Here is a 113,860-nt window from a genome sequence, read left to right as displayed (position 1 = left end):
CGACGCCGGGCGCCGGCAAGACGACCTTCGCCCTGCGCCTCGCCGCCGAGCTGCGGCACCGCCGCATCATCGACCGCATCACCGTGGTCGCGCCGACCGACCACCTCAAACGCCAGTGGGCGGATGCCGCGGCGCGCGCCGGCATCCGACTCGACCCCGGGTTCCGCAACGCCCACGGCCAGACCGCACGCCACTTCCACGGCGTCGCGGTCACCTACGCGCAGGTCGCGATGCGCCCGGCGCTGCACCGCGAGCTCACGATCTCGGGGCGCACCCTCGTGATCCTCGACGAGGTGCACCACGGCGGCGACGCCCTCTCATGGGGCGACGCGATCCGCGAGGCGTTCGAGCCCGCGACGAAGCGGCTGTCGCTCACGGGCACGCCGTTCCGGTCCGACACGGCGCCCATCCCGTTCGTGCGGTACGAGCCCGACGCGAAGGGCATCCGGCTCTCGCAGACGGACTACGACTACGGCTACGGTCGGGCGCTGGCCGACGGCGTCGTGCGGCCCGTCATCTTCATGGTCTACGCCGGCCACATGCGGTGGCGCACGAAGGCCGGCGACGAGATGGAGGCGCGGCTCGGCGAGGACAACACGAAGGACATCACCTCGTCGGCGTGGCGCACCGCGCTCGAGCCGACGGGGGAGTGGATCCCGGCCGTGCTCGCATCGGCCGACCGCCGCCTCACCGAGGTCCGCCAGTCGATCCCCGACGCCGGCGGGCTCGTCATCGCGACCGACCAGACCGTCGCGCGGGCGTACGCGCAGATCCTCGAGGGCATCTGCGGCGAGCCCGTCACGGTCGTGCTCTCCGACGAGAAGGAGGCGAGCGCGCGCATCGAGGAGTTCTCGGGCAACGCGCGACGGTGGATGGTCGCGGTGCGCATGGTCTCCGAGGGCGTCGACGTGCCGCGCCTCGCCGTCGGGGTCTACGCGACGAGCGCCTCGACGCCGCTGTTCTTCGCGCAGGCGATCGGCCGCTTCGTGCGCGCCCGGCGCCGCGGCGAGACCGCGTCCGTGTTCCTGCCGAACGTGCCCGTGCTCATGGAGCTCGCGGCCCTGCTCGAGCTCGAGCGCGACCATGCGCTCGACCGCCGTGATGGCGATGGCGACGACGACGGCCTCGACGACAGCCTGCTCGAGTCGGCGAACCGCGAGGACCGTGCCTCGGAGGAACTCGGGCTCGGCACCTGGCAGGCGATCGCGTCGGATGCCGCGTTCGATCGCGTCGTCTTCGACGGCACCGAGTTCGGCACCCTCGCCGAGCCCGGCAGCGACGAGGAGTTCGACTTCATCGGCATCCCGGGACTTCTGGAGCCCGAGCAGGTCGCCGAGCTGCTTCGGCATCGGCAGGCCAGGCAGGCGCGCCGCGCGGGGGACCGACGCCGCCACGTGGCCGAGTCCGAGGCATCCGCCGACCCCGAGCCCGTCGCGCTCTACCGCACGCTCAAGGAGCAGCGGTCGCTGCTCAACTCCCTCGTCGGCCTCTACGCGCGACAGACCGGCACTGCGCACTCGCTCGTGCACGGCGAGCTGCGCCGCGCGTGCGGCGGCCCCGACGTCGCGCACGCGACGGTGACCCAGCTGCAGGCGCGCATCGAGCTGCTGCGCAAGCGGCTCGGCGGGCGCTGAGCGTGCACGTCCGAAGCGGCTCGGCGACGGCCTGAGCGCACGGGCTCGAGGGGCTCGGCGGACGTCGGCGGGGTGTGCCACCATGGGCGAGTGGACCGCCGCACCCGTGTGCTCATCGTCGCCATCGTCGTCTCGTTCATCGCGTTCCTCGACGGCGCGGTCATCAACGTCGCGCTGCCGTCGCTCGCCGCCGAGCTCGGGGGCGGCCTCGCGCTGCAGCAGTGGGCGGTCGACGCGTACCTGCTCACGCTCGGCGCGTTCATCCTGCTCGCGGGGTCGCTGTCCGACTCCTTCGGCCGGCTGCGCATCATCCGCATCGGGCTCTACGGCTTCGCCGTCACCTCGGTCATCTGCGCGATCGCGCCGAGCGGCATCGTCTTCATCATAGGCCGCGCCCTCCAGGGCGCGGCGGGCGCGCTGCTCGTGCCGAGCTCCCTCGCAATCATCATCGCGACCTTCTCGAAGTCCGAGCAGGGCCGCGCGATCGGGCAGTGGACCGCGTGGACGACGAGCGCCTTCCTCATCGGACCGCTCTTCGGCGGTCTCCTCGTCGACCTCGTGTCGTGGCGGCTCGTGTTCTGGATCAACGTCGTGCCGATCGCCGTCGTGCTCGTGATGATGCGGGCCCTGGGTCGCGACGAGCCGAACCCCGACCGCGAGCCGATCGACTGGGTCGGCGCCGCGCTCGGCATCGTGGGCCTCGGCGGCACGGTGTTCGCCCTCATCGAGCAGGGGCGGTTCGGGTGGGGTTCGCCCGTGGTCTGGGTCCCGCTCGTCGTCGGACTCGTCGCGCTCGTGGCGTTCGTGCTGTGGGAGCGCCGGTCGCGGCATCCGATGCTGCCGCTCTCGCTGTTCCAGGCGCGCAACTTCGCCTGGGGCAACGTCGCCACCCTCTTCATCTACGCCGCGTTCTCGCTCGGCCCCTTCGCGCTGACGATCTTCCTGCAGCAGTTCGCAGGGTTCTCGGCTACCATGGCCGGGCTCGCTACCCTGCCGCCCACGATCATGCTCGTGCTGTTCGGCTCCCGGTTCGGCACGCTCTCGACGCGCTACGGCCCGCGCATCTTCATGACCGTCGGGCCGCTCGTCGTCGGGGTCGGCTACCTGCTCACCGTCATGGTGCAGGAGGAGCTGAACTACTGGCTGCACCTCCTGCCCGGCATCCTGCTCATGGGGCTCGGCATGGCCATCACGGTGGCGCCGCTCACCGCCGCGATCCTCGGCGCGGTCGACCCCGCCCGCGCGGGCATCGGCTCCGCGGTCAACAACGCCGTGGCCCGCATCGCCGGACTCGTCGCCATCGCGAGCATCGGGGTGATCGTCGGCACGCAGCTCGACGTCGTCGGCTACCGCCGCGCCGCCGTCGCCACGGCGGTGTTCCTCGTCATCGGCGGCATCGTGTCGTGGCTCGGCATCCGGAACCCCGCGCCGTCCCCGGATGCGACAGGAGCGACGCCGCCGGCCGCCGATGCGCGGTCGACCGGTTCGACGCATGTGCCGCCGCACGCCGCGGACTGATCGCGGCGTGCGGCGTCGGCGCTCAGGCGAGCGACGCGTCGGCGTGCTCGGCGACCGCGAGCCCGCCGTGCTCCGCCGCGGCGTCGAGCGCCGCCATGAGGTCGGCCGTGAGGTCGTCGACGTGCTCGAGCCCGATCGAGAGGCGCACGACGGCCGCGTTCGGCTTCGCGTCGCCCGCGACCGGCCGGTGCGTCAACGACGCCGGGTGCTGCACCAGCGTGTCCACGCCGCCGAGCGAGACCGCGTGCGTGGCGAGCTCGCACGACTCCGTGAAGCGCGCCGCGGCGTCGTAGCCGCCCGCGAGCTCGATCGCGATGATCGACCCCGGACCCGAGAGCTGGGTGCCGACCAGGCCCTGCGGGTCCTGCCCGGGCAGCCCGGGGTAGCGCACGCGCGCCACCGCGGGGTGCGCAATCAGGCGCTCGGCGAGCACCCGTGCCGTCTCCTGCTGGGCACGGACGCGCACGGGCAGCGTGCGGAGGCCGCGGTGCAGCAGGTACGCCGCCATCGGGTGCAGGAGGCCGCCAGTGAGCGCGCGCACGCGACGGAGTCGCTCGACCCACTCGCGGTCGCCCGCGACGACGCCGCCCATGACATCGCCGTGTCCGCCGAGGTACTTCGTGGCGCTGTGCAGCACGAGCGTGGCGCCGTGCTCGGCCGGACGCTGCAGCACAGGGGTCGCGAACGTGTTGTCGACGAGCACGGGCACGTCGCCCGCGGCATCCGTCACGCGGCGCAGGTCGAGCAGCTCGAGCGTCGGGTTCGCAGGCGTCTCGACGATGACGAGCCCGGTGTCGGCCTCGATCGCGGCGGCGACGCCCTCGGCGTCGGTCCAGGTGACCCGGGTGCCGAGCAGGCCGCTCTCGAGCACGTGGTCGGTGCCGCCGTAGAGCGGGCGCACGGCGACGACGTGCGGCTTGCCGGCGGATGCCGTCGCGATGAGCGTCGCCGCGAGCGCCGCCATGCCGCTCGCGAACGCGACCGCGCCCTCGGTGCCCTCGAGGCCCGCGAGGGACTCCTCGAAGCGCGCGACGCCGGGCTGCCAGAGGCGCTGGTAGACGGCGGAGCGGCCGTCGCCGAGGTCGTGGCCGGTGGCGAGCTCCTCGTAGGAGAGGCCGCCGGTCTCGACCGAGCCGAGCGGATTCGTGGTGGAGAAGTCGATGACTGGGACGTGTGAACCGCTCGCCCGGACCCCGTCCATGCCGCCGTGCACGGCGCGGGTCTCGAACTGCGACGACGATGTCTGCATGCCTCGAATGAAGCAGGATCTGTGACAATTCGCAAACACGGATGCATGATCATCGCGATAGACTCGTAGCACCGAAGAATCTTCACGACACTCCGATAGGAGCCGAACCCATGGCGCAGAAACCCGAACTCGACCGCGTCGACCGTGCGCTGCTGCGCGCGCTCTCGGCGAATGCGAGGGCCTCGGGCGCCGCCCTCGCCGCCGAGGTCGGCGTCGCCGAGTCCACCGTATCGCTCCGGCTCCGCCGACTGCAGAGTCTCGGGACGGTCCGCGGCTACCACGTCGATGTCGACCTGGCCTCGCTCGGGGTGTCGCTGCAGGCGCTGATCGCGATACGCCTCGTGAAGCACGACCGCAGCGAGATCGACGCGTTCCGCGCCCAGGTGCCGCACCTGCCGGGCGTGCTCGGCGTGTTCCACATGGCGGGCGCCGAGGACTACCTGCTGCACGTGGCCGCACGCGACGCCGAGGAGCTCCGCGAGTTCGTGCTCGCGCACCTCACGGGGCATCCGGCCGTGGCGCACACCGAGACGAACCTCATCTTCGAGCACGTCGACGGCGACGGCTGGAACCGCCTCGTCGGCTAGGCCTCGGGTCCGGCTCCGGCCCGGCCCGGCCCGGGTCCGGGTCAGCCGATCGTCGCGCCGAACGCCAGGCCCAGCACGTACGTGACCGCGGCTGCGCCGAGGCCGATCGCGAGCTGGCGGAACGCGCGCTTCATCGGCGACGCGCCCGACAGCAGGCCGACGGTCGCGCCGGTCGCGAGGAGCGCGATGCTCACGAGCACGGTCGCCGTGATGATCGCAGCCGTGCCGCTGAGGCCGAGGATCCAGGGCAGCACCGGGATCAAGGCGCCGGACGCGAAGAAGAGGAAGCTCGAGATCGCGGCCGACATGCCCGTGCCGACGGCCTCGTCGTCGTGCGTCGCCGAGACGGCCAGCGCATCGGTCGGCGCCGCGAGCTGCTCGGCCGCGCGCACGCGGGCCATCACGAGCGCCGCGTGGTCGCGGGCGTCCTCCTCCTCCATGCCGCGCGCACGATAGACGAGGGCGAGCTCGTTGGCGTCGAGGTCGAGGTCGACGAGTGCCTCACGCGCGGTCGGGTCGGGGGCGGATGCCTCGAGCAGCTCGCGCTGCGACCGCACCGACACGTACTCGCCGGCACCCATCGAGAGCGCACCCGCGAGCAGTCCCGCGATGCCGGTGAACAGCACCACGGACGCCGGAACTCCCGTCGCGCCGATGCCGAGCACGAGCGCGAGGTTCGAGACGAGGCCGTCGTTCGCGCCGAACACCGCCGCGCGGAACGTGCCGGCGAGTCGGCGTCGACCGCGCGCGGCGAGCCCGCGCACGACCTCACCGTGGATGCGCTCGTCGGCGGCCATGGCGGCGGTCGCGTCGGGGTCGGTGGCATAGGGAGAGCGGGCCTCGGCGCGCTGGGCGAGCGCGAGCACGAAGATCGAGCCGAACCGGCGGGCGAGGCCGCCGAGCATCCGTGTCCGCAGATCGGCGCGGGGCACGCCGGAGTCGTCGCCGTCGAGCAGCCGGAGCCAGTGCGCCTCGTGCCGACCCTCGGCGGCCGCCAGCGCCAGGAGGATCTCCCGCTCCTCGCCATCGCGTCGTGCGGCGAGCTCGCGGTAGACGGCCGCCTCAGCCCGCTCGTCCGCGAGGTAGCGCCGCCAGCGTGCCCGGTCCGCCGCCGTTCCCGGCCGTTCGTCCGTCATGTGCTCCACATCCCATCGGGGAGCCGACGTCCGTCGCTCCCGCTCCGTCACGTCCTCGCCGCTCGCGCGGCCTCAGCCACGATATCGGCGCGCCGGGCGCCAACCGGCCGAACAGCCCGGATTGGCAGCATTTCGGAGCGCCGAACGGGTTTCGGGGAGCCGAAGGTCGCGCGGCCGCGCCACGGCTCGCTGGACGCCGCGAGCAGGGGCGCTCTACGTGCGCCGGCTCAGCCCTCCGCGGGGGCCGTCACGAAGTCGATGAGCTCCTCGACACGACCGAGGAGTGCGGGCTCGAGGTCGCCGTAGCCGCGCACGCGACCGAGGATGTGCTGCCAGGCCCGCGCGATGTCGGCCTGCTCGGCATGCGGCCAGCCGAACGCCTCGCACACGCCGTGCTTCCACTCGGTGCCGCGCGGGATGACCGGCCACGCGTCGCGGCCGAGGCGGGCGGGCTTCACGGCCTGCCAGACGTCGATGAACGGATGCCCCACCACGAGCACGTGCCGGCCATGCGGGCCGCGCGCGACCGCGCCGGCGATGCGCTGCTCCTTCGATCCCGCCACAAGGTGGTCGACGAGGATGCCGGCGCGGCGGCCGGGACCCGGACGGAACTCGTCGAGCTGTGCGGCGAGCACGTCCACGCCCTCGAGGTACTCGACCACGACGCCCTCGATGCGCAGGTCTGCGCCCCAGACCTTCTCGACGAGCTCGGCGTCGTGGCGGCCCTCGACGAAGATGCGGCTCGGCAGGGCGACGCGGGCGGGCGCCTGCTCGACGGCGAACGAGCCCGACGCGGTGCGGAGCCTCCCGGTCGGCGCCTTCGGCGTCGGGAACACGAGCTGCACGGCCTCGCCGTCGACGAGGAAGCCGTGCCCGAGCGGGAACAGGCGCTTCGCGCCGAACCGGTCCTCGAGCGTGACGTGCCGCTTGTCGACCGCGACGACGGCCCCGCAGAACCCGTCGGCGGCGAGCTCGACCACGAGGTCGCGCTCGGCCTCGACCGTCGGGATCGTACGGCGACCGCGAGCGCGCCAGTCGCCCGCGAGCACGTCGGTACCGTAGCGATCGGGTCCGTTCGGGTCGTGGGTCGGGTTCGGCACCGGTCGAGGCTAGCGGAAGTCGCGCGAGCGGCTCGGCGCCGACACGGTGAGGCGCTCGAATCGGTCGGCGACGAGGTTGACGACCCCCTCGGGCGAGCGCTCGAGGATGCCGCGCACGATCATCGCGGGTGCCTCGCGGGCGACGCGCCGGTAGCGGTTCCACACGCCGACCCCGGCGATCACGTTGAGCGTGCCCGACTCGTCCTCCACGTTCATGAACGTGATGCCGCTCGCCGTCGCGGGCCGCTGCCGGTGCGTGACGACGCCGCCCACCTCGATGCGCCGGCCGCTCTCGGTCTGTCGCAGGCGGTCGATGCGAATGGCCCCGCGCTCGTCGAGCTGCTCGCGGATGTGCCGGATCGGGTGGTCGTCGGGGGAGATGCCGGTCGCCCACAGGTCGTACACGACCTGTTCGGCGTCGCTCAGCATCGGCAGCAGCGGCGGCTGCACCACGACGACCGAGCCGGCGAGGTACTCCTCGCGGTCCTGCGCGGCCTCGCCCGCGAGCCAGAGGGCCTCGCGGCGCTCGAGCCCGAAGCCCGAGAACGCGCCGGCCGCGGCCAGTGCCTCGAGTTGCTCAGCGTCGAGGCCGGCCCGGCGGGAGACGTCGGCCATGTCGCGGTACGGGCCGCGGGCGTCGCGCTCGGCGATGATGCGCTCGGCCACGGCCGTGCCGATCGACGAGACGTCGGCGAGCCCGAGCCGTACGGCGTATGCGCCGTCACGCCGGTGCTCGGCGGAGCGGTCCGGCGCCTCCCGGTCGAAGCGGTCGACGGGCGGCTGCTCGGCGTCGACGCACGCGTCCATGCCGGTCGCCGCTGCTCCCTGAGCCCGTGCTGCTCCCTGAGCCCGTGCTGTTCCCTGAGCCCGTGCTGCTCCCTGAGCCCGTCGAAGGGAGCCGGCTTCGACGGGCTCAGCGGGCGATTCGATCGCCTCGAGCCGCGCGTCGACCCCCGAGCGCAGGATGTCGGGTCGCAGCATCCGCACGCCGTGCCGTCGCGCGTCGGCGGTGAGCGTCTGCGGCGAGTAGAAGCCCATCGGCTGCGCGCGCAGCAGCGCGGCGAGGAACGCGGCGGGGTAGTGCAGCTTCAGCCAGGAGCTCGCGTAGACGAGCAGCCCGAAGCTCAGGGCGTGGCTCTCGGCGAAGCCGAAGTTCGCGAACGCCTCGATCTTCTCGTAGATGGAGTCGGCCACGTCGAGGGCGATGCCGTTCTCGGCCATGCCGGCGTAGAGCTTCTCGCGGAGCCGCTCGATCTTCTCGATGCCGCGCTTGGAGCCCATCGCCCGGCGCAGCAGGTCGGCGTCGGCCGCGCTGCAATTGCCGACCGCGACCGCCATCTGCATGAGCTGCTCTTGGAAGAGCGGCACGCCGAGCGTGCGGGCGAGCACGGGCTCGAGCTTCGGGTGCAGGTAGCTCACCGGCTCCTCGCCCGTGCGCCGGCGGATGTACGGATGCACCGCCCCGCCCTGCACGGGACCGGGCCGGATGAGCGCGATCTCGACCACGAGGTCGTAGAAGCAGCGCGGCTGCAGCCGGGGGAGCGTGCCCATCTGCGCGCGGCTCTCGACCTGGAACACGCCCACCGAGTCGGCGCGGCAGAGCATGTCGTAGACGGCCGCCTCCTCCTTCGGGATGGTGGCGAGCTCCCACTCCTCGCCCGTCGTCTCGCGCACGAGGTCGAACGTGTACTGCAGCGCGGCGAGCATGCCGAGCCCGAGCAGGTCGAACTTCACGAGGCCCATCCATGCGCAGTCGTCCTTGTCCCACTGCAGCACCGTGCGGTTCTCCATGCGGGCATGCTCGATCGGGCACACCTCGCCGACGGGCCGGTCGGTGAGCACCATGCCGCCCGAGTGGATGCCGAGGTGCCGCGGGAACGTGAGCAGCTGCTCGGCGAGCTCGACGACCGGGGCGGGGATATCGTGGTCGTCGGTGGAGACCACGGCGCCCCACCGCTCGACCTGCTTCGACCAGGCGTCCTGCTGCCCGGTGGAGTACCCGAGCGCCTTCGCCATGTCGCGCACCGCGACCTTCGGGCGGTAGCTGATGACGTTCGCCACCTGCGCGGCGTTGTGGCGGCCGTACTTGCCGTAGACGTACTGGATGATCTCCTCGCGCCGGTCGGAGTCGAAGTCGACGTCGATGTCGGGCTCCTCGTCGCGCAGCGCCGACAGGAAGCGCTCGAACGGCAGGTCGAAGTAGATCGAGTCGACCGCGGTGATGTCGAGCACGTAGCAGACCGCCGAGTTCGCGGCCGAGCCGCGTCCCTGGCACAGGATGCCGCGACTGCGCGCCTCGCGCACGAGGTCGTACACGATGAGGAAGTAGCCGGGGAAGTCCTTCTGCTCGATGACGTCGAGCTCGCGGGCGAGGCGCTCGCGCACGTGGTCTGGGAGCCCGGGGTAGCGCCGCTCGGCGCCCGACCACACGAGCTCGCGCAGCCAGCTCATGGGCGTGTGCCCCTCGGGCACCTCCTGCCGGGGCAGCCGCGGGCGGGCGCTGCGCAGCCGGAACCCGAGCTCCTCGGCGAGCGTGACCGAGCGGGCGACGGCGCCCGGGTACCGGTCGAAGCGGCGCATCATCTCGGCGCCCGAGCGCAGGTGCAGCCCGTCGGAAGCGGGGAGCCACCCGTCGAGCTCGTCGAGGCTGCGCCGGGCGCGCACCGCCGCGAGCGCCGACGCGAGGCGGTGCTCGCCGGGCGTGGCGTAGTGCACCGCGTTGGTCGCGAGCAGCGGCACGCGGGCGCGCTCGGCGAGGGCCGCGAGGGCGTCGTTCGCGTCCTGGTCGTGCGGGTGCCCGTGATCGAAGAGCTCCACGACGACGTGGTCGCGGCCGAACAGCGCGACGAGCCGGTCGAGCTCGCGCCACGCGGCATCCGCCCCGCCGTCGGCCAGCGCGCGCCGCACGGCGCCCTTGCGGCATCCGGTGGGGATCACCCACTCGCCGCCCGACTGCGCCGCGAGCTCCTCGAGCGCGTAGACCGGTCGCCCCTTCTCGCCGCCCGCGAGCTGCCCCGCGGTGATCGCGCTCGCGAGCCGGTGGTAGCCCGCCTCCTGCCGGGCGAGCACGAGCAGGTGCTCGCCCTCGGGGTCGGCGACGCCCATCTGCGGCTCGGGGAGACCGAGCGAGAGCTCCGCCCCGAACACCGTGGTGAGCTCGGGGAAGCTCTCGGCCGCCTCGGCGAACCGCACGATGCCGTAGAAGCCGTCGTGATCGGTGATCGCGAGGCCCGAGAGCCCGAGCCGGTGCGCCTCCTCGACGAGCTGCTCGGGCGAGGAGGCGCCGTCGAGGAAGCTGAACGCGGAGTGCGCGTGCAGCTCGGCGTACGGCACGATCGGGCCGGCCGGCGCCTCGAGCCCCTCCGACGGGCGGTACGGATGCCGCTTGCGGCTCCACGCCGGGCTGTCGCCGCCGTCGGCGATGATCGGGGGCCCGCCCGGACGCCGCCGGTCGGAGAGCTTCTGCTCGAGCTCCGACCACGGGATCGACGGATTGTTCCAGCCCATCAGTCGTACCTCGCCTCGGCCCACCAGCCCTCGCGGTCGCGCACGAGGAGCCAGGCGCAGCCGTCGTCGTCGACGACCTGGAACCGGTGCACGCGCTTGGCCTGCTCGGCGTCCCACCAGCGCTCGACGACCGGCCAGGGACCGGCCCAGGCGCGCACCGGCGCGGCCTCCCCGCCGCCCACGGCGAACCGCTCGGGCGACGCCGAGATCGCGCCGCGGGCGTCGACGGCGACGAGCTCGCCGCGCGCGTCGAGGAGCGCGATCGGCAGCCGCTCGCGGAACACGCTCGCGGGCGCCAGCGCGGGCAGGCTCCCGGGCCACGGCGCGTCGCCGGCGCGCTCGGGCGGACGGTCGCCCCACGGCACGAGCACCTGCCGGTCGGCGAGCATGCGGCCGCCGCCGATCGCCGCGGTCACGACCGCCTCGTGCCCGAGCATGCTCTGCACGCGCGTGAGCCCGTGGTGCACGCGCTCGTCGGGGCCGCCGCCCCAGAGCCCCTCTTCATGGTTGCCCGTGGAGTCGACGCGCTCGGGCACGACCCGCAGCCGCACGATCGGCGAGGCGAGCCCGCTGTCGGCGGTGCCGGCGCCCTGCAGCTGCCAGCGCACCCGGTCGACGACGTCGGCGGGCGTGAACCAGCGCGGATGCAGCCAGCTGCGGCTGGAGTGGCCGCCGCCCTCGTCGTCGAGCTCGATGCGCAGGCCCGTGCACACCAGGCGCACGCCGCGCATGCGCTCGATGAACTCCTCGGCGCCCACGCGGAACGCGAAGGCGAGCTGGTCGATGCGGTCGAGCGGGGGCTCGAAGTGCTGCTCCACCTCGAACTCGGGCGGCGGCGTGCGCGCGACGACCCGTGCCTGCTCGCGACCGGCCGCCCGGTCGTGTGCGAGCGCCCCGGCCGCGCCGAACCGGCGCCGCACGTCGTCGGCGGGGAGCGCGGCGAACTCGCCGAGCGTGCGCACGCCGAGCCGGGTGAGCAGCGTCGTGGTGCGCGCGTCGACCACGAGGCCCACGGGCAGCGGTGCGATGAACTCGGCGGATGCCCCGGGCGGCACGACCGCGACCGACGACGTGCGCGCGGCCCGCGCCGCCTGCTCGGCCGCGAACGGCCCGTCGGCGATGCCGACCCTGGCGCCGGGCACCCCGACGGTCTCGAGGAGGGCCGCCGCCGCGGCCTCCTCGCCGCCGTAGTAACGCGCCGGACCGCGGGCGCGCATGGCGAGCGTGCCTGGGCGGATGAGCTGCACGCCGGGCACCGTGGCCTCGACGCGGCGCACCACGGGCTCGAAGACGCGCACGTCGAGGGCGATGTCGTAGTCGAGCACCGCGAGCGCAGGGGAGCGGTACTGCGCCTCGCGCAGCTTCAGCCCCCGCGCGACGCCGTCGCGGCGGGCGGCGGCCGAGCAGGCGAAGACGAGGCCCGCCTCGGTGAGCGCGAGCGGCTCGTCGGGATCGAGGCCGAGCTCGCGGCACACTGCGAGGATCGGCCAGTCGGGGCACCACAGCACGATGGTGCGGCCGGGGTCGACGGTCATCCGGTGGCCCTCCGCTCGAGGTCGTCGAGGCGGATCGGCTCGGCGGGCCGGGCGTCGGCCGCGACGGGCGCGAACCCGAGCGAGCGGTCGGGCAGCCGCAGCCGCGACCGGGTGCGGCGCACGAACTCGCCGCGGCCCGCGACGCTCACCACGACCTCGCGGCCGGCGAGGTGCCCGTGACCGCGCTCGAGCCCCTGCCACTCGCTCGCCTCGACGCCGAGCCGGGCGTCGCTGCCTGGCCATTCGCCCGCGACGAGGAGCGTGGTGCCGCGCTGGCGGAGCCGGGCCTGGAGTCGGCTCGTCTCGGCGGGGGAGACCCGCCCGGCGGGCCGCACCGCGACCACGGGGATGACGTCGGCGAGCGCGGCGACGACCGTGAGCCACTGACGCCCCGGGTCGGGCACGAGCACGAGCCGCTCGAGCGCGATGCCGAACCGCGAGGCCGCCTCGACCCCGAACTCGGGCATGCCCGCCACGGCGACCCAGCGGCCGCTCGCGCTCGGCCCCGCCAGCAGCGCCATGAGCAGCGTGGTCGACCCCTCGACCTGCACCACCGTGCCCTCGCGGAGCGTGCCGCCCGGCAGCACCGACTCGAGCGCCGGATGCGTCGGCACGGCCTTCGAGTCGAGCCGCGTCGCCTGCACCCCGCGGATGCGGGCCTGCAGCTCCTCGACGTGCGCCGGGCGGGGCGCTGGGGCGTCGAGGGGAGCGATCATGGTCATGCTCCAGTTTCGAACATATGTTCGAATCCGGCAAGTCCGCAGAGCCGACCGTCCACCCCGCGTTCCGGGGTCGTCGGCGTGTCGCGCCGGCCGGCACGAGTGTGGCGGATGCCGCCGACACCCGCACCTCGCAGTGCGTCGGCACGCGGCATCCGCCCGCCAACCGATCGTTTCTCAGGACGCGAGTCCCGGAATCACCCCGTTCTCAGGACGACACGCCCACGACCGGTGCCGACCCGCCCCGAATCTCCTGAGAAACGCACACGGGAGGGAAACGAAAGAAGGCCGGATCATGATGATCCGGCCTTCTTCACAACGCGTGCGCGAGGGGGGACTTGAACCCCCACGCCCGTTAGGGCACTAGCACCTCAAGCTAGCGCGTCTGCCATTTCCGCCACCCGCGCGTTGTGTCGGGCCCTCCGGTCTCCCGCAGGCCCGAGAGAAGACACTAGCACGGAATCCGGGGCGCCTCGTACACGCGCACCCCGGGCGGCGGGCTACGGTGAGACGCATGGCCGAGTCACCCGCAGCCCCGCAGACGACCCACTCCGGCACCGAGCTCGACGAGACCGCAGTGGTCGCCCGCGACCTCATCCGGTTCGACACGACCAACCACGGAGAGGGGCGCGCGAAGGGCGAGCGCGAGGCCGCCGAGTACGTCGAGGCGAGGCTCGCGGCGCTGGGCCTCGAGCCCCGGATGTTCGAGCCCGAGGCGCGCCGCACCAGCGTCGTCGCGCGCGTGCCCGGCCGTAATCCCGACAAGCCCGCGCTCGTGCTGCACGGGCACCTCGACGTCGTGCCGGCCGACCCGCGCAACTGGAGCGTCGACCCGTTCGCGGGGGAGATCCGCGACGGCATGCTCTGGGGCCGCGGCGCCGTGGACATGAAGGACATGGACGCCATGATCCTCACGGCCCTGGCGGACATCATCGGCAACGGGTCGCTGCCCGAGCGCGAGCTCGTCGTCGCCTTCTTCGCCGACGAGGAGGCGGGCGGCGGACGCGGCGCGAGCTGGCTCGTCGACCACCACCCCGAGCTCTTCGCGGGCGCCACCGAGGCGATCAGCGAGGTCGGCGGCTACTCGATCACCGTCGGCGGCACGCGCGCGTACCTCCTGCAGACGGGGGAGAAGTCGCTCATCTGGGTCCGGCTCATCGCCCGCGGCGTGGCCGCGCACGGCTCCCGCCTCGTCCGCGAGAACGCCGTGACCCGGCTCGCCGAGGCGATCGCGCGGCTCGGCCGCACCGAGTGGCCCCTCCACCTCACCGACACGACGCGCGAGCTCCTCGCCGCGATCGCCGGCGCGCTCGGGGTCGATCCCGAGCAGGTCTCGCCCGACGAGCTCGCGATGGCCACGGGCTCGGCGTCGGGCTTCATCACCGCGACGCTGCGCACCACGACGAACCCCACGGTCCTCGACGCGGGCTACAAGCACAACGTGATCCCCGACCGCGCGGAGGCGCTCGTCGACATCCGCACGATCCCCGGGCAGGAGGAGGCCGTGCTCGCCGAGGTGCGCGAGATCATCGGCGACGACATCGAGATCGAGTTCGTGCACAAGGACGTCGGGCTCGAGGCATCCACCCGCGGCCCCCTCGTCGACGCCGTGACCCGATCGCTCGGCCGGCACGACCCGGGCGCACCGGTCTTCCCGTACCTCCTCTCAGGTGGCACCGACAACAAGTCGCTGCACCGGCTCGGCATCGCGGGCTACGGGTTCTCGCCGCTGCGCCTGCCCGCCGACCTCGACTTCCCGGCGATGTTCCACGGCGTCGACGAGCGCGTGCCGCTCGACGCACTATCCTTCGGAAGACGGGTGCTCGAGGACCTCCTCCTCGACTACTGACCCCGACGGCTCACCGACGACGACTCCCGGCGCTCAGCGAGAGCCGGCGGAAGGCGGATTCCCCAACGTGCTCGAAGCGATCATCCTCGGCCTGGTGCAGGGCCTCACCGAGTTCCTCCCGATCTCGTCGAGCGCGCACCTCCGGATCCTCGGCGAGTTCCTGCCGAACGCGCAGGACCCCGGCGCCGCCTTCACCGCGATCACGCAGATCGGCACCGAGGCCGCCGTCGTCGTGTTCTTCTGGCGCGACATCGTGCGCATCGTCTCGCACTGGTTCGGGTCGCTGTTCGGCCGGGTGCCCCGACACGATCCCGACGCCCGGATGGGCTGGCTGATCATCATCGGCTCGATCCCGATCGTGGTGCTCGGCATCCTGTTCCAGGACCAGATCGAGACCGTGTTCCGGTCGCTCTGGATCGTGGCGACCATGCTCGTCGTGTTCGGCATCATCCTCGGCCTCGCCGATTGGGCGGGTGCCAAGCGCCGCAAACTCGACCAGATCACGGTGCCGCACGGCATCCTGTTCGGCTTCGCGCAGGCGCTCGCGCTCGTCCCCGGCGTCTCCCGCTCGGGCGGCACCATCACGATGGGCCTGTTCCTCGGCTACGAGCGCGCGGCCGCCGCACGGTACGCGTTCCTGCTCGCGATCCCGGCCGTGTTCGGCTCGGGGTTCTACCAGCTGTTCAAGAGCTGGGGCGAGCCCGCGGTCTACGGCCCCATCGAGACGGCCGCCGCGACGCTGGTCGCGTTCGTCGTCGCGATCCTCGTGATCGCGTTCTTCATGCAGTGGATCTCGCGGCACAGCTTCCTGCCGTTCGTGATCTACCGCATCCTCCTCGGCGGCACGATCTTCGCGCTGCTCGCGACGGGCACGATCAACGCGTGACGGATGCCGCGCAGTAGCGCATCGACGCTGGTTGAGGAGCGCCCGGCGTAACCGGGCGCGTCTCGAAACCCGAGCCCCCTCGACTCAGGCGCCGTCGCGCGGCCGCCATGGCTCGTCGCGGGGACCCTCGCGACCGTCGGCGCGCCCGCTCTCGGGGCCGTCGCCGCGGCGGCGCAGGTAGCGCTCGAACTCGCGCGCGATCGCCTCGCCACTCGCCTCGGGCGCGTCGACCGCGTCGCGCGCCTGCTCGAGCTGGGCGATGTAGCCCGCCATGTCCTCGTCGTCGGCGGCGAGGGCGTCGACGCCGGCCTCCCACGCCTTCGCCTCGGTCTCGAGCGAGCCGCGCGGGATGCTGAGCCCCGTCAGCTCCTCGAGCTTCGCGAGCAGGGCGAGCACGGCCTTCGGCGAGGGCGCGTTGTGCACGTAGTGCGGCACCGACGCCCACAGCGACACGGTGGGGATGCCGACGCGCTCGGCCTGGTCGGCGATCACGCTGAGGATGCCGACGGGGCCCTCGTAGCTCGACCGGTCGACGCCGAGCTCGTCGCGCACCTCGCGGTTCTCGCTCGAGGCGAAGACCGCCAGCGGACGCGTGTGCGGGGCGTCGGCGAGCATCGCGCCGAGCAGCACGATGCCCTCGACGTCGGCGGCCAGCGCCGCATCGACGAGCTCCGCGGCGAAGCCCTTCCAGCTGCGCGCGGGCTCGGACCCGAGCAGCACGTGGAGCGTGTCGGCGCCGGGGCCGGTCACCCGGTCCTCGTCGGCCGGCGCGGGCGGCCCGCCGGGGCCGAGGATCGCGGCGCCCGGCCACTCGAGCCGGCGCGCGCCGTCGTCGCCGACCGCGACGGTGGGCCGCGTGAACTGGTAGTCGAAGTACAGCTCGGGATCGACCGCGGCGATCTCGACGAGTCCGAGGCGCTCGGCCAGGAGCTTCGCCGCGCCGGTCGCGGCCTCTCCGGCGTCGTTCCAGCCCTCGAAGGCGACGACGAGGAGCCTTCCGCCCTCGAATCCGGCCCGCTGATCCACTGCAGGTGCCCCGCTCTCCGCCCCGGGTGGACCGGGGTCCCCTCCACAATAGGCCGTGCCCGTAGACTTGCGGGTTGTGACCACTCGCCTCCCCGCCGCCGTCCTCTGGGACATGGACGGCACCCTCGTCGACACCGAGCAGTACTGGATGGCGGCAGAGGTGGAGCTCGTCGAGTCCTTCGGCGGCCGCTGGACCCATGAGGACGGCCTCGGCCTCGTCGGCATGGGGCTCTGGGAGTCCGCCCGCGTGTTCCAGGCCGCGGGCGTCGACCTCGACGCCGACACCATCGTCCACCGCCTCACCGACCGCGTGAAGCAGCAACTCGTCGAGCAGGGCGTGCCGTGGCGCCCGGGCGCCCGCGAGCTCCTCGAGGCGCTGCGCGAGGCATCCGTGCCGACGGCGCTCGTGACCATGTCGATCCGATCGATGGCCGACGATGTGATCGCGGCCATCCCGTTCGATGCGTTCGACGCGATCGTCACGGGCGACGTCGTCGCGAACCCGAAGCCCCACCCCGAGCCCTACCTCGTGGCAGCGGCCGAGCTCGGCGTCGACGTGCGCGACTGCGTCGCGATCGAGGACTCGCCCGCCGGGCTCACCTCGGCGTGGTCCGCGGGCGCCGTCACCGTCGGCGTGCCGAACTTCCTCGCCCTCGAGGAGGCACCGGCGCACGTGCTGTGGCCGACGCTCGCCGACAAGTCGGTGGCGGATGTCGCGGAGCTCGTCGCCGTGCACGAGGGACGCGCATGAGCGGGAGTCGCGGAGAGCGCAGCGGGCCGTTCCGGGCGGGCGACCGCGTGCAGCTCACGGGCCCCAAGGGCCGGATGCACACGATCACGCTCGAGCCGGGCAAGCTGTTCCACTCCCACAAGGGACCGATCGCCCACGACGACCTCATCGGGCTGCCCGACGGCTCGGTGGTCGCGAACCAGGTCGGCGTCGAGTACCTCGCGCTGCGGCCGCTGCTCGGCGACTTCGTCATGTCGATGCCGCGCGGCGCGGCCATCGTCTACCCGAAGGACGCCGCGCAGATCCTCGCGCAGGCCGACGTCTTCCCCGGTGCCACGGTCGTGGAGGCCGGCGTCGGCTCGGGCGCGCTCTCGCTCTGGCTCCTGCGCGCGATCGGTCCGCAGGGGCGCCTCATGTCGTTCGAGCGCCGCGAGGAGTTCGCCGAGGTCGCCCGCGGCAACGTGGCGACCTTCCACGGCTTCGACCCCGAGAACTGGTCGATCACGCTCGGCGATCTGGCGGAGGCGCTGCCGCAGCAGGCGGCCGCGGCATCCGTCGACCGGGTCGTGCTCGACATGCTCGCGCCGTGGGAGTGCATCGACGTCGTCTCCGACGCGCTGAAGCCCGGGGGCGTGCTGCTCTGCTACATCGCCACCGCCACGCAGCTCTCGCGCGTGGCCGAGGCCGTCCGCGCGACGGGCCTCTACACCGACCCCGTGTCGAACGAGACGATGGTGCGCGGCTGGCACGTGCAGGGCTTGGCCGTGCGCCCCGACCACCGCATGATCGCGCACACCGGGTTCCTCATCACGGCGCGCAGGCTCGCGCCCGGCACCCTGCTGCCCGAGCTCAAGCGCCGCCCCTCGAAGAGCGACTTCAGCGACGAGGACGTCGAGGCCTGGACGCCCGGCGCCCTCGGGGAGCGCGTCGTGAGCGACAAGGCGCTTCGCAAGCGCGTGCGGGCAGCGGATGCCGCGGCCGAGCGCTCGCGCGCCGACGACGACGAGTCGGCCGACTCCGACCCCGCCAGCGCTGCCGATCCCGACTGACACCGAACCCACCGGAAACGGCGGGTAGGCTACCTACGCCCCTCAGCGACCCCCTTCGAAGAAACGAGGATCAGTGCGCTCGTCACTCGCGCTCATCGCCACCGTCGGCCTGGTCGCCGTCGCCCTGACCGGCTGCGCCACGGCGTCCGTTCCTGACGCAGCGCCGGGGCAGTCCTCCGACGCCGTCGTGGTGAAGGGCGACTTCGGCAAGGCGCCGCGCGTGGAGTTCCCCACGCCGCTCGTGCCGAAGAAGACGCAGTGCACCGAGGTCATCGCGGGCGAGGGGGAGTACGTCCAGGAGGGGCAGCAGGCGCTCGTCGGCCTCGCGGTCTACAACGGGGCGACCGGCGAGGAGCTGCAGGTCGCGGGCTTCGGCGACGATGACCCGATCTCGGTCACCAACTCGACGGCGATCCTGCCCGGCCTCCACAAGGCGCTGTCGTGCGCGAAGGTCGGCTCCCGCGTCGCGGTCGTCGTGCCGCCCGCCGACGGGTTCGGCGAGGCCGGCAACCCGTCGCTCAACATCTCGCCCGACGACAGCCTCGTGCTCGTCGTCGACGTCGACCGTGCGTTCCCGACGCGGGCCGACGGCGCGCCGCGCCTCAGCCGCGACGGCTTCCCGGCGGTCGTGCTCGCACCCGACGGCCGGCCCGGCATCACCGTGCCCGACAACGACCCGCCCGTGAAGGACCGCACCGAGGTCGAGGTCCTGAAGCAGGGCAACGGCCAGACCATCGAGGACGGCGACTCGGTCGTCGTGCAGTACACGGGCGTGCTCTGGGACGGCGGTACGGTGTTCGACTCCACGTGGGAGAACGGCGCGCCGGCCACGTTCGTCGTGACCAAGGGCTCCGACGCGCAGGTGATCCCGGGCTTCGCGGACGCGCTCATCGGGCAGCAGGTCGGCTCGCAGATCGGCGTGATCATCCCGCCGTCGCAGGGCTACGGCGATCAGGGGAACTCCCAGATCCCGGCGAATTCCACGCTCTTCTTCGTGATCGACGTCCTGGGCGTGATCTGAGCCGGCGGCGGCGGCCGGACGCCGCCCGCGGTTCAGTATGATCGCTCGTGTGGCTGGTGGAGGACGAACGGGCGAGCATCGCATCCCCGTCGAAGATCGGCTCTTCAGCCTCGTGCTGGCACTGCTCGCGACCGAGACGGGCCTGCTGAAGTCGGAGATCCTCTCGACCGTGCGCGGCTACGCCGAGCGGTACGACGAGTCCGGCCAGAACGCGAACCTCGAGCGGCAGTTCGAACGGGACAAGGACGACATCCGCGAGCTCGGCATCCCGCTCGAGACGGTGGAGTCGCCCGACCGGCCCGGCGACAACCAGGCGCTGCGCTATCGCATCCCGAAGGGCCAGTACGACCTGCCCGACGAGGTGCGGTTCACGCCCGACGAGCTCGCGCTGCTCGGCCTCGCCGCGGAGGTGTGGCGCGAGGCGTCGCTCTCGGCCGACTCGCAGCGCGCACTCACCAAGCTGCGCTCGCTCGGCATCGAGCCGCGCGAGCCCGTGATCGGCTACGCGCCGCGACTGCGCGTGCGGGATGCCGCGTTCGAGCCGCTGCGGCAGGCCCTCGACCGCCGCCAGGTCGTGCGCTTCCGCTACTTCAAGCCCGGTGAGGCAGCGCCCCGAGAGCGCACGGTGAATCCGCTCGCGGTCGTCCTGCACGAGGGGCGCTGGCACTTGCACGCCTTCGATCGCGACGCGCAGGGCCCGCGCACCTTCCTGCTCTCGCGCATCGTCGGCGCCGTCCAGCCGGTGGCGGGGCTCACGTTCGACGCACCGCCGCCCGGCATCCAGGACCGCATCCTCGCCGAGCTCGACGAGCTCCGGCTGCAGAACGCCGCCGACCTCGCGGTGACCGCGGGCAGCGACGCCGAGGTGCGCCTCGGCAAGCGCGCCGTGCTCCGCGACGAGGACGCCGGGGTCATCCGGCTGCACTACACGGATGCCGCGGTGTTCGCCGATGAGCTCGCCGCCTACGGTCCCGAGGTCCGCGTCATCGGCCCGGCGTCGCTGCGCGAGGCCGTGCGCACCCGGCTCGAGGCGGTCGTGGCCGCGCACCGGAACGGGGGAGTCGCGTGATGGCGAAGCGCCAGAAGCCGCTCAAGGCGCCCGACAAGCTCGTCTTCCTGCTCTCGTTCGTGCCGTACCTGCTCGAGCAGCGGGTCGTCGACGTGTCCGAGGCGGCGCAGCACTTCGGGATGACCGAGGAGGAGATCCGCGACGCCGTGCGGCTCATCGCGACCTCCGGGCTGCCGGGTGAGACCGGCACGTACCAGCCGAACGACCTCTTCGACATCGACTGGGACTCCTTCGAGGACGACGACGTCATCATCGTCGTGCACCACGTGGCGATCGACGACGCGCCGCGGCTCTCGGCGCGCGAGGCGGCCGCGCTCATCGCCGGGCTCCAGTACCTCTCGGCGTCGCCCGAGAACGCCGGGAGCGCGTCGCTCGCGTCGCTCATGGCCAAGCTGACCGCGGGCGCGTCGGCGGCGCCGAGCCGGCTCGCCGTCGCCGAGACCGAGGCCGACGCGTCGCTCGCCCTCATCCGCGAGGCCGTGGCCGAGGGACGCCAGCTCGAGTTCGACTACCTGAATGCCCGGGGCGAGAGCGGCCGGCGCCGTGCGGATCCGCTGCGGATCATCTCGCAGGACGCGGACTGGTACCTGCAGGCGTTCTGCCATACCCGCGAGGACGTGCGGAACTTCCGCGTCGACCGCATGAGCGACCTCGTGCTCACCGACGAGCCGATCGGCGACCATTCGGGTCGCACGGTGCCCGACACCCTGTTCCAGGGCTCGGAGTCCGACCTCGACGTCGTCGTCGACGTGGATCCCTCGGCGCTGCCGCTGCTCGCCGACTACCTCGCCGACTCGAGGACCCGCGAGGTCGACGGTCGCCTGCGCGTGACGCTGCGCCTCGCGCACGTCCACGGACTGAAGCGGCTCGTGGCCGGCCTGCCCGGCCTCGTCACGGTCGTCGCCCCGGTCGAGGCGCGCGCGGCCGTCGCCGAGTGGGCCGCCGCCGGGCTCGCGGGCTACGGCGACCGCGAGGCATCCGCCGCCCCTCGCTGACCTGCGGCTCGCGACACGCCGCTCACGGCCGGTGGGCCGCCCGGCCCGCGATTGTCTCGCCTGCGGGATTCGGCAGGTAGACTGGCCGCACGATCCCCCCGAGAACGGACGAACACCTATGTGGCAAGGCTTCACTGGTTGGCACGCGCTGATCATCCTCGTGGTCATCCTGCTGCTCTTCGGCGCCCCGAAGCTTCCCGCACTCGCCCGCAGCCTCGGGCAGTCGATGAAGATCCTCAAGAGCGAGGTCCGTCCCGAGAAGGACGACGCGGCGACTGACGCGACCGCGTCCGACGGCACCACGTCGGGCACGACGGCGACGACCGCCGCCACGACCGAGGTCGCCGGGGGCCAGGCCAAGACCGACGAGGCCGATACCGGCAAGAGCCGCTGACCCCGATGTCCGCGGTGAAGGATCGCGGGGAGAAGAACCGCGAGAAGCGGATGTCGCTCGGCGCGCACCTCATCGAGCTGCGCAAGCGCCTCTTCATCTCGGCCATCGCCATCGTCGTCGGCATGGCGCTGGGATGGTGGCTGACCGACGCCTTCGTTTGGGAAGCCATCCAGGAGCCGGTCGAGCGCGTCGCCGAGGCGCAGGGCAGCGACACGGCGATCATCTTCCCGACGATCTCGAGCGCCTTCGACCTGCGCCTGCAGATCGCGTTCACGCTCGGCATCGTGATCTCGGCTCCGGTCTGGCTCTACCAGATCTTCGCGTTCCTCGTTCCCGGCCTCAACAAGCGTGAGCGCAAGTTCACGCTCGCGTTCTTCGCGACCGCGATCCCGCTGTTCTTCGCGGGCTGCGCGGCCGGATGGCTCGTGCTGCCGAACATCGTGAAGCTCATGACGAGCTTCGTGCCCGAGGGTGCCGAATCGCTGCTCACGGCGAAGGAGTACATCGACTTCGTCACGAAGCTGGTCGTCGCGATCGGCATCGCGTTCGTCGTGCCCGTGTTCATCGTCCTGCTGAACTTCGCCGGCATCATCAGCGCCAAGGCGATCATCAAGTCGTGGCGCGTCGCGATCCTCGTGATCGTGCTCTTCACGGCCATCGCCACGCCGTCGGCCGACATCGTCTCGATGTTCATGCTCGCGATCCCGATGATCGCCCTGTACTTCGGCGCGTGGTTCATCGCGAACCTGCACGACCGCCGTGTCGAGCGGCGCAACCGCGTGGAGTTCGAAGCCGCTGTCTAGGCTGGAGGGGTGGAGACCCTTTCCCCGGCCGAGCGGTACGCGATCTCGCGCGAGCAGCGCCGCAAGCCCCGACTCGCCGACTTCGCCTCGCGACTGAAGTTCGACCTCGACCCCTTCCAGCAGGCCGGATGCGCCGCGCTCGACGAGGGGCGCAGCGTGCTCGTCGCCGCGCCCACGGGCGCCGGCAAGACCGTGGTCGCCGAGTTCTCGGTGTTCCTCGCCATGCAGGAGGAGAAGGCGAAGGTCTTCTACACGACCCCGATCAAGGCGCTCAGCAACCAGAAGTTCCAGGAGCTCGCCGACGAGTGGGGCGCCGACCAGGTGGGCCTGCTCACGGGCGACACGAACGTGAACTCCGGTGCGCGCATCGTGGTCATGACCACCGAGGTGCTGCGGAACATGCTGTACGCCGACTCGCCGCTCCTCGACCGACTCGCGTACGTCGTCATGGACGAGGTGCACTACCTCGCCGACCGGTTCCGCGGCGCGGTGTGGGAGGAGGTCATCATCCACCTCCCCGAGGAGGTGCGGCTCGTCTCGCTCTCGGCGACCGTGTCGAACGCCGAGGAGTTCGGCGACTGGCTCCAGGCCGTGCGCGGCGACACCGACGTGATCGTCTCCGAGGAGCGGCCGGTGCCGCTCGAGCAGCACGTGCTCGTGAAGGGCAAGCTCCTCGACCTGTTCGACTCATCGGGGCTCGCCGCGACGAACCGGGTGAATCCCGAGCTGCAGCGCCTGGCTCGCACGGGCGGGCGGTCGATCTCGTCCCGGTCCGCCAGAGGACGACGCGGGAGCGACCGCGGCCGCTTCCACCAGCAGGGCCAGCCGAGCGGCCGGATCGAGCGGCCCGACGTCGTCGAGCTGCTGCACGGCAAGCACCTGCTCCCGGCGATCGTGTTCATCTTCTCGCGCGCGGGCTGCGACCAGGCCGTGCGCCAGGTCCTCCGCTCCGGCATCCGCCTCACCGACGCCGAGGAGCGCGACGAGATCCGCGCCATCGTCGAGGAGCGGGCCCGGATGCTGCGCGACGAGGACCTCGCCGTGCTCGGCTACTGGGACTGGATCGAGGGACTCCAGCGCGGTGTCGCGGCGCACCACGCGGGGATGCTGCCCGCCTTCAAGGAGATCGTCGAAGAGCTGTTCCAGCTGAAGCTGCTGAAGGTCGTCTTCGCAACCGAGACGCTCGCCCTCGGGGTGAACATGCCGGCGCGATCGGTCGTGCTCGAGAAGCTCGAGAAGTTCAACGGCGAGGCGCGCGTGCCGATCACGCCGGGGGAGTACACCCAGCTCACGGGCCGCGCCGGACGACGCGGCATCGACGTGGAGGGCCACTCGGTGATCCAGTGGGCCGACGGACTCGACCCCGAGGCCGTCGCCGCGCTCGCGTCGCGTCGCAGCTACCCGCTGAACTCGAGCTTCAAGCCGACCTACAACATGGCCGTCAACCTCATCGACCAGTTCGGACGCGAGCGCACGCGCCAGATCCTCGAGCTGTCGTTCGCGCAGTTCCAGGCCGACCGCGCGGTCGTCGACCTCGCCCGCACCCTGCGCAAGCAGGAGGAGTCGATGTCGGGCTATGAGGAGGCCATGCGGTGCCACCTCGGCGACTTCGCGGAGTACGCCGCCATCCGGCGCCGCATCGGCGAGCTCGAGCGCCAGTCGTCGAAGGGCAACCCCACGCACGCGCAGCGCGAGCGGATGCAGCGGGAGCTCGTCGAGACGCGCAAGCAGCTGCGGGCGCATCCGTGCCACGGCTGCGCGGAGCGCGAGCAGCATGCGCGCTGGGCGGAGCGGTGGTGGCGCCTCAAGCAGGAGCACGACCAGCTCTCGCGGCAGATCCGCACCCGCACGGGCCAGGTCGCGAAGCGGTTCGATCGCGTCACCGAGGTGCTCGAGCAGCTCGGCTACCTCGAGCGCGACGCGACGGGTTCGCTCGTCTCCACGTCGGCCGGACGCATCCTGAAGCGCATCTACGGCGAACGCGACCTGCTCGTCGCCGAGTGCCTGCGGCAGGGGCTGTGGGACGGCCTCGACGTGCCGTCGATCGCCGCGATGGCCGCGGCGCTGGTGTACGAGCCGCGTCGGGACGACCGGGGCGTCGACTACCGGCTGCCGCGCGGCCGCTTCCGGGCGGCGTTCGAGGCGACCACCGACGTGTGGAGCCGCCTCGACGACCTCGAACGCGATCACCGGCTCACGGGAAGCGACCAGCCGTCGCCCGCGCTGGCGCTGGCGATGCACGCCTGGGCGGGCGGCGCGGGCCTCGGCACGGTGCTCGACGACACCGAGCTGGCGGCCGGCGACTTCGTGCGCCTGACCAAGCAGGTGGTCGACCTGCTCGACCAGGTCTCGATCGTGGCGGACGGGGAGCTCGGCGCGACCGCGCGGGCGGCCATCGACGCCGTCCGACGCGGCGTCGTGGCGTACGGCTCGGTCGCGTGAACGCCCGGGATCGTCGCCTAGGCTGAGCTGGTGCCCGAGAACGACCCGCGTCCGCTGCTGCCGTTGTGGGTCGCACTCCTCGCGGCGATCGCCGGGGGGCTCGTGTACGACCTCGGGTTCCCGGGCGGCGGCATCTGGCCGCTCGCCTTCGTCGGCATCGCCCTCGCCCTCCTCAGCCTGATCGGCCGCAGCGGATGGTCGGCCGCGCTCGTCGGCCTTGCATTCGGGCTCGCGTTCTACCTGCAACTCGTCTCGTGGACGTCCCTGTACCTCGGACCCGTGCCGTGGCTCGCGCTCTCGATCCTCGAGTCGCTCTTCGTCGCGGGCGGCGCCGTGCTCATCACGCTCGCGTATCGCTGGGTACCGCGGGCGAGCTCGTCGCGCTGGGTGCGCCTCATCTGGCTCCCGCTCCTCGTCGCGGGCCTGTGGTGCGTCCGCGAGGCCGCGACGGGCACGCTGCCCTACGGCGGGTTCCCGTGGGGTCGGGCCGCGCAGAGCCAGTCGGAGAGCCCGCTCGCCGACGTGGTGTCGTGGGTCGGGTCGACCGGCCTCTCGTTCATCATGGTCGCACTCGTCGCCGGGATCATCGAGTGGGTGCGACTGCGCGGCTGGCAGGACCTGCGCTCGGCGGTGCCGGTGGCGGCGCTCGCGCTCGTCGCGCTGCTCGTCCCGGCCTGGCCGACGACGGCCGCGGGGGAACTCCGGGTGGCGAGCGTGCAGGGCAACGGCCCGGCGGGCTACTTCGACGAGCGCGCCCCCGGCGACGTGCTGCAGGCCCAGCTCGACGCGACCGAGCCGATCCTCGACGAGCCCGGCATCGACGTGCTGCTCTGGCCCGAGGGCGGGTCGGACATCGACCCGACGCGGAGCCCCGACGTCGCCGACATCTTCGACGACCTCAGCGAGCAGCTCGACGCGCCGCTCGTCCTCAACACCGTGACGACCCGCGACGACGAGTTCTTCAACACGTCGCTGCTCTGGCGGGCGGGGGAGGGCGTCGTGGACAGCTACGACAAGCGCAACCCGGTGCCGTTCGGCGAGTACATCCCCGATCGCGCGTTCTGGGAACCGCTCGCACCCGACCTCATCGGCCTGATCCAGCGCGGCTACACACCGGGCACGAACGCGCCCGTCTTCGACCTCGGCACGGCCGTGACCGGGCTCGCGATCTGCTTCGACGTGATCTACGACGAGCTCATCTGGGAGGGCGCACGCGACGGCGCCCAGCTGTACATGTTCCAGACGAACAACGCCGACTTCAACGGGACGGACGAGAACGAGCAGCAGCTCGCGATCGCGCGCCTGCGCGCCATCGAGACCGGCCGGTCGGTCGTGAACATCTCCACGGTGGGCACCAGCCAGGTCATCGACCCGACGGGTCGCACGATCGACGCGCTGCCGGCCTACGAGCCGGGCGCGATGGTCACCGACGTCGAGTTGCGCGAGGGCCTCACGCCGTCGGTCGTGCTCGGCGGCACGGTGCCGCTCCTCATCGTCGCGGGATCGCTCGGCGGCCTGATCGCCGCGGGCGTCATCGCACGGCGGCGTTCACGCCGCGACGTCGTCGATGAAGCGGACGGCGAGGGCTAGGCGCCGATCTTCTGCTGGCCGCGACGGGCGCGCAGGTAAGCGAGGCGCTCCTCGAGGAGCTCCTCGAGCTCGGCGCGGGTGCGGCGCTCGAGCAGCATGTCCCAGTGGGTACGGGCGACCTTCTCGCCGGAGCGGTCGATCTCGACCGGCTTCGAGTCGACGAGGAGAGTCGCAGCGGCGCCGCAGTAGCGGCACTCCCAGCTCTCGGGGAGCTCCGCCTCGGTGGAGAACGTCATCACGGTCTCGCGACCGCACGTCTCGCATCGGTACGTGTAGTCGGCACGGTCGGCGAAGACCACGCCGTCCTCACTCTGCAGGCTCTGGGCACCGATACGCATGCCCCGAAGGCTCCGGTCCGCCATGGCGTACTCCTCTCGATCGTCTACAGGTATAAACGATCAAGCTGGGCATTCCCTTGCCACCGACTGGGGGATTGCCGGGGAATTCTCAGGTACGCGCCTCGACGAGGGGCAGCGCGAGGTCGGCGCGGTCGGTCACGAGCCCGTCCACCCCGAGGTCGAGCAGCCGGGTCATGCTCGACGGGTGGTTCACCGTCCACACGTGCACCTCGAGGCCGGCGCGGTGCGCACGCTCCACGAACGGGCGCGTCACGACCGGCAGCGGCCCGATGCGCTCGGGCACCTGCAGCGCCACCGCTCCCCGCACCGCCCACCGGAGCGCCGCCGGGCCGAACGGGCCGGCGATGAGCGACCGGATGACGCCGGCCCGGCCGGGGGAGCTCACCGCGTCGACGACGAGGCCCGCGGCACGGCGGCGCCGTCCGTCGGTGAAGCTCGTGAGCAGCACGCGGGACGCCGCCCCCGTGCGACGGAGCGCAGCGACGGTCGGCGCGAGTGCGCCCTCCACCTTGACGTCGATGTTGAACCGCGTCTGCGGGAAGGCGTCGAGCGCCTCCTCGAGCGTGCAGTAGCCCTGACCGTGCCCGAGGTCGATCCGGCGGAGCTCGTCCATCGTGAGGTCGGACACCCGGAGGTCGTGCCCGGCCACCCGCCGCAGGCTCGGATCGTGCGAGACGACGGCGACGTGGTCATGCGACACGTGCACGTCGGTCTCGAGGTACGCCGCCCCGATCCCGACCGCCTTCGAGAACGCGAGTATCGTGTTCTCGGGCGCCTCGAGCGCGAGTCCGCGGTGCGCGAGCACGCGCGGTGTGGGCGGTTCGAGGTAGGTCGAGGCCACGCGGCTCAGGGCTGGTCGGGTGCCGGCGCAGCCGGGGGCCGCGTCGGCGCGGCATCCGTCGACGGGGTCACGGTCGCCGCGGTACCCGTCGGAGCACCCTGCGGGGGCGTGAACGCCTTGCCGATGCCCTTCAGGGCCTCGGTGAGCTCGCTCGGGATGATCCAGAGCTTGTTCGAGGCGCCCTCGGCGAGCTGCGGCAGCATCTGCAGGTACTGGTAGCCGAGCAGCTTCGGGTCGGGGTCGCCCTTGTGGATGGCGTCGAACACCGTGAGGATCGCCTCGGCCTCGCCCTGCGCGCGCAGGACCGCGGCCTTCGCGTCGCCCTCGGCCTGGAGGATCGCCGCCTGCCGCTGGCCCTCCGCGGTGAGGATCTGCGACTGCTTCGTGCCCTCCGCGGTGAGGATGAGCGCGCGGCGATCTCGCTCGGCGCGCATCTGCTTCTCCATGGAGTCCTGGATGCTCAGGGGCGGGTCGATCGCCTTGAGCTCGACCCGGGAGACGCGGATGCCCCACTTGCCGGTGGCCTCGTCGAGCACGATCCGCAGCTGGCCGTTGATGTTGTCGCGGGAGGTGAGCGCCTCCTCGAGGTTGAGCCCGCCGACGACGTTGCGCAGCGTCGTGGTCGTCAGCTGCTCCACCGCACCCAGGTAGTTCGCGATCTCGTACGTGGCCGCCCGAGCGTCGGTGACCTGGAAGTAGACCACGGTGTCGATCGAGACGACGAGGTTGTCCTCGGTGATCACCGGCTGCGGCGGGAACGACACCACCGTCTCGCGCAGGTCGACGAGCGGGCGGAGCCGGTCGATGAACGGCACCAGCAGGTTCAGTCCGGGCGTGAGCGTCTTGTGATAGCGGCCGAGTCGCTCGACGACCCCGGCGTAGGCCTGCGGGATGATGCGGATCGATCGCGCGAGGACGACGATCACGAAGATGGCGATGGCCGCGACGACAACCACGCCGATGATGGTGGAGACTTCGATCACTGGGGAGTGCTCCTCTCAACGGGCACGACGACGGCGGTCGCGCCATCGATGCCGGTGACGAGCACGCGCTGGCCGACCGCGACATCCAGCTGCTCGGTGATGGGGGAGAGGCGGGCCGTCCAGATCTCTCCATTCTGGAGACGAACCTGGCCGCCCGACGGCGTGACGGTGCGGACGACCGAGCCGTCGGCCCCGATGAGCGCATCGATGTTGCTTCGGGTCGGGTCACCACCGCGGCGCAGCAGCCGAAGCAGCGGCGGTCGCAGCGTGAGGATGAGCGCCACCGCGACGACCGCGGCGATGATGAACTGCGCCCACCACGGGATGCCGAACAGGCCGGAGAGCAGGCCCGCGACGCTGCCCAGTGCGAGCATCAGGAACGTCATCTCGAGCGTGAAGACCTCGATGGTCGCGAACACGAGGATCAGGACGAGCCAGACGATCCACGCGTATTGGGTCAGCACATCCAAGTCATGGTCTCCTTCGCACGCGTTCCCCGCTTCGAAACTAGCAGGGCGGATGCCGTGGCGGGTGAGTTGATAGTCTCGGTTCGGCGCATCGCCAGGACCTGTCGGTCCGTCCCAGAAGCCACGAGGAGTCCTCGCCGTGACCAACCCACTCGCCCCCGGATCGCTCGACGGTCGTGTCGCCCTCGTCACGGGCTCCTCGCGCGGCATCGGCGCCGACACCGCCCGGTACCTCGCGGCCGCGGGCGCCGCCGTGGTCGTCAACTACCGCAGCAAGGCCCCGCGTGCCGAGAAGGTCGCCGCCGAGATCACCGAGGCGGGCGGGAAGGCGATCGCCGTGGGTGCCGACCTCACCGACCCCGCCTCCGTGGCCGAGATGTTCGAGCGCACCGTCGCGGAGCTCGGCCCCATCGACATCCTCGTGCTGAACGCCTCCGGCGGCATGGAGTCGGGCATGGGCGAGGACTACGCGATGCGCCTCAACCGCGACGCGCAGGTCAACGTCGTCGAGGGTGCGCTGCCGCACCTCGCCGAGGGCGCGCGCATCGTCTTCGTCACCAGCCACCAGGCGCACTTCATCCGCACCACCCCGACCATGCCCGAGTATGAGCCCGTCGCGCTGTCGAAGCGCGCCGGCGAGGACGCGCTGCGGGCGAAGCTGCCCGAGTTCGCGGCATCCGGCGTCGAGTTCGTCGTCGTGTCGGGCGACATGATCGAGGGCACGATCACCGCCACGCTGCTCGAGCGCGCCAACCCCGGAGCGATCGCCGCGCGCCGCGAGGACGCGGGCCGCCTCTACAACGTGTCGGAGTTCGCCGCCGAGGTCGCGGCTGCGGTCGCCGAACCGATCCCGGCCGACAACACCCGCCTGGTCGGCGACACCTCGGGCTTCGCGCCCGAGAGCTGAGTCCCGCCGCACGATGAAGGCCGGTCGCGGAGCGCTCATGCGCTCCGGACCGGCGTTCGTCGTCGGATGCCGCGAGGCTACGCGGTCGCGGCCGCTCCGCCCGCGCCACGACCGAACGTGAACGCGCGCACGATCTGGATGATGCCGAGCACGATCAGCGCGATGCCCGCGATGACGAACAGCACCACGGCGCCCCAGAGCGGCGAGAACAGCACGATGATGCCGGCCACGACGCTCAGGATGCCGAAGAAGATCGTCCAGCCGCGCGACGGCGAGTCGCCCGACTGCACGAGCGCCACGATGCCCTCCACGATCCACAGGATTCCGATCAGGATGCCGAGGAACACGGCCAGGGCGGCCGCTGCCGTCTGGACGTTGAACAGGGCGATGACGCCACCGATGAGGAACAGCAGGCCGAGGATGATATCGAGCGTCCTGGCGCCGCCCGAGATGCCCTTGGAGAAGATGCCGAGGCCCAGATAGGCGAGTCCGGCGATGATGAAGTAGATGGCCAGGATGATCGTGAGCACGAGCGCCGAGTTCTTCGGCCAGAACGTGATGAGGATGCCCACGATGAGCGCGATGACCCCGCTGATGCCGAGGGTCGCGCGGACGGTGTTGATGGCGGACTTCGACAGGTTCGCTGAGTCGAGCGAGAAGGCGGCGAAGACCGTACTGGACTGCGGCGTCGACATGGGATGTCCTTTCTGAGGCGACGACTGAGGGGCGTTGCAAGCGTCAGGCTATGCCTCGACGACGCCTGAGCGTCGGATGTGTGTGCGCGCGTCCTCCCGTGTCGTCGCGTGACGGGGGAGTATCGGAGCGCCGCGATCGGCATCCATCCGCGGCCATCGGCGCACGTCGGCGCCCGGATGCCGCGTGGTCAGCCGCCGTCGGGGCCGAACAGGCCCTTGCCGTGCTGCTCGATGAAGTCGTGCGCCTGGCGGAACGTCGTGGGCAGGGGATCGCTGGTGCCGGCGTGGGCGCCGAGCAGCCCCATCAGGCCCCGTCCGGGCGGACTCAGTGGACGGTCGTCGTCGCCGGGCGGTACCGGATCCGATTCGGGGTTCCGCGGCGTGTACTGGGACAGCGTGTGCGGCCACGTGCTCGGCTGGCGCGGCTCGGTGGCCGTGAGCGCGTCGTCGAGCGTCGGGGCATCCGCGTCTCGTGCGGTCAGCGACTTCAGCTGGTACTTCTTCGCCAGCGTGCTGATGACGGTGCCGTGGTGGGCCGGTGAGTTGATCACGCTTCCGGCTGGCACGTAGGCCGAGATCGCGATCACGGGGACGCGGAGTCCGAGCCGGTCGAAGGTGAAGTCCATCTCGCCGGGTCCCGAGTCGTCGGGCGGTGTCGCCGAGGGCGGCGCCACGTGGTCGTAGGTGCCGCCGTGCTCGTCGAACGTGACGAGCAGCATCGTGTTGATCGCGTTCGAGCCGTCGGCGCTGCCGCCGTCGCGGACCGACGTGTACACCCGGTGCAGCAGCGCCTCGCCCGCGCGCACATCGGAGATCGCGCCGCCGGTCACCTCCGCCCCGTCGACGTCGGTCTGGTCGACCGTCCCCACGGGCGGGTGCATGTCGTTGTGGTCGTACACCATGCGCGGCTCCACGAACGCGTAGGCCGGGAGGGTCCCGTCGGCGCAGGCCTGGTAGAACGTGCTCATCGGGAAGAACCGGGTCTTCCAGTACTGCTCGAGCACCGGCTTGTGGATGAGCCCGGTCATCGACACGTGCTGCGAGTCGTCGTAGTACACGGCCCACGGGATGCCGGCGTCCTCGAGGCGGTTGAAGATCGTCGGCGACGCGACCTTGTTGCTGTGCCACTTCTTGTATCCACCGTTGTCGTGGTTCGTGACGAAGCCGTGCGACGTCGACGCATGGAAGAACGATCGGTTGCAGAACGTCGGCCCCGGAACCCCGCAGTGCCAGTGGTCGAACACCCCGAATCCCTGCGCGAGCGCCGAGAACACCGGGAGCATCTCCGGCCCGAAGGCGCCCATCGCGGCGGCGAGCTCGTCGGGCCTGGGCGCGCGGCCGTGCTCGGTCTGGAAGTTGTTGGCGTAGTCCTTGACGAAACCGTCCATCGTCGGGGTGGCGCTGTCGGAGGGCGCGTTGTACGGCTTCTTCATCTTCGCCACCGGCTGGCGGGCGTTGCCGGCCGGATGGACCGTGCCGAACAGCTGCGTGTTGACGTGCGGGTAGTCCTCGCCGGGGTCGGGGCGCGGGCTCGACATGATCTCGTCGGTCGAGCCGTCGAACGGATGCGCCGCCACCTGCTTCCCGTCATGGTCGGGATTGCTGTACTCGCCCTCGTTGAGTCCCGCGAATTGCTGCCCGGCCGGCACCTCTCCGGCGGCGTAGAGGTAGCCGAAGAGGTTGTCGAACGACCGGTTCTCGAACATGACGACGACGAGGTGGTCGAACCCGGCGCCGGCGGCGCGCGGGGGGAGTGACGCCGGCGGTGCGGCGGTCGACGACGCCCCGATGGAGTCCGACGACGTCGGACCCCCGCTGAATCCGCCGGCCGCAGCGGTGGCGGCGGCGTACCCGGCCGCACCGCCGACCACGGCACCGGTGGCGGCGGCCCCGCCCAGGCGCAGGAAGTCGCGTCGGGACGGCCCCGCGGCATCCGGGTCGGGCTTCGGATCGCCGGGCTTCGCGTCGTCGGACTTCGCGTCGTCGGTCATCGCCACCTCGCATCCCGTCCCGGACGACGTTCACGCGAGCGGGACAGGTCCAAGGTAACCCGCGACGGCCCCGATCAGTTGGTCTCGTCGCCCGCCGATTCGAACGCGGCCGCGAACCGCAGTCTGCCTCGTGGAGCCGGACCGCGGAAGACGATCCGCTGCACGAACGCGACGTCGAGCGACCGATAGGTCAGCAGGCCGTCGCTCTCGAACCCCATGCCGCGGTAGACGGCCGGGTTCCCGATGAGGGCGCAGCCCAATGCGCCCTCATCGCGGAGCTGCTGCAGCCCGATGCCGATCAAGGCGCTGCCGATCCCGCGGCGCTGCCGATCGGGCGCGACCGAGACCGGTCCGAGACCGAACCAGCCGTCGGATGCCCCGTCGATCGAGACGGGCGAGAAGGCGACGTGCCCGATGATCACGCCGTCCTCCTCCGCCACGAGCGAGATCGTGAGGTCGCCGTCCCCGCGCAGGGAGCGGACGATCGGCGCCTCCGTCCCGTCGCTGAACGGCATGGGCTCGAACGCGGCGAGCGTGAGCTCGTGGATCGCGTCCTCGTCGCCGGGTTGCTCGGGTCGTATGCGCACCTCCGGAGCCTATCGACGCGGTCCGGCGCAGTCGCCGCCATCTCGTCCTCGGCGGGTGGGCATCGTCGGCGGCGCGTGGCACGATCGAGGAGTGGACAGCAGCCCCGCCGACGAGCAGCGCCTTCGCGACCTGGCCCTGCTGCGACGCGTCCGCGATCGGATGGATCGCGAGTACGCCAAGCCCCTCGACGTCGACGCGCTGGCACGCGGCGTGAACATGTCGTCCGGGCACCTGAGCCGGGAGTTCAAGCGCGCCTACGGCGAGTCGCCGTACAGCTACCTGATGACCAGGCGGATCGAGCGCGCGATGGCCCTGCTCCAGCGCGGCGACCTCAGCGTCACCGAGGTGTGCTTCGAGGTCGGCTGCTCGTCGCTCGGCACGTTCAGCACGCGGTTCACCGAGCTGGTGGGCGTGCCGCCGAGCGTGTACCAGCGCGAGGCGCGAACCCCGGTCGAGGGCGTGTCGTCCGTGATGGCGGGGGTGCCGTCGGTGCTGGCGAAGCGGGTGGCGCGACCGGTCAGGAATCGAGAAGCAGCCGCAGGAGGGCAGCAGTAGCGTGGCGCACATGGACATCACGATTCAGTACACGTTCCTTCCGCACACGGATCCCGAGGCGTCGCTCGGCTTCTATCGCGACGTCCTCGGGTTCGAGGTGCGCAACGACGTCGGGTACGAGGGGATGCGGTGGATCACCGTCGGCCCGTCCGGCCAGCCCGGCACGTCGGTCGTGCTCTATCCGCCGACCGCCGACCCCGGCGTCACCGAGGACGAGGGCCGGACCATCGCCGAGATGATGGCGAAGGGCACCTACGCGAGCATCGTGCTCGCGACGACCGACGTCGACGGGACGTTCGAGCAGGTGCAGGCCAGCGGCGCCGAGGTCGCCCAGGAGCCGATCGACCAGCCCTACGGCGTGCGCGACTGCGCGTTCCGCGACCCGGCGGGCAACATGGTGAGGATCCAGGAGCCGCGCTGAGCACTCCCGGCCCCGATCCGAGGTCCTGCACGGATGCTGCCGTGCAGGACCTCCCGCACGTCCCAGACCACGCCCACCGCTTGGAGCACCGATGACGATCACCACGACCGACGACGCGACGAACGGGTCGCACCCGGCCGACCGCCACGACCTCATCCGCGTGCAGGGCGCGCGTGAGAACAACCTGAAGGACGTCAGCGTCGACATCCCCAAGCGGCGGCTCACCGTGTTCACCGGCGTCTCGGGCTCGGGCAAGAGCTCGCTGGTGTTCCAGACCATCGCCGCCGAGTCGCAGCGCATGATCAACGAGACCTACAGTGCGTTCGTGCAGGGCTTCATGCCGAGCCTCTCCCGTCCCGACGTCGACGTGCTCGACGGCCTGACGACGGCGATCATCGTCGACCAGGAGCGCATGGGTGCGAACGCCCGGTCGACGGTCGGCACCGTGACCGACGCGAACGCCCTGCTGCGCATCCTGTTCAGCCGCCTGGGTCGGCCGCACATCGGCTCGCCGCAGGCGTTCTCGTTCAACATCCCGACCGTGCAGGGGAGCGGCGCCATCACGGTGGAGGGCGGCGAGCAGAAGTCGATCGACTTCACCCAGCTCGGCGGCATGTGCCCCCGCTGCGAGGGCATGGGCACGGTCTCCGACATCGATCTCGGCCAGCTCTTCGACGCGACGAAGTCGCTGAACCAGGGGGCGATCACCGTGCCCGGCTACACGGCCGACGGGTGGTCGACCCGCCTGTACGCGGAGTCGGGGTTCTTCGACGGCGACACCCCGGTCGAGCGGTTCACCGAGGCCGAGCTGCACGACTTCCTCTACAAGGCGCCGACGAAGGTGAAGATCAACGGCATCAACCTCACCTACGAGGGTCTCGTGCCCAAGGTGCAGAAGTCGATGCTGTCGAAGGACCTCGACGCGATGCAGCCGCACATCCGGGCGTTCGTCGAGCGGGCCGTGACCTTCGCAGCGTGTCCCGAGTGCGGCGGCACGCGGCTCGCCGAGGGCGCGCGCTCCTCGAAGATCGACGGCATCAGCATCGCCGATGCGTGCGCCATGCAGATCAGCGACCTCGCGGAATGGGTGCGCAGCCTCGACCAGCCGACCGTCGCGCCGCTGCTCGCGAACCTGCAGCAGCTCATGGACTCGTTCGTCGAGATCGGGCTCGGCTACCTCTCGCTCGACCGTTCGTCGGGCACGCTGTCGGGCGGCGAGGCGCAGCGCACGAAGATGATCCGGCACCTCGGGTCGTCGCTGACGGATGTCACGTACGTCTTCGACGAGCCGACGGTGGGCCTGCACCCGCACGACATCCAGCGCATGAACGACCTGCTGCGGCAGCTGCGCGACAAGGGCAACACCGTGCTCGTCGTCGAGCACAAGCCCGAGGCCATCGAGATCGCCGACCACGTGGTCGACCTGGGCCCACGCGCCGGCGCCGGCGGCGGCGAGATCGTCTTCGAGGGGACGGTCGACGAGCTGCGCCGGAGCGGCACGCTGACCGGCAGGCACCTCGACGACCGTGCGGCGCTGAAGGCTGGGGTCCGCACGCCGTCGGGCGCGCTCGAGGTCCGCGGAGCCGACGCCAACAACCTGCAGGGGGTCGACGTCGACCTCCCCCTCGGCGTGCTCACCGTGGTGACCGGCGTCGCCGGGTCGGGCAAGAGCTCGCTCATCCACGGGTCGGTGTCGGGCCGCGAGGGCGTCGTCTCCATCGACCAGGGGGCGATCCGCGGATCGCGCCGCAGCAACCCCGCCACCTACACCGGCATGCTCGAGCCGATCCGCAAGGCGTTCGCCAAGGCCAACGGCGTCAAGCCGGCGCTGTTCAGCGCGAACTCCGAGGGCGCGTGCCCGAACTGCAACGGCAACGGCGTCGTCTACACCGACCTGGGTCCCATGGCGACCGTCGCATCGGTGTGCGAGGTGTGCGTCGGCAAGCGGTTCGACGCCTCGGTGCTCGATTACAAGCTCGGCGGCCGCGACATCAGCGAGGTGCTCGGGATGTCCGTGGACGAGGCGGAGGAGTTCTTCGGCGCGGGCGAGTCGCGCATTCCGGCCGCGCACGCGATCCTGCGGCGGCTCTCCGACGTCGGGCTCGGCTACCTCACGATCGGACAGCCCCTCACGACGCTGTCGGGCGGCGAGCGGCAGCGTCTGAAGCTCGCGGTGCACATGGGGGAGCAGGGCGGCGTCTACGTGCTCGACGAGCCGACGAGCGGCCTGCACCTCGCGGACGTGGAGCAGCTGCTCGGCCTGCTCGATCGGCTCGTGGACTCGGGCAAGTCGGTCATCGTGATCGAGCACCACCAGGCGGTCATGGCGCACGCGGACTGGATCATCGACCTCGGGCCGGGCGCCGGCCACGATGGCGGGCGGATCGTGTTCGAGGGAACGCCCGCCGACCTGGTCGCCGCCCGGTCGACCCTCACTGGCGAGCACCTCGCGGACTACATTGGCGCCTGATCCGCGCTCGGCAGGTCGTCTGGCGACCGCCGCCGCGAAACGCAGGGGGAGACAGCGTCGAGAAGTCGGAGCATACTGGCGGACGGGCGCTGCCCGGCCGATCATGGGCAGGCCCTCGAATCGGGGGAGGACGATGATGTCCGGGTATCGGAAGCTGCTGGCGGTCGGAGCGGGGCTCGGGATGCTGCTGGTCGGGGCCGTGGCGGCACCGGCGGCGGCGGACCCGCCGAACGACCCCGAGGTCATCCGGGTGCAGATCTACTCGGTGCGCTACGAGGGGCTCTGGGCCAACGCCAGGTTCAGCGGAGCATGCCCGGCGGACTTCCCGTATCTCACGGACAAGAAGTTCTCGAACGACCGCATCCTCCCGTTGGGCGTGATCATCGACACGGCGCCGTCCGTCGCCACGCTCGTGGTCGCGACCTCGTCCGAGAAGCGGATCGAGGGCAGGAAGGAGTTCGTCGCGGTCAAGTCCATCGAGGGCTCCTTCACGAATTGGTCCGTCGGCAGCGGAACGTTCACGGTCACGCTCGAGTGCACGAGCAACTGGAAGAAGGGCCGCCTCGAGGCGACCGACCGCTGAGTCGGGCACGTTCCGACGTCGAGCGGCGGAGACGCGCATGCGGTGGCGTGGGGCGCTCCTCGCGGCGGTGGCCGCATCCGCGGCCGTGGTCGGGCTGACGGGCGCGGTCGCCGCAACGGGCGCGTCGATCCGCGTCACCCGTGGCGCCGTCGACGACGTCGTCAACGGCAACTGCTCACTGGTGGAGGCGGTCATCGCGGCGAACACCGACGCGCCGCGCGACGCGTGCCGGGCGGGTTCCGGCGCCGACACGCTGCAGGCACCCGGCCGCTTCGTGCTCGTCGACGTGCCCGCCGGCGCCACGAGCCGAACCGGTCTGCCGACCGTCACGAGCGCCCTCACCATCATCGATGCCACGATCACAAGGGCCCCGGATGCCCCGGCGTTCCGGATCCTCCAGGTGGTCGACGGGGGTGCGCTGACGCTCGTGAACGGCCGCATCAGCGGCGGGAGCGCCGTCGATTGTCCAGATGGAGGCGCAACCACCTGCGCCGGGGGCATCCTGAACCTCGGAACGTTGACGCTGGTCAACAGTCGGGTGTCCGAGAACACCGCGGCGGGGAGCGGGTCGATCGTCGGCGGGGCCGGGATCGTCAACGGCGGCACGGCGTCGCTCACCAACTCGACCGTGAGCGACAACGTCGCCAGGGGCGATACCGCGGCGGTCGGGGGCGGCATCACGAACAACACCGGGGCGAACCTGACGCTCGTGAACAGCGCGCTGCGCGGCAATTCGTCGCTCGGCCCGGCGGGAGGCGTCGCCGTGGGCGGCGGCCTCGCGAACTTCGGGACGGCGTCGCTCACGACCAGCAGGGTGGCGCGCAACATCGCGCGTGCCCCCGACGGAACCGCCGCCGGCGGCGGCATCTACCAGGAGAACGCGTCCACGACGCTTCGGCTGACGCGCGTGAGCGGGAACTCGCCGAACGACTGCCGGCCGGCCATCGAGTCGGTCTGCGGGTGAGGTTGACGCAGCATCCGTTCGGCAAACGCTTTCCCACCGGTCCGGAAAGAACAGGGGAGTCGGCGGCCCTATCGTGGGGAACGTGACGGATTACGAGGTCCTGGAGATCGGCGGGCTCGACGACTGGCGCTCGCACTACGGCGGATTCCGACCCGAGAGCTCACGTGACGGCCGACGCGTCGTGGATCACGAGCTCACGATGCAGTACATCGGGCTGACAGCGAATGCGCTCGAGCCCGGCGAGGAAGCCGGTTACTGGCACCGGCATGCGCGTGTCGAGGAACTGTACGTGTTCCTCGACGGGCGCGGCCAGATGGGCCTGGACGATGACGTGGTCGACGTCAGCGCAGGAACGCTCGTGCGGGTCGGACAGGGCGTCTGGCGCACGTGGCGCTGCGCGCCCGACGGCTCCGAGCAGCTGCGCTGGTTGTGCATCCGGGCCGGCGGCAGCGAGCTCCCGGACTTCCCGGACGACTCGGAGCGGGCCGTCGATCGGCCGATGCCGTGGTGAATCGACGGTGACTCCGCCATGCGCCGATAATGCACATTATGTCGGTTAGTCCTCACCATCGTCCCGTCGCCACAGCATCGTCTCGTCGCCGGAGACGGGTCGAGAGCGTGGAGAACCGTTTCCGTCAGCTCCCCGCGTCGCCGCTGCCGGCCACGGCGCGTTCGATGACGTCGACCACGTCCTGCGGGTTGGTCTGCATGACCAGGTGCGGCGCCTCGAGCTCGGTGACATCGGCGATGCCGGCGCGCGTGTAGCCGAAACGTTCGACGTCGGGGTTGATGGTGTGGTCCGACGCCGAGACGATCCCCCACGCCGGCTTCGTCTTCCATGCGGCCGCCGGCGCCGCTTCTTCGAACACGGAAGCAGCCAGCGGGCGTTGTGAGACGGCGAGGACTTCGCTGACGCGCGGGTCGAGGCCCGCGGCGAAGATCTGCGGGAACGCGTCGATCTTCACGGAGACGTCGGAGCCGTCCTCCTGGCCAGGGATGGGGAACGGTGTGAAGACGAGGTTCGCGATGAGTTCCGAGTCGGGGAAGCCGCCTTGCAGCTTCGAGATGGTTTCGCCGGCATCCAGGGCGTAACCGGAGACGTAGACGAGTCCGACGACGTTGGCGGCCTCGCCGGCGATCGTGATCACCGCGCCGCCGTAGGAGTGGCCTGCGAGGAGGACCGGGCCTTCGATGTGCTCGACGAGAGCTCGGAGGGACGCGGCGTCGGCGACGAGGCTTCGCATGTAGAGCGGGGCTGCGATGACGGTGTGGCCCCGATCGAGCAGCAGGCGGGTGACCGGTGCCCAACTGGCGGCGTCGGCAAAGGCTCCGTGGACGAGGACGATGGTCGGGGTCGGCATGGCATCTTCTCCTATAACGTTGGAAGTGCTTGGCAGGTTAGGCCCCGCGCACCCTGGGCGGCAAGCGAATTCCGCGTGAACGGCCGTCCCCGCGAGGACGGCGTTGTGAACGAGGCCGACCGGAGCCGGATCGCGCGGCCGACCTCGCAGGTGTCTCCCCCACGCGGACGCACGACCCATGGGCTCCGCTGGCGCGTCAGCTCCAGAACTCGGCGATCTGCGCGGCGAGCGCTCGACCCTGGTCGTAGCCGGCTCGACCCGCAGGCGGCCGCAGCGACGGATCCATCGCATTCGCACCGAACAGGTGTTCGAATCCGCTGCCGGGGAAGATCGCTTCCACGCCACTCCCCCGTGCCCGCAGTCGGTCGAGTTGCGTCGCGAGATGCGTGCCCCACGACGCCGGCACCAGTGACCTGCCGCCGAACGGCGACAGCACGAGCACCCGCGCGTATCCGGCTGCCAGGTCGGCGTTCTCCGCGTTCGTGCGGTAACCCCCGTCGATGTACGCGCGACCACCGATCCGGTAGGCAGCGCCGCTGGAGCAACTGGCGGCCACGGCGTCCACGAGGTCGACGCCGCTCTCGCGGTCGAACGCGACCGGTTCACCGGTCTCGGCGTCCACGGCGGTGATGAGGATGCGGCGTCGTGGCCACTCCGGACTCGGCAGCCGCGACGCGACGGTGGCGCGCCACTGCGACTGCCGGGAGCCGCCCGATGCCGCCTCCAGTTCGAGCGCCCTCGCGCCGACCTTGCGGCGCAGGTCGGCCTGGTCCTCGGCGGAGGCGATGAGCGCACGCATGCGATCGAGGTGGTCCGTCACCGACCCGACCGAGCCACGCGGCTGAGGAGGCCGACCTCGGCCGGTGTCGAGCAGGGGCTCGGCGGTGAGGATGGCGGCGAAGAGCTCGGTCGGCGTCGCGCCGGCCACCTGCGCCGCGGCCGTCGATCCGGCCGAGGTCCCGATCGTCAGGTCGGCGTCGGTCACGTCGACGCCGGCCTCGAACAGGCCGGCGAGGACGCCGATCAGCCAGGCATTGCCGGTCGATCCGCCGCCGCCGAGGACCAGGGCGGTGCGGGTGGGGTGCGCGGAGACGTCATCGGAAGTCGGCTCCGCGTGGCGCTGAGAAGAAGGAGTCATGGTCGTCGCTTTCGGGGAGAGCAGTGCGGCGCTCCCCGCGACGGCTGCGTCAGTCGCGCGATCGTGAACTCGAAGGAGCGCCCGGAATGGACGTTGCGTGCATCGGGCTCACCTCCTCGACTCGTGTCACGTTCCCGTGAAGCCTACCGGGCGCGGGCCGGCATGGCGACGGTCGACAGCAGGTCCGGGATCTTCCGCGCGCACGCTCTCTGGGGCACGATCGAATCGGACCGCGATCATCGGGTGCAGGCCCGCGCGCTCCGGCAGGCTGGGTGCTCGAAGGAGGAACCGTGATCGCGATCCTCAACCGCGTCGTCGACGTCGTCGAGGACCACCTGACCGACGACCTCGACGTCGCAGGCCTGGCGAGCAGTTTGGGCACCACGGAGTACCATGTCCGGCGGATGTTCTCGTCGCTCGCCGGGATGCCACTCTCCGAATACGTCCGGCGGCGCCGCATGACGGTCGCCGCTGCCGACGTGCTCGGCGGCGGCGACCTGCTGGGCATCGCGGTCCGCTATGGCTATGGCTCGACCGAGGCGTTCGGTCGGGCGTTCCGGGCGGTGCACGGCGTCAGCCCAGCCGATGTGCGCCGAGACGGCGGTCCCCTTCGTACGCAACCGCAGCTCAGGTTCCGCCTGACCGTCGAAGGGAACACCCCCATGGACACCCGCATCACGGACCGACCGTCGTTTCGCCTCGTCGGTCACGCCGCCCGAGTGCCGCTCATCCACCACGGCGCCAATTCGCACATCCAGGCGCACATCGCCGCCCTGCCCGCCGCTGAGCACGCCCGACTGAAGGAGCTGAGCGACACGGAACCGGCGGGACTACTGCAAGTGAGCGACGACGTCGACCCCGATTACACCGAGGGCACCGAACTGACGTACCTCCATGGGGTCGCCCTCAACGCGGAGACGCCCGTGCCCGACCATCTTGACGCGATCGAGGTTCCGGCGGGCACCTGGGCGGTGTTCCGCACCGCGGGACCCTATCCGGCCGCGCTGCAGGCGACCTGGGCGGCGACGGCGAGCGACTGGTTCCCGTCCAATCCCTGGCGGCTGCGCGAAGGACCATCGATGGTCGCAGTGCTCGAGCGCTCCCCCGACTTCAGCACGGCGACGTGCGAGTTGTGGCTGCCGGTCGAGCGCGCGGAGTAGGCCGAGCCCGCCGCATGCGGGCCCTCCCGCAGCATCCGGCCTACGCGCGCTCGGCCTCGGCCTCTTCGCGCGCCTCGCGCTCCGCCTCTTCGCGGGCCTGCCGTTCCTCGTACTTCTCGAGCCGCCGCCCGGTCGCGGGCATGCCGAACTCGTTGAGCGGTCCGTTGGCGAGCGGCTCGGGCAGCCGCTCGTCGGTCGGGCACTCCATGATGACGTTGCCGTTCGTCTCCTCGAACGCATGCGAGGAGATCGGCTGTCCGCACACCGGGCACGGACGCGAGCGCAGCTCCTGCTCGTCGACCGGCGGCGAGTCGTCGACGAGCGGTGTCGTCGTGAAGATGGGCTCGAGCGCATTGTCGACCCGGACGAAGAATCTGGAGAAGGCGTTGCCGTCGCCTGAGCGAGCCGCCGCGTCGCGTGTCATGGGCCCGATGGTACGCCCGCTCCCCCGAGGCACGCCAGCATCCGCGCCGCCTCGTAGGGTGGTGGCATGCAGACGGATGCCGCGAACCGACCGGTCACGATCGTCACTGGCGGGAGCCGCGGCATCGGCGCCGCCATCGCCGAACGGCTCGCCGCCGACGGCCACGACCTCGTCCTCACGTACCGGGAGCGCGCAGACGAGGCCGAGGCGGTGCAGCGCGCCTGCGAGGCATCCGGTGCCAGTGTCCTACTGCACCAGGTCGACCTCGCCGACCTGGATGCCGCGGCCGGCGTGGTGCCCGCGGCCGTCGAGCACTTCGGAACGGTGACCGGCCTCGTCAACAACGCCGGCATCACCGGCCGCATCGGCGGCTTCCTCGACGGGTCGATCGACGAGTCCGAGCTGGTCTTCCGGATCAACGTGCTCGCCCCGATCGTGCTGACCCGCGCGGCGATCGCCCACATGGCGACCGACCGCGGCGGCGCGGGCGGCTCGATCGTCAACATCTCCTCGGGCGCCGCGACCACGGGTGCACCGAACACCTACATCCCCTACTCCATGAGCAAGGCCGCGCTCAACGCGCTCACGACCGGTGCGTCGAAGGAGTTCGGCCCGGTCGGCGTGCGCGTCAACACCGTCTCCCCCGGCACCACGCGAACCGAGATCCATGCGGCGGCCGGTCGTCCGGACGCGCCCGACGAACGTGCGCCCGGCATCCCGATGCGCCGCCCCGGCGAGGTCCACGAAGTCGCGGGCGCAGTCGCCTACCTGCTGTCGCCGGACGCCTCGTACACCTCCGGCGCCGACATCCGGGTCGCCGGCGGCAACTAGGCGACCGGCAACGAACCGAACATACGAGAACGTCCGTTCTCTTTTTGGGGAGAGTCCCCTCCCCTGCGGGACGGACGCGTCAGGCCTCGCCGAATCCCGACTCGGCCAGCGCCGCGATCGCGTCGACCGCCGCACCGCCCTCGGGATCGTCGCTCGCGATCTCGACCGTCGCGCCTTTCGTGAGCCCGAGCGACATGATGCTGAGCAGGCTCTTCGCGTCGGTCCCGTTGACCGTGACCTTCGGCCCGAACGTGCTCGCGAGCTTCACGAGCTCGGCCGCCGGGCGGGCGTGCAGGCCGTCGGCGTTCACGAGCGTCACCGTGCGCGAGTGGGCGTGAGCGGATGCCGCGGGCGAGGCCGCACTCGCCGACGGCTCCGGCGCGACGTCGACAGCCGCCAGCTCGGCGCCGGCGCCGCGCGCCGACTCCGCCGCGCTCACCACTTGGGCGAGGTCGTCACCCGACTCCGCAGCCACCGCCGCGGCGACCCCGCCTTCCACGAGCGGCGCATCCACGATGCGCACGCGCTCGCGCGTCTCGTCGTCGAGGAAGTCGAGCGCCGTCTCGGTCGTGAGGATCGCCGAGCCGAGATCGCACAGCACCACGACGCCGGCGCCCGAGTCCGCCTCGGCGATGCCGGAGCTCACCAGGTCGAAGCTCGTGCCGATGCGGCCGTCGTCGGTGCCGCCGGCGGCCACGAGGGCCGCCGACGGCGCCATCTGACGGGCGAGTTCCACGAGGCCCTCCGCGATGCGCGCGGAGTGCGAGACGAAGACGACGCCGACCTTTCCCGGGGTCGCCACCCTCACGCCCCCGCAGATGCCGACGCCGTGTCCGCCGCGGCCTGCAGGAGCAGGGCGGTCGACTCGGCGCCCGGATCGCGGTGTCCGGCCGAGCGCTCGCCGAGGTAGCTCGCACGGCCCTTGCGGGCGACGAGCGGCTCGGTGGCGACGGCGCCCTCGCGCGCGGCGGCGGCCGCAGCGGCGAGGACCTCCGCGGCATCCGCACCGCTCGCCGCGGCCGCATCTGCGGCGTCCACCGCAGGCGTCCAGGCGTCGACCATCGTCTTGTCGCCCGACTCCGCCTTGCCGCGCATCACGATGCCGTCGCGCGCCGCCGTCAGCACGGCGGCGATGGCCGGACCGTCGAGCGACGTCTCGGACCCCGCGGCCACGGCGCCCTTGAGGTAGGCGGTGCCGTACAGCGGACCCGCCGCGCCGCCCACCGTCGAGATGAGCGTGGTCGCCACGAGCTTCAGGACATCGCCCGGGGTGGACCCGGCCGGCAGGTCGTCGAGCTTCGGGAGCACGGCCTGGAAGCCGCGATCCATGTTCTCGCCGTGATCGCCGTCCCCGATCTCGCGGTCGAGCGTGATGAGCTCGACGCGGTGCTCGGAGATCACGTCAGCGCTTCGCCTGACCCAGTCCACCGCCCAGGTGATGTCCAGACCCACGGATGCCTCCTTCTATCGTCCCCACCGGAGCGCAGCCGTCTGCACGGGCGCATCCCACAGTTCGATCATCTCGTCATCGAGCTTCAGGAGCGTGATCGACATCCCCTGCATCTCGAGCGACGTGATGTAGTTGCCGACGAGCGACCGGGCGATGGTGATGTCGCGCTCGGCGAGCACCTCCGCCGCACGGCGGTACGCGAGGTACAGCTCGATGAGCGGCGTGCCGCCCATGCCGTTGACGAACAGCAGGACGCGGTCGCCACCGGAGTACGGCAGGTCCTCGAGGACGGGCTCGAGGAGGCGATCGACGAGGCGGTCGGCCGGTTCGAGCTTGATGCGCTCGCGACCCGGCTCGCCGTGGATGCCGATGCCGATCTCGATCTCGTCCTCGGCGAGCGTGAAGCTCGGCTCGCCGGCGTGCGGCACGATGCAGGGCGTGAGCGCGAGGCCCATCGACCGCGCGTTGGCGTTGACGCGTTCGGCGAGGTCGGCGACCTCGTCGAGCGAGTCGCCGCGCTCGGCGGCCGCGCCCGCGATCTTCTCCACCAGCACGGTGCCGGCCACCCCGCGGCGGCCCGCCGTGTAGAGGCTGTCCTTCACGGCCACGTCGTCGTTCGTGACGACCGCCCGCACGGTGATCCCGTCGGCGGCCGCCAGGTCGGCCGCGGTCTCGAAGTTGAGCACGTCGCCCGTGTAGTTCTTCACGATGTGCAGCACGCCCGCACCGCCGTCGACCGCCTTGGTGGCGGCGAGGATCGGGTCGGGGGTGGGCGAGGTGAAGACCGCACCGGGCACCGCGGCATCCAGCATGCCGAAGCCCACGTAGCCGGCGTGGAGCGGCTCGTGTCCGCTGCCGCCGCCGCTGACGATGCCGACCTTGCCGGCGATCGGGGCGTCAGCCCGCACGACATGGATCGGATCCATCTCGACGCGGACGATGTCGGCGTGGGCCAGGCCGAATCCGGCGACCGATTCGTCGACGACGCGCTTCGGATCGTTGATGATCTTCTTCACGGGCATCCCTTCACCATGGCTGCCGGACACCGCGCGACCATGCATCGGCGCCGTCGCAGCACTCCCCCATGAACCTACGCCCCAAGCGGCGCGCGAGGTAAGGGCATCGGGCAAATCGGAGGGCACTCTCCTCGAAATCCGATTCGCCCATTCCCCGCACCGAACGGCCTGAGTATCGTGGGCAGTGTTCCGCCCCTGGGCGACGCCCTGCGGGCCAAGCGAAAAGGATGGATGGTCGACGTGGACAATCTCGGAATATTGTTCCTCTCGGAACTCGTGGGGACCGCGATGCTGGTACTCCTCGGTTGCGGTGTCGTCGCCAACGTCGCCCTTGCGAAGACGAAGGGCTTCAACGGCGGATTCCTCATGGTGACCTTCGGCTGGGGCTTCGCGGTCTTCGCCGCCGTCATCGTCGCCTATGCATCGGGCGCGCACATCAACCCCGCCGTCACCCTCGGTCTCGTCGCGAACGGCGCCACGGAGTTCGGCAACGCCGGCCTCGGCCTCACCGTTCCGGTGAACTTCGTCTCGGTGATCGCGTACATCGGCGCGCAGCTGCTGGGCGCGATCCTCGGCGCGATCATCGTGTGGCTCGCCTACAAGCAGCACTTCGACGAGGAGCCCGACCCGGCGCCGAAGCTCGGCACCTTCTCGACGGGCCCCGGCATCCGCAACTACGCCTGGAACCTCATCACCGAGATCATCGGCACCTTCGTGCTGGTGTTCGTGGTCATCGGCTTCGGGCGTCAGGGCGACGCCTCCGGCCTCGCCTCCCTCGGCGCGCTGCCCGTCGCCCTCCTCGTGGTCGGCATCGGCGTGTCGCTCGGTGGTCCCACGGGCTACGCGATCAACCCGGCCCGTGACCTCGGCCCGCGCATCGCGCACGCCTTCCTCCCGATCAAGGGCAAGGGCGGCAGCGACTGGTCCTACTCGTGGGTCCCGGTCGTCGGTCCGATCATCGGCGGTGTCCTCGCCGGCTGGGCCGCGCTCCTGCTCCTTCCGGTCATCACCTGACCATCCTGCGGGACCGGCCCTGACGGGTCGGTCCCGCTTCCGTTTCCCCCGGCACGCGCCGACGCGCGTGCACCCCCGCCGACGCGGACGCCGGTGGGACATCCGCAACATTGAGAGGAAGTCATGGCTGACTACGTCCTGGCCATCGACCAGGGAACAACGAGCACACGCGCGATCGTCTTCGACAAGAAGGGCTCGATCGTGTCGACGGGACAGCTCGAGCACGAGCAGATCTTCCCGAGGCCGGGCTGGGTCGAGCACGACCCCATGGAGATCTGGCGCAACACCGGCGAGGTGATCGGCCAGGCCCTCGGCAAGAAGCAGCTCACCCGACACGACATCGCCGCGATCGGCATCACCAACCAGCGCGAGACCGCGGTGGTGTGGGACAAGAACACGGGCGAGCCCGTCTACAACGCGATCGTCTGGCAGGACACCCGCACGCAGCCGATCGTCGACCGCCTCGCGGCCGACGGCGGCGTCGAGCGGTTCAAGGACAAGGTCGGCCTGCCGCTGGCGACGTACTTCTCAGGCACCAAGATCGTCTGGATCCTCGAGAACGTCGAGGGCGCCCGTGAGAAAGCGGAGGCGGGAGACCTGATCTTCGGCAACACCGACACGTGGGTGCTGTGGAACCTCACGGGCGGCGTCGACGGCGGTGTGCATGCGACGGATGTCACGAACGCGAGCCGCACGATGTTCATGGACCTCGAGACCCTCCAGTGGGACGACGACATCCTCGCGGCGTTCAACGTTCCGAAGTCGATGCTCCCCGAGATCAAGCCCTCGTCGGGCGTGTTCGGTACGGCCCACGGGTCGAGCCTGCTCCGCGAGGTCCCGATCGCCGGCGACCTCGGCGATCAGCAGGCCGCGACGTTCGGCCAGGCCGCCTTCGATCCCGGCGAGTCCAAGAACACCTACGGCACGGGCAACTTCCTCATCTTCAACACGGGCACGGACATCGTGCACTCGAAGAACGGGCTGCTCACGACCCTCGGGTACAAGATCGGCGACGAGGCGCCGCACTACGCGCTCGAGGGCTCGATCGCGGTCACCGGTTCGCTGATCCAGTGGCTGCGCGACAACCTCGGGCTGATCTCGAGCGCCCCCGAGGTCGAGGAGCTCGCGAAGTCGGTCGAGGACAACGGCGGCGCGTACTTCGTGCCGGCGTTCTCGGGCCTGTTCGCGCCGTACTGGCGTGCGGATGCGCGCGGTGCCCTCGTGGGCCTCACGCGCTACGTGAACAAGGGCCACATCGCCCGTGCCGCCCTCGAGGCGACGGCGTTCCAGACGCGCGAGGTGCTCGACGCCGTCAACGCCGACTCGGGGGTCGAGCTCACCGAGCTCAAGGTCGACGGCGGCATGATCGCGAACAACACGCTCATGCAGTTCCAGGCCGACATCCTCGGCGTGCCGGTCGTCCGGCCGGTCGTCGCGGAGACCACGGCGCTCGGCGCGGCCTATGCGGCGGGCCTCGCGGTCGGCTTCTGGTCGGGCCTCGACGACCTCCGCGCCAACTGGCAGGAGGACCAGCGCTGGGAGCCCAAGATGGACGAGGCCGAGCGCGAGCGCCAGCTGCGCCTGTGGAAGAAGGCCGTCTCGAAGACCTTCGACTGGGTCGACGAGGACGTCTCGCACGAGTGATCCGAACGGCGAACGGCCCCGCGGATGCCGCGGGGCCGTTCGCATGCGCAGAGGCGATCAGGCCTTGGTGGCGGCGATCCACTCCTCGAGCTTGCGGGCGGCCGCCCCCCTGTCGATGGCCTCCTCGGCGACCGCCATCTTGTCGCGGAACCGGTCGAGGATCGCGCGCTGGAACTGGCTCGGGTCCTTCGCGAGCTCGAACGACACGAGCCCGGCCGCCGCGTTGAGCACGACGATGTCGCGCACGGGGCCGCGATCGCCCGCGAGCACGCGGTGCACGATCTCGGCGTTGTGGGCGGCGTCGCCGCCGACCAGGTCGTCGATCCTCGCGCGCGGGATGCCGAGCTCGCGCGGGTCGAGGTCGTGCTCCTTGACCGTGCCGCGGGACACCTCCCAGACGTGGCTGTGACCGGTCGTCGTGAGCTCGTCGAGCCCGTCGTCGCCGCGGAACACCAGCGCCGTCGCGCCGCGCGTCTGGAACACGCCGACGATGAGGGGCACGCGGTCGAGGTGGGCGACGCCGACCGCCGACGCCTCGGGCCGGGCCGGGTTGCAGAGCGGTCCGAGGAAGTTGAAGACCGTCGGCACGCCGAGCTGCGAGCGGACGGGCCCCGCGTGCTTGAAGCCGGGGTGGAACGCACCGGCGAACGCGAACGTGATGCCCGCCTCGTCGAGCACCTGCGCCACGCGGTCGGCGGGCAGGCCGAGGTCGAGCCCGAGCGCGGCCAGCACGTCGGAGGAGCCCGACGACGAGCTCGCCGCGCGGTTGCCGTGCTTGATGACGGGCACGCCGGATGCCGCGGCGATCACCGAGGCCATGGTCGACACGTTCACCGTGCCGAAGCGGTCGCCCCCGGTGCCCACGATGTCGAGCGCCATCGGGTCGACGTCCAGCGGCACCGCGTGCTCGAGGACGGCGTCGCGGAAGCCCACGATCTCGTCGACGGTCTCCCCCTTGACCCGCAGCGCGATGAGGAATCCGGCCAGCTGCGCGTCGGTCGCGGTGCCCGTCATGACCTGCTCCATGCACCACGCGGCATCCGAGACGCTGAGGTCCTCACCGTCCAGGAGCGTGGAGATGACGGCGGGCCAATTCTGTCGCTCGGGCATGCACCGATCCTAGCGACGGGGATTCAGGGCGGATTCGCGGCGGACACACACCGCAACTGAGGGTCGCCTAACCCGAAAGCACCGACACGACTCCCCCGGATGACGAAAACTCAGCCCCGATTTCAGCCATAATGGGGAGCGTGACGAGCACCTCAATCACTTATCAGGCGAGCGCGCCCGTGATCAAGCGACCGAACACCGTTGCGGTGGGCACGATCGTCTGGCTCGGCAGCGAGGTCATGTTCTTCGCGGGCCTCTTCGCGATCTACTTCACGCTGCGGTCGACGTCGCCCGAGCTGTGGGAGTTCGAGGCGAATCGACTGAACTTCCCGTTCTCGCTGACGAACACCATCATCCTCGTGCTCTCGTCGTTCACCTGCCAGTTCGGCGTGTTCGCGGCCGAGCGGCTGCAGCCCTACGCCACCGGGTGGAAGCCGTCGCAGTGGGGCATGGTCGAGTGGTTCTTCCTCACCTACGCCATGGGCGCGATCTTCGTCGCGGGTCAGATCTGGGAGTACGCCACGCTGGTCTCCGAGGGCATCGCCCTCGACTCCAACGCGTACGGCTCGGCCTTCTACCTCACGACGGGCTTCCACGGCCTCCACGTCACGGGCGGCCTCATCGCGTTCCTGCTCGTCATCGGCCGCGTGTTCGCGGTGAAGAACTTCGGCCACCGCGAAGCGACCAGCGCCATCGTCGTCTCGTACTACTGGCACTTCGTCGACGTCGTCTGGATCGGCCTGTTCCTCGTCATCTACGTCCTCAAATAGTCGCCAGCTGGAGCGCCCGAACCGCATGACCGCCAACAGGAAGAAACTGATGAACCGCTCGAAGCGACGCACCGGCCGCCGGCACCCGCTCGCCACCGTCGCGCTCCTCGCGCTCGGCCTCGTCTTCACGGGCGGCGCGTACGCCGCCCTGAGCACCGGCACCGCGGCGCAGGCCGAGAGCGAGCCCACGTCGCAGGAGACGATCGAGCAGGGCAAGAAGCTCTTCCAGGCGAACTGCGCAACCTGCCACGGCCTCGAGGCCCAGGGCACCGGCACGGGTCCGAGCCTCATCGGCGTCGGCGCCGCGGCGGTCGACTTCCAGGTCGGCACGGGCCGCATGCCCATGCAGATGCAGGGTCCCCAGGCGCAGCAGAAGCCGCCGCAGTTCACCGACGAGCAGGTCAAGCAGCTGGCGTACTACGTCGCCTCCCTCGGCCCCGGCCCCGACATCCCCGCCGACCACCTCGTCAACGGCGGCGGCGACGCCGCGAACGGCGCCGAGCTGTTCCGCATCAACTGCGCCATGTGCCACAACGTGGCCGGCGCCGGCGGCGCGCTCACCGAGGGCAAGTTCGCTCCCCCGCTCACCGACGTCTCGGGCGTGCACATCTACGAGGCCATGGTCACGGGCCCGCAGAACATGCCGGTGTTCAACGACCTGAACATCTCGCCTGAAGACAAGCGCGACATCATCACGTACCTCAAGTACGTCCAGGACAACCGCTCGCCCGGCGGTTTCGAGCTCGGCTCGCTCGGGCCGGTTGCAGAGGGCCTGTTCATCTGGATCTTCGGTCTCGGCGCCATCGTCGCGATCACCGTGTGGATCACGGCGAAGTCCAACTAGCACACGCCCCCGGCACCGAAGCAGCTAAGAAGGAGAACCATGGCACAGGACGACCACAGCGGCACTGACGTCGCCGCCGTCGACTCGTCGCACGCCGAGCACGACCTCGCCGTCTCGCCGGGCACCGCGATCATCGCGACCGACACGTTCGAGAACCCCGGCTTCCCGGCGCATCGCCCCCGCGTCGTCGACGAGGAGCCGAAGCGCGCCAAGCGCGCCCAGCGCACCGTCTACACGCTCTTCTACCTCTCGATCCTCGGCAGCGTCTGGGCGATCGCCGCGTACATGCTGTTCCCGATCGAGTCCAACGACGTCGGCATGGTCCGGCTGAACAACATGTTCGTCGGGCTCGGAGCGACGCTCGCACTGCTCGGCATCGGCTTCGGCGTCGTGCACTGGGGCAAGTCGGTCATGTCCGAGGTGGAGCTCGCCGACGAACGCCACCCGATCGGCGGCTCCCCCGAGACGCAGGCCGCCGCCGCGAAGGTGTTCTCCGATTCCGATCAGGAGTCCGGCTTCTCCCGCCGCGCCGTCATCCGCAACAGCCTCATCGGCGCGCTCCTCGTGTTCCCGCTGCCCGCCGTCGTGCTGTTCCGCGGATTCGCCCCGCAGGACCAGCTGCCCGTCGAGCTGCTCAGCCACACCATGTGGGCCAAGGGCACGCGCCTCACGCTCGACCCGTCGGGCGTGCCGATCAAGGCTGCCGACGTCACCATCGGCAGCGCGTTCCACGTCATCCCCGAGGGCCTCGCCGAGCTCGAGCACGGCCGGCTCGAGGAGAAGGCCAAGGCCGCCGTCCTCCTCATGCGCCTCGAGCCCAGCGAGCTCAACCAGGCGCCCGACCGCGAGTCGTGGTCGTACGACGGCATCGTCGCCTACTCGAAGATCTGCACCCACGTCGGATGCCCCGTGGCCCTCTACGAGCAGCACACCCACCACCTGCTCTGCCCCTGCCACCAGTCGCAGTTCGACGTGGCGAACCACTGCGAGGTCATCTTCGGCCCGGCCAAGCGCCCGCTGCCGCAGTTGCCCATCGCCGTCGACGACGAGGGCTACCTCGTGGCGCAGAGCGACTTCACCGAACCCGTCGGCCCGAGCTTCTGGGAGCGCAGTTGAGCACCGTCACTTCCCCCAACGGCACGCAGAAGCGGTCGTTCACGGCCGCCGCATCCGTCTACGTCAACGAGCGCACGAGCCTCGCGGGCTTCGTCAAGGAGCTCGGCCGCAAGGCCTTCCCCGACCACTGGTCGTTCCTGCTCGGCGAGATCGCGCTGTTCAGCTTCGTCGTCGTGCTCATCTCGGGCACGTTCCTGACGTTCTTCTTCCAGGCCTCGATGGCCGAGGTCCACTACGACGGCTCGTACGTACCCCTCAAGGGCGTCGAGATGTCGGTGGCCATGGCCTCGACGCTCGACATCTCGTTCGACATCCGCGGCGGCCTGTTCGTGCGTCAGATGCACCACTGGGCGGCGCTGCTCTTCGTGGCGGCCATCGGCCTGCACATGCTCCGCATCTTCTTCACGGGTGCGTTCCGCAAGCCGCGCGAGTTCAACTGGATCATCGGCTTCACCCTCTTCATCCTCGCGATGGGTGAGGGCTTCACCGGCTACTCGCTCCCCGACGACCTCCTCTCGGGCAACGGCCTCCGCATCATCGACGGCCTGATCAAGGGCATCCCGATCATCGGCACCTGGACCTCGTTCCTGCTCTTCGGCGGCGAGTTCCCAGGCACCGCGATCGTCGGCCGCTTGTACACGCTGCACATCCTGCTGCTGCCGGCGCTCGTCGTCGCGCTCATCGCGATCCACCTCGTGCTGGTGGTCGTGCACAAGCACACGCAGTACGCCGGGCCCGGCAAGACCGAGCGCAACGCGGTCGGTCCGCCCATCCTCCCGATCTACGCGGCCAAGGCCGGCGGCTTCATGTTCATCATCTGGGGCGTGATCGCGCTCATCGCCTCGATGTTCACGATCAACCCGATCTGGAACTACGGACCCTACGACCCGTCCCCGGTGTCGGCGGGCACGCAGCCCGACTGGTACATCGGCTTCGCCGACGGCGCGCTGCGCCTGATCCCGCCCGGCTGGGAGTTCGTGTGGCTCGACCGCACCTGGTCGTTCAACATCCTCGTGCCGCTGATCGCGATCGGCATCTTCATCCTGCTCGTCGTCGCGTACCCGTTCATCGAGGCGTGGGTCACCGGCGACAAGCGCGAACACCACATCGCCGACCGTCCGCGCAACGCGCCCACCCGCACCGCGATCGGCGCCGCCGGCGTCACGTTCTACGCGAGCCTCTGGGCCGCGGCGAGCTCCGACATCCTGGCGACGCACTTCTCGCTGACCATGGAGGGCGTCATCCACGCCCTCCAGTTCACGACGATCGTCGGCCCGTTCATCGCCTACTTCATCGCGAAGCGCGTCTGCATCGCGCTGCAGAAGAAGGATCGCGAGATCGTGCTGCACGGCTACGAGTCGGGCCGCATCGTCAAGCTGCCCGGTGGCGAGTTCATCGAGGTCCACCAGCCGCTCGACGAGTACGACCGCTGGCGCCTCGTGAGCTTCACGACGTACGAGCCGCTGATGATCCGCCCGAACTCGCGCGGCAAGATCACCGTCGGCCAGCGCGTCCGGGCCGGCCTGTCGCGCTGGTTCTTCGAGGACCGCATCGCGCCGGTTACGAAGGGCGAGCTCGAGGCGGCGCACCACTCGTCGCACCACTGAGCCGACCGCTCTCCCGATCGGGCACCGGTTCCATGTCGATCGACACGACATGGCTCCGGTGCCCGAACTGTCTCCTCGACCTCGACGCGGTCGAGCAGCGCACGCTCGGATGCCCGACCGGGCACCGCTTCGACCTCTCGAAGCACGGCATCGTCACGCTCCTCCCGCCGCGGGCGCCGAAGACGATCGGCGACGACCGGGCGATGCTCGACGCGCGGGCCGCGCTCCTCGACAGCGGGGCGTACGCACCGATCGCGACCGCGATCGCCGACGCCGTGAGTGCTGCCTGGGTCGACGGCGCAGCGGATGCCGCGCGCATCGCCGACCTCGGCTGCGGCACCGGGTACTACTCGGCGTTCCTCGCTGGTGCACTCCCCACGGCCGAGTTCCTGCTCGCCGACCGCTCAGTCGATGCGGTGCGGATGAGCCGACGCGCCGTCGCCCGGTCCACGGGCGTCGTGCTCGACACCTGGCGGCCGCTGCCCCTGCGCGACGCCGTCGCCGACGTCGTCCTCGACGTCTTCGCGCCGCGCAATCCTCCCGAGTTCGCGAGGATCCTCCGGCCCGGAGGCGTGATCGTCGTCGTGGTTCCGACCGCCGGCCACCTGCACGAGCTGCGCGCCGAGGGCGCGATGCTGGACGTGCCCGCTGAGAAGGCCGAGCTGGTGGCCGACCGCTTCCGAGCGGACGGGCTCGCGTATCGGGCACGCACCGAGGTGTCGTACGCACTCGAGGCGTCGGCCGCGACGCAGGCGCTGCTCTCCGACATGGGCCCCGCCGCGCATCACCCCGACCGCCGTCCGGCGTCGCCGGATCACGACCGCACGATCACGGTCTCCGTCGACGTGCTGGTGTTCGAGCACGCCACCGACGCCCACTGAAGATCCGTCGGCGCCGTCGCGCGTCGTCGGCGTCATACTGGGTGCATGTCGGGATGCTGCGGGCCCGAGGGGGACGGCCGCTACTCGGAGATCTTCGACGAGCGGTTCGCCAGCAGTCTCGCCCGTCGGTACCTACGACGCGGACCGACCGCGCCCGAGCGACGCATCGTCGACGCCCTGTCGGGGCTCGGCCTCCCGGGCCGGAGCGTGCTCGAGATCGGCGGCGGCGTCGGCGAGCTCCAGCTCGAGCTGCTCTCGCGCGGCGCGGCCGAGACCGTGAACCTCGAGCTGTCCGACGCGTACGAGGAGCAGGCGGACGAGCTGATGCGGGCGAGCGGCGTCGACGGCCGTGTCACCCGGATCGTCGGCGTGGACCTCGCCGCGGCATCCGACCCAGGCGTGGCACGAGCGGACTACGTGCTGCTGCACCGCGTGATCTGCTGCTATCCCGACTTCGCGGGCCTCCTCGGCGCCGCCGCCGACCATGCGAGGACGGCGGTGGTGTTCAGCCATCCGGCGCGGAACCTCTTCACCCGGGCCGCGGTGACGATGAGCAACGCCTGGATGGCGCTCACCGGTCGCCGGTATCGCGGGTACGTCCACTCCCCCGCGGGCATGCTGGCCGTGCTCAGCGCCCACGGCCTCTCGCTGACCACCTACGAGCGTTCGAAGCGCTGGCACATCGCCGTGGCCGTGCGGGAACCGGCCGCCGTCCGTGCGCCCGCAGGCGGGCACCTCTGACCTGCTCGGCCGCCGACGAGGCCCGCAGCGGCTCGCGGAACGACGAAGGGCCCGGCACCACGCGGTGCCGGGCCCTTCGAACGGGATCGCTCAGCGAGCGAAGTTTCCGCGGTAGTACTCGTACACCCAGCCGACGAGCGCGATGATGACGAGCGGGATCGCGATGAACGTGATCCAGAACCCGATCGCGAGCCCGAGGAAGCCGAGCGCGGCGCCCGACGCGAGGATGATCGGCCACCAGCTCCACGGGCTGAAGAAGCCGAGCTCGGCGTCGCCGTCGTCGATGTTGGCGTCGATGCGGTCCTCGGGCAGCTCAGCGCCCTGGGCCCGGTGCACACGACCGAGGTAGAAGGCGATGAACGCCGACAGGACGGTCGTGAGCGACAGCGCCACGGTGCCGGCCCACTCCATGCCCGGGTCGACCTCGTCGATCGCGCTCCAGGTTCCGTAGAGAATCGCCGAGAATCCGAAGAAGCCCGCGAGGATCCAGAACATGTTCACATTGGCGCGCATCTACTTGACTTCCTTCGTCGCGGCGTCGAACACCGGTGCCTGCGGGGCGTCCTTCGCGGGACCGATGCCCACCGGGATGCCGGCCTCGGGGTGGTTGAGGTCGAACGCCGGCGCCTCGGAGCGGATGCGCGGGATGGACGTGAAGTTGTGCCGCGGCGGCGGGCAGCTGGTCGCCCACTCGAGCGAGCGGCCGTAGCCCCACGGGTCGTTCACGGTCACCTTCGGCGCACGACGCGCGGTGATGTAGACGTTCAGGAAGAACGGGATGAGCGAGACCGCGAGGATGCCGGCGCCGATGGTCGACAGCTGGTTCATCCAGGTGATGTTGTCCTCGGGCAGGTACGAGTAGTACCGGCGCGGCATCGCGACGACGCCCAGCCAGTGCTGGATGAGGAACGTCGTGTGGAAGCCGATGAACAGGAGCCAGAAGTGCCACTTGCCGAGGGTCTCGTTCAGCATCTTGCCGGTCCACTTGGGCCACCAGAAGTAGAAGCCCGCGAACATCGCGAACACGACCGTGCCGAAGACGACGTAGTGGAAGTGCGCGACGACGAAGTACGTGTCGGAGACGTGGAAGTCGAGCGGCGGCGACGCCAGGATCACGCCGGTGAGACCACCGAACACGAACGTGATGAGGAAGCCGAGCGACCAGATCAGCGGTGTCTCGAACGTGATGGATCCGCGCCACATCGTGCCGATCCAGTTGAAGATCTTCACGCCGGTCGGCACCGCGATGAGCATCGTCATCAGGGCGAAGAACGGCAGCAGCACCGAGCCGGTGACGTACATGTGGTGCGCCCACACGGTGACCGAGAGGGCCGCGATCGCGATGGTGGCGTAGATCAGCGTCTTGTACCCGAAGATCGGCTTGCGGCTGAACACCGGGAAGATCTCGGAGACGATGCCGAAGAACGGCAGCGCGATGATGTACACCTCGGGATGGCCGAAGAACCAGAAGAGGTGCTGCCAGAGGATGACGCCGCCGTTGGCGGGATCGTAGATGTGCGCGCCGAAGATGCGGTCGGCACCGGCGGCGAGGATCGCGGCCGCGAGCACCGGGAACGCCATCAGGACGAGGATCGACGTGACGAGCGTGTTCCAGGTGAAGATCGGCATGCGGAACATGGTCATGCCGGGCGCGCGCATCGTGATGATCGTCGTGATGAAGTTCACCGCGCCGAGGATCGTGCCGAAGCCCGAGAGGCCGAGGCCCAGCATCCAGAGGTTGCCGCCGATGCCCGGCGAGAACGTGGTCGAAGCGAGGGGCTGGTAGGCGAACCATCCGAACGACGCCGCACCCTGCGGGGTGAAGAAGCCGGCGACGGCCATGAGCGAGCCGAAGTTGAACAACCAGTACGCGAGCGCGTTCAGTCGCGGGAACGCGACGTCGGGCGCGCCGATCTGCAGCGGCATGAGCACGTTCGCGAAGCCCGCGAACAGCGGCGTCGCGAACATCAGCAGCATGATCGTGCCGTGCATCGTGAACAGCTGGTTGTACTGCTCACGCGTCTGGATGATCTCGAGACCGGGCTCGAACAGCTGCGCGCGGATGATGAGGGCCATCACGCCGCCGATGCAGAAGTAGATGAACGAGGTGATCAGGTAGAGGTACCCGATGACCTTGTGGTCGGTGGAGGTGATCCACCGGACGAGGACGTTGCCCTTGCGCTCGACCCTGGGTGCGCCGAACGGCAGGCTGCTCGACTGCGGCCGAGCCGGTGCGGTCGTGGTGCTCATTCGGCTTCGTGCTCCTCTTTCAGTTCGGGCGCGCCCTTGCCGGGCTGGTTCTGGTTGCGGTCGTACTCGTTGGAGAGCTGGCCCTCCTGGCCGAGGTCGCGGAGCGACTGGATGTAGTCCTCGTACTCCGACTCGGAGACGACCTGGACGTTGAAGAGCATGAGCGAGTGGTACTCGCCGCAGAGCTCTGCGCACTTGCCCTCGTACGTGCCCTCGCGCTCGGGGACGAACGACATGTAGTTCGTCTTGCCGGGGAACATGTCCTTCTTGTAGAGGAAGTCAACGACCCAGAAGGAGTGGATCACGTCGCGCGACTCGAGCTCGATCTCGACGTTCTTGCCGACCGGCAGGTAGAGCGTGGGGAGCTCGGACTGGACGAGCGAGCCCGAGGGGCCCTCGTCGGAGAGCTGGCCCTGGATGCCGGGCGAGTAGACGTCCTCGTTGACGTAGTTGAAGTCCCAGGCCCACTGCTTGGCGATGACCTCGACCTTGACGTCGATGTCGTCCTCGGCGAAGCGCTGCTCGATGACCGCCTGGTCGCGAGCCGTGAAGGCGAAGAAGCCGAGCACCAGGATCAGGGGGACGATCGTGTAGAAGACCTCGATCGGCATGTTGTAGCGCAGCTGCACCGGGAGGCCGGTCTGGCCCTTGCGCCGCCGGTACGCGATGACGGCCCAGATCGTGAGGCCCCAGGTGATCACGCCGACGACGAGCAGCACGATCCACGACGTCACCCACAGGCCCGAGACGAGCTCGGTGTGGTTGGTGACGGGAGACTGGCCCTCCTCGAAGCCCGGAAGGAATCCGTTCAGCTGTGCCTGCGTGCATCCGGCGAGGACGAGGCTGAGCGACGCTGCGATCGGGATTGCAGCCCATCGGAGACGGCGATTGTGGCGCACCGGTGACCTTTCGGGAGACTCGAAGGCGCTTCACAGCGAAGCGCGGTGATCGGTCCCTAGCCTACTCCGACTCGACCCCCGGGGTGTGCACCCCGAGGCGGTGTCGGGCGCCGATGCGTGGATTCCCGAAACCACCTGCGGAAACGCCGAAGGGAGGCCGCCCGGGCGGCCTCCCTTCGGGAGCAGAGTCGACGAACCCTCAGTGGAAGGAGTCGCCGCACGCGCAGCTGCCCTGCGCGTTCGGGTTGTCGATGGTGAAGCCCTGCTTCTGGATCGTGTCCTCGAAGTCGATCGAGGCGCCGTCGAGATAGGGCACGCTCATCTTGTCGACCACGACCTCGACGCCCGAGAAGTCCACGACGGCGTCGCCGTCGAGCAGCCGCTCGTCGAAGTAGAGCTGGTAGATGAGCCCGGAGCATCCGCCGGGCTGCACCGCGACGCGCAGTCGCAGGTCGTCGCGCCCCTCCTGCTCGAGGAGGCTGCGGACCTTGTCGGCCGCGGGGTCGCTCAGCTTCACGCCGTGCGTCGTGTCGGTGATCGTGTCGCTCATGTCACTCCTCGGTGCGTCAGGTACACGTAAGCCTGCATCAATGGTAACCGCGGATCCTGAGTATGCGTCCGACAGGGACTCAGGGCGTCGCGCGTGTCGTCAGGACGCGTCGCCGCGCGCCTCGAGCCGGGCCAGGAACAGGGCCTCGCCGAGCAGGGCGCGCTTGAACACGCCGAGGTGCAGCGACTCGTTCGGGCTGTGCGCCTTGGACTCGGGGTCCTCCACGCCCGTCACGAGGATCTGGGCGCCCGGGAACTCCTCGACGAGCTCGGCGATGAACGGGATGGAGCCCCCGACGCCGATCTCGACGGGCTCGCGTCCCCACGCCTCGGCCATGGCCGCGCGCGTCTCGGCGACCGCCCAGCCGCTCGTGTCGACGAGGAACGGCTGGCCCGTGTCGACGTCCTCGAAGGCGAGGCGTGCGCCGAACGGCGCGTTGGCCTCGAGGTGGGCCCGGATCGCGACGAACGCCTCCTTGGCGTCCTGGCCGGGGGCGATGCGGGCGCTCACGCGCGCGCGGATGCCGGGCAGGAGCGTGTTCGAGGCGTTCGCGACATCCGGTGCATCGATGCCGGTGACGGTGATCGCGGGCTGCGACCAGATGCGCGACAGGATGGTGCCGTTGCCGATCGGCGCGACGCCCTCGAGGAGGCCGGCCTCGGAGCGCAGCTGCGCCTCGTCGTACGCGGGCGTCTCGAGCCCCGCATCGCGCAGGCCCTCGACCGCCACCGAGCCGTCGGCGTCCCAGAGGGTGTCGAGCAGGCGGATGCCGGCGAGCATCGCGTCCGGCACGGCGCCGCCGTACATGCCCGAGTGCGAGGCGTGCGCGAGCGTGTCGATCCGGAGGTTGAATGCGACGGCGCCGCGGAGCGCGACGGTGATGGCCGGCGTCTCGACGTCCCAGTTGCCGGAGTCGGCGACGATGATCGCGTCGGCGGCGAGGAGGTCCCGGTTCTCGCTGAGGAAGTTGGCGAACGAGCGCGACGCCCACTCCTCCTCCCCCTCGATGAAGACGGCGATGCCGAGGTCGAAGTCGCCCGCCGCCTCGGCGAACGCGCGGATGGCGCCGACGTGGGCCATGACGCCCGCCTTGTCGTCGGCGGCGCCGCGGCCGTGCAGGCGGTCGCCGCGCTGCGTGGGCTCGAACGGCGGCGTGTCCCAGTCCTCGTCCTTCCCGGGCGGCTGCACGTCGTGGTGCGCGTAGAGGAGGACCGTCGGGCGTCCGTTGCGCGCTGGGCGGCTCGCCACCACCGCGGGCTGGCCGAGCTCAGAGCCGTCCTCGACGGCCGCGCGTCGCACCTCGACGAGCTCGAACACCCCGGTCCCGCGGAGCAGCTCGGCGACGGCCTCGGCGCTCTCGGCGACGTGGGCCGGGTCGAACGCGGGCCACGAGACGGACGGGATCCGCACGAGGCGGGCGAGGTCGGCGACGGTCGCAGGGAAGCCGGCGTCCACGGCGCTGCGGATCGCCTCGGCGGCCTCGGTGGGCGCGATCGTGGATCCGGTGGGAGGGGGCTGGGTCATGCCGGTAATCTTAAGGGAACCGATCCGAGGACTCCCGTGGCCAAGAACTCCACCAATTCCCCCGCGCCCGAAGCCGGCGCCGACAACGCGGCATCCGAGTCGACCCCCAAGGTCGGCAAGGGAACGCCCACTCCGAGCCGTGCGGCCCAGGAGGCCGCGCGCAAGCGCCCGCTCGTGCCCGACGACCGCAAGGAGGCGGCGAAGCAGGCGCGCGCGAAGCAGACCGAGGCCCGTGAGCGGGCCCGTGTCGGCATGGCGATGGGCGACGACAAGTACCTGCCCGCGCGCGACCGCGGCCCGCAGAAGAAGTTCGTGCGCGACTACGTCGACGCGCGGTTCAGCATCGGCGAGATCCTGATCCCGGTGATGTTCCTCGTCATCGTGCTCACGCTGATCCCGAGCTACGAGGTGCAGACCATCGGCATCTTCGCGCTGTGGGGCTTCTTCCTCGTGTCCGTGATCGACGTGATCATCCTGGGCACGATCCTGACCCGCAAGATCAACGCCAAGTTCGGCGCGGGCAAGGCCGAGAAGGTCCGCTGGTACGCCGCGATGCGCGCGCTGCAGCTGCGTCCGCTGCGCCTGCCGAAGCCGCAGGTCAAGCGGGGCCAGTACCCGTCCTGACCCGCGTCCGGCGGTCCCGATCCGGGTTCGGCTCGCGATCGGGGTCGATCGGCGACGGATGCCGCGTCCGCGTGTCGGCGCGCCCTGACGCGCCGCGCTGCCGCTACGGGCGCGCGTACGCCCCCGCCCGGATGAGCGGGACCCGGGTCTCCTCGTCGGTGAGCGAGCCGTGCTGCCCGACCATGAGCTCGGCCTGCCGGTTCGGCTCGCGCCGGTCGTAGTAGGCGATCCCCGCTCGCGCCGCGATGAGCACGTCGCCGATCCGGCTCCGCACCTCGTCGGCGACCGTCGGGCCGTAGAGCCCCGACTCGATCGCCTCGTCGCGACCGAGCACCCACGCGCGGTGACCCTCGGCGGACCGCCAGCCCTCGACGAGCTGCGCCCGCGCCGGCTCGTCGAGCCCCGGCTCGGCGTAGAGCGAGAGGAATCGCGGCTCCCCGGCGACGTGGCGGATGCCGTCGAGGAGGTCGGGCCGGGCGTCGACGAACACGTGCCGGTGGGCGGGGACGTCGACCACGCCGTGGTCGGCCGTGACGAGCAGGCCCGTGCCACGCGGCATCCGTCGCTCGAACGCGGCGACCTCGGCGTCGAGCTGCTCGAGGAGGCCGAGCCAGCGGTCGGACTCCCAGCCGTGGGCGTGCGCGGCCTGGTCGAGCTCGGGCACGTAGAGGTAGACGAGGGCGCCATGGTGCTGCTCGAGCACCGACTGCGCCATCGCGAAGCGATCGGGCACGGATGCCGCGGCGCGGAACTCGGCCCCGCGCAGCACCGCCCGCGTGAAGCCGGAGTCCGCGTAGCGCGCGGCGCCGATCGCGAACGTCGGCACACCGTCGGCTGCCGCGGACTCGAAGAGCGTCTCGGAGCGCTGCCACGTCTCGGGCACCATGCCGGCGTCCCAGCCGTTGAGCTGGTTCACGACGCGGTCGTGCGACGCGTCGAGCACCTTGTAGCCGACGAGGCCGTGCTCCCCCGGCATCCGCCCGGTCGTGAAGCTCGCGAGGGCGGCGGCCGTCGTCGAGGGCAGCACCGTGCGGATCACGTCGCGTCGCGACATCCGCGTGCTCAGGAACCGGGCATGACCGGCGCGCGCCTGCAGGTTGCTTGCGCCGAGGCCGTCGACGAGCACGATGACCGCACCGGATGCCGCGGGCAGCTCGAACCCGTTCTGCACGCCCTGCAGGCTCGCCAGCGAACTCGCGAGGACCCCGGCAAGCCGCGGAACGGTGACGGCGGGCACCGGTAGCATGGCAGGCATCGCGCCCAGTCTGGCACAGGCCGGGCGCGCCCCCGTTCCCCCGCGTGCACCGCACGCCAGCACCAGAGACCACGGATGACCCGAGCCAAGAACCCGCCCGCCGACGAGCCGATCGTCGAACGCATCGAAGACGTCGACGTCGCCACCGAGATGCAGGGCTCGTTCCTCGAGTACGCCTACTCGGTCATCTACTCGCGGGCCCTCCCCGACGCGCGCGACGGCCTGAAGCCCGTGCAGCGTCGCATCCTGTACCAGATGGTCGAGATGGGACTGCGCCCCGATCGCGGCCACGTGAAGTCGGCGCGCGTCGTCGGCGAGGTCATGGGCAAGCTGCACCCGCACGGCGACACCGCCATCTACGACGCGCTCGTGCGCATGGCGCAGTCGTTCACGCTCCGCGTGCCGCTCGTCGACGGCCACGGCAACTTCGGCTCGCTCGACGACGGCCCGGCCGCGCCGCGGTACACCGAGGCCCGCCTCGCCTCCCCCGCCCTCGCGATGACCGAGGGGCTCGACGAGGACGTCGTCGACTTCGTGCCGAACTACGACAACCAGCTCACCCAGCCCGAGGTGCTCCCCGCGGCCTACCCGAACCTGCTCGTCAACGGCGCGAGCGGCATCGCGGTCGGCATGGCGACGAACATGGCGCCGCACAACCTCATCGAAGTGGTCGCGGCCGCACGGCATCTCATCGCCCACCCGAACGCGACGCTCGACGAGCTCATGGAGTACGTGCCCGGGCCCGACCTGCCGACCGGCGGCACGATCGTGGGCCTCGCCGGCATCAAGGACGCCTACGCGACCGGCCGCGGCAGCTTCAAGACCCGCGCGAAGGTCAGCGTCGAGAGCATCACCGCGCGCAAGACCGGGCTCGTGGTCACCGAGCTGCCCTACCTCGTCGGCCCCGAGAAGGTCATCGAGAAGATCAAGGACGGCGTCAACGCCAAGAAGATCAGCGGCATCTCCGACGTCACCGACCTCACCGACCGCACGAACGGCCTGCGCCTCGTCATCGGCATCAAGACGGGCTTCAGCCCAGAGGCCGTGCTCGAGCAGCTCTACCGCCTGACGCCGCTCGAGGACTCCTTCAACATCAACAACGTCGCGCTCGTCGACGGCGGCCCGCAGACGCTCGGCCTGCGCGAGCTCCTGCAGGTGTACGTCGCGCATCGCATCGAGGTGGTCACGCGGCGGTCGCAGTTCCGCCTGGCCCGCCGCAGGGAGCGCCTGCACCTCGTCGAGGGCCTGCTCATCGCGATCCTCGACATCGACGAGGTCATCCAGGTCATCCGCACGAGTGACGAGGCAGACCAGGCCCGCACCCGCCTGATGGACGTGTTCGACCTCAGCCAGGTGCAGGCCGAGTACATCCTCGAACTGCGCCTGCGTCGGCTCACGAAGTTCTCGCGCCTCGAGCTCGAGGCGGAGCGCGACAAGCTGCGTGCCGAGATCGAGGAGCTCGAGGCCCTGCTCGCGAGCCGGCACCGCATCGAGGCGCTCGTGTCCGACGAGCTCGCCGAGATCGCCGAGCGCTACGGCACGCCCCGGCGCACGCTGCTCACCGACGCGCGACCCAACATCGCCGGCACCCGCGCGAAGCACGCCGCCGCCGCCGCCCTCGAGGTGGCGGATGTCGCGTGCCGCGTGTTCCTCAGCGCGACGGGTCGCATCGCCCGCGTCGACCTGCCCGAGGGGCCCGACGGCCGGCCCACGATCACGCAGCCGGCGCGCCGCAGCAAGCACGACGCGATCCGCTCGACGCTCGACACCACGAGCCGCGCCGAGATCGGCGCGGTCACGAGCCTCGGCCGGCTCATCCGGTTCACGCCCGTCGACCTGCCGATGCTGCCGCCGACCTCGGTGCAGCTCGGTGCCGGCGTGCGAGTCGGCGACTACCTCGCGCTGCCGAACCGCGACGAGAAGGTGCTCGCGCTCGTGGCGCTCGACGGCGACCGCTCGATCGCGCTGGGCACGAAGCAGGGCGTCGTGAAGCGCGTCGCGACCAACGCCTATCCCAACAAGCCCGAGTTCGAGGTCATCGGCCTGAAGGCCGGCGACGAGGTCGTGGGCGCCGTGCAGGGCGACGAGACCGACGAGCTCGTGTTCGTGGCCGCCGACGCCCAGTTGCTGCGATTCCCCGCGGCATCCGTGCGCCCGCAGGGCTGCCCGGCGGGCGGCATGGCGGGCATCAACCTGACCTCGGGTGCGCACGTCGTGCACTTCACGAGCGTGCCGGCAGATGCCGCCGCCGACGCGGTGGTCGTCACGATCGCCGCGAGCAACGAGACGCTCCTCGGCACCGACCCGGGCAGCGCGAAGGTGAGCCCGTTCACGGAGTTCCCGGCCAAGGGTCGCGCCACCGGCGGCGTGCGGGCGCAGCGGTTCCTGAAGGGCGAGGACGCCCTGCACCTCGCCTGGGTCGGCTCCTCCCCCGCGCTCGCGGTCGCCGCAGACGGGTCCGCCCGGCAGCTGCCCGACGGCGGCGCGAAGCGCGACGGGTCGGGCCAGGCCCTCGAGGCCGTGGTGGCCGCGGTCGGTCGACGCATCGGCTGAGCGAGCGGCCGGCGGGCGACCCGCCCTTGACGCCGTGGACCGCGACCGGCATATTCGGCGGTGGCCGGCGCGGTGCGGGATCGCCCGCGGCATCCGGTCGAGGACGGCTGGGGGCGGCGATGACGCGTGCGGTGCTGGAGCAGACGATCGGCGGGCAGGTGCTCGCGCCGGGCGACGACGGCTACGACGAGGCGCGGACGGTGTGGAACGCCATGGTCGACCGGCATCCGAGGTTCGTCGTGCGGTGCTCCGACGCCGCTGACGTCGCCGCAGCCCTGCGGTACGCGCGCGAGCACGACCTCGAGGTCGGGATCCGCTGCGGCGGTCACGGCATCGTCGGCCACGCCGTGCCCGACGGCGGCCTCATGCTCGACCTCCGCCCGATGGGCGGGGTCGTGGTCGACCCCACGACGCGTCGCGCACGCGTGCAGGGCGGAGCCCTCCTCGGCGCGCTCGACGTGGCGGCGCAGGAGCACGGGCTCGCGACGACGGCCGGCAACGTGTCGCACACCGGGGTCGGCGGACTCACGCTCGGCGGCGGCATGGGGTGGCTGGCGCGGCGGCACGGCCTGTCGTGCGACAACGTCGTCTCGTTCGAGGTCGTGACGGCCGACGGCTCGATCATCCGCGCGAGCGCCGACGAGCATCCCGAGCTGTACTGGGCGCTGCGCGGCGGGGGCGGGAACTTCGGCGTCGTGACCGAGTTCGAGTTCGTGCTCCACCCGGAACCGGGCCGGGCGATCTCGGCGGAGTTCCACTACCCGGCCGATCAGGCGGACGCGCCGATGCGGCGCTGGCGCGACCTCAGCACCACCGCACCGCGGGAGGCGACGTTCTCCGCGACGATCGGCGGGCAGGACGTCGCGCTCGGGCTCGTCTGGGTCGGCGATCCCGACGCGGGAGCCGCTGCGATCGCGGACCTCGACGCCGAGCTCACGGCGGTGGCGGAACCCACGAGCCGAGTGGTGGAACCGATGTCCTACCTCGAGCTCCAGACTCGCGAGGACGACGTCAAGGGCTACACCTGGCGGCGGTACTGGAAGGGCCACTACTTCGACGTGCTCGGCGACGAGGTCATCGACGCGGTGCTCGCACGCGGCGCGGCCGACCTGCCGAACGTGAGCCTGCAGGCCTACGGCGGCGCGATCGCGGACGTGCCCGACGACGCGACCGCGTTCTCACGACGCGACGCGGCGTTCGAGTTCGTCGCCGCCTCGCTCTGGAAGGACCCCGCGAAGGACGAGGCGCGCATGGCGGCCGCACGTCGGTACGCCGGGACCATGGACCGGTTCGCGAACGGCGCGTACGTCAACGTGCTCGGCGACGACGGGGTCGCAGGCCTCCGGCGCGCCTACTCCGACGAGAAGCTCGCCCGGCTCACCGCGGTGAAGGACGAGTTCGACCCCGACAACGTGTTCCACCTGAACCAGAACATCCGGCCGTCGGCCGGCTGAGCGTCAGGCGTCGATGCGGTCGCGCTCGAGCGCGTCGGAGCTGTCGATGATGAACTCCTTGCGCGGCGCCACGTCGTTGCCCATGAGCAGCTCGAACACGCGCCCGGCGTTCTCGGCGTCGCCGAGGCCGACGCGGCGAAGCGTGCGGTGCCGCTTGTCCATGGTCGTCGTCGCGAGCTGGTCGGCGTCCATCTCGCCAAGGCCCTTGTAGCGCTGGATCGGATCCTGGTAGCGGCGGCCCTGCTTCTTCAGCTGCGCGAGCACGCCCTGGAGCTCGGCCTCGGAGTACGTGTAGATCGTCTCGTTCGGCTTCGTGCCCGGGTTCATCACGACCACGCGGTGCAGCGGCGGGACGGCCGCGAACACGCGGCCCTCCTCGATCATCGGCCGCATGTACCGGAAGAAGAGCGTGAGCAGCAGCGTCCGGATGTGCGCGCCGTCGACGTCGGCGTCGCTCATGATGATGACCTTGCCGTAGCGTGCCGACGCGAGGTCGAAGCTACGACCCGACCCGGCGCCGATGACCTGGATGATCGATGCGCACTCGGCGTTGCCGAGCATGTCGGACACGCTCGCCTTCTGCACGTTGAGGATCTTGCCACGGATCGGCAGCAGCGCCTGGTGCTCGCTGTCACGTGCGAGCTTGGCGGTGCCGAGCGCCGAGTCGCCCTCGACGATGAACAGCTCGCTGTGGGCGACGTCGCTGGAGCGGCAGTCGACGAGCTTCGCCGGCAGCGAGGAGCTCTCGAGCGCGTTCTTGCGCCGCTGGGTCTCTTTATGCGCACGAGCGGAGATGCGGGACTTCATCTCGGCGACGACCTTGTCGAGCAGCAGCGCGGACTGCGCCTTGTCGTCGCGCTTCGTCGAGGCGAACCGCGTGCCGAGCTCCTTCGTCAGCACGTTGGCCACGATGGCGCGCACGGCCGGCGTGCCGAGCACCTCCTTCGTCTGCCCCTCGAACTGCGGCTCGGGCAGGCGCACGGTGATGACCGCGGTGAGGCCGGCGAGCACGTCGTCCTTCTCGAGCTTGCCACCGTTGGTGAACGCAGCGCCGGCCTTCAGGCGCCGGGCGTTCTGCTCGACCTGCTGGCGCAGGAACCGGAGCAGCCCCTGGTCGAACCCGGTCTGGTGGGTGCCGCCCTTCGGCGTGGCGATGATGTTGACGAAGGACTTCACGATGGTCTCGTAGCCGGTGCCCCACCGCAGGGCGATGTCGACCTGGCACTCGCGCTGGAGCTCGGTCGGCACCATCGCGCCGCCGTCGGTGAGCACGGGCACGGTCTCGGTGAACCCGCCCGACCCGGTGATGCGCCAGATGTCGGTGAGCGGGGCATCCGTCGCCAGGTGCTCGGCGAACTCGGAGATGCCGCCCTCGAACTGGAAGGACGTGGTGTGCGGCTCGGCGCCGCGCTCGTCGGTGACGTCGATCGCGAGGCCGGGCACGAGGAAGGCGGTCTGGCGGGCGCGCCCGAGCAGCTCGTCGGTCTGGAACTCGGCCCCCTTCGTGAAGATCTGCCGGTCGGCCCAGTAGCGGATGCGCGTGCCGGTGACGCCCTTGGCGACCTTGCCGACGACCCGCAGTTCGCTGCGCTCCTCGAACGGCGTGAACGCGGCGTCGGGAGTCGGCGCGCCTCGGTCGGCGAACACGCCCGGCTCGCCGCGGTGGAACGACATGGCCCAGGTCTTGCCGTCGCGGTCGACCTCGACGTCGAGGCGCTCTGACAAGGCGTTCACGACCGACGCGCCGACGCCGTGCAGGCCGCCCGAGGCGGCGTACGAGCCCGAGCCGAACTTGCCGCCGGCGTGGAGCTTGGTGAACACGACCTCGACGCCCGTCAGGCCCGTCTTCGGCTCGATGTCGACGGGGATGCCGCGGGCGCGGTCGCGCACCTCGACGCTGCCGTCGGGGTGCAGCAGCACGCCGATCTCGCTGCCGTGCCCGGCGAGGGCCTCGTCGACCGAGTTGTCGATGATCTCCCAGAGGCAGTGCATGAGTCCGCGCGAGTCGGTCGACCCGATGTACATGCCGGGTCGCTTGCGGACCGCCTCGAGGCCCTCGAGGACGGAGAGGTGGCGGGCGGAATAGTCGGAGCTCACGTCGGATCACTCTACTGTCGCCCGCGGACACCGCCGCGCAGGCGCTACGCGCACAGCGAAATGCGGCGACCAACGGAAGGAACCGGGTCCGCCCCGTGTTTTCATTGATGAACGGAACATCGATCGTGAGCCAGGAGGAGGAGCCATGACGCAGTACACCGACAGCCCCGGTGCGGTCGACGAACTCGACACCCCCTACGAGCTCACCGCGCTCGACCGCTGCGACGCCTGCGGTGCGCAGGCCTACATCCGTGTCGTCGTCGCGAGCGGCGAGCTCCTGTTCTGCGCCCACCACGGCCGCAAGCACCAGGAGAAGCTCTCGCAGATCGCGCACAGCTGGCACGACGAGTCGAGCCGACTCCTCGTCGACGACCGCGACTGACGAAACGACGTGAACGCCCCGGCTCCGGCCGGGGCGTTCGTCGTCTGCGGGGCCTGCCCGCCGCGTGGGTGGCTCGCTCAGGCGTCGGCGACGGGTGCCGCGACCCGCGCCGCGGCGAGCTGCGCTTCGCGGGCGCCGGTCGCGTAGGCGTCGACGACGGCGGTCTGCTCGCCCGGAGCGTACGTGACGCCGGCGCGCTCGGCCATGATCCGCAGGAGGTGGTCGGCGAAGGCGGGGTTCTTGGCGAGCACCGGACCGTGCAGGTGTGTGCCGATCACGGCGCCCATGACGACGCCCTCCTGGCCGGAGTCGCGCCCGTTGCCGGCGCCGGCACGAACGCGCCCGAGCGGCGATCCCTCGGCGCCCACGTAGTCGCGGGCGTGGTTCTCGAACCCGACGAGGAGGCCGAACCGCGGCGATGCGATCACGAGGTCGTCGGTGACGCGCCCGTTGCGCGGGACCGCGCGGCCCGGGAGGATGCCGAGGCCCTCGAGGCTCGACCCGTCGGCGTGCTCGACGCCCCAGCTCAGCAGCTCCCACCCGGTGCCGATCGCGAGGATGGGGACGCCCTCGGTGCCCCAGGTGCGCAGCTCGTCGTGGAACGCGAGCAGGGCCGTGCGGCTCGCCTCGAGCGACGAGTCGCTGCCCGACCCGAGCACCACCGCGTCGACGCGGTCGGGGAGGTCGTCGCGCGACTCGACCGCGACCACGCGCGCGTCGAGTCCGGCCCAGCCCGCGCGACGGGCGAGCACGTGCGCGTTCTCGGCGTCGCCGTTCGTGTTCTGCAGCCCGGGCAGGAGCGCCACGATCGTGAGGGTGGTCATTCCGCTCCCGAGAGTCCGAGGTGGGCGCGCGTACGGCGCATCGAGTCGGCGGAGAACACGATCGTCTTCACGCCGGTCGCGGGCGCCGGCGCCGCGAGGAAGTCGTCGAGCGCGCGACCGAGGTCGGGCTCGACGCGGTCGATCTCCACGCCGTCGTACGCGAGCATCAGCGCGGCCTCGTGGGCCTTGGAGCCGCTCACGATCGCCACACGGCCGAGCGACGAGGCATCCGTGGGCCAGAAGTAGGAGGGGTCGCGCACGTCGGAGCCGATCGCGAAGAGGATCTGCTCGGTGTCCGGCTCAATGCTGTCGACGTTGAGCTGGTAGCTCGATGGGTTCTGCACGAGCACGAACTCCACGTCCTGGTCGCGCACGCGCACGCGCTCGCCGCGACCGAAGACGGCCGGGATCGCGCTGAGCGCAGCGGCCGCGGTCGTCGGCGAGAACCGCTCCCCCAGCACGGCCTTCGCCGTGGCGTAGGCGGCGGCCGCGTCGACGGCGTAGTGGGTGCCGCGGGCGGGCAGCGTGATGTCGACGTATGCCGCACCGTCGCGCAGCACCGCCGTCGCGCCGCTCACCGACTCGACGACCACGCCGGCGCCGGGGGCGAGGCGCTCGGGCGCCGTCCGGGTGTAGCCCAGACCCCGCGGCGAGCGTTCGAGGACCTCGGCTGCCACGCCGTAGCGGTGCACGGCGACCCCGGGGTCGGTGGCCGCGGCGAGGCGCTCGAGGTAGGCGTCGTCTGCGTTCACGACGACGGCCTCGTGGGCGCGGGCCGCGATGCGGCCCAGCATGCCGGCGACCATCTCTGAGTCGTGGAAGCGGTCGATCTGGTCGACCATGACGTTCGTGAGCGCGACGACGCGCGCGTCGATGCCCTGCATGACGACCGCGCCGTGACCCTCGTCCATCTCGAGCACCGCGACGTCGCCGGGCACGCGGCCCTGCCAGTCGGCGCGCTCGAGCAGCGCGGAGGTCAGGCCCTGGCTGATGTTCGCAGTCGACGGGTTCGTGAACACGTCGACGCCGTGCGCGCGCAGGATCGCGACGAGCATCTTGGTGGTGGTCGACTTGCCGCTCGAGCCCGAGACGACCACGAGGCCCTGCGGGAAGCCCGAGAGCGTGCGCTTCAGGTATCCGGGGGCGATGCGGTTGACGACGAGGCCGGGAACAGCCGATCCGCCGCCGGGCTTGCGCAGCCGGGCGGCGAATCGGGTGAGCCTGCCGACGAGGATCGCCGGCGCGTAGCGCACCGCCGGCCTACTCGAGGTAGTCGCGCAGCGACTGCGAGCGGGACGGGTGGCGCAGCTTCGCCATCGTCTTCGACTCGATCTGGCGGATGCGCTCGCGCGTCACGCCGAACGTGTCGCCGATCTGGTCGAGGGTCTTCGGCATGCCGTCGCCGAGGCCGAAGCGCATGCGGATGACGCCCGCCTCGCGCTCGCTCAGCGAGTCGAGCAGCGACTCCAGCTGCTTCTGCAGCATCGTGAAGCCGACCGCGTCGGCCGGAACGACCGCCTCGGTGTCCTCGATGAGGTCGCCGAACTCGCTGTCGCCGTCCTCGCCGAGCGGAGTGTGCAGCGAGATCGGCTCGCGGCCGTACTTCTGCACCTCGATGACCTTCTCGGGGGTCATGTCGAGTTCCTTCGACAACTCCTCGGGCGTGGGCTCGCGGCCCAGGTCCTGCAGCATCTGGCGCTGGACTCGGGCGAGCTTGTTGATGACCTCGACCATGTGCACCGGGATGCGGATGGTGCGGGCCTGGTCTGCCATGGCGCGGGTGATCGCCTGGCGGATCCACCACGTCGCGTAGGTCGAGAACTTGAAGCCCTTGGTGTAGTCGAACTTCTCGACCGCACGGATGAGGCCGAGGTTGCCCTCCTGGATCAGGTCGAGGAACTGCATGCCGCGACCCGTGTAGCGCTTCGCGAGCGAGACCACGAGGCGCAGGTTCGCGCCGAGCAGGTGGCTCTTCGCACGCTGCCCGTCCTTCGCGACCCACTGCAGCTCGCGGCCGAGCTGCGAGCGCTTCTCGGCGTCGCTCATGTGCGACAGCTTCTCCTCGGCGAACAGGCCGGCCTCGATGCGCATCGCGAGCTCGACCTCTTCGGCCGCGTTCAGGAGCGCGACCTTGCCGATCTGCTTCAGGTAGTCCTTGACCGGGTCGGCCGTCGCGCCGGTGATCGCGCTCGAGTAGACGGGGACCTCGTCCTCGTCGTCGACCGCGCGCAGCACGAGAGCACCCGTGGGGTGCGGCTCGACGGCGACCGCGGGCTTCGCGTCCTCTTCGTCGGCGTCGCCGGCGCCCTCGGCGTCGGCCTCGCCCTCGGATGCCGCGTCCGCGGTCCCCTCGGCGGCCTCGGCCCCGACCTCGACGTCGACCTCCTCGAGGTCCTCGGGGTCGAGCTCGTCCTCGTCGTCACCCGCGGCGCCGGCCTTGGCCCGGCCCTTGGGCTTCGCGCCCGCCTTGGCCGTGCTGGTGCGCGGCTTCTTGGTCGCCGGGGTCGCCGCGCTCTTGGACGCGGCCGCCTTCGTGGTGCCGGTCTTCGCGGCGGATGCCTTCGTCTTCGCCGCAGACGTCGCGGCGGTGGCCTTCGTGGCCGTCTTGGCGGCGGTCGACTTCGCGGCCGTCGTGCGCGTTGCAGCGGGCTTCTCCGCCTCGCTCTTCGCCGACGTCGCAGCCTTCGTCGTTGCCATTCGTTTGAACCTCTCCTACCGTCGCGCGGCGCGTGCCCTCTCGGACGTTCGGCTCGTGCTGTCGGTCCGGTCGATTTCGGACACTATGAGGACCCATGTCAAGTCCGCGTGAACCGGTGCGACGACGTCGCACCCGCGGACCAGAACGGGTCCTGCCTCCATTATACAGCCTGACGGCCCGTCCGACTCGCGGACGCCCGCGCTCTTCTCCCCGCTGAGTGCAACGCCCGGCACGCGCGGCGCATTCCCCCGCGGCCCGGGATTCCGCGGAACTCCCGCCCACGTCCGGCGGCGGCGTCGCGCGCTCGGCGCGCTCGGGCCTCAGCCGCCGAGCGGCGTGTCGTCGTCGCGAGTTCGGCGATAGGCGAGGAACTTCTCGAGCTCGGCCGCGATCTCGTCGGCGGACGGCAGCTCGCCGTCTTCGTCCGTGAGAGGCGAGCGCAGGGTCGTGCCCTCCATGTAGGAGTCGTGGCGCTCCTCGAGCGTGCCGACGAGCTTCGCGAGCTCGGCGTTCTCGGCGACCTGCTCGTCGATGCGGGCGACGAACTCCCGGCCCTGCTCGCGAAGCGCGTCGGTCGGGAAGATCCGGCCCGTGGACGCGCTGATGGCCTCGAGCGCCGCGATCGCCGCCGTCGGGTACTCCGCGTCGGAGAGGTAGTGCGGCACGAGGAGCACGAAGCCCGTCGTGGGGTGCTCCTCCTGCTGCAGCCGGTACTCCACGAGGTGCAGCGCGTTCGAGGGCACCTCGGTGGTCGGCCGCCAGATCGACATCGCCTCGATGAGGTCGGCGCGGTTGCCGCTCACCGTCATGCCGATCGGGCGGGTGTGCGGCACGGGCATGGGGATCGAGTTGATCCACGTCGTCGACGACACCTGGAGCTCGTCGATGAGCCCGAGCACGGCGGCGCCGAACCGCTCCCACTGGAAGTCGGGCTCGTAGCCCGTGAGCATGAGGAACTGCTGGCCGATCTCGTCGCGCGCGAGGTCGAGGCTCAGCCGCGGCGGACGGTAGTCGGCGAGGTGGTCGCCCTCGAACAGGATGATGGGGCGCCGCGCGCGGTAGTCGAGCAGCTCGTCGGCGTCGAAGGTCGCGACCACCGTGGTGTCGAGGGTCGTGAGCAGGTACTCCGTCGTCTGCGCGACCGCGGAGCCCGCGTCGGCGAACCCGGTCAGGCCCGCGATGAGCGGGAGCCCGGGCGGCACTTGGACGTCGGGATTGCGCTCGTAGAGGGAGCGTGGATCGCGCATGACTCCAGCCTAACGACGCCCCCGAAGCCGCCCGGCGGTCGCCGCGCGCGTCGGATGATGCCGAGAGCGAACACGTACGATCGGCTGCATGACCGTCCCCGTGCTCTCCGTCTCCCCCGCCCCCGCCGCCGAGTCCGGCGCCGATGCCGTGCTGCTCGCCACGACGAGCGGAGCGGACGGCGCCGATGTGCTCGCGGTCGAGGGGTTCGAGTGGGTCCCCGCCGCGATGACCGCGCTGGGGGCGAAGGGCACCGCCGAGGAGGTCGTCAAGGTCCCCGGTCCCGAGGGCGGCCCGCGCCTGGTCGTCGTGGTGGGCACGGGTGAGGCAGCGGATGCCGCGGCGCTCCGCCTCGCCGCCGGCAGTGCCGTGCGACAGCTCACGGGCGTGGCGACGCTCGCCGTGGCCATCCCGACCGACGACCCCGAGGTCGCGGCGGCGATCCTGGAGGGCGCGGCGCTCGGCGCCTACGCCTACACCGCGTACAAGGCCAAGCCGAAGACGCCCGTCGAGGACGTCACGCTGCACACCGCGCTCGACGGCGACGCCGTCGGACTCGACCGGGTGCGCGCCGTGGCCGCCGCGGTCGCACGCACCAAGGACCTCGTCAACACCTCACCCGCCGAGCTCTTCCCCGCGCGCCTCGCCGAGCTCGCCGTCGAGGCCGCGAGCGGCGCGGGCGTGGCCGCGAAGGTCTGGGACGAGGCTGCGCTCGCCGCCGACGGCTTCGGCGGGATCCTCGCCGTCGGGCAGGGCTCGAGCCGCGGGCCGCGGCTGGTGCGCCTCAAGTACGCGCCGGCCGGGGCATCCGTGCACCTCGCGCTCGTGGGCAAGGGCATCACGTTCGACTCCGGCGGGCTCTCGATCAAGCCGATGGCCTCGATGGTGGGCATGAAGACCGACATGGCCGGCGCGGCCGCCGTGCTCTCGGCGATCGTCGCGCTCGCCGAGCTGCAGGTGCCCGTGCGCGTGACCGGATGGCTCTGCCTCGCGGAGAACCTGCCGTCGGGCACGGCCGTGCGACCGAACGACGTGCTGCGGATCCACGGCGGCACGACGGTCGAGGTCCTGAACACCGACGCCGAGGGGCGCCTCGTGCTGGCCGACGGACTCGTCGCCGCGAGCGAGGAGCAGCCCGACGCGATCGTCGACGTCGCGACGCTCACGGGCGCGCAGGTCGTGGCGCTCGGCCACCGCATCGCGGGCCTCATGGGCGACGACGAGCTCGTCGGCACGGTGCGCGCCGCCTCGGACGCCGTCGGCGAGCCCACCTGGCCCATGCCGCTCCCCGCCGACCTGCTCGCACTCCTCAAGTCCGACGTCGCCGACCTCGCCAACACCAAGCTCGGGCAGACCGTGCCGGGGATGCTCCTGGCCGGCGTCTTCCTGCGCGAGTTCGTGGGCACGCGGGAGGGCTCGGAGGAGCGGATCCCCTGGGCGCACCTCGACATCGCGGGCCCCTCGAACAACGCCGGAGGGCCCTGGGGATTCACCGGCAGCGGGGCCACCGGAGCCGCCGTGCGCACGCTCGTCAAGCTGGGCGAGCGGCTCGCCGAAGGGTAGTAGGGTGCTATGGGCGAGATCGTCGCCCAGCACCCTGCCCCCGATCACCTAACGGGGTCAGTCCGTGTCGCAGATCGAATGCGCAAGGGAGATTGCGGTTGTCCGAGCAGAACTTCGACATTGTCATCCTCGGAGGCGGCAGCGGAGGGTACGCAGCGGCGCTGCGGGCCGTCGAGCTGGGCTTCACCGTCGGCCTGATCGAGAAGGACAAGCTCGGAGGCACGTGTCTCCACCGCGGTTGCATCCCGACGAAGGCGCTGCTGCACGCCGCCGAGATCGCCGACCACTCGCGTGAGTCGGCTCGCTTCGGCGTCCGCTCCACGTTCGAGGGCATCGACGTCCCCGCCGTGACGCAGTACCGCCAGAGCATCGTCGCCAGCAAGTTCAAGGGCCTCCAGGGCCTCGTCAAGGCCCGCGGCATCACCGTGATCGAGGGCGAGGGCCGCCTCGTCGCCGCCAACGCCGTGCAGGTCGGCGACGACCGCATCGTCGGCAAGAACGTCATCCTCGCGACCGGCTCCTACTCGCGCTCGCTGCCCGGCCTCGAGATCGGCGGCCGCGTGATCACGAGCGAGCAGGCGCTCGAGCTCGACTTCGTGCCGAAGAAGGTCGCCGTGCTCGGCGGCGGCGTCATCGGCGTCGAGTTCGCGAGCGTCTGGAAGTCGTTCGGCGCCGAGGTCACGATCATCGAGGCGCTCCCCCACCTCGTGCCCAACGAGGAGGAGTCGGTCTCGAAGCAGCTCGAGCGCGCGTTCCGCAAGCGCGGCATCGAGTACAAGCTCGGCGTGCGCTTCCAGGGCGTCACGCAGGACGACCAGGGCGTCGTCGTGACGCTCGAGAACGGCGAGACCGTCGAGGCCGAGCTGCTGCTGGTCGCCGTCGGCCGCGGCCCCGCGACGCAGGGCCTCGGCTACGAAGAGGTCGGCGTGAGCATGGACCGCGGCTTCGTCATCACGAACGAGCGCCTCGCGACCAACCTCCCGGGCGTCTACGCCGTCGGCGACATCGTCCCGGGCCTGCAGCTCGCGCACCGCGGCTTCCAGCAGGGCATCTTCGTCGCCGAGGAGATCGCCGGGCTCAACCCGATCCTCGTCGAGGACGTCAACATCCCCAAGGTCACGTACTGCGACCCCGAGGTCGCCTCGATCGGCTACACCGAGGCCCGCGCCGCCGAGAAGTTCGGCGCCGACCAGGTCTCGTCGTACGAGTACAACCTCGCCGGCAACGGCAAGAGCCACATCCTCGAGACGAGCGGCTCCATCAAGGTCGTGCGCGTGAACGACGGCCCCGTCGTCGGCGTGCACATGATCGGCGCCCGTGTCGGCGAGCTGATCGGCGAGGCCCAGCTGGCCGTGAACTGGGAGGCGTACCCCGAGGACATCGCCCCGTTCATCCACGCCCACCCCACCCAGAACGAGGCGCTGGGCGAGGCGTTCCTCAAGCTCGCCGGCAAGCCGCTGCACGCGCTCTGAGCCCGCGCCCGCGAACAACGACTGCAATAAGCTAGAAAGCGTCACACGCTGTGAAGGAGACAAGCGCATGAGCGAATCCGTCAGCCTCCCGGCACTCGGTGAGAGTGTCACGGAGGGCACGGTCACCCGATGGCTCAAGAACGTCGGCGACCGTGTGGAGGTCGACGAACCGCTGCTCGAGGTGTCGACCGACAAGGTCGACACGGAGATCCCGTCGCCGGTGGCCGGCGTGATCGAGGCGATCCTCGTCCAGGAGGACGAGACCGTCGAGGTCGGCACGGCGCTCGTCACGATCGGCGACGGATCCGGCGCTGCGGCGCCTGCAGAGGCGGCACCCGCGCCCGCCGAGGCGGCTCCGGCCGCACCGGCTCCGGCGCCCGCGCCCGCGCCTGAGGCTGCTCCGGCACCGGCGCCCGCCCCTGAGGCTGCTCCGGCACCGGCGCCCGCCCCGGCTGCTGAGGCCGCTCCGGCGCCGGCTGCCGCTCCGGCTCCCGAGGCGGCTCCCGCCGCTCCGGCACCTGCTCCCGAGGCGGCTCCGGCCGCTGAGGCCGCTCCGGTGCCTACCGCTGCTCCGGCTCCCGAGGCGGCTCCCGCCGCTCCGGCACCTGCTCCCGCGGCGGCTCCCGCCCCGGCACCCGCGCCCGAGGCGGCCCCGGCTGCTCCGGCTCCCGCCCCGGCACCTGAGGCCGCCGCTCCGGCGGCCCCGGCCGCTCCGGCGGCCCCGGCCGCTCCGGCGGCGCCGGACGCTGCTCAGGCACCGGCTGCCGCTCCGGCGGCTCCCGCAGCCGAGGCCGCCCCTGCAGGCGCCCACGCGGGCCCCAGCGGCTACGTGACCCCGATCGTGCGCAAGCTCGCCAACGAGCAGGGCGTCGACCTCGCCAGCGTGACCGGCACCGGCGTCGGCGGCCGCATCCGCAAGCAGGACGTCATGACCGCCGGCCAGGCGCCGGCCGCCGAGGCTCCCGCCGCGGCACCGGCCCGCACGCCGCTCGAGACGTCGCCGCTGCGCGGCACCACGGTGCCGATGACCCGCCTGCGCAAGGTGGTCGCCGAGCGCGCCGTCGTCTCGATGACGTCGACCGCGCAGCTGACCACCGTCGTCGAGGTCGACGTGACCCGGGTGGCCCGCCTCCGCGACCGCGTCAAGGGCGAGTTCCTCGAGAAGACGGGCAACAAGCTCTCCTTCCTGCCGTTCTTCGCCATGGCCGCGGCCGAGGCGCTCAAGGCGTACCCGATCGTCAACTCGACGGTCGACGGCGAGAGCATCGTCTACCCGGCGACCGAGAACATCAGCATCGCGGTCGACACCGAGCGCGGCCTGCTGACCCCGGTCATCCGCGACGCGGGCGAGCTCGACATCGCCCAGCTCGCCGCGCAGATCGCCGACCTCGCCGACCGCACCCGCAACAACCAGCTGAAGCCCGACGAGCTCTCGGGCGGCACGTTCACGCTGACCAACACCGGTTCGCGCGGCGCGCTGTTCGACACGCCGGTCGTCTTCCTCCCGCAGTCGGCGATCCTCGGCACCGGCATCGTGGTGAAGCGGCCCGTCGTCGTGAAGCAGGACGGCGAGGACGCGATCGCGATCCGCTCGATGGTCTACCTCGCGCTCTCGTACGACCACCGCATCATCGACGGTGCCGACGCCGCCCGTTTCCTCACCGCGGTCAAGGAGCGCCTCGAGGAGGGCGACTTCCAGTCGTCGCTCGGCATCTAGTCGAACACCTCGCGCAAGCGCCAGCCGGCCTCGCCCCTCACCATGAGGAGCGAGGCCGGCTCGCGTTCGGGGGCGACGCGAGCTCGCACCAGCACCGCGCCGCCCATCTCGGCGACGACCTCGACGGTGGCCGGATCGAACGCCGTCGGCGCCACCGCCTCGCCCTCGCGCGCGGCCGCCAGCGCCGCTCGATCCGACGCCTCGATCGCAGATCCCGGTTGCACGACCGTCTCCAGGCAGCGCAGGTCGAGCGCCGCGAAGCACGCCGCGCGCCGATCGAGCAGGTCGCGTGCCGCGGCCACTGGATCGTCAGCGGTCGGCGTTCCGCCCACTTCGGCGGACCCCGACGCATCGGAGGCCGACTCCGGAACCCCTGACGCCGACTCCGGCGGAGGCGCCTCCTCGGCCTGCTCCTCAGCCGCCGGACCCTCCTCCGCTTCGCGCTCCCCGACCGACGCGTCCGACGTCTTCGACGCGCCATCTCCCTCCGCGCTCGCCGGCGGCACGAGGGTGAGCATCAGGACGAGCGCGGCTCCCCCGAGGAGCGCCCCGACCGTGATGGCGCGGCCGCGGCTTCGCACCAGCGCCGCGAGCCGGCCCCGGCCATTCGCGACCCGATCGATGTCGGCTGCGGCGGCGAGCTGCTCGACGACGCCCTCTGGCGCCTGGACGAGCGCGAGCCATCGCCGCAGTCCACCGCCGACGGCGACGCCTTCCCTCGACGGCGCGGCGCCGGCATCCGGGTCCTCCTCCGCCGACGGGAGGATCGGGGACATGACCCGAGCGGGCACCCGACGCGGCATCGCGGCGGTGGCGACCCCCCGCACGGGCTCCGGCGTCGCCAGCCCGAACAGGCGCCGCTCGAGCTCGGCCTCGCACGGCGCGAACGGACGGACCACGAGCCGCGAACGGATCAGGTCGACGGCGCTGCCGAGGGCGCCCGGCGGCATCACCGCGGCGGCGACATCCTCGACGAGATCAGCGAGCCGCTCGTGGGCCACGCGACGCAGCGCCGTGCGCTCGGCGCCGCGATCGGGCAGGCGCTGCAGCGCGCCGAGTCCCACGAGACGCGGACGACCGCCGTCGTCGAAGACGATGTCGCTCACCGCGAGTCGCGTGTGCACGAATCCGCGCCGGGCGAGGTCGTCCACGGCGACGACCACGGGCGCGAGGATCGTCACGGCCTCCCCCGCGGTGATCGTGCGGCTCGAGAGGGTCCGCGCGAGCGAACCGCCGCCGAGCCGCTCGACGACCACGCAGCAGCGGCCGTCGGGCAGGGTGGCGACGTCGTGGAGCCGCGGGAGGGCGCCCGCGGCATCCGTCGACATCGCCTCGAGCTCGCGCGTGATCGCGTCGTCGTCGGCCTCGGCGCCGTAGACGCGGAGCACCACGAGCGACGGGATGCCGTGCGCCGCACCGGCGACCCGGGTCGGGTCGGCCAAGTCGGCTCCGACGGCCCCATCGGCATCGGATGCCTCGGATCGCCCGAGGGCCGCGAGGTAGACGTCGGCCCGCTCCCCCGACGCGATCCGCCGGATCAGCCGATAGCCCACGAGCCGGCCGTCGAGCGGTGCCGCTCCGAGGCCGCGCGCGTCCGCCTCGGGGCGGCGCTCGGTCGGGTGGTCGCGGCGCGGACGACGGCTCATGCATGCAAGGATTCCGCGCCGCCGGACGCCGACCGACGCCGAGCGACGGCACCGGCACCGACCGGACGGGCCGCCTCCGTGGGGAGGACGAGTCGGGGCATCCGCCCGCCTAGACTGGACGGCATGCTCGACTTCGTCGTCGCGGGGCTAAGCGCCAACTCCGTGCCGTACATCGAGGGTCTCGACCTTCAGCGCGCCGTCCATCGCGCGGTCGTCGGGGGCGAACGCCCCGACACCGTCATCCTCTTGGAACACCCCTCCGTCTACACCGCCGGCAAGCGCACCGCGCCCGACGAGCGGCCGACCGACGGAACCCCCGTCATCGACGTCGACCGCGGCGGCAAGATCACGTGGCACGGACCGGGCCAGCTCGTCGGCTACCCGATCCTCCGGCTCGCCGAGCCGGTCGACGTGGTCGGCTACGTGCGTCGCATCGAGGGCATCCTCATCGACGTGCTCGCCGAGCTCGGCGTCGACGGACGCCGGGTCGACGGCCGCTCGGGCGTCTGGGTCGGCGAACCGGGCCGCGAGAACAAGATCGCGGCCATCGGCATCCGGGTCGCCGACGGCGTCACGATGCACGGGTTCGCGCTGAACTGCTCGAACTCGCTCGAGCCCTACGAGAAGATCGTGGCCTGCGGCATCCGCGACGCCGGCGTGACGACCATCTCGCGCGAGCTCGGTCGCGAGGTCGCGCCCGAAGACCTGGTCGACCCGATCACCCGGCGATTCCGTGCAGAGGCCGAGGCGGCGGTCGCCGCATGAGCACCGCACCCGGGGGGCGCCGGATGCTGCGCCTCGAGGTCCGCAACGCCCAGACGCCGATCGAGCGCAAGCCCGAGTGGATCAAGACGCGGGCGAAGATGGGGCCCGAGTACCGCCAGCTGCAGCAGCTCGTGAAGGGCGAGGAGCTGCACACGGTCTGCCAGGAGGCGGGCTGCCCGAACATCTACGAGTGCTGGGAGGACCGCGAGGCCACGTTCCTCATCGGCGGCTCCCAGTGCACGCGCCGATGCGACTTCTGCCAGATCGACACCGGCAAGCCCGCCGACTACGACGTCGACGAGCCGCGCCGCGTCGCGGAGTCGGTGGTGCGGATGCAGCTGCGCTACTCCACGGTCACCGGCGTCGCCCGCGACGACCTGCCCGACGAGGGCGCCTGGCTCTACGCGGAGACGATCCGCGAGATCCACCGCCAGTCGCCCGGCACAGGCGTCGAGATCCTCGTCCCCGACTTCTCGGGCAACCCCGAGCACCTCGGCGAGGTGTTCTCTGCGCGTCCCGAGGTGTTCGCCCACAACGTCGAGACGGTGCCGCGCATCTTCAAGCGCATTCGACCGGCGTTCCGCTACGAGCGGTCGCTCGACGTGATCACGCAGGGTCGCGACGCGGGCCTGATCACGAAGTCGAACCTCATCCTCGGCATGGGCGAGGAGCGTGCCGAGGTGACGCAGGCCCTGCAGGACCTGCACGACGCCGGCACCGACATCATCACGATCACCCAGTACCTCCGCCCGAGCCCGCGGCACCTGCCGGTCGACCGCTGGGTGCGGCCCGAGGAGTTCGTCGAGCTCAAGCAGGAGGCCGAGGAGATCGGCTTCCTCGGCGTGCTCGCCGGCCCTCTTGTGCGCTCGTCGTACCGCGCGGGCCGCCTCTGGGCGCAGTCGATGCACGCGAAGGGCCGCGAGCTGCCCGCGGAGCTCTCCCACCTCGCCGACGCGTCGCTCGGCTTCGCGCAGGCGGTCGGCTGAGGCGTCCGGATGCCGCCTCCGCCGTCGGTGAACGCGGTCGGAGGCGGCGTCCGCCGCCGCTATCCTTGAGACCATGGCACGCACGAAGGACAAGCCGTCCGCTCCGAAGGAGCCCGGCCGCATGAAGCAGATGTGGCAGGTCTTCCAGATGACCCGCCGCTACGACTCGAGCGCGCAGTGGCTCATGCTCCTCGGCTTCCTCGCGCCCGTGCTCGTCGGCCTCGCGCTCGCGCTGTGGCTCGGCGAGGGCAACGGCTTCACGATCGCACTCTGGATCGTCGCCGGCGTGCTCGCGGGCTTCCTGCTCGCCCTGGTCATCCTCGGGCGCCGTGCCGAGCGCGCCGCCTACTCGCAGATCGACGGGCAGCCCGGCGCGGTCGGCGCCGTCCTCCGCAGCGGCCTGCGCCGCGGCTGGGTCGGCAACGAGATGCCGGTCGCCGTGAACGGCAAGACGCAGGACGCCGTGTACCGCGCGGTCGGCCGCGGCGGCGTCGTGCTCATCAGCGAGGGCCCGGTCAGCCGCACGCAGCGCATGCTCGACGAGGAGAAGCGCAAAGTCACCCGCATCCTCCCCAACGTCCCCGTGACGCTCATCGCCGTCGGCCACGAGGAGGGCTCCGTGGAGCTCCACCGCCTCGCCGCGACCATGCGCAAGACCAAGCGCACGCTCACCAAGCCCGAGGTGCTCGCGGTGTCGAACCGCCTGAACTCGCTCCAGACCGCGCTGCCGATCCCGAAGGGCATCGACCCGATGAAGGTCCGGCCCCAGCGCGGCAAGATGCGCTGACCCGAACGACCAGCGAGCGGCATCCGTCATCGGCGGATGCCGCTGCTGCATGTCCGGGGTTAGGCCCGGATCAGCACCGTGCCGGCGACCTTGTCGTGGAACCCGCGCTGGTCGGAGTCCCACACGATCGCCGGGATCACGATGACGAGCAGCAGCGTGCGCACGACGGGCCGCCAGAATCCGACCCATCCGCCCGAGATCGGCACGACGCGCATGCCGAGGAGACGGTGGCCGACGCTGCCGCCGATCGTCGGGATGAAGAGCACCTGCATGAGCGCGAAGATCGCGAGCGTGAGCCACGAGTGCAGCACCGAGCTGTAGGGCGCGAACAGCAGCGCGATCAGCGTCGCCGACGCCCAGTCGATCGCGATCGCCGCGATGCGCCGACCGACGCGGCCGACGGATCCCGGGCCGGAATCGGGGAGCCCGAGCCGCTCCCCCGGCCACCGGCTGGGTTCGAGGTCGCCGAAGGTTCGGGGTTTCGCGTCAGGCACCCGACGAGTCTACCGAGCCCTCCTGCGCGTAACATGGCGGAAACATTCGCGTCACGGTCGGGAAACGGCGACTCGCTAGCGTCGGGTACGGCTGTCGACGTCCGTCCGGTCCCACTCGCCCCCTCTTGGAGATTCCGACACATGTTCAGTGATTCGTCCGAAGTGCTCAAGTTCATCAAGGAGACGGATGTCAAGTTCCTCGACATCCGCTTCACCGACCTCCCGGGCGTGCAGCAGCACTTCAACATCCCGGCGTCGACCGTCGACGAGGAGTTCTTCACCGTCGGCCAGCTCTTCGACGGATCGTCGATCCGCGGCTTCGCCTCCATCCACGAGTCGGACATGCAGCTCATCCCCGACGTCTCCACCGCGTACGTCGACCCGTTCCGCGCCGAGCGCACGCTGGTCATGATCTTCGACATCTACAACCCGCGCAACGGCGAGATCTACGCGAAGGACCCGCGCCAGGTCGCGAAGAAGGCGGAGAAGTACCTCGCGTCGACCGGCATCGCCGACACCGCGTACTTCGCGCCCGAGGCGGAGTTCTACATCTTCGACGACGTGCGCTACGAGGTGAAGCAGAACGCGAGCTTCTACTCGGTGGACTCGCACGAGGGCGCCTGGAACTCGGGTCGCACCGAGGAGGGCGGCAACCTCGGCAACAAGACGCCCTACAAGGGCGGCTACTTCCCCGTCTCCCCCGTCGACAAGCAGGCCGACCTCCGCGACGACATCTCGCTGAAGCTCATCGAGGCGGGGCTCATCCTCGAGCGCGCCCACCACGAGGTCGGCACCGGCGGCCAGGCCGAGATCAACTACCGCTTCGACACGATGGTGCACGCGGCCGACGACATCCTGAAGTTCAAGTACATCGTCAAGAACACCGCCGACGAGTGGGGCAAGACGGCCACCTTCATGCCGAAGCCCCTCTTCGGCGACAACGGCTCGGGCATGCACACGCACCAGTCGCTGTGGAACGAGGGCAAGCCCCTGTTCTACGACGAGGCGGGCTACGGCGGCCTCTCCGACGTCGCACGCTGGTACATCGGCGGCATCCTGCGTCACGCGCCGGCGCTGCTCGCCTTCACCAACCCGACGGTGAACTCCTACCACCGCCTCGTGCCGGGCTTCGAGGCCCCCGTCAACCTGGTCTACTCGGCGGGCAACCGTTCCGCGGCCATCCGCATCCCGATCACGGGCACCAACCCGAAGGCCAAGCGCATCGAGTTCCGTGCGCCGGATGCCTCGGGCAACCCCTACCTCGCGTTCGCCGCGCAGCTCATGGCCGGCCTCGACGGCATCAAGAACCGCATCGAGCCGCACGAGCCCGTCGACAAGGACCTCTACGAGCTCCCGCCCGAGGAGGCCAAGTCGATCCCCCAGGTGCCGGGTTCGCTCGACGCCGTGCTCGACGCGCTCGAGGCCGACCACGACTTCCTCCTCGAGGGCGGCGTGTTCACCAAGGAGCTCATCGAGACCTGGATCGACTACAAGCGCGAGAAGGAGCTGAAGCCGCTGGCCCAGCGCCCCCACCCGTTCGAGTTCGAGCTCTACTACGGCGTTTGACCCGCAATCACAGCTGATCGGTGGTTCAGGTCCCCCTCCCCAGGATCGAGAGCTCCCGAGACCCGAACACGAAGCCCCTTCCGGTTCGCCGGGAGGGGCTTCGTCGTGCGGAAGGGTTCGGTCGTCTGCAGATAGTCGCGAGGAATCCTCGGTTTGATGGTCCGTCGCGAGTAGCCTGAGCGGCATGGACACGTGGCTCCCGTTCGCGATCGTCGTCGTCCTCCTGCTCGCCGGCATCGCGGTCCTCGTCATGAGGGTCGTGCGGAACCGGAGCGAGCCGCACGACGCCGACGACGACGCGATGCGGAGGGAGGGCTCCGACGCGTACTACCGTTCGCAGCGCGACCAGACCGACCTGCCGCCTGGCATCGGTCGGCCCGACCGTCCACCGAAGGGCCCGTAGGCGTCAGGCCGGTCAGGCTGCTGACGCCCCCGACGCTCAGCCCGTGGTCGGCTCGCGACGCGGCTCGACGCCGTAGAACCCGCGCTCGAAGACGGTGCGCGCGCGGCGCGTGAGCGCGAGGTAGTCGCTCTCGAGGCTCGACGCCGAGCCGGGCGGGTAGCCCATGATGCGGGCGACGCCCTCGAGCTGCGAGCGCTCGACCGGCAGCACGTCGGTCGTGCGATCGAGCCAGAGCGTGAGCGCCGAGCGGGCCCGCGACGCGAACATCCACGCGGCGCGCAGCGTCTCCGCATCGCGCGCCGGGATGTGGCGGTGCTCGACGGCCGCCGCCAGCGCGTCCAGGGTCGACGGCGTGCGGAGCGACGGCTCCTCCGCCCCGTGCTGGAGCTGCACGAGCTGCACGAACCACTCGACGTCCGACAGCGAGCCCCGACCCAGCTTGAGGTGACGCGTGGGATCGGCGCCCTGGGGCAGCCGCTCGTTCTCGACGCGCGCCTTGATGCGCTTGACCTCGCGGACGTCGCGCTCCGAGATCTCCGCGGGGTAGCGCACCGAGTCGGCGAGCTCCATGAAGTCGCGGATGAGCGCCTCGTCGCCGGCGACGCCCCGGGCGCGGAGCAGCGCCTGCGCCTCCCACGTGAGCGACCAGCGCGCGTAGTAGGCGCGGTAGGCGTCGAGCGACCGCGCGACGACGCCGTTCCGCCCCTCTGGGCGCAGGTCGGCGTCGAGCTCGAACGGCAGCCGTGCGTCCTCGGTGAGCCGCACGAGGTCGGCCACGATGCGCAGCGCGCGGGCTTGCGCGGCCTCGGGCTCCGCGCCCGCCGGCCGGAACACGTAGACGATGTCGGCGTCCGATCCGATGCCGAGCTCGCGCCCGCCGAACCGGCCCATGCCGATGACCGCGAACTCGACGCCGTCGGGCTCCTCGCCGCGGATCGCCTCGACGATCGCGGCGATGTGGCTCTGCGTGACGTCGGAGAGGCCGTGTCCGAGCTCCTCGACCGTGCAGACGTCGAGGATCGCCGACAGCGCGAGGCGCAGCACCTCGCGGCGGCGGATGGCGCGGAACACCTTCACTGCGGCATCCGCGTCGCCGTGCCGGCCGAGCACCGCCCGCTTCTCGTCGTCGAGCGCGGCGAGCGAGCGGGGGCGGAGCTCGTCGAGGTCCTCGAGCCAGGCCACGGCCTCGGGGATGCGCTCGAGGAGCTCACCCGCGAAGCGCGATCCCGAGAGCACGCGCGTGAGGCGCAGCGCGGCATCGGACGAGTCGCGCAGCAGTCGCAGGTACCAGTGCGTGGTGCCGAGCGTGTCGCTCACGCGGCGGAACGCGAGCAGCCCGTAGTCGGGATCGGCCCCGTCGGCGAACCACGAGATGAGCACCGGCATGAGGTGTCGTTGGATGGTCGCGCGGCGCGAGACGCCCGCGGTGAGCGCGCCGATGTGCGCGAGGGCGCCGCGCGGGTCGCGGAAGCCGATGGCACGCAGGCGCGCCTCCGCCTGCTCGCTCGTGAGCCCGAGGCCCTCTGCGGGCAGCGCGGCCACCGCCGAGAGCAGCGGGCGGTAGAAGAGCCGCTCGTGGAGGCCCCGCACGCGCTGCCGGGTCGCCTGCCACCTGGCCGTGAGGTCGTCGGCGCTGCGTCCGAGGCCCGATGACCGCGCGAGTGCGCGCAGCTCGGCGGCACCGCGGGGCATCAGGTGCGTGCGGCGCAGCCGGGCGAGCTGCAGCCGGTGCTCGAGCACGCGCAGGATGCGGTAGTCCCGGGCGAACTCCGCCGCCTCCTCGCGACCGACGTAGCCGTGCTCGGCGAGTGCCGCCAGGGCGGGCAGTGTGCCGGGCTGGCGGATCGCGGCATCCGTCGCCCCGTGCACGAGCTGCAGCAGCTGCACGGTGAACTCGATGTCGCGCAGGCCGCCCGGACCGAGCTTCAGCTGCACGTCGACCTCGTCGGCCGGGATGTGCTGGGTGACCCGCTCGCGCATGCGCTGCACCGACTCGACGAAGCCCTCACGGCTGGAGCTCGCCCACACCTTGGGCGCGACGCCGGCGGCGTACCGCTCCCCCAGCTCCCGATCGCCGGCGAGCGGGCGGGCCTTCAGGAGCGCCTGGAACTCCCAGCTCTTCGCCCAGCGGTCGTAGTACTGCAGGTGCGAGTCGAGCGTGCGCACGAGCGCGCCGTCCTTGCCCTCGGGGCGGAGGTTCGGGTCGACCTCCCAGAGCGGCGGCTCGATGCCGGGCTCGGAGATGACGCGCATGGCGACCATGGCGAGCCGCGTGGCGATGTCGAGGGCGCGCGGGGTCGCGACGGCGTCCTCGTCGGCCGACTCCGCGACGAAGATGACGTCGACGTCGCTCACGTAGTTGAGCTCGCGCGCCCCGGCCTTGCCCATGCCGATGACCGCGAGACGGGTCGACTCCACCTCGGCGGCGGGATACCTCCCCGGACCGGCGGCCTCGCCCTCCGCCCGCGCGGTCGCCCGTCGCGCCGCGACGAGGGCAGCGTCGAGGGTCGCGCCCGCGAGGTCGGCAAGACCCGACGCGACCGTGTCGACGGCCTCGATCGCGTCGGCGCGCGTCAGGTCGTACACGGCGATCGCCGCGAGGAGCCGCCGGTAGCGCACCCGGATCGCGGCCGCGGCCGCCTCGAGGTAGCGCGCGGCCGGCACGTCGACCTCGTCGAGGGCCTGCAGCAGCACGACCCGCGCCTCGTCGGTGCCGAGGGGCGCCATCGGCACCTGCTGCAGCACGGCGAGCTCGTGCGGATGCCGCGCCAGCACGTCGGCGAAGCCGCGGGAGGCGCCGAGCAGCCGCGCCAGGCGCTCGGCCGACGCGTCGTGCGCGAGCACCGCCGCCACGTCGTCGGGCACTCGCTCCTGCAGGCGCCGGGTCGCGCTCAGCGCCTCGTCGGGATCGCCGGCGTGGCTGAACGCCTCGAGCAGCGCCTCGACGTCGAGGCCCGTCGCCGAGGCGAGGGCCTCCAGTCCGGCCGCGGCGCGGTCGAGGTCGTCGAAGCCCGCGCGTGCGAGCCGGCCGAGGGTCTGGGCCTGGCGTGACATCCGGTGCTGGTCAGAGGATCTCGAGGTTGCGCTGCAGCTCGAACGTCGTCACCTGCGAACGGTAGTCGCGCCATTCGGAGCGCTTGTTCGCGAGCACGTAGTTGAAGACCTGCTCGCCGAGCGTCTCGGCGACGAGCTCCGACTCCTCCATGTACTCGATCGCGTGGTCGAGGCTCGCGGGCAGCGGGTGGTAGCCCAGCGCGCGGCGCTCGCTGTCCGTGAGGGCCCACACGTCGTCCTCCGCCTCCTGCGGGAGGTCGTAGCCCTCCTCGATGCCCTTCATGCCCGCCGCGAGCAGCAGCGAGAACGCCAGGTACGGGTTGGCCGCGGAGTCGATCGCGCGGTACTCGACGCGCGCGCTCTGGCCCTTGTTGGGCTTGTAGAGCGGCACGCGCACGAGCGCGGAGCGGTTGTTGTGGCCCCAGCAGATGAAGCTCGGCGCCTCGTCGCCGCCCCAGAGGCGCTTGTACGAGTTCACGAACTGGTTGGTGACGGCCGAGATCTCGTTCGCGTGGCGCAGCAGGCCGGCGATGAACTGGCGGCCGATCTTCGACAGCTGGTACTGGGCGCCGGCCTCGTAGAACGCGTTGGTGTCGCCCTCGAACAGCGAGAGGTGCGTGTGCATGCCGCTGCCGGGATACTGCGAGAACGGCTTCGGCATGAACGTGGCGTATACGCCCTGCTCGATCGCGACCTCCTTCACGACCGTGCGGAAGGTCATGATGTTGTCGGCCGTGGTGAGCGCGTCGGCGTAGCGCAGGTCGATCTCGTTCTGGCCGGGCCCGGCCTCGTGGTGGCTGAACTCGACCGAGATGCCCAGGTCCTCGAGCATCCGCACGCTGCGACGGCGGAAGTCGTGCGCGGTGCCGCCCGGCACGTTGTCGAAGTAGCCCGCCGAGTCGACGGGCACGGGGCCCTCCTCGCCGTACTTCGACGAGCGCAGCAGGTAGAACTCGATCTCGGGGTGCGTGTAGAACGTGAACCCGCGGTCGGCGGCGCGTGCGAGCGTGCGCTTGAGGACGTTGCGCGGGTCGGCGACGGCGGGCTCACCGTCGGGCGTCGTGATGTCGCAGAACATGCGCGCGGTGGGATCGATGTCGCCGCGCCACGGGAGCGTCTGGAAGGTCGTCGGGTCGGGGAAGGCCAGCAGGTCGGACTCGAAGGTGCGGCTGAGGCCCTCGATCGCGGACCCGTCGAACCCGATTCCCTCGGTGAACGCCCCCTCGACCTCCGCGGGTGCGATCGCCACCGATTTCAGGGTGCCGACCACGTCGGTGAACCAGAGTCGTACGAACTTGACTCCTCGTTCCTCGATGGTCCGGAGAACGAAGTCGCGCTGCTTATCCATCCACACCCTCTCTCGCACCTCTCAGGGTAGCGGCTCGGGGCCGGGCGAGACGCCGGGCACGGATGCCGCGTGTGCCAGACTGGCGGCATGTCAGAGCAGCCCGTCGACGACGCAGCATCCGGGGCCCAGCCCGTGGCCGAGACGAATCCGTACGGGGGCGCCGCGGCATCCGGAGGACCGAAGCGGGTGCGCACCCGCCACTTCCAGAACGCGAAGCGCGAGGGCATCAAGATCACCGGCCTCACGAGCTACGACATGCTCACCGCGCGCATCTTCGACGAGGCGGGCATCGACTTCCTGCTGGTCGGCGACTCGGCCGGCAACAACGTGCTCGGCTACGACACCACGCTGCGCGTCACCATCGACGACCTCATCCCGCTGACGCGGGCGGTCGCCGGCGCCGTCAGGCGCGCGTTCGTCGTGGCCGACATGCCGTTCGGCTCCTACGAGAACGGCCCCGAGGACGCGCTGCACACCGCGGTGCGCTTCATGAAGGAGACCGGCGCCCACGCCGTGAAGCTCGAGGGCGGGGAACGCAGTCACAAGCAGATCCGCCGCATCGTGCAGGCGGGCATCCCCGTCATGGCCCACATCGGCTACACGCCGCAGAGCGAGCACGGCCTCGGCGGACACGTCATCCAGGGGCGGGGCGAGGGCGTGCAGCAGCTGCTCGCCGACGCGAAGTCGGTGCAGGATGCCGGCGCGTTCGCAGTCGTGCTCGAGATGGTGCCCGCCGACGCGGCGCGCCAGGTGACGGAGCTCCTCGAGATCCCCACCATCAGCGTCGGCGCCGGCCCGCACACCGACGGGCAGCTCCTCGTCTGGACCGACTGGGCCGGTCTCACGGTCGGGCGCGTGCCGAAGTTCGTCAAGCAGTACGCCGACCTGTCGGGCACCCTCGCCCAGGCCGCGCGCGAGTGGCGCGCCGACGTCGAGGCGGGCAGCTACCCGAACGCCGAGCACAGCTACGAGTGACCGACGCGGCCGCCTGACGGTCGCGATGGAGACGAGCGCCGTGGCGCCCGGCGCCGACTAGTCCTCGGCGGCCTCCTCCTCGGCCCACTTGGCGCTGTTCGCACGGAGGATCTCCAAGGCGCGCTCGGCCTCGGCGCGGGTCTCGAAGGGCCCGACACGGTCAGGGGCGGGCGACTGGAAGCCCTGCTCCACCTCGCCGGTCTTCATGTTGTACCAATACTGGTGCTCCACATCCTGCGCCATAGGGTGATCCTATGCCCAAGGATGCCGCCGGCCACCTCATCCCCGGACGCCTGTCGCCGCAGCGCCGGGTCCCCGCCGGCATCCCCCGACCCGAGTACGTGGGGCGCCCCGCGCCGGCGCCGAACACGGCCGGCGACCGCTACGCGCCCGACGAGGTGGAGCGCATCCGCGCCGCCGGGAGGATCGCCGCGCAGGCGATCGAGGCGGCGGCATCCGCCATCGCGCCCGGCGTCACGACCGACGAGCTCGACCGCATCGCGCACGACCACGTCGTGGCCCACGGCGCCTACCCCTCCACGCTCGGCTACCGCGGCTACCCGAAGTCGTCGTGCACGTCGGTGAACGAGGTGATCTGCCACGGCATCCCCGACGACACGGTGCTCGAGGACGGCGACCTCGTGAACCTCGACGTCACCGCCTACCTCGACGGCTACCACGGCGACCTCAACCGCACGTTCCTCGTCGGCGAGGCGAGCGAGGAGGCGTCACTGCTCGTGGAGCGGACCGAGCAGGCGCTCGCCCGCGGCATCCGCGCGGTGGCCCCCGGCCGGCAGGTGAACGTCATCGGCCGTGCGATCGAGGCGTACGCGAAGCGGTTCGGGTACGGGGTCGTGCGCGACTACACCGGTCACGGGGTGGGCCGCGCGTTCCACACGGGCCTCGTGATCCCGCACTACGACGCCCCCGAGTTCGACACGGTCATGGAGCCCGGGATGGTGTTCACCATCGAGCCGATGCTGACGCTCGGCACCATCGAATGGGACGTCTGGGACGACGACTGGACGGTCGTCACGCGCGATCGCGCGCTCACCGCGCAGTTCGAGCACACCCTCGTCGTGACCGAGCGCGGCGCCGAGATCCTGACGCTCCCCTGAGGCACCGCCAGGGCGCGGCGGCATCCGGCGATGGTCGCGCGATAGTGTGGCGCCATGGCGACTGACCACGCGATCGGCATCGACATCGGCGGCACGGGCATCAAGGGGGCGGTCGTCGACCTCGGCACCGGCGAGCTCGTCACCGAGCGGCTCAAGGTGAAGACCCCAGAGGGCGGACGCCCGAAGGACATGCTCACGGCCACCGAGGAGCTCGTCGACCAGATCGACGCGCAGCTGTCGGGCAGCGAGAAGCTCCCGCTCGGCGTGTGCTTCCCCGCGATCGTGAAGCGCGGCTACACGTTGTCGGCTGCGAACATCTCGGACGAGTGGATCGGCCTGCAGGCCGAGGACCTCTTCGAGCAGGCGCTCGGCCGCGAGATCCACTTCATCAACGACGCGGATGCCGCGGGCTTCGCCGAGCTCCGCTACGGCGCGGCCGCCGGGGTCGACGGGCTCGTGATCCTCACCACGCTCGGCACCGGCATCGGCTCGGCGCTCATCTACGACGGCGTGCTGGTGCCGAACACCGAGCTCGGGCACCTCGAGATCGACGGGCACGACGCCGAGAAGAAGGCGGCGTACGCCGCGATGGAGCGCGAGTCGCTGAGCTGGGAGAAGTGGGCGAAGCGGCTGCAGCGCTACTACTCGTTCGTCGAGTTCCTGTTCACGCCCGACCTGTTCATCGTCGGCGGCGGCGTGTCGAAGCACAGCGAGGAGTTCCTGCCGCTGCTCGACCTGAAGACGAAGATCGTTCCTGCGGTGCACCGAAACAACGCCGGCATCCTGGGCGCCGCGGCACTCGCCACGCGCTGACGGGCGTCACGCCGACCGGGTGGTGCGAGCGGGCCGGCTGATACGCCGGGTTCTGTTCACCGGGCGCTTGCGCGACACCGGCTGGACGGCCATCTCTCTCGGAGCTGCGTCGCCGCAGCCCTCCAGCGGCCTACCCGGGAACGGGACGGGCAGCCCCATCGTTCCCTGTCTGGCCTTGCTCCGGACGAGGTTTACCGAGCCGACCGCGTCACCGCGGCCGCTGGTGGGCTCTTACCCCACCGTTTCACCCTTACCCCGGACTCGCGTCCGAGGCGGTCTGCTTTCTGTGGCACTGTCTCGCGGGTTGCCCCGGGTGGGTGTTACCCACCGTCCTGCCCTGCGGAGCCCGGACGTTCCTCGGCATCCGATCGCTCGGATGACGCGACCGTCTTGCCGACCCGCTCGCCCTCCAAGGCTACAGGGCGGAGCTGTGCCCGGGCTCGACGCCTCGACTCGACCGCCGCGGGCCCGGTCGGCCGGCGCGCCTCAGAGCCCCGACTCGTCGGTGCGCACGAGGATGCGGTCGCACTCGGGGCACTGCAGGACGTCGTCGGGCGCCGCGCGCCGCACCTGCTCGAGGTCGGAGCCGGTGAGCGTGATCGTGCAGCCGCTGCAGGTGCGCTGGCGCAGGAGGGCGGCGCCGACTCCCCCGCCGCGGAGGCGACGCTGCTCGTAGAAGGTGAGGAGCTCGGCCGGCACGCCCCCCGCGACGACGGCCCGGTCGCGCTCGGCGGCGTCGCGCTCGGTGCCGAGCCCGGATGCCGCCTCGTCGCGCTCGGCCTCGAGGGCCGCGGCCTCCGAGGCGATGGTCGCGCGCTCGGCGTCGATGCCGGCGACGGCCGCCTCGGCCGTCTCGACCTTCTCCATCACCGCGAGCTCCTGGTCCTCGAGGTCGGAGAGCCGTCGGGCGAGCGAGGCGAGCTCCGCCTCGAGCGCGGCGACGTCCTTCGTCGACGAGGTGTGCTGCAGGCGGTCGCCGTCGCGCGCGATGCGCGCCTCGACCACGGCCACGTCGGACTCCAGCCGCGTCAGCTCGGCGCGCGCGTCCTCGAGTCCGCCCACGGCCTCGGCCCGGGTGCCGCGCACGGCGGCGTCGCGCTTCGCGAGCTCGGCGAGCGGGGCGGCCTGCGGCAGGGCGCCGAGTCGGTGCGCGAGCTGCTGCAGTCGGGTGTCGAGGGACTGCAGCCTGAGCAGTTCCTGCTGGTCGGCGGGGCTGGCCTTCACGTGGTGCTCCTCGTGGGGGACGGTGCGGGAGTGGTCATCATTGCACGACCTGGAAGTCCCAGGGGTCGGTGCGGAGCTCGCTCACGCGGACGTCGAGCTCGGGGTGGGCGTCGCGGAGCTCCGCGGCGGCGGCATCGAGCCAGAGCCACTCGCTCGCCCAATGGGACACGTCGATGAGGGCCGGTCCCCCGCCCAGGAGCGCCTGCTCGCGCGCCTCGGAGGCCGGGTGGTGCCGGAGGTCGGCCGTGATGTAGACGTCGGCGCCGCGCACGAGCGGGTCGCCGAGCAGCGAGTCGCCGGCGCCGCCGCAGAGCGCGACGACCTCGACCGGGTCGTCGAAGCCGCCCGCGGCACGAACGCCCGTGGCGGTCGGCGGCAGGATCTCCGCGAGGACGCGCGCCAGCCGGCCGAGGCTCATCGGCTCGGCCAGCCGGCCGATACGGCCGAGCCCGAGCGCGGGGTCCGTGCCGGGCACGATCGGCCGCACGTCGACGAGCCCGAGTCGGGACGCGAGCACGGCCGAGGTGCCCTGGTCGACCACGTCGGCGTTCGTGTGGGCGGCGACGAGCGCGCAGCCGGCGCGGACGAGCCGGGCCAGGAGGGCGCCCTTGTAGCGGTCCTCGGCGATCGACGTGACGCCGCGCAGCAGCAGCGGGTGGTGGGCGATGAGCAGATCCGCGCCGAGCTCCACCGCCTCGTCGACCGTGCCCGCGACGGCGTCCACGGTGAAGAGCACCCGCTCGATCGCGGCGGCGGGATCGCCCGTGACGAGCCCCGGGGCATCCCACGGCTCGGCGCCCTCGAGCGGCCAGAGCCGATCGATCGTGGTCAAGACCTCGGCGAGAACGACTGGCACGCGCCCCAGCCTAGCGGCGCGGCTCGGCGTCACGGCCGGAGCAGCGGCCCGCGGCATCCGACGGTGGGCCCTGCCGGGCTCGAACCGACGACATCCACGGTGTAAACGTGGCGCTCTACCAACTGAGCTAAAGGCCCCCTGCGAACGCGACGGGCTCGCGCCCACGCCGCGCGGCGCACGCCCATGCTATCGGAGCGTCCATAGACTCACGCCCATGGAGGTCGTGGCGCAGCATCCGAGTCGCACGGCCCAGCCCGAGTACCGGTGGCCGGCCGTCGTCGCGCTGGTGTCGGCGCTGGCGCTCTACGCGTTCCTGCCGAACGAGATCTTCGGAAGCCAGCGATTCGTCCTCGTGGCGGCCGGCCTCGCCTTCCTCGTGACGCTGAGCTTCCTCAATCCGCACCGGCTGCGCAAGCAGACGCGGTGGTACCGCATGGTGTCGGTCGCCTTCGTCGCGCTGCTCGTGCTGATCAACCAGGTCGCGCTCGTGATCCTCGTGTACAAGCTCGTCGAGGGCCACCACAACGCCCCCGGGCTGCTGCTCGCCGCACTGCAGGTGTGGGTCGCGAACGTGATCGGGTTCGCGCTGCTCTACTGGGAGCTCGACCGCGGAGGACCCGTCGTGCGCACCGCGTGGGCCCGCACCGAGATCCCGCCGGCCGACTTCCGCTTCTCGCAGGACGAGGACGAGACGACCATCGAAGAGGTGGCCAAGGGCTCGGCGGCGCGCGTCGACTGGACGCCGCGCTTCATCGACTACCTCTACACCTCGCTGTCGAACAGCATGGCGTTCAGCGCCAGCGACGCGATGCCGCTGCGACAGCGCACGAAGCTCCTCATGGGGCTGCAGGCGTTCGGCGGGTTCGTGATCCTCGCGCTCGTGATCGCGCGGTCGGTCGGCATCCTCGACTGACGGCGGTCGGATGCCGCGGCATCCGTCAGCCGGCGAGGGCCGCCCGGTACTGCTCGAGTGTGCGCGCCTCGCCGGGCGCGGTCGCGAAGCTCGAGCGGATGACGCCGTCGACGTCGATCACGAACGTGGCCCGATTGGCGTAGCCGCGCTCGTCGAGGAACGCGCCGTACGCGCGCGCCACCTCGCCGTGCGGCCAGAAGTCCGCGAGCAGCTGGAAGCCGTAGCCCTGCTCCTCCGCCCACGCCCGCAGCGCGTGCTTCGAGTCCACCGAGACGCCGAGCAGCTCGGTGCCCGAGTCCTCGAACAGCTCGAGGTGGTCGCGGAGCTCGCAGAGCTCGCCCTGGCAGGTGCGCGAGAACGCGAGCGGGAAGAACACGAGCGTCACCGGCATCACGCCGCGGAAGTCCGCGAGCGAGACGGGCTGGCCGAACTGGTTGGCGAGCGTGAAATCGGGGGCGATCGCGCCGGGGCCGAGGATCATCGGGCCGTTCCTCCCAGTGGAGACGGGGGCTGGACGGCGCCCAGCCTAGCCCCGACGCACCGGGCATAGAATCACTAGGATGGCGTGGTGCCACCCGACCGCGAACCGGTCGCTTCGTCGTGCGCACGCCCCCAGCCGCAGGCAAGACCTGCTGAAGAGAGAGGTCGAGTGTGACTGTCAACGACCAGGACCCCTACTCGGTCGAGGCGATGGACTCCGATCCCGAGGAGACCTCGGAATGGGCCGAATCGCTCGACGCGCTCGTCGCCGAGAAGGGGCACCAGCGCGGGCGCGAGATCATGCTCAGCCTGTTGAAGCGCTCGAAGGAGCTGCACCTCGGCGTGCCGATGGTGCCCACCACCGACTACCTCAACACGATCGCCCCTGAGAACGAGCCCGAGTTCCCCGGCGACGAGGAGGTCGAGCGCCGCTACCGCGCCTGGATCCGCTGGAACGCCGCGATGCTCGTGCACCGCGCGCAGCGTCCCGGCATCGCCGTCGGCGGCCACATCTCGACGTACGCCTCGAGCGCCGCGCTCTACGAGGTCGGCTTCAACCACTTCTTCCGCGGCCCCGACCACGCCGGCGGCGGCGACCAGGTGTTCTTCCAGGGCCACGCCTCCCCCGGCATGTACGCCCGTGCCTTCCTCGAGGGCCGGCTCAGCTCCGACCAGCTCGACGGCTTCCGCCAGGAGAAGTCGCACGCGCCCAACGGCCTGTCGTCGTACCCGCACCCGCGGCTCATGCCCGACTTCTGGCAGTTCCCGACCGTGTCGATGGGCCTCGGCCCGATCAACGCGATCTACCAGGCGCAGCTCAGCAAGTACCTCACCAACCGCGGCATCAAGGACGCGTCCGACCAGCACGTCTGGGCGTTCCTCGGCGACGGCGAGATGGACGAGGTCGAGAGCCGCGGCCAGCTGCAGGTCGCCGCGAACGAGGGCCTCGACAACCTCACGTTCGTCATCAACTGCAACCTCCAGCGCCTCGACGGACCGGTGCGCGGCAACGGCAAGATCATCCAGGAGCTCGAGAGCTTCTTCCGCGGCGCCGGCTGGAACGTGATCAAGGTCGTCTGGGGCCGCGAGTGGGACGACCTGCTCGCCCGCGACCACGACGGCGCCCTGCGCAACCTCATGAACGTCACGCCCGACGGCGACTACCAGACCTACAAGGCGGAGTCCGGCGCGTACGTGCGCGAGAACTTCTTCGGCCGCGACCCGCGTGCGCTCGAGCTCGTCAAGGACCTCTCCGACGAGCAGATCTGGAACCTCAAGCGCGGCGGCCACGACTACCGCAAGGTCTATGCGGCGTTCAAGGCGGCGACCGAGCACAAGGGCCAGCCGACGGTCATCCTCGCGAAGACGATCAAGGGCTATGGCCTGGGTCCGTCGTTCGAGGGTCGCAACGCGACCCACCAGATGAAGAAGATGACCCTCGACAACCTCAAGACCTTCCGCGACGCGATGCGCATCCCGATCAGCGACGCGCAGCTCGAGGAGAACCCGTACCTGCCCCCGTACTACCACCCGGGCAACGACGACGAGTCGATCCGCTACCTCCACGAGCGCCGGCGCGAGCTCGGCGGCTACCTGCCCGAGCGCCGCACGAGCCACACCGCCATCACGCTGCCCGACGACTCGGCGTACGCGATCGCGAAGAAGGGCTCGGGCACGCAGGAGATCGCCACGACCATGGCGTTCGTGCGACTCCTGAAGGACCTCATGCGGGCGAAGGACTTCGGCAACCGCATCGTGCCGATCATCCCCGACGAGGCGCGCACGTTCGGCATGGACGCGTTCTTCCCGAACGCGAAGATCTACAACCCGAACGGCCAGCACTACACCTCGGTCGACCGCGAGCTGCTCCTCGCCTACAAGGAGAGCCCGCAGGGCCAGATCGTGCACGTCGGCATCAACGAGGCGGGCGCGCTCGCCGCGTTCACCGCGGTCGGCACGTCGTACGCCACCGAGGGCGAGCCGCTCATCCCGATCTACGTGTTCTACTCGATGTTCGGGTTCCAGCGCACGGGCGACGCGATCTGGGCGGCGGGCGACCAGATGGCGCGCGGCTTCATGATCGGCGCCACCGCCGGCCGCACGACGCTGACCGGCGAGGGCCTGCAGCACGCCGACGGACACTCGCCGCTGCTCGCATCGACGAACCCGGCGGTCGTCTCGTACGACCCCGCCTACGGCTACGAGATCGGGCACATCGTGCGCTCGGGCCTCGACCGCATGTACGGCGGCAACCACCCCGATCCCAACGTCATGTACTACCTCACGGTGTACAACGAGCCGCTCGTGCAGCCCGCCGAGCCCGAGGGCGTCGACGTCGAGGGCATCGTTCGCGGCATCCACCGCCTCTCGGAGTCGAACGTGCAGGGGCCGAAGGCCCAGCTGCTCGCCTCGGGCGTCGCGGTGCCGTGGATCATCGAGGCCCAGGAGCTGCTCGCGAACGACTGGGGCGTGTCGGCGGATGTCTGGTCGGTCACGAGCTGGGCCGAGCTCCGTCGCGACGGCGTGGCCGCCGACGAGCACAACTTCCTCAACCCCGACGCCGAGCGCCGCAGCGCGTACGTGACGCAGAAGCTCTCGGGCTCGGGCGGACCGTTCGTCGCCGTGTCGGACTACATGCACGCCGTCCCCGACCAGATCCGCGCCTACGTGCCCGGCGACTTCGCGACGCTCGGCGCCGACGACTTCGGGTTCTCGGACACGCGTCCGGCGGCGCGTCGCTTCTTCAAGATCGACGGACCGTCGGTCGTGGTGCGCACGCTTCAGTCCCTCGCCGACCGCGGCGAGGTCGACCGGTCGCTCCCGGCGCAGGCCATCGAGAAGTACCGGCTCCACGACGTGAACGCCGGCACCACCGGAACGGCCGGCGGCGAGAGCTAGCAGGCGACCCAGGTGGCGACGAAGCCCAGGACGAAGGCGGAGACGCTCGCATGGTTGCGCACCATCGCGGGCGAACTGTCGACCCAGACGCTGAAGCGCCTGGAGGACACGCTCCCGTGGTACGGCGACATGCCGCCGAGCCGCCGTTCGGCCGTGGGCCTCGTCGCCCAGGCGGGCATCTCGTCGTTCATCGCCTGGTACGACGATCCGCGGTCGACGCCGTGGATCGCGGCCGACGTCTTCGGCGCGGCGCCACGGGAGCTCCTCCGCTCGGTGAGCCTGCAGCAGACGCTGCAGCTCATCCGGGTGGTCGTCGAGGTCGTCGAGGAGCGGGTCAAGAACGGCGGCGGCGAGGAGCTGCGCGAGGCGATCCTGCTGTACTCCCGCGAGATCGCGTTCGCCGCGGCCGACGTGTACGCGCGCGCCGCGGAGGCGCGCGGGCTCTGGGACGCCCGGCTCGAGGCGCTCGTCGTCGACTCGATCCTCTCGGGCGAGTACGACGACGAGCTCCCGAGCCGCATCGCGGCGCTCGGCTGGCACGGACACGGCGAGGTCGCCGTGCTCGTGGGCACGGCGCCGAAGCAGCTCGACGTCGACCACGTGCGCCGAGCCGCCCGGCACATGCACGCCGACGTGCTCATCGGCGTGCAGGGCAACCGGCTCGTGCTCGTGATCGGCCGGTCCGACCCCCTCGGCCGCGAGCCCGAGGAGACCATCGGCACCTCCCCCGCGCTCACCTTCATGGAGATCGCCACGCAGCTCGAGCCGCACTTCGGCCCTGGGCACCTGGTGCTCGGCCACGAGGTGCCGAACCTCGTCGACGCGTCGAAGAGCGCCAAGGCGGCACTCGCGGGCTTCGCCGTGGCCCGGTCGTGGCGGCACGCGCCGCGGCCGGTGCACGCCGACGACCTGCTGCCCGAGCGGGCGCTCGCCGGCGACCCGCTGGCCCGCGCCACGCTCGTGCACCGCATCTACCGGCCGCTGCAGGCGCACTCGACCGAGCTCCTCACGACCCTGTGGAGCTACCTCGACAACGGGCGGTCCCTCGAGGCCACCGCCCGAGAGCTGTTCGTGCACCCCAACACCGTGCGCTACCGGCTGAAGCGCGTCTCCGACGTCATCGGGTGGGATGCCACGGGCGCCCGCGAGGCGCTCATCCTGCAATCCGCGCTCATCATCGGATCGATGAGCGATCACGAGCACCAGCCGCGCCGACGCCAGGGCTGACGTCGATCCGGCCGGTTCGGCGGCATCCGTCACGCCCTGCCTGTCGGGCACGCACAAGGGTTCTTGCGAGAGCTTGTCGCAATGACACACACCCGAGGTGGCGGTCATTGGCAGGATAGGGAGGGTGATCGTCGTCGTCTGCCCTGGACAGGGCTCGCAGACCCCCGGATTCCTCGCACCCTGGCTCGCCGACCCCGCCGCGGCGGAGCAGCTCGCCGCCTACTCCGAGGCCGCCGGCGTCGACCTCGCGACGCACGGCACCGAGAGCGACGCCGACACGATCCGCGACACCGCGATCGCCCAGCCCCTCATCGTGGCCGCGGGCCTGCTCGCCCTCGCGCCGCTCCTCGCCGACGGCCGTCGCGACCGCATCGGCGGCATCGCGGGCCACTCGGTCGGCGAGATCACGGCCGCGGCCGGCGCCGGCGTGCTCGCCGAGGCCGACGCGACGCGCTTCGTCGCCGAGCGCGGCCGTGCGATGGCGGATGCCGCGGCGCTCGAGGCGACCGGCATGAGCGCCGTCATCGGCGCCGACGAGGCGGAGCTCACCACCCGCCTCGACGAGCTCGGACTCGAGCCCGCGAACTTCAACGGCGGCGGCCAGATCGTCGTCGCCGGCGCCCTCGACGCGCTCGACCGTCTCCGGGCCGAGCCGCCGGCCGGCGCACGGGTCATCCCGCTGCAGGTCGCGGGCGCCTTCCACACGCGCTACATGCGCCCCGCGGTCGACCGCCTCGCGCTCGTCGCGGCCGAGCTCGACGTGTCGGACCCCGGCATCACGCTCTGGACCAACCGCGACGGCACCGTCGTCAGGTCGGGCCGGGAGTTCGTCGACCTCCTGGTCGGGCAGGTCTCGTCGCCCGTGCGCTGGGACAAGGACATGGCGTCGTTCGCGGCCGCGGGCATCACGGGCCTCATCGAGGTGGCTCCGGCCGGCGCGCTCGTCGGCCTCGCGAAGCGTGCCCTCAAGGGCGTGCCCACCGTGGCCGTGAAGACCCCCGACGACCTGCCCGCGGCCATCGAGCTCATCGAGCAGGCCGCCTGACCGGGCACGACGATCCTCCAACGGGCGCACAGAGAAAGCCGAGCATGACGAAACCCACTCTCCAGCAGTCGCACGGACCCGCCTACACGCGCATCTACGCGATCGGGGCCGCCCGCGGCGAGAACGCGGTGCCGAACGACGACCTCGTGGGCCCGATCAACTCCTCCGACGAGTGGATCCAGCAGCGCACGGGCATCGTGACCCGCGCCCGCGCCGGCGCCGACGTGTCCGCGCTCGACCTGGCGACGGATGCCGCGAAGGAGGCGATCGCGAAGTCGGGCGTCGCGCCCGAGCTCATCGACCTCGTCATCGTCGCCACGATCTCCAACGTGCAGCAGACCCCGTCGATGGCGGCCGTCGTCGCCGACCGGGTGGGTTCGAACCCCGCGGCCGCGTACGACACGAACGCCGCCTGCGCCGGCTACGCCTACGCCGTGGCGCAGGCCGACGCCCTCATCCGCACGGGGGTCGCTCATTACGCCCTCGTGATCGGCGCCGAGAAGCTCTCCGACGTCGTCGACCCGACGGATCGCTCGATCTCGTTCCTGCTCGGCGACGGTGCGGGCGCGGTCGTCATCGGACCGAGCGACTTCCCCGGCATCGCCCGCACCATCTGGGGCTCCGACGGCTCGAAGGCCGACGCGGTCGGCATGAACCACACGCTCACGGAGTTCCGCGACGGGGCGGCCGAGTGGCCCACCCTCCGCCAGGAGGGGCAGACCGTCTTCCGCTGGGCCGTGTGGGACATGGCCAAGGTCGCGAAGCAGGCGCTGGATGCCGCGGGCGTGACGAGCGCCGACCTGTCGGCGTTCATCCCGCATCAGGCCAACATGCGCATCATCGACGAGTTCGCGAAGCAGCTGAAGCTGCCCGAGACCGTCGTCATCGCGCACGACATCGCGACCACCGGCAACACGTCGGCGGCGTCGATCCCGCTCGCGACCCACCGGCTGCTCGAGGAGCACCCGGAACTCTCGGGAGGGCTCGCCCTCCAGATCGGCTTCGGCGCCGGCCTCGTGTTCGGCGCCCAAGTGGTGGTTCTTCCCTGAACCGCCGTTCATCGTCCATCTAGACTGAGTCTCGGTCAAACGAGACACCCCCAAGGAGAAGAACCATGGCATTGTCCACCGAAGAAGTACTTGCCGGCCTGGCCGAGCTCATCAACGACGAGACCGGCATCGCGACCGACACGGTTGAGCTGGACAAGTCGTTCACGGATGACCTCGACATCGACTCCATCTCGATGATGACGATCGTCGTCAACGCCGAGGAGAAGTTCGACGTCAAGATCCCCGACGAGGAGGTCAAGAACCTCAAGACCGTCGGCGACGCCGTCGACTTCATCGTCAAGGCCCAGGCCTAGTCGCTGACCCGAGCGGGCCGGCCTGACGGTCCGGCCCGCTCGATCACGTTGCCCTCTTCCATCCTGGAGTGATTCTCGAATGACCAACAAGATCGTCATCACAGGCATCGGTGCGACCTCCCCGCTCGGGGGCACCGCCCGCGACACCTGGACGAACCTGCTCGCAGGCGAGTCCGGCGCCCGCACCATCGAGCAGGACTGGGTGGCCCAGTACGAGCTGCCCGTCACCTTCGCCGCCAACGCCAAGGTGCAGCCGGCCGACGTGCTTGAGCGCCACGAGATCAAGCGCCTCGACCCGTCGAGCCAGTTCGCCCTCATCGCCGGCCGCGAGGCCTGGGCCGACGCGGGCGCGCCCGACGTGCCGTCCGACCGCCTCGCGATCGACTGGGCGACCGGCATCGGCGGCGTGTGGACGCTGCTCGACGCGTGGGACACCCTGCGCGAGCGCGGACCCCGCCGCGTCCTCCCGATGACCGTGCCGATGCTCATGCCGAACGGCCCGGGGGCGGCCGTGGGCATGGACCTGCACGCGCGTGCGGGCATCCGCACCGTCGTCTCCGCGTGCGCGTCGAGCACCGAGGCGCTCGTGAACGCGTACGACCACCTCCAGGCCGGACTCGCCGACGTGGTCATCGCGGGCGGCTCGGAGTCCGCCATCCACCCGATCACGATCGCCTCGTTCAACTCGATGCAGGCGCTCTCGCGCAACAACGACGACCCGGCGCACGCGTCGCGGCCGTACGACGTGGCGCGCGACGGCTTCGTGATGGGCGAGGGCGCCGCGGCGCTCGTCGTCGAGACCGAGGAGCACGCGAAGGCGCGCGGCGCGCGCATCTACGCCGAGCTCATCGGCGGCGCGGTCACGAGCGACGCGTACCACATCACGGCTCCCGACCCCGAGGGCACCGGCGCCGCCCGAGCGATGCGCACGACCCTCGAGCAGGCCGGCGTCGGCCTCGACGAGGTCGCGCACATCAACGTGCACGCGACGAGCACGCCGGTCGGCGACATCGCCGAGTACACGGCCCTGGCCGCGGTCTTCGGCGAGCACCTCCCGAACATCGCCGTGAGCGCGACGAAGGCATCGACCGGGCACCTGCTCGGCGGCGCCGGCGCCATCGAGGCGATGTTCACGGTGCTCGCGCTGCACCACCGCACCGCTCCCCCGACGATCAACGTCACCGAGCTCGACCCCGAGATCGACCTCGACGTGGTGCGCGAACCCCGCGCCCTCGGCGACGGCCCGCTCGTGGCGATCTCGAACTCGTTCGGCTTCGGCGGGCACAACGCGGTGGTCGGCTTCCGCACCGCCTGATCCGCACGGCTCATGGAACGGGCCCCGACGCCTCCCGGCGCGGGGCCCGTTTCGTCGCCGCCCACTGCTTCGCTCGTGCGGTCGCCGGGAAGGGTCATCCGACGTCCGCGTCGCGCCGCTCGGGCGGCGTCGCCGCTCAGCCCACCTGGTGCAACCAGACGACCGGGGCGAAGTCGCTCGCGTGGCGGAACGGCTCGAGCTCGTCGTCCCACGCCTGGCCGAGCGCGAGACGCAGCTCGCGATGCAGCTCGACCGCGTCGTGGCCCGCGACCTCCATCGCGTAGCGGATGCGGTCCTCGGGGATGACGGTGTTGCCGGCCGTGTCCGTCTGCGCGAAGTAGACGCCGAGCTCGGGCGTGTGCATCCACCGCGCGCCGTCGGACCCTGGCGTCGGGTCCTCGCTCACCTCGAAGCGCAGCTGGTCCCAGCCCCGCAGCGCGGAGGCCAGCTTCGCGCCGGTGCCGGCCTCGCCCTCCCAGTAGAACTCGGCACGCAGGAGACCGCGGTAGACCGGCTGTTCCGACCAGTCGAAATTCACGGCCGTGCCGAGCGCACGCCCGGCAGCCCACTCCACATGCGGGCACAGCGCCCGCGGCGAGGAGTGCACGAACAGCACGCCTCGCGCGGCGCGCACGGCCCGCGTGACCTTCTCCGCCATCTCCGTCTCCGTTCTCGAGGTGCGTCTTCCCCTACGACCTCGGAACCGCCGGACAGCGGGTGTTCGATTGTGGACGGCGAGCCGTCTTCGACGAGTATGCCGCGGAATCCCGGCCCTGACAAGGATCCGCGCCGGTCGGCGCCCCATTCCGCGACCTCTGGCGACATGCCGCGACTCCGGACGACACGGAACAGTATGCTCGGTGAAGCGTTCCCGATCCCCCAGCCGGAGGTGCACATGGCCGTGCGCGACGCGCTCCTCGCGCTCCTCACCGCGGGTCCTGCGTACGGGTTCCAACTGCACGGCGGCCTCGCGACCCGCACGGGCGGCCGGCGCAGCATCAACGTCGGCCAGACCTATGCCACGCTCGAGCGCCTGCAGAAGCAGGGGCTCGTCGAGCCCGCGGGCACGACCGACGACGGCCTCCCCCTCTACGGCCTCACGTCCGCGGGTGCGACCGCGGCGCGATCCTGGCTCGAGGGCACGGATGCCGCGGGCGCCGATCCGTGGGACGAGACGCTCGACCGCGTGCTCATCGCCCGCTCGCTGCCGGGGGTCGATGCCGACGCGGTGCTCGTCGCGGAGCGGGGTCGCTGGACTCGGCGTCGTGACGCGGCATCCGATTCGGACGAGCGATCGACCGTCGCCGCGGCCGGCACGTCGAGCGACGAGCCGGCGCCCGCCGAGGGCGAGCGGGAGCTCGTCTCGCTCGTCACGGCGGCCGAGCGGTCGCGCGCGGTGGCGGTGCTCGGCTGGCTCGACGAGGTGTCGGCGCAGGAGCGGATCCCGTTCGCGCCCCGTGCGGAGCGGCCCAGGCGCGGACGACGCCCGGGTACGGCATCCGTCTCGGCCGAGCCCAGCGACGCAAACGACGCCGTTCAGCCCGCCGACGCGTAGCTCTCGACGATCGCGAGGTCGAGCGGGAAGTCGACCGGGAAGTCGCCGAAGAGCAGGCGCCCCGACGCCGCAGCGGTCTCCTCGACGGCGGCGGCGACCGCGTCGGCCGTCTCGCGAGGGGCGTGCACGATGATCTCGTCGTGCAGGAAGTACACGAGGTGCGGCGTCCGGCCGAACACCGGGCCCGAGGCGACCGCGTCGGGCGTGGCATCCGTCACCGTCGAGCCGATCTCGGCGAGGCGGCCGCGCAGCGCGGCCATCCAGCAGAGCGACCACTCCGCCGCACTGCCCTGCACCACGAAGTTGCGGGTGAACCGACCCCAGTCGCGGGCCCGCGAGCGCGCTCGTCGTTCGTCGACGGCGGTGGCGTCGGGCTCGCTCGCTCGGGCCTGCACCGCCCGCCACTCCGCCGACGGGAGCGGTGAGGACCGCCCGAGGAGCGTCGTGACCGGGAGTCCGCGCTCGCCGTCGGCCGCGGCCCGGTCGACGAGGCCCATCGCCCGCGGGAACGCACGGGCGAGGCGCGGCACGAGGCGCCCGCTGTCGCCCGTCGTCGCCCCGTACATGGCGCCGAGGATCGCGACCTTCGCCTCGTCGCGCGTGCCCACGACACCGCCGTCGACGAGTCCGCGGTAGATGTCGCGTCCGCGCGCCGCCTCGGCCATGGCCTCGTCGCGCGCCATCGCCGCGAGCACGCGCGGCTCGAGCTGCGCCGCGTCGGCCACGACGAGCGTCCAGCCCGGATCCGCGACCACCGCGCTGCGCACGTTCTTGGGCAACTGCAGCGCTCCCCCGCCCGACGTCGCCCACCGCCCCGTGGCCGTGCCCCCGGGCACGTACTCGGGCCGGAACCGTCCGTCGAGGATCCACTCGTCGAGCCACGTCCAGCCGTTCGCGCTGAGCAGCCGCGAGAGCTTCTTGTACGCGATGAGCGGCTCGATCGCGGGGTGGTCGTGGTCGCGCAGCTCCCAGCGCGCGGTCGACTCGACCGGGATGCCCGCGCCGCGCAGCGCGCGCAGCAGGTCGGCCTGCGAGTCGAGGTTCACGGATGCCGCGCCGAGCTCCTCGCGCACCCGGCTCGCCAGGGCCTCCATGCGCACCGGCTTCCATCCGGGCGAGGGGCGCGGCCCGAGCTCCGACTCGAGCACGGCCTCGTGCACGGCGCGGTCCCACGGCAGGCCGGCGGCCTGCAGCTCGGCGCCGATGAGCGCCCCCGCGGACTCCGCCGCGAGCAGGAGCCGGAGGCGTCGGGGATCGTCGCCCTCGGCGACGAGGGCGAGCTGGCGTGCGAGCTCGGCCGCGACCGCGTCGACCGGGACGAATGCCCCCGACGCGCGCGCCGCGGCATCCGTGGAAGGTGCGGGGGCAGCACCGATCGCAGGCTCTGGGGCGTTGCCGAGGCCGACCGCCGAGTCGCCGCCGAAGTCGTCGAGGTCGAAGAGGGCGCTGTGCGCGGCCACCGCCGGAGTCGTGGTCGTGGCGGCCGCGCCGCCGGCCTCGGCCGGTCCGGGCGGGAGCCACCCGGGCCGCGCGTGCCGCCCGCCCGCACGCGCCCACTCGGTGATCGTCGATCGGTCGAGGATGGCGCCGCAGAGCCGCAGGTCGTGGCACCGCTCGACCCGGACGCCTGCATCGAGGAGGCGCGGATACCAGCGGCGCGTCTCCGTCCACACCCAGCGCGGATGCTCGCGCGCCTCGAGCGCGCGGACGGCGTCGGCGAACCCGTCGGGCTCGACCTCGGCGAGGGGTTTGGCGGGGTCGTCGGGGTCGACCAGGACGATCCGCCCCTGGGCTCCCGCACCGACCACCACGTGCACGGCTCCATTCTCGCCGCGGCCGGTGACACCGGCAGTCCGGCCGACGCCGTCGAGAGAGTGTCGGCGGGATGCCGCACCATGGGTCCCATGGAGCAACGAGAGGTCCGATCGTGGTCGCGGTGAGCTTCCGGTGCGGCCACGGTGCCGTCGCCGGCACCGACGGGGTCGTCGCCCTCCGGCGCGTGTGTCCCCTGTGCATGCTCATCGACGAGACCCACCGCAGCCGTGGCGAGCTCCTCGGCCGCGTCGCGCCCGCACAGCGATCGGCGTTGGCCCGCGAGACGCGGATCGGCGCCACGTACGACTGGCGCTGCGCGCGCGGACATGATCGATACGCCGCCACGATCAGCGAGGTGCTCACCGGCCCCGGCTGCCCGAAGTGCAGGGTCAACGCGGGCGGTCCCACCGCCGCACGCGAGGCCGGTGTCGCCTACATGAACCCGGGCCTGCGCACGCGCACCTCGCAGACCGAGCAGCGGCTCAGGATGCTGCTGGGCGAGCGCATCCGGCTGCACCAGGGCGTCAACGCGGTGCGCATCGCCCGCACGTTCTACGGTCGCCAGGAGGTCTGGCCCGACATCCTCGTGCCGCAGCTGCGCATCGCGATCGAGTACGACGATCCCGGCCGCTCCCGGCGGGCCCACCGCGGGCTCAAGGAGGGCTCCGATCTCGAGAAGGACGAGGCGCTCCGCGAGGTGGGCTGGGAGGTCGTGCGCATCCGCGCGGGCGGCCTCGCCGCCGTCGGCCGGAACAGCGTCGTCTGCACAGCGCTCTCCCCCGCGGTCGTCGACGAGGTCGTGGCGTGCATGCGCCGGATCCGCGGCGACGCGGCCGTCGACGCCCTCTCGCTCGGCCATCCGGCGCTCCCGTGACGCCGGTGCGACGAAGGTGCGCACGAGTGATGCGCGGACGACCCCGTCGCCGGTAGGGTGAGTGCACCCGCGGGTGGTCGCCCGCGGGATTCGTGCGCACGAGAGGCTCCCCGACGTTGCTCCTCCCCTTCCTGATCGTCGGAGGCCTCGGCCTCGTGCTGCTCGTCATCTCGCTCGTGCTCGGCGACATCCTCGACCACTTCGACATCGGCGACGGAGCCATCTCGAGCACGGCGCTCGCCGTGGGCCTCGTGGTCTTCGGCGCGGCCGGAGCGCTCACGGTGACCTGGGGTCTCGACCTCGTCTGGGCGTACGTGCTGGCCGCGGTGCTCGCCGTCGTCGCCTACCTGCTCAGCGCAATGGCCGTCCGCAGCCTGACGCGCAGTTCGGACGGGGTGCCCGCCTCGGCCCTCGGGCTCACGGGCGTCGCGAAGTCCGACGTGTCGTCGTCGGGCGGCGAGGTCAGCCTCGACGGCCCCGGCGAGATCGAACGCCGTCTCGCCTGGTCCGACGCCCCGATCGTCGAGGGCGCACGGATCCGCGTGATCGAGCACGCCGGCACGCGCGTCAAGGTCGTCGCCGACTGACGGCCGCCCCGAGCAGGACCCAGACCCCCTCGAGTTCCACCCCCGTCATCCTCCGGAACCCTGAAAGGACCGCCCGTGCTCGACCCCTTCCTGGTGCAGGTGATCTCGATCGTCGCGATCGCGATCGCGCTCATCGCCCTGCTCACCTTCATCGCCCGTCGCATCCGGCGCGTCCCGCCGAACGAGGCCCTCGTGATCGTCGGTCGCGGCGCCGGACGCCCCGCGCCCGGCGAGGCGCCCATCGGACAGCGGGTCATCATCGGCGGCCGCACGTTCGTGTGGCCGATCCTCCAGCAGGGCTTCGCGATCTCGCTCGAGCAGCGCCAGATCGGGATCACCGTCGAGGGCGTCGACAAGAACCGCATCAAGATCGCGATCAAGGCCTCGATCAACTTCAAGGTCAGCGGCAACGAGGACGGGGTGCGGCGGGCCGCCCAGCGCTTCCTGTCGCAGCAGGACCTCCTCACCGAGATCATCAAGGAGTCCCTCGAGGGATCGTTGCGCTCGATCGTCGGCGACATGACCATCGAGCAGATCATCTCCGACCGCAAGAGCCTCTCCGACCGGGTCGTTGCCGAGACGAAGGCCGACCTCGTCGAGCAGGGCCTCCAGGTCGACCTGCTGAACATCTCGGACATCTCGACGCCCGGCAGCGACTACCTGGGCAACCTCGGTCGCGCCGAGGCCGCCCGTGCCCGCCAGGTCGCCGAGATCAGCGAGACGGATGCCGCGCGCGCCGCCGAGTTCGCGCGCATCGAGGCGGCGGAGCAGATCGCCGAGCGCCAGAAGGCCCTCAGCCTGAAGCAGGCGATCATCAAGGCCGAGACCGACAAGGCGAACGCGGAGGCCGAGGCTGCCGGACAGCTCGCGAAGGCGGAGCAGGACAAGCTGGTCGCCGTGCAGGAGCGCGACGCGCTCGCCGAGCAGGCGCTCGTGACCCAGGAACGCCTCGACATCGACATCCGCAAGCCCGCCGAGGCGGCGGCCTATGCCGAGGTGCAGCGCGCCACCGCGCAGCGCGACGCCGCGAACGCCGCAACCGAGGCCGACGCCTACAAGCGCACGAAGATCGCCGAGGCGAACAAGGTCGCGGCGGTGCAGGACGCCGAGGCCTCGGCCACGGCCGTCCGCGTGTCGGGCGAGGCCGAGCGCGACCGCCAGGTGGCCCTCGCCGCCGGCATCCGCGCCGAGGGCGAGGCTCGCGCCGCCGCGATCCAGGCCGAGGGCATCGCGGATGCCGCCGCGACCGACGCGAAGGCGATCGCCCTGAAGAAGTACGGCGAGGCGGCCCTCGCGCAGGAGATCATCTCCCGCCTGCCCGAGATCGTACGCGCCGCCGCGGAGCCGATCGGCAACATCGACACGCTCACCGTCGTCTCGACCGACGGCGCGAGCGCGATCACGAAGACCGTCGGCCAGGTGCTCGGGGAGGGCACCGAGGTCGTCAAGTCGCTCACCGGGCTCGACGTCGGCGCGATCCTCGCCGGTCTGGCAGGCGGTCAACTCGTGAAGGCCGACCTCGCGAAGGACTGACGCGATCGGGCGGGCCGGCCGGACTCATCGATCCGCGCCGGTTCGCCCGTCCAGGGCCAGGTCGAGCGCCGCGCCCCGGGAGAGGGCACGTCCTTCGGCCCGCGCGGCCTCGAACGACTCGGCCCACTCCGAGGCGAGGATCCGCTGCACGAACGGCGCATGCGTCATCCGCGCCCGCTGGTCGGCCATGCCCGTGCGGGTGCGCGAGGCCTCGGCCGCCCCCAGCAGCACCCCGCTGCGCGCGACGTCCCCGCTCGACGCGGCGCATGCCGCCAGCCCCTCGAGCGCGTAGCCGTTGCCGTCCTCGAAGCCGAGCTGCAATGAGAGCTCCAGCCCTCGCGTGAAGAGCTCTGGGCGCGCCTCGCCCAGGCCGAGCCGTCCCCAGCCCGCGTTCGTGAGCGCGATCGACTCCACGAAGCGGTCGCCGAACCCGACGGCCTCCGCGATCACGGTCTCCGCGACCTCGAGCGAGCCGCGGGCATTCCCGCGATAGAGCTGGATCGTGCCGAGGCTGGACCTGAAGAAGGCGTTGAACGTGGGATCCAGCTCCGGTCCGACGAGCTCGACCGCTCGTCGTTGCAAGGCCTCCGCGCGGTCCAGCTCGGGCGGCCACCGATAGGTGCACGCGATGCTCAGCACCGTCAGCGAGCAGCCCTCCCCGAACGCGTCGCCGAGGTCGTGGAACAGCTCGACGCTCTCCTCGATCGGGGCGAGGTCGATCTCGGCCGTCGGTTGCAGCAGCGAGACCCAGGCCGAGATCGCATTCGCGATCGCACGGGTGCGGGGGGCGAGCGGTGGGCCGGCACGGAGCACGTCTCCCATCCAGGCCTTCGCTTCGGGAAGCAGGTTCCGGATCCACCAGTACAGCAGCAGGCGCCACACCGCATCGACCACGGCCTCCGTCTCGCCGAGGTCGATGAGATGGCGATACCCCGATCGGATGTTGTCACGCTCCGCCTCGAGCCGGTCGAGCGCCGCGAGCTGCGTGGCTCCCCGCAGCTTCGGCTCGATCTCGGCGGCGAGGCGGACGTAGTGGTCGGCATGCGCACGTCGGGTTGCCGTGGCATCCGGGTCGCGCTCGAGCCTCGCGGTCGCGATCTCGCGCACCGGGACGAGCATCGAGAAGAACGGGACACCGGCGTCGTCGTGCTGCCGGAGGAGGCTGCCGTCGACGAGCTCCGCGATCGCGTCGAACGCCGCCTCGGCCAGCGGCGTGCCGTCGACGACCGCCTCGACCGCGTCGAGGCTGAAGTCGCCCGTGAACACGCCGAGGCGAGTGAACAGCGCCTGCGCTTCGGCGGTCTGCAGGTCGATGCTCCACTCCACCGTGGCCCGGATGGTCTGCTGGCGCTCGGGCACATCCCGGGCGCCCGTGGCGAGGACCGGGAGGACGCGATCGAGGCGCGACACCAACGCCTCGGGAGTGAGGACGCGGATGCGGGTCGCCGCGAGCTCGATCGCCAGCGGCACGCCGTCGAGCGCTCGGCAGATGCGGGCCACGGCCTCGGCGTTCCGCTCGGTGAGGTCGAATCGGGGATCCGCCGCTCGCGCGCGGTCCCGGAACAGGCGGACCGCCGGAGACGACAGGATCTCCTGCAGCGGGGTGCCGTCGGCTCCGACCGGCAGTGCCAGCGGGTCGACGTCGTACACCTGCTCGTCCCGCAGCCGGAGCCGCGCCCGACTCGTCACGAGCACCGTCGCATCGGGCAGGCCCGCCAGGAGCGTCGCGACCACCGGCGCGGATGCGACCACCTGCTCGAAGTTGTCGAGCACGATCAGGTCCCGCCGGCCGGCACGCGCGGCGACGATCCGGTCGAGCATGGGCTGCTCCCCCACGTCTCGGACCCCGAACGCCCGGGCGATCGCGGGCACCACGTCGCGGTCCTCCTGGACGTGCTCCAGTGCGACGAACGTCACCCGGTCGAATCGGTCGCTCGCGCGGCGGGCGACCTCGAGCGCCAGGCGCGTCTTGCCGATGCCTCCTGCGCCGACCAGCGTGACGAGCCTCGGACCGTCGTCGACACCGATCCAGCCGAGCAGCGTCGCGACATCGGCGTCGCGTCCCAGCACGTCGGTCGCCGGCAGCGGCAGCCTTTCCGCTGCGACGTCATGGGATTCGGCATCGGCTCCGTGCGACCCACGTGAGGCGTCGAACCGCTCGGCGAGGAGTGTCGAGAGATCGGCCTCGATGAGCCGTGCGAGATGGTCGGCATCGGTGAACGGCAGGTATGACGCGGCGTCGTCGTCCCGGATCCGCTGCACGAGCGCGGCGAGGCGTTCCTCGCGCGCAGCGGGCTGCTTGAGGTAGATCAGCTTCGGCATGTCGGGTGGCGCGAGGCGGTACTCGTCCTCGAGCCCCGAGATGTCCTCGCCCGGGGCGATCCAGCCGTACTGCTGCCAGTACACGCCGACGAACACGTCGCTCTGCGCGAGGTAGGAACGGTAGAGCTCGCGGGGCGGATGCGGGCGCGCACCGAGCTCGAACATGACCGGGGCGAGATGCAGGCGCTCGATCGCACGCCGCGCGGCCGCCCGCTCTGGCTCGAGCTCGCGGAGCGTCGAGCTCACGAAGATCCGCAGCAGCCGGTCGGGCGTGCGGATCGACGGACCGTCGATGCCATCGCTCACGTCGACGTCACCTGATTCGTGCGCTCGAGCGCCATGGCCAGCGCGTCGGGTCGCGGCATCCGGCGACCCGCCTCGCGCGCCGCCTCGAAGTCGGCCGCCCGGTCGCTCGCGAGGATCGCGTCCACGACGGGTTGGTACGAGCGGTACTCGCGCTGGTCCATCAGCCCGGTCCGCGAACGCAGGCTCTCCGCGGCACCGAGCAGCGTTCCGGCCCGCTCGAGGTCGCCGGTCGTGCCCGCCGTGGCGGCGAGCCCTTCGAAGGCGAAGGCGATCCCACCGACATTGTCGAGACCCGTCGCGATCTCGAGCGCGCGCAGGAACGCATCGGGACGGGGGTCGCCGAGGGCCAGGCGAGCCCAGCCCACCTGCGTCACGGCGATGCTCTCGACGAAGAGGTCGCCCGCCTCCACGGCGACGTCGCGCGACTGCTCGAAGACCTCGAGGGCCGCGGTCGGATCGCCGCTGTGGAACAGCACTCGCCCCAGCCCCGTGAGCAGCACGGCGAGGAACGTCGGGTTCGCCTGCACCGCGGGAAGGTCCAGCGCCTCCTGCTGGCCCTCCAGCGCACGACGGAGCTGCGGCGGCGAGACCGACATGCAGCAGAGCGAGAGGATGGCCAGAGCGAGGGCCTCGGAGAATTCGTCGCCCTCGGCGCGGAACAGCTCCACGCTCTCGGCCGCGGGTTCGGTCGTCACCGACGGATCCCGCTGCCAGA

Annotated in this window: 101 protein-coding genes, 2 tRNA genes and 1 other RNA gene (2 of these 104 running past the window's edge); 57 read left to right on the top strand and 47 right to left on the bottom strand. The window is 71.4% G+C overall.

Annotated features, from left to right (window positions below; genetic code table 11):
* Both ACFVN5_RS09200 and ACFVN5_RS09195 read left to right on the top strand, forming a co-directional pair.
* Positions 1-1,634, top strand: the 3' portion of a protein-coding gene (locus ACFVN5_RS09200; protein ID WP_376954723.1) for a DEAD/DEAH box helicase. The gene continues 172 nt to the left of window position 1, outside the view; 1,634 of the gene's 1,806 nt are visible here — the last part of the coding sequence; its start codon lies off the left edge, out of view; its stop codon occupies positions 1,632-1,634.
* 90 nt (positions 1,635-1,724) lie between these two features.
* On the top strand, positions 1,725-3,152 hold the full coding sequence (locus ACFVN5_RS09195) for a DHA2 family efflux MFS transporter permease subunit (RefSeq protein WP_376954722.1): 1,428 nt from the start codon (positions 1,725-1,727) through the stop codon (positions 3,150-3,152).
* Between the two features lie 22 nt (positions 3,153-3,174).
* On the opposite strand, the gene ACFVN5_RS09190 is transcribed toward ACFVN5_RS09195, so the two are convergent.
* Entirely contained in the window at positions 3,175-4,401 is a 1,227-nt protein-coding gene (locus tag ACFVN5_RS09190) for a trans-sulfuration enzyme family protein (RefSeq protein ID WP_376954720.1), read from the bottom strand.
* Between the two features lie 110 nt (positions 4,402-4,511).
* On the opposite strand from ACFVN5_RS09190, the gene ACFVN5_RS09185 reads away from it, so the two are divergent.
* Positions 4,512-4,988 (top strand): Lrp/AsnC family transcriptional regulator, encoded by a 477-nt coding sequence (locus ACFVN5_RS09185; protein WP_376954718.1) that lies wholly within the window; start codon positions 4,512-4,514, stop codon positions 4,986-4,988.
* A gap of 41 nt (positions 4,989-5,029) precedes the next feature.
* Here the strand turns inward: ACFVN5_RS09185 and ACFVN5_RS09180 are convergent, their stop codons facing one another.
* The 6 genes from ACFVN5_RS09180 to ACFVN5_RS09155 form a co-directional block, all read right to left on the bottom strand.
* On the bottom strand, positions 5,030-6,124 hold the full coding sequence (locus ACFVN5_RS09180; RefSeq protein WP_376954717.1) for a VIT1/CCC1 family protein: 1,095 nt from the start codon (positions 6,122-6,124) through the stop codon (positions 5,030-5,032).
* Between the two features lie 227 nt (positions 6,125-6,351).
* Entirely contained in the window at positions 6,352-7,224 is an 873-nt protein-coding gene (locus tag ACFVN5_RS09175; RefSeq protein WP_376954716.1) for a DUF3097 domain-containing protein, read from the bottom strand.
* 9 nt (positions 7,225-7,233) lie between these two features.
* On the bottom strand, positions 7,234-10,731 hold the full coding sequence (locus ACFVN5_RS09170; RefSeq protein WP_376954715.1) for an error-prone DNA polymerase: 3,498 nt from the start codon (positions 10,729-10,731) through the stop codon (positions 7,234-7,236).
* Entirely contained in the window at positions 10,731-12,266 is a 1,536-nt protein-coding gene (locus tag ACFVN5_RS09165; protein WP_376954713.1) for a DNA polymerase Y family protein, read from the bottom strand. The genes ACFVN5_RS09170 and ACFVN5_RS09165 overlap by 1 nt, the downstream gene beginning before the upstream one ends.
* On the bottom strand, positions 12,263-12,982 hold the full coding sequence (locus ACFVN5_RS09160) for a hypothetical protein (protein ID WP_376954712.1): 720 nt from the start codon (positions 12,980-12,982) through the stop codon (positions 12,263-12,265). Before ACFVN5_RS09160 ends, ACFVN5_RS09165 begins: the two co-directional genes overlap by 4 nt.
* 326 nt (positions 12,983-13,308) lie before the next feature.
* Positions 13,309-13,392: transfer RNA gene (locus ACFVN5_RS09155), tRNA-Leu, on the bottom strand.
* A gap of 107 nt (positions 13,393-13,499) precedes the next feature.
* On the opposite strand from ACFVN5_RS09155, the gene ACFVN5_RS09150 reads away from it, so the two are divergent.
* Positions 13,500-14,834 (top strand): M20/M25/M40 family metallo-hydrolase, encoded by a 1,335-nt coding sequence (locus ACFVN5_RS09150; RefSeq protein ID WP_376954711.1) that lies wholly within the window; start codon positions 13,500-13,502, stop codon positions 14,832-14,834.
* Positions 14,835-14,901: 67 nt separating this feature from the next.
* Positions 14,902-15,720, top strand: a complete 819-nt coding sequence (locus ACFVN5_RS09145; RefSeq protein ID WP_376954710.1) for an undecaprenyl-diphosphate phosphatase — start codon at positions 14,902-14,904, stop codon at positions 15,718-15,720.
* Positions 15,721-15,804: 84 nt separating this feature from the next.
* On the opposite strand, the gene ACFVN5_RS09140 is transcribed toward ACFVN5_RS09145, so the two are convergent.
* Positions 15,805-16,746 carry a PAC2 family protein gene (locus ACFVN5_RS09140; protein ID WP_376954709.1) on the bottom strand — a complete coding sequence of 314 codons (942 nt, stop codon included), beginning with the start codon at positions 16,744-16,746 and terminating at the stop codon, positions 15,805-15,807.
* A gap of 76 nt (positions 16,747-16,822) precedes the next feature.
* Here ACFVN5_RS09140 and ACFVN5_RS09135 point away from each other — a divergent pair, with 76 nt between their 5' ends.
* The 9 genes from ACFVN5_RS09135 (at position 16,823) to lnt (ending at position 26,839) form a co-directional block, all read left to right on the top strand.
* Complete coding sequence (locus tag ACFVN5_RS09135; RefSeq protein WP_376954708.1) at positions 16,823-17,497, top strand: HAD family hydrolase; 675 nt, start codon at positions 16,823-16,825, stop codon at positions 17,495-17,497.
* Positions 17,494-18,525 carry a tRNA (adenine-N1)-methyltransferase gene (locus ACFVN5_RS09130; protein ID WP_376954707.1) on the top strand — a complete coding sequence of 344 codons (1,032 nt, stop codon included), beginning with the start codon at positions 17,494-17,496 and terminating at the stop codon, positions 18,523-18,525. Before ACFVN5_RS09135 ends, ACFVN5_RS09130 begins: the two co-directional genes overlap by 4 nt.
* Positions 18,526-18,598: 73 nt before the next feature.
* Positions 18,599-19,546 (top strand): FKBP-type peptidyl-prolyl cis-trans isomerase, encoded by a 948-nt coding sequence (locus ACFVN5_RS09125; protein WP_376954706.1) that lies wholly within the window; start codon positions 18,599-18,601, stop codon positions 19,544-19,546.
* Positions 19,547-19,595: 49 nt separating this feature from the next.
* Entirely contained in the window at positions 19,596-20,615 is a 1,020-nt protein-coding gene (locus ACFVN5_RS09120) for a helix-turn-helix transcriptional regulator (RefSeq protein ID WP_376954705.1), read from the top strand.
* Positions 20,615-21,610, top strand: coding sequence for a helix-turn-helix transcriptional regulator (locus ACFVN5_RS09115; protein WP_376954704.1), 996 nt, complete (start codon positions 20,615-20,617; stop codon positions 21,608-21,610). The genes ACFVN5_RS09120 and ACFVN5_RS09115 overlap by 1 nt, the downstream gene beginning before the upstream one ends.
* A gap of 118 nt (positions 21,611-21,728) precedes the next feature.
* The gene (gene tatA, locus ACFVN5_RS09110; protein ID WP_376954703.1) at positions 21,729-22,004 is read left to right on the top strand and encodes a Sec-independent protein translocase subunit TatA; all 276 of its coding nucleotides are present in this window, start codon (positions 21,729-21,731) and stop codon (positions 22,002-22,004) included.
* A gap of 5 nt (positions 22,005-22,009) precedes the next feature.
* Positions 22,010-22,807, top strand: a complete 798-nt coding sequence (tatC, locus tag ACFVN5_RS09105) for a twin-arginine translocase subunit TatC (protein WP_376954701.1) — start codon at positions 22,010-22,012, stop codon at positions 22,805-22,807.
* 9 nt (positions 22,808-22,816) lie between these two features.
* Complete coding sequence (locus tag ACFVN5_RS09100) at positions 22,817-25,249, top strand: DEAD/DEAH box helicase (protein ID WP_376954700.1); 2,433 nt, start codon at positions 22,817-22,819, stop codon at positions 25,247-25,249.
* Between the two features lie 30 nt (positions 25,250-25,279).
* A complete protein-coding gene (gene lnt / locus ACFVN5_RS09095) occupies positions 25,280-26,839 on the top strand; it encodes an apolipoprotein N-acyltransferase (RefSeq protein ID WP_376954698.1) in 1,560 nt (519 codons plus the stop codon).
* Here lnt and ACFVN5_RS09090 read toward each other — a convergent pair.
* The 4 genes from ACFVN5_RS09090 to ACFVN5_RS09075 form a co-directional block, all read right to left on the bottom strand.
* Positions 26,836-27,201, bottom strand: a complete 366-nt coding sequence (locus ACFVN5_RS09090; RefSeq protein ID WP_376954697.1) for an RNA polymerase-binding protein RbpA — start codon at positions 27,199-27,201, stop codon at positions 26,836-26,838. The two genes, lnt and ACFVN5_RS09090, sit on opposite strands and share 4 nt — an antisense overlap.
* Positions 27,202-27,286: 85 nt before the next feature.
* Positions 27,287-28,039, bottom strand: a complete 753-nt coding sequence (locus tag ACFVN5_RS09085; protein WP_376954695.1) for a glycerophosphodiester phosphodiesterase family protein — start codon at positions 28,037-28,039, stop codon at positions 27,287-27,289.
* Positions 28,040-28,044: 5 nt separating this feature from the next.
* Positions 28,045-29,022, bottom strand: a complete 978-nt coding sequence (locus ACFVN5_RS09080) for an SPFH domain-containing protein (RefSeq protein ID WP_376954694.1) — start codon at positions 29,020-29,022, stop codon at positions 28,045-28,047.
* Positions 29,019-29,486, bottom strand: coding sequence for an NfeD family protein (locus ACFVN5_RS09075; RefSeq protein WP_376955632.1), 468 nt, complete (start codon positions 29,484-29,486; stop codon positions 29,019-29,021). The genes ACFVN5_RS09080 and ACFVN5_RS09075 overlap by 4 nt, the downstream gene beginning before the upstream one ends.
* 142 nt (positions 29,487-29,628) lie before the next feature.
* Between ACFVN5_RS09075 and ACFVN5_RS09070 the strand changes: the two genes are divergently transcribed.
* A complete protein-coding gene (locus ACFVN5_RS09070) occupies positions 29,629-30,396 on the top strand; it encodes an SDR family oxidoreductase (protein ID WP_376954693.1) in 768 nt (255 codons plus the stop codon).
* Between the two features lie 77 nt (positions 30,397-30,473).
* On the opposite strand, the gene ACFVN5_RS09065 is transcribed toward ACFVN5_RS09070, so the two are convergent.
* The 3 genes from ACFVN5_RS09065 to ACFVN5_RS09055 all read right to left on the bottom strand — a co-directional run bounded on the left by ACFVN5_RS09065 (position 30,474) and on the right by ACFVN5_RS09055 (position 33,669).
* On the bottom strand, positions 30,474-31,091 hold the full coding sequence (locus tag ACFVN5_RS09065) for an HdeD family acid-resistance protein (protein WP_376954692.1): 618 nt from the start codon (positions 31,089-31,091) through the stop codon (positions 30,474-30,476).
* Between the two features lie 188 nt (positions 31,092-31,279).
* Positions 31,280-33,082, bottom strand: coding sequence for an alkaline phosphatase family protein (locus ACFVN5_RS09060; protein ID WP_376954690.1), 1,803 nt, complete (start codon positions 33,080-33,082; stop codon positions 31,280-31,282).
* Between the two features lie 74 nt (positions 33,083-33,156).
* The gene (locus ACFVN5_RS09055) at positions 33,157-33,669 is read right to left on the bottom strand and encodes a GNAT family N-acetyltransferase (protein WP_376954689.1); all 513 of its coding nucleotides are present in this window, start codon (positions 33,667-33,669) and stop codon (positions 33,157-33,159) included.
* A 91-nt stretch (positions 33,670-33,760) separates the two neighbouring features.
* Between ACFVN5_RS09055 and ACFVN5_RS09050 the strand changes: the two genes are divergently transcribed.
* The 6 genes from ACFVN5_RS09050 to ACFVN5_RS09025 all read left to right on the top strand — a co-directional run bounded on the left by ACFVN5_RS09050 (position 33,761) and on the right by ACFVN5_RS09025 (position 39,174).
* Positions 33,761-34,225, top strand: coding sequence for a helix-turn-helix transcriptional regulator (locus ACFVN5_RS09050; RefSeq protein ID WP_376954688.1), 465 nt, complete (start codon positions 33,761-33,763; stop codon positions 34,223-34,225).
* A gap of 10 nt (positions 34,226-34,235) precedes the next feature.
* Complete coding sequence (locus ACFVN5_RS09045; protein WP_376954687.1) at positions 34,236-34,646, top strand: VOC family protein; 411 nt, start codon at positions 34,236-34,238, stop codon at positions 34,644-34,646.
* A gap of 91 nt (positions 34,647-34,737) precedes the next feature.
* Positions 34,738-37,116, top strand: a complete 2,379-nt coding sequence (locus tag ACFVN5_RS09040) for an ATP-binding cassette domain-containing protein (RefSeq protein WP_376954686.1) — start codon at positions 34,738-34,740, stop codon at positions 37,114-37,116.
* Positions 37,117-37,252: 136 nt separating this feature from the next.
* Complete coding sequence (locus ACFVN5_RS09035; protein WP_376954685.1) at positions 37,253-37,699, top strand: hypothetical protein; 447 nt, start codon at positions 37,253-37,255, stop codon at positions 37,697-37,699.
* Between the two features lie 37 nt (positions 37,700-37,736).
* Entirely contained in the window at positions 37,737-38,663 is a 927-nt protein-coding gene (locus ACFVN5_RS09030) for a hypothetical protein (RefSeq protein ID WP_376954684.1), read from the top strand.
* Positions 38,664-38,745: 82 nt separating this feature from the next.
* Entirely contained in the window at positions 38,746-39,174 is a 429-nt protein-coding gene (locus ACFVN5_RS09025; RefSeq protein WP_376954683.1) for a cupin domain-containing protein, read from the top strand.
* A 124-nt stretch (positions 39,175-39,298) separates the two neighbouring features.
* On the opposite strand, the gene ACFVN5_RS09020 is transcribed toward ACFVN5_RS09025, so the two are convergent.
* On the bottom strand, positions 39,299-40,204 hold the full coding sequence (locus ACFVN5_RS09020; protein WP_376954682.1) for an alpha/beta fold hydrolase: 906 nt from the start codon (positions 40,202-40,204) through the stop codon (positions 39,299-39,301).
* 16 nt (positions 40,205-40,220) lie between these two features.
* Positions 40,221-41,162, bottom strand: coding sequence for a patatin-like phospholipase family protein (locus tag ACFVN5_RS09015; RefSeq protein WP_376954681.1), 942 nt, complete (start codon positions 41,160-41,162; stop codon positions 40,221-40,223).
* Between the two features lie 290 nt (positions 41,163-41,452).
* Between ACFVN5_RS09015 and ACFVN5_RS09010 the strand changes: the two genes are divergently transcribed.
* Complete coding sequence (locus ACFVN5_RS09010; protein WP_376954680.1) at positions 41,453-42,322, top strand: GyrI-like domain-containing protein; 870 nt, start codon at positions 41,453-41,455, stop codon at positions 42,320-42,322.
* 40 nt (positions 42,323-42,362) lie between these two features.
* Here the strand turns inward: ACFVN5_RS09010 and ACFVN5_RS09005 are convergent, their stop codons facing one another.
* The gene (locus ACFVN5_RS09005) at positions 42,363-42,746 is read right to left on the bottom strand and encodes a hypothetical protein (protein WP_376954679.1); all 384 of its coding nucleotides are present in this window, start codon (positions 42,744-42,746) and stop codon (positions 42,363-42,365) included.
* A gap of 66 nt (positions 42,747-42,812) precedes the next feature.
* Between ACFVN5_RS09005 and ACFVN5_RS09000 the strand changes: the two genes are divergently transcribed.
* The gene (locus ACFVN5_RS09000) at positions 42,813-43,577 is read left to right on the top strand and encodes an SDR family NAD(P)-dependent oxidoreductase (RefSeq protein ID WP_376954678.1); all 765 of its coding nucleotides are present in this window, start codon (positions 42,813-42,815) and stop codon (positions 43,575-43,577) included.
* Between the two features lie 79 nt (positions 43,578-43,656).
* On the opposite strand, the gene dhaM is transcribed toward ACFVN5_RS09000, so the two are convergent.
* The 3 genes from dhaM to dhaK are packed head-to-tail and all read right to left on the bottom strand — an operon-like array spanning position 43,657 to position 46,043.
* Positions 43,657-44,379 (bottom strand): dihydroxyacetone kinase phosphoryl donor subunit DhaM, encoded by a 723-nt coding sequence (gene dhaM / locus ACFVN5_RS08995; RefSeq protein ID WP_376954677.1) that lies wholly within the window; start codon positions 44,377-44,379, stop codon positions 43,657-43,659.
* Between the two features lie 2 nt (positions 44,380-44,381).
* Positions 44,382-45,029, bottom strand: coding sequence for a dihydroxyacetone kinase subunit DhaL (gene dhaL / locus ACFVN5_RS08990; protein ID WP_376954675.1), 648 nt, complete (start codon positions 45,027-45,029; stop codon positions 44,382-44,384).
* A 12-nt stretch (positions 45,030-45,041) separates the two neighbouring features.
* Positions 45,042-46,043 (bottom strand): dihydroxyacetone kinase subunit DhaK, encoded by a 1,002-nt coding sequence (gene dhaK / locus ACFVN5_RS08985; RefSeq protein ID WP_376955631.1) that lies wholly within the window; start codon positions 46,041-46,043, stop codon positions 45,042-45,044.
* Positions 46,044-46,274: 231 nt separating this feature from the next.
* Here dhaK and ACFVN5_RS08980 point away from each other — a divergent pair, with 231 nt between their 5' ends.
* Positions 46,275-47,057, top strand: coding sequence for an MIP/aquaporin family protein (locus ACFVN5_RS08980; protein ID WP_376954673.1), 783 nt, complete (start codon positions 46,275-46,277; stop codon positions 47,055-47,057).
* A gap of 123 nt (positions 47,058-47,180) precedes the next feature.
* Positions 47,181-48,701 (top strand): glycerol kinase GlpK, encoded by a 1,521-nt coding sequence (glpK, locus tag ACFVN5_RS08975; RefSeq protein WP_376954672.1) that lies wholly within the window; start codon positions 47,181-47,183, stop codon positions 48,699-48,701.
* A gap of 57 nt (positions 48,702-48,758) precedes the next feature.
* Here the strand turns inward: glpK and trpD are convergent, their stop codons facing one another.
* Positions 48,759-49,811, bottom strand: coding sequence for an anthranilate phosphoribosyltransferase (trpD, locus tag ACFVN5_RS08970; RefSeq protein WP_376954671.1), 1,053 nt, complete (start codon positions 49,809-49,811; stop codon positions 48,759-48,761).
* Between the two features lie 131 nt (positions 49,812-49,942).
* On the opposite strand from trpD, the gene ACFVN5_RS08965 reads away from it, so the two are divergent.
* Genes ACFVN5_RS08965 through ACFVN5_RS08940 form a run of 6 tightly spaced genes read left to right on the top strand, consistent with a single transcriptional unit; the run spans position 49,943 to position 55,770 of the window.
* On the top strand, positions 49,943-50,581 hold the full coding sequence (locus tag ACFVN5_RS08965) for a heme-copper oxidase subunit III (protein ID WP_376954669.1): 639 nt from the start codon (positions 49,943-49,945) through the stop codon (positions 50,579-50,581).
* A 49-nt stretch (positions 50,582-50,630) separates the two neighbouring features.
* A complete protein-coding gene (locus ACFVN5_RS08960) occupies positions 50,631-51,425 on the top strand; it encodes a c-type cytochrome (protein ID WP_376954668.1) in 795 nt (264 codons plus the stop codon).
* A 39-nt stretch (positions 51,426-51,464) separates the two neighbouring features.
* The gene (locus ACFVN5_RS08955; protein ID WP_376954667.1) at positions 51,465-52,541 is read left to right on the top strand and encodes a Rieske 2Fe-2S domain-containing protein; all 1,077 of its coding nucleotides are present in this window, start codon (positions 51,465-51,467) and stop codon (positions 52,539-52,541) included.
* Positions 52,538-54,148 carry a cytochrome bc complex cytochrome b subunit gene (locus ACFVN5_RS08950; protein ID WP_376954665.1) on the top strand — a complete coding sequence of 537 codons (1,611 nt, stop codon included), beginning with the start codon at positions 52,538-52,540 and terminating at the stop codon, positions 54,146-54,148. The genes ACFVN5_RS08955 and ACFVN5_RS08950 overlap by 4 nt, the downstream gene beginning before the upstream one ends.
* A 32-nt stretch (positions 54,149-54,180) precedes the next feature.
* Positions 54,181-55,029, top strand: coding sequence for a methyltransferase domain-containing protein (locus tag ACFVN5_RS08945; RefSeq protein WP_376954664.1), 849 nt, complete (start codon positions 54,181-54,183; stop codon positions 55,027-55,029).
* Positions 55,030-55,074: 45 nt separating this feature from the next.
* A complete protein-coding gene (locus ACFVN5_RS08940; protein WP_376954663.1) occupies positions 55,075-55,770 on the top strand; it encodes a class I SAM-dependent methyltransferase in 696 nt (231 codons plus the stop codon).
* A 90-nt stretch (positions 55,771-55,860) separates the two neighbouring features.
* On the opposite strand, the gene ACFVN5_RS08935 is transcribed toward ACFVN5_RS08940, so the two are convergent.
* From ACFVN5_RS08935 to ACFVN5_RS08915, 5 genes are all read right to left on the bottom strand, one after another.
* Complete coding sequence (locus ACFVN5_RS08935; RefSeq protein ID WP_376954662.1) at positions 55,861-56,283, bottom strand: cytochrome c oxidase subunit 4; 423 nt, start codon at positions 56,281-56,283, stop codon at positions 55,861-55,863.
* The gene (ctaD, locus tag ACFVN5_RS08930) at positions 56,284-58,020 is read right to left on the bottom strand and encodes a cytochrome c oxidase subunit I (RefSeq protein WP_376954660.1); all 1,737 of its coding nucleotides are present in this window, start codon (positions 58,018-58,020) and stop codon (positions 56,284-56,286) included.
* Positions 58,017-58,919, bottom strand: coding sequence for a cytochrome c oxidase subunit II (gene coxB / locus ACFVN5_RS08925; protein WP_376954659.1), 903 nt, complete (start codon positions 58,917-58,919; stop codon positions 58,017-58,019). Before coxB ends, ctaD begins: the two co-directional genes overlap by 4 nt.
* Before the next feature lie 199 nt (positions 58,920-59,118).
* Positions 59,119-59,469 carry an iron-sulfur cluster insertion protein ErpA gene (gene erpA / locus ACFVN5_RS08920; protein WP_148735037.1) on the bottom strand — a complete coding sequence of 117 codons (351 nt, stop codon included), beginning with the start codon at positions 59,467-59,469 and terminating at the stop codon, positions 59,119-59,121.
* Positions 59,470-59,568: 99 nt separating this feature from the next.
* Positions 59,569-60,993, bottom strand: coding sequence for a dipeptidase (locus ACFVN5_RS08915; protein WP_376954658.1), 1,425 nt, complete (start codon positions 60,991-60,993; stop codon positions 59,569-59,571).
* A 36-nt stretch (positions 60,994-61,029) separates the two neighbouring features.
* Between ACFVN5_RS08915 and ACFVN5_RS08910 the strand changes: the two genes are divergently transcribed.
* Positions 61,030-61,617 carry a DUF3043 domain-containing protein gene (locus tag ACFVN5_RS08910; protein ID WP_376954657.1) on the top strand — a complete coding sequence of 196 codons (588 nt, stop codon included), beginning with the start codon at positions 61,030-61,032 and terminating at the stop codon, positions 61,615-61,617.
* A 103-nt stretch (positions 61,618-61,720) separates the two neighbouring features.
* On the opposite strand, the gene ACFVN5_RS08905 is transcribed toward ACFVN5_RS08910, so the two are convergent.
* Positions 61,721-62,872, bottom strand: a complete 1,152-nt coding sequence (locus tag ACFVN5_RS08905) for an alkaline phosphatase family protein (RefSeq protein WP_376954656.1) — start codon at positions 62,870-62,872, stop codon at positions 61,721-61,723.
* 75 nt (positions 62,873-62,947) lie between these two features.
* Here ACFVN5_RS08905 and ACFVN5_RS08900 point away from each other — a divergent pair, with 75 nt between their 5' ends.
* Positions 62,948-65,425, top strand: coding sequence for a DNA topoisomerase (ATP-hydrolyzing) subunit A (locus tag ACFVN5_RS08900; protein ID WP_376954655.1), 2,478 nt, complete (start codon positions 62,948-62,950; stop codon positions 65,423-65,425).
* 119 nt (positions 65,426-65,544) lie between these two features.
* On the top strand, positions 65,545-66,879 hold the full coding sequence (locus ACFVN5_RS08895; protein ID WP_376954654.1) for an FAD-binding oxidoreductase: 1,335 nt from the start codon (positions 65,545-65,547) through the stop codon (positions 66,877-66,879).
* A gap of 3 nt (positions 66,880-66,882) precedes the next feature.
* Here ACFVN5_RS08895 and ACFVN5_RS08890 read toward each other — a convergent pair whose 3' ends face one another.
* Positions 66,883-68,976, bottom strand: coding sequence for a type IIA DNA topoisomerase subunit B (locus tag ACFVN5_RS08890; protein ID WP_376954653.1), 2,094 nt, complete (start codon positions 68,974-68,976; stop codon positions 66,883-66,885).
* Positions 68,977-69,121: 145 nt separating this feature from the next.
* Between ACFVN5_RS08890 and ACFVN5_RS08885 the strand changes: the two genes are divergently transcribed.
* Positions 69,122-69,358, top strand: a complete 237-nt coding sequence (locus tag ACFVN5_RS08885) for a hypothetical protein (RefSeq protein ID WP_148735044.1) — start codon at positions 69,122-69,124, stop codon at positions 69,356-69,358.
* 77 nt (positions 69,359-69,435) lie between these two features.
* Here ACFVN5_RS08885 and ACFVN5_RS08880 read toward each other — a convergent pair whose 3' ends face one another.
* From ACFVN5_RS08880 to ACFVN5_RS08865, 4 genes are all read right to left on the bottom strand, one after another.
* The gene (locus ACFVN5_RS08880; protein ID WP_376954652.1) at positions 69,436-70,182 is read right to left on the bottom strand and encodes a type 1 glutamine amidotransferase; all 747 of its coding nucleotides are present in this window, start codon (positions 70,180-70,182) and stop codon (positions 69,436-69,438) included.
* Positions 70,179-71,435 (bottom strand): Mur ligase family protein, encoded by a 1,257-nt coding sequence (locus ACFVN5_RS08875; protein WP_376954651.1) that lies wholly within the window; start codon positions 71,433-71,435, stop codon positions 70,179-70,181. Before ACFVN5_RS08875 ends, ACFVN5_RS08880 begins: the two co-directional genes overlap by 4 nt.
* A gap of 7 nt (positions 71,436-71,442) precedes the next feature.
* Complete coding sequence (locus tag ACFVN5_RS08870) at positions 71,443-72,879, bottom strand: RNA polymerase sigma factor (RefSeq protein WP_376954650.1); 1,437 nt, start codon at positions 72,877-72,879, stop codon at positions 71,443-71,445.
* A gap of 321 nt (positions 72,880-73,200) precedes the next feature.
* Complete coding sequence (locus tag ACFVN5_RS08865) at positions 73,201-74,127, bottom strand: proteasome assembly chaperone family protein (RefSeq protein WP_376954648.1); 927 nt, start codon at positions 74,125-74,127, stop codon at positions 73,201-73,203.
* Positions 74,128-74,215: 88 nt separating this feature from the next.
* On the opposite strand from ACFVN5_RS08865, the gene ACFVN5_RS08860 reads away from it, so the two are divergent.
* The 3 genes from ACFVN5_RS08860 to ACFVN5_RS08850 all read left to right on the top strand — a co-directional run bounded on the left by ACFVN5_RS08860 (position 74,216) and on the right by ACFVN5_RS08850 (position 78,877).
* The gene (locus tag ACFVN5_RS08860; RefSeq protein WP_376954647.1) at positions 74,216-75,688 is read left to right on the top strand and encodes a leucyl aminopeptidase; all 1,473 of its coding nucleotides are present in this window, start codon (positions 74,216-74,218) and stop codon (positions 75,686-75,688) included.
* A 98-nt stretch (positions 75,689-75,786) separates the two neighbouring features.
* Complete coding sequence (lpdA, locus tag ACFVN5_RS08855) at positions 75,787-77,160, top strand: dihydrolipoyl dehydrogenase (RefSeq protein ID WP_376954646.1); 1,374 nt, start codon at positions 75,787-75,789, stop codon at positions 77,158-77,160.
* Positions 77,161-77,227: 67 nt separating this feature from the next.
* Entirely contained in the window at positions 77,228-78,877 is a 1,650-nt protein-coding gene (locus ACFVN5_RS08850) for a 2-oxo acid dehydrogenase subunit E2 (protein ID WP_376954645.1), read from the top strand.
* On the opposite strand, the gene ACFVN5_RS08845 is transcribed toward ACFVN5_RS08850, so the two are convergent.
* On the bottom strand, positions 78,874-80,523 hold the full coding sequence (locus tag ACFVN5_RS08845) for a hypothetical protein (RefSeq protein ID WP_376954644.1): 1,650 nt from the start codon (positions 80,521-80,523) through the stop codon (positions 78,874-78,876). The two genes, ACFVN5_RS08850 and ACFVN5_RS08845, sit on opposite strands and share 4 nt — an antisense overlap.
* A 123-nt stretch (positions 80,524-80,646) precedes the next feature.
* Here ACFVN5_RS08845 and lipB point away from each other — a divergent pair, with 123 nt between their 5' ends.
* The 3 genes from lipB (at position 80,647) to ACFVN5_RS08830 (ending at position 83,061) form a co-directional block, all read left to right on the top strand.
* A complete protein-coding gene (lipB, locus tag ACFVN5_RS08840; RefSeq protein WP_376954643.1) occupies positions 80,647-81,288 on the top strand; it encodes a lipoyl(octanoyl) transferase LipB in 642 nt (213 codons plus the stop codon).
* Positions 81,285-82,274 carry a lipoyl synthase gene (gene lipA, locus ACFVN5_RS08835; protein WP_376954642.1) on the top strand — a complete coding sequence of 330 codons (990 nt, stop codon included), beginning with the start codon at positions 81,285-81,287 and terminating at the stop codon, positions 82,272-82,274. Before lipB ends, lipA begins: the two co-directional genes overlap by 4 nt.
* A 73-nt stretch (positions 82,275-82,347) precedes the next feature.
* Positions 82,348-83,061 carry a DUF4191 domain-containing protein gene (locus ACFVN5_RS08830; RefSeq protein ID WP_376954641.1) on the top strand — a complete coding sequence of 238 codons (714 nt, stop codon included), beginning with the start codon at positions 82,348-82,350 and terminating at the stop codon, positions 83,059-83,061.
* A 59-nt stretch (positions 83,062-83,120) separates the two neighbouring features.
* Here ACFVN5_RS08830 and ACFVN5_RS08825 read toward each other — a convergent pair whose 3' ends face one another.
* A complete protein-coding gene (locus ACFVN5_RS08825) occupies positions 83,121-83,555 on the bottom strand; it encodes an RDD family protein (RefSeq protein WP_376954640.1) in 435 nt (144 codons plus the stop codon).
* Positions 83,556-83,696: 141 nt separating this feature from the next.
* Here ACFVN5_RS08825 and glnA point away from each other — a divergent pair, with 141 nt between their 5' ends.
* A complete protein-coding gene (gene glnA, locus ACFVN5_RS08820; protein ID WP_376954639.1) occupies positions 83,697-85,121 on the top strand; it encodes a type I glutamate--ammonia ligase in 1,425 nt (474 codons plus the stop codon).
* A 184-nt stretch (positions 85,122-85,305) separates the two neighbouring features.
* Positions 85,306-85,524 carry a hypothetical protein gene (locus tag ACFVN5_RS08815; RefSeq protein ID WP_376954638.1) on the top strand — a complete coding sequence of 73 codons (219 nt, stop codon included), beginning with the start codon at positions 85,306-85,308 and terminating at the stop codon, positions 85,522-85,524.
* 36 nt (positions 85,525-85,560) lie between these two features.
* On the opposite strand, the gene ACFVN5_RS08810 is transcribed toward ACFVN5_RS08815, so the two are convergent.
* Both ACFVN5_RS08810 and ACFVN5_RS08805 read right to left on the bottom strand, forming a co-directional pair.
* The gene (locus tag ACFVN5_RS08810) at positions 85,561-88,578 is read right to left on the bottom strand and encodes a bifunctional [glutamine synthetase] adenylyltransferase/[glutamine synthetase]-adenylyl-L-tyrosine phosphorylase (RefSeq protein WP_376954637.1); all 3,018 of its coding nucleotides are present in this window, start codon (positions 88,576-88,578) and stop codon (positions 85,561-85,563) included.
* A gap of 10 nt (positions 88,579-88,588) precedes the next feature.
* Positions 88,589-89,926 (bottom strand): glutamine synthetase family protein, encoded by a 1,338-nt coding sequence (locus ACFVN5_RS08805; RefSeq protein ID WP_376954636.1) that lies wholly within the window; start codon positions 89,924-89,926, stop codon positions 88,589-88,591.
* A gap of 87 nt (positions 89,927-90,013) precedes the next feature.
* Between ACFVN5_RS08805 and panB the strand changes: the two genes are divergently transcribed.
* Entirely contained in the window at positions 90,014-90,901 is an 888-nt protein-coding gene (gene panB, locus ACFVN5_RS08800) for a 3-methyl-2-oxobutanoate hydroxymethyltransferase (protein WP_376954634.1), read from the top strand.
* A gap of 57 nt (positions 90,902-90,958) precedes the next feature.
* On the opposite strand, the gene ACFVN5_RS08795 is transcribed toward panB, so the two are convergent.
* Positions 90,959-91,144 (bottom strand): SPOR domain-containing protein, encoded by a 186-nt coding sequence (locus ACFVN5_RS08795; RefSeq protein ID WP_376954633.1) that lies wholly within the window; start codon positions 91,142-91,144, stop codon positions 90,959-90,961.
* Between the two features lie 11 nt (positions 91,145-91,155).
* On the opposite strand from ACFVN5_RS08795, the gene map reads away from it, so the two are divergent.
* Entirely contained in the window at positions 91,156-92,019 is an 864-nt protein-coding gene (gene map, locus ACFVN5_RS08790) for a type I methionyl aminopeptidase (RefSeq protein WP_376954631.1), read from the top strand.
* 54 nt (positions 92,020-92,073) lie between these two features.
* The gene (ppgK, locus tag ACFVN5_RS08785; RefSeq protein WP_376954630.1) at positions 92,074-92,832 is read left to right on the top strand and encodes a polyphosphate--glucose phosphotransferase; all 759 of its coding nucleotides are present in this window, start codon (positions 92,074-92,076) and stop codon (positions 92,830-92,832) included.
* Positions 92,833-92,857: 25 nt separating this feature from the next.
* Here ppgK and rnpB read toward each other — a convergent pair.
* The 4 genes from rnpB to ACFVN5_RS08765 all read right to left on the bottom strand — a co-directional run bounded on the left by rnpB (position 92,858) and on the right by ACFVN5_RS08765 (position 95,049).
* An RNA gene (gene rnpB, locus ACFVN5_RS08780) (RNase P RNA component class A) lies at positions 92,858-93,233 on the bottom strand.
* A gap of 85 nt (positions 93,234-93,318) precedes the next feature.
* The gene (locus ACFVN5_RS08775; RefSeq protein WP_376954628.1) at positions 93,319-94,056 is read right to left on the bottom strand and encodes a zinc ribbon domain-containing protein; all 738 of its coding nucleotides are present in this window, start codon (positions 94,054-94,056) and stop codon (positions 93,319-93,321) included.
* Between the two features lie 37 nt (positions 94,057-94,093).
* Complete coding sequence (locus ACFVN5_RS08770) at positions 94,094-94,912, bottom strand: Nif3-like dinuclear metal center hexameric protein (RefSeq protein WP_376954627.1); 819 nt, start codon at positions 94,910-94,912, stop codon at positions 94,094-94,096.
* Between the two features lie 64 nt (positions 94,913-94,976).
* Positions 94,977-95,049, bottom strand: a tRNA-Val gene (locus ACFVN5_RS08765).
* A gap of 77 nt (positions 95,050-95,126) precedes the next feature.
* On the opposite strand from ACFVN5_RS08765, the gene ACFVN5_RS08760 reads away from it, so the two are divergent.
* Positions 95,127-95,825: a hypothetical protein gene (locus ACFVN5_RS08760; protein WP_376954625.1), complete on the top strand. Its 699-nt coding sequence runs from the start codon at positions 95,127-95,129 to the stop codon at positions 95,823-95,825.
* Positions 95,826-95,850: 25 nt separating this feature from the next.
* On the opposite strand, the gene ACFVN5_RS08755 is transcribed toward ACFVN5_RS08760, so the two are convergent.
* Complete coding sequence (locus ACFVN5_RS08755) at positions 95,851-96,306, bottom strand: peroxiredoxin (protein WP_376954624.1); 456 nt, start codon at positions 96,304-96,306, stop codon at positions 95,851-95,853.
* A gap of 170 nt (positions 96,307-96,476) precedes the next feature.
* Here ACFVN5_RS08755 and aceE point away from each other — a divergent pair, with 170 nt between their 5' ends.
* The 6 genes from aceE (at position 96,477) to ACFVN5_RS08725 (ending at position 104,153) form a co-directional block, all read left to right on the top strand.
* Positions 96,477-99,203 carry a pyruvate dehydrogenase (acetyl-transferring), homodimeric type gene (aceE, locus tag ACFVN5_RS08750; protein ID WP_376954623.1) on the top strand — a complete coding sequence of 909 codons (2,727 nt, stop codon included), beginning with the start codon at positions 96,477-96,479 and terminating at the stop codon, positions 99,201-99,203.
* A gap of 12 nt (positions 99,204-99,215) precedes the next feature.
* Positions 99,216-100,430, top strand: coding sequence for a PucR family transcriptional regulator (locus ACFVN5_RS08745; protein WP_376954622.1), 1,215 nt, complete (start codon positions 99,216-99,218; stop codon positions 100,428-100,430).
* Between the two features lie 124 nt (positions 100,431-100,554).
* On the top strand, positions 100,555-101,475 hold the full coding sequence (locus ACFVN5_RS08740; RefSeq protein ID WP_376954620.1) for an ACP S-malonyltransferase: 921 nt from the start codon (positions 100,555-100,557) through the stop codon (positions 101,473-101,475).
* 44 nt (positions 101,476-101,519) lie between these two features.
* Entirely contained in the window at positions 101,520-102,524 is a 1,005-nt protein-coding gene (locus ACFVN5_RS08735) for a beta-ketoacyl-ACP synthase III (RefSeq protein WP_376954618.1), read from the top strand.
* A gap of 65 nt (positions 102,525-102,589) precedes the next feature.
* Positions 102,590-102,838 (top strand): acyl carrier protein, encoded by a 249-nt coding sequence (locus ACFVN5_RS08730; RefSeq protein ID WP_056731598.1) that lies wholly within the window; start codon positions 102,590-102,592, stop codon positions 102,836-102,838.
* A 79-nt stretch (positions 102,839-102,917) separates the two neighbouring features.
* Positions 102,918-104,153, top strand: coding sequence for a beta-ketoacyl-[acyl-carrier-protein] synthase family protein (locus ACFVN5_RS08725; RefSeq protein WP_376954616.1), 1,236 nt, complete (start codon positions 102,918-102,920; stop codon positions 104,151-104,153).
* Positions 104,154-104,289: 136 nt separating this feature from the next.
* Here ACFVN5_RS08725 and ACFVN5_RS08720 read toward each other — a convergent pair whose 3' ends face one another.
* Positions 104,290-104,811, bottom strand: a complete 522-nt coding sequence (locus ACFVN5_RS08720; RefSeq protein WP_376954614.1) for a DUF3145 domain-containing protein — start codon at positions 104,809-104,811, stop codon at positions 104,290-104,292.
* A 195-nt stretch (positions 104,812-105,006) separates the two neighbouring features.
* Between ACFVN5_RS08720 and ACFVN5_RS08715 the strand changes: the two genes are divergently transcribed.
* Positions 105,007-105,708: a PadR family transcriptional regulator gene (locus tag ACFVN5_RS08715; protein ID WP_376954613.1), complete on the top strand. Its 702-nt coding sequence runs from the start codon at positions 105,007-105,009 to the stop codon at positions 105,706-105,708.
* Here ACFVN5_RS08715 and ACFVN5_RS08710 read toward each other — a convergent pair.
* Positions 105,690-107,525, bottom strand: a complete 1,836-nt coding sequence (locus ACFVN5_RS08710) for a bifunctional 3'-5' exonuclease/DNA polymerase (RefSeq protein ID WP_376954612.1) — start codon at positions 107,523-107,525, stop codon at positions 105,690-105,692. The genes ACFVN5_RS08715 and ACFVN5_RS08710 overlap by 19 nt on opposite strands.
* Positions 107,526-107,635: 110 nt before the next feature.
* Here ACFVN5_RS08710 and ACFVN5_RS08705 point away from each other — a divergent pair, with 110 nt between their 5' ends.
* From ACFVN5_RS08705 to ACFVN5_RS08695, 3 genes are all read left to right on the top strand, one after another.
* Positions 107,636-108,397 carry a hypothetical protein gene (locus ACFVN5_RS08705; RefSeq protein WP_376954610.1) on the top strand — a complete coding sequence of 254 codons (762 nt, stop codon included), beginning with the start codon at positions 107,636-107,638 and terminating at the stop codon, positions 108,395-108,397.
* Positions 108,398-108,513: 116 nt separating this feature from the next.
* Entirely contained in the window at positions 108,514-108,984 is a 471-nt protein-coding gene (locus tag ACFVN5_RS08700; protein ID WP_376954609.1) for a hypothetical protein, read from the top strand.
* A gap of 75 nt (positions 108,985-109,059) precedes the next feature.
* Entirely contained in the window at positions 109,060-110,517 is a 1,458-nt protein-coding gene (locus ACFVN5_RS08695) for an SPFH domain-containing protein (protein WP_376954607.1), read from the top strand.
* 24 nt (positions 110,518-110,541) lie between these two features.
* On the opposite strand, the gene ACFVN5_RS08690 is transcribed toward ACFVN5_RS08695, so the two are convergent.
* Together ACFVN5_RS08690 and ACFVN5_RS08685 are read right to left on the bottom strand one after the other, a co-directional pair.
* Positions 110,542-113,145: a DUF4062 domain-containing protein gene (locus ACFVN5_RS08690; protein ID WP_376954605.1), complete on the bottom strand. Its 2,604-nt coding sequence runs from the start codon at positions 113,143-113,145 to the stop codon at positions 110,542-110,544.
* A protein-coding gene (locus ACFVN5_RS08685; RefSeq protein ID WP_376954603.1) for a DUF4062 domain-containing protein crosses the window boundary here: on the bottom strand, positions 113,142-113,860 show its 3' end. 1,951 nt of this gene lie beyond the right edge of the window; the window shows 719 of its 2,670 coding nt (coding positions 1,952-2,670); its start codon lies beyond the right edge, outside the window; it ends in the stop codon at positions 113,142-113,144. Before ACFVN5_RS08685 ends, ACFVN5_RS08690 begins: the two co-directional genes overlap by 4 nt.

It is taken from the genome of Agromyces sp. NPDC057865 (assembly GCF_042796995.1).
Lineage (GTDB): Bacteria > Actinomycetota > Actinomycetes > Actinomycetales > Microbacteriaceae > Agromyces.
This window is presented reverse-complemented; position numbering and strand designations above follow the sequence as displayed.

What these genes read in the sequence shown, in the direction of transcription:
- ACFVN5_RS09190 (WP_376954720.1), bottom strand. Translation starts at nt 4,401, where the DNA reads ATGCAGACATCGTCGTCGCAGTTCGAGACCCGCGCCGTGCACGGCGGC.
- ACFVN5_RS09185 (WP_376954718.1), top strand. Translation starts at nt 4,512, where the DNA reads ATGGCGCAGAAACCCGAACTCGACCGCGTCGACCGTGCGCTGCTGCGC.
- ACFVN5_RS09180 (WP_376954717.1), bottom strand. Translation starts at nt 6,124, where the DNA reads ATGACGGACGAACGGCCGGGAACGGCGGCGGACCGGGCACGCTGGCGG.
- ACFVN5_RS09170 (WP_376954715.1), bottom strand. Translation starts at nt 10,731, where the DNA reads ATGGGCTGGAACAATCCGTCGATCCCGTGGTCGGAGCTCGAGCAGAAG.
- ACFVN5_RS09165 (WP_376954713.1), bottom strand. Translation starts at nt 12,266, where the DNA reads ATGACCGTCGACCCCGGCCGCACCATCGTGCTGTGGTGCCCCGACTGG.
- ACFVN5_RS09160 (WP_376954712.1), bottom strand. Translation starts at nt 12,982, where the DNA reads ATGATCGCTCCCCTCGACGCCCCAGCGCCCCGCCCGGCGCACGTCGAG.
- ACFVN5_RS09150 (WP_376954711.1), top strand. Translation starts at nt 13,500, where the DNA reads ATGGCCGAGTCACCCGCAGCCCCGCAGACGACCCACTCCGGCACCGAG.
- ACFVN5_RS09130 (WP_376954707.1), top strand. Translation starts at nt 17,494, where the DNA reads ATGAGCGGGAGTCGCGGAGAGCGCAGCGGGCCGTTCCGGGCGGGCGAC.
- ACFVN5_RS09115 (WP_376954704.1), top strand. Translation starts at nt 20,615, where the DNA reads ATGGCGAAGCGCCAGAAGCCGCTCAAGGCGCCCGACAAGCTCGTCTTC.
- tatA (WP_376954703.1), top strand. Translation starts at nt 21,729, where the DNA reads ATGTGGCAAGGCTTCACTGGTTGGCACGCGCTGATCATCCTCGTGGTC.
- tatC (WP_376954701.1), top strand. Translation starts at nt 22,010, where the DNA reads ATGTCCGCGGTGAAGGATCGCGGGGAGAAGAACCGCGAGAAGCGGATG.
- ACFVN5_RS09090 (WP_376954697.1), bottom strand. Translation starts at nt 27,201, where the DNA reads ATGGCGGACCGGAGCCTTCGGGGCATGCGTATCGGTGCCCAGAGCCTG.
- ACFVN5_RS09065 (WP_376954692.1), bottom strand. Translation starts at nt 31,091, where the DNA reads ATGTCGACGCCGCAGTCCAGTACGGTCTTCGCCGCCTTCTCGCTCGAC.
- ACFVN5_RS09060 (WP_376954690.1), bottom strand. Translation starts at nt 33,082, where the DNA reads ATGACCGACGACGCGAAGTCCGACGACGCGAAGCCCGGCGATCCGAAG.
- ACFVN5_RS09045 (WP_376954687.1), top strand. Translation starts at nt 34,236, where the DNA reads ATGGACATCACGATTCAGTACACGTTCCTTCCGCACACGGATCCCGAG.
- ACFVN5_RS09040 (WP_376954686.1), top strand. Translation starts at nt 34,738, where the DNA reads ATGACGATCACCACGACCGACGACGCGACGAACGGGTCGCACCCGGCC.
- ACFVN5_RS09035 (WP_376954685.1), top strand. Translation starts at nt 37,253, where the DNA reads ATGTCCGGGTATCGGAAGCTGCTGGCGGTCGGAGCGGGGCTCGGGATG.
- ACFVN5_RS09030 (WP_376954684.1), top strand. Translation starts at nt 37,737, where the DNA reads ATGCGGTGGCGTGGGGCGCTCCTCGCGGCGGTGGCCGCATCCGCGGCC.
- ACFVN5_RS09020 (WP_376954682.1), bottom strand. Translation starts at nt 40,204, where the DNA reads ATGGGTCGTGCGTCCGCGTGGGGGAGACACCTGCGAGGTCGGCCGCGC.
- ACFVN5_RS09015 (WP_376954681.1), bottom strand. Translation starts at nt 41,162, where the DNA reads ATGACTCCTTCTTCTCAGCGCCACGCGGAGCCGACTTCCGATGACGTC.
- ACFVN5_RS09005 (WP_376954679.1), bottom strand. Translation starts at nt 42,746, where the DNA reads ATGACACGCGACGCGGCGGCTCGCTCAGGCGACGGCAACGCCTTCTCC.
- ACFVN5_RS09000 (WP_376954678.1), top strand. Translation starts at nt 42,813, where the DNA reads ATGCAGACGGATGCCGCGAACCGACCGGTCACGATCGTCACTGGCGGG.
- ACFVN5_RS08980 (WP_376954673.1), top strand. Translation starts at nt 46,275, where the DNA reads ATGGTCGACGTGGACAATCTCGGAATATTGTTCCTCTCGGAACTCGTG.
- glpK (WP_376954672.1), top strand. Translation starts at nt 47,181, where the DNA reads ATGGCTGACTACGTCCTGGCCATCGACCAGGGAACAACGAGCACACGC.
- trpD (WP_376954671.1), bottom strand. Translation starts at nt 49,811, where the DNA reads ATGCCCGAGCGACAGAATTGGCCCGCCGTCATCTCCACGCTCCTGGAC.
- ACFVN5_RS08965 (WP_376954669.1), top strand. Translation starts at nt 49,943, where the DNA reads ATGGGGAGCGTGACGAGCACCTCAATCACTTATCAGGCGAGCGCGCCC.
- ACFVN5_RS08960 (WP_376954668.1), top strand. Translation starts at nt 50,631, where the DNA reads ATGAACCGCTCGAAGCGACGCACCGGCCGCCGGCACCCGCTCGCCACC.
- ACFVN5_RS08955 (WP_376954667.1), top strand. Translation starts at nt 51,465, where the DNA reads ATGGCACAGGACGACCACAGCGGCACTGACGTCGCCGCCGTCGACTCG.
- ACFVN5_RS08945 (WP_376954664.1), top strand. Translation starts at nt 54,181, where the DNA reads ATGTCGATCGACACGACATGGCTCCGGTGCCCGAACTGTCTCCTCGAC.
- ACFVN5_RS08940 (WP_376954663.1), top strand. Translation starts at nt 55,075, where the DNA reads ATGTCGGGATGCTGCGGGCCCGAGGGGGACGGCCGCTACTCGGAGATC.
- ACFVN5_RS08935 (WP_376954662.1), bottom strand. Translation starts at nt 56,283, where the DNA reads ATGCGCGCCAATGTGAACATGTTCTGGATCCTCGCGGGCTTCTTCGGA.
- ctaD (WP_376954660.1), bottom strand. Translation starts at nt 58,020, where the DNA reads ATGAGCACCACGACCGCACCGGCTCGGCCGCAGTCGAGCAGCCTGCCG.
- erpA (WP_148735037.1), bottom strand. Translation starts at nt 59,469, where the DNA reads ATGAGCGACACGATCACCGACACGACGCACGGCGTGAAGCTGAGCGAC.
- ACFVN5_RS08915 (WP_376954658.1), bottom strand. Translation starts at nt 60,993, where the DNA reads ATGACCCAGCCCCCTCCCACCGGATCCACGATCGCGCCCACCGAGGCC.
- ACFVN5_RS08905 (WP_376954656.1), bottom strand. Translation starts at nt 62,872, where the DNA reads ATGCCTGCCATGCTACCGGTGCCCGCCGTCACCGTTCCGCGGCTTGCC.
- ACFVN5_RS08900 (WP_376954655.1), top strand. Translation starts at nt 62,948, where the DNA reads ATGACCCGAGCCAAGAACCCGCCCGCCGACGAGCCGATCGTCGAACGC.
- ACFVN5_RS08895 (WP_376954654.1), top strand. Translation starts at nt 65,545, where the DNA reads ATGACGCGTGCGGTGCTGGAGCAGACGATCGGCGGGCAGGTGCTCGCG.
- ACFVN5_RS08885 (WP_148735044.1), top strand. Translation starts at nt 69,122, where the DNA reads ATGACGCAGTACACCGACAGCCCCGGTGCGGTCGACGAACTCGACACC.
- ACFVN5_RS08880 (WP_376954652.1), bottom strand. Translation starts at nt 70,182, where the DNA reads ATGACCACCCTCACGATCGTGGCGCTCCTGCCCGGGCTGCAGAACACG.
- ACFVN5_RS08870 (WP_376954650.1), bottom strand. Translation starts at nt 72,879, where the DNA reads ATGGCAACGACGAAGGCTGCGACGTCGGCGAAGAGCGAGGCGGAGAAG.
- ACFVN5_RS08865 (WP_376954648.1), bottom strand. Translation starts at nt 74,127, where the DNA reads ATGCGCGATCCACGCTCCCTCTACGAGCGCAATCCCGACGTCCAAGTG.
- ACFVN5_RS08860 (WP_376954647.1), top strand. Translation starts at nt 74,216, where the DNA reads ATGACCGTCCCCGTGCTCTCCGTCTCCCCCGCCCCCGCCGCCGAGTCC.
- ACFVN5_RS08850 (WP_376954645.1), top strand. Translation starts at nt 77,228, where the DNA reads ATGAGCGAATCCGTCAGCCTCCCGGCACTCGGTGAGAGTGTCACGGAG.
- ACFVN5_RS08845 (WP_376954644.1), bottom strand. Translation starts at nt 80,523, where the DNA reads ATGAGCCGTCGTCCGCGCCGCGACCACCCGACCGAGCGCCGCCCCGAG.
- lipB (WP_376954643.1), top strand. Translation starts at nt 80,647, where the DNA reads ATGCTCGACTTCGTCGTCGCGGGGCTAAGCGCCAACTCCGTGCCGTAC.
- lipA (WP_376954642.1), top strand. Translation starts at nt 81,285, where the DNA reads ATGAGCACCGCACCCGGGGGGCGCCGGATGCTGCGCCTCGAGGTCCGC.
- ACFVN5_RS08830 (WP_376954641.1), top strand. Translation starts at nt 82,348, where the DNA reads ATGGCACGCACGAAGGACAAGCCGTCCGCTCCGAAGGAGCCCGGCCGC.
- glnA (WP_376954639.1), top strand. Translation starts at nt 83,697, where the DNA reads ATGTTCAGTGATTCGTCCGAAGTGCTCAAGTTCATCAAGGAGACGGAT.
- ACFVN5_RS08815 (WP_376954638.1), top strand. Translation starts at nt 85,306, where the DNA reads ATGGACACGTGGCTCCCGTTCGCGATCGTCGTCGTCCTCCTGCTCGCC.
- ACFVN5_RS08810 (WP_376954637.1), bottom strand. Translation starts at nt 88,578, where the DNA reads ATGTCACGCCAGGCCCAGACCCTCGGCCGGCTCGCACGCGCGGGCTTC.
- ACFVN5_RS08805 (WP_376954636.1), bottom strand. Translation starts at nt 89,926, where the DNA reads ATGGATAAGCAGCGCGACTTCGTTCTCCGGACCATCGAGGAACGAGGA.
- panB (WP_376954634.1), top strand. Translation starts at nt 90,014, where the DNA reads ATGTCAGAGCAGCCCGTCGACGACGCAGCATCCGGGGCCCAGCCCGTG.
- ACFVN5_RS08795 (WP_376954633.1), bottom strand. Translation starts at nt 91,144, where the DNA reads ATGGCGCAGGATGTGGAGCACCAGTATTGGTACAACATGAAGACCGGC.
- map (WP_376954631.1), top strand. Translation starts at nt 91,156, where the DNA reads ATGCCCAAGGATGCCGCCGGCCACCTCATCCCCGGACGCCTGTCGCCG.
- ppgK (WP_376954630.1), top strand. Translation starts at nt 92,074, where the DNA reads ATGGCGACTGACCACGCGATCGGCATCGACATCGGCGGCACGGGCATC.
- ACFVN5_RS08760 (WP_376954625.1), top strand. Translation starts at nt 95,127, where the DNA reads ATGGAGGTCGTGGCGCAGCATCCGAGTCGCACGGCCCAGCCCGAGTAC.
- ACFVN5_RS08755 (WP_376954624.1), bottom strand. Translation starts at nt 96,306, where the DNA reads ATGATCCTCGGCCCCGGCGCGATCGCCCCCGATTTCACGCTCGCCAAC.
- ACFVN5_RS08735 (WP_376954618.1), top strand. Translation starts at nt 101,520, where the DNA reads ATGACGAAACCCACTCTCCAGCAGTCGCACGGACCCGCCTACACGCGC.
- ACFVN5_RS08730 (WP_056731598.1), top strand. Translation starts at nt 102,590, where the DNA reads ATGGCATTGTCCACCGAAGAAGTACTTGCCGGCCTGGCCGAGCTCATC.
- ACFVN5_RS08725 (WP_376954616.1), top strand. Translation starts at nt 102,918, where the DNA reads ATGACCAACAAGATCGTCATCACAGGCATCGGTGCGACCTCCCCGCTC.
- ACFVN5_RS08720 (WP_376954614.1), bottom strand. Translation starts at nt 104,811, where the DNA reads ATGGCGGAGAAGGTCACGCGGGCCGTGCGCGCCGCGCGAGGCGTGCTG.
- ACFVN5_RS08715 (WP_376954613.1), top strand. Translation starts at nt 105,007, where the DNA reads ATGCTCGGTGAAGCGTTCCCGATCCCCCAGCCGGAGGTGCACATGGCC.